A 115343-nucleotide genomic window follows, 5' to 3' on the forward strand; every position below is an offset into this window, starting at 1 on the left:
CGGGCGCGGCAAACGCTGGCGTGTCCGCTACACCGACGCCACCGGCGAGACCAAGGACAAGGTCTTCGAGCGTAAGACCGACGCTGAAGCCTTCGATGCGGCTTGCCGGGCTGGCACTGCACCGGAGACCGACCTGGACCAGGGCGAGAAGTACATCAAGTTCGCCGCCTACGCCGAACGCTGGCGTCAGGCCAGGGTCATCGGCTGGGCTCTGGAGACTCAGACCCGGATCGAGTCGAACCTCCGGTTGCACCTCGTCCCGGCGTTCGGCAACCGCGCTCTCCGCTCGATCACTCAGACAGATGTGCTGTTGTGGCTGGCGGGACGACTCGGTGACGGGATGGCGCCGTCCAGCTTGCGCCTGTACTTCGAGCTGTTCGACGCGGTGATGTCCGGCGCTGTCACGGACAAGATCGTCCCGGATAACCCGTGCGACGGGATCAAGCTGTCCCAGGTGTTCCGTGGGTTGAGCCGCGCCCCGAAGTGGGTTCCCGAGCGGGAGGACGTGCTCCGCCTGTTCGGCAAAGTGCCCGAGCGGTATCACGGCCTGCTCTGGCTCGGGGCCGGCGCCGGTCTTCGCATCAGTGAAGCGCTCGGCTTCGAGCTGGGGCCGCGCTGCCTGAACGTCGGCAACGAGGAGCTGCACGTGGTCCAGCAGCTCCGCTACGCGCCCAGGGAGTACGGCGGGTTCTATCTCAGCCTGCCCAAGGGCGTGCGGACGTTCGATCCGGCCGCGGGGGCTGTGGACCTGGACCCGATGGTCGCGGCGGCCCTGGCGTACCACGTGAAGGAGTTCCCGCCGGTCGAGGTCGAGATGCCGGACATCACCTCGGGGCCTACGGTCCGGCGCCGGGTGCCGCTGCTGTTCACGACAGTCCACGGCAATCCGTTCACGGACCGTACGTGGTCGGCGGAGTGGGTGAAGTGGCGCCGGGCAGCGGGCTGGCCGGAGGAACACGGCGGCTTTCACGCACTGCGGCATTTCTTCGCGACGACGTTGATCACGAATCACGCGGACCCGAAGGACGTTCAGCGGGCGCTACGACACTCCACGCTGTCGATCACGCTCGAGACCTACGTGCACTTCTGGCCGCGCCGTGAACGGCGCCGGGGGATCGTCGGCGAGACCCTGAAAGAAGCGGTCGCGGGCCGGTGGGACCTGGACTGAGGTGGTCCCGAAGTGGTCCCAACGATCTTGGAGTTATAAAAAGCCTGTTCACAGGCTTAGAGAGTGGAGCCCAGGGGACTTGAACCCCTAACCCCCGCCTTGCAAAGGCGGTGCTCTGCCAGTTGAGCTAGGGCCCCGTGACCTGCGTTATCGCAGGTCGGGAGCAGTGGTGGCCTCGTGCCAGAGAGCGCGCTCGTCGCTGGAGGCCTTGACCTTCTTGACCACCAGAGCCGCCACGCCGACGACACCGGCAATGATCAGGAGCTTCTTCAACACTGAACCGCACCCCTCAACACCGCTGGATGAGATGACTAACCCGTACAACAGTAGATTGCCGTAATCGTTCGCGGAACGCTCACCGCAATCACCGTGACGCGGGGTCTGGGGGCTCGGCCCCCAGGTCAGCCAAAATGAAGAGTGGCCCTGGTTCGCGCTTTCCGCGAACAAGAGCCACTCGCCACTCGTGGGGCTAGATGGAATCGAACCATCGACCTCAGAGTTATCAGCTCTGCGCTCTAACCGACTGAGCTATAGCCCCTCACCTGCGGACAGAACTTTACCGCATCGGGTTGCGGGCTCCAAAACGGGGTCCCGCAACCCGATCAAGTAAACGTCAGTCCCGCTCGGCCAGCGTCAGTTCGATACCGCCGACCAGGTCTGCGCAGACGTTGTAGATGAAGGCGCTGAGCGTGGCCAGTGCGGTGAACAGCACCACGTTGACCGCGCCGATCAGCATCGACGTGCCGATGACGCCCCAGGCGGTGATCCGGAAGGAACCGGTCGTGGCGCCCTCCGTGCCACCGCTGGCGGTGACGAGGTCCTGGAGGTTGCCGTTGACCGAGCTCCAGACGCCCATCGTGTCGAGGGCGAGGTAGAGCACCGACGTCGCCACGACGACCACGATGAAGAGCACGATCGACACCGCGAACGCGAACTTCATCACGGACCAGGGGTCGATCCGCTTGAGGTTGAGCCGGGCGCGACGGGGGCCGCGCGCCGCCGCCGAGGACACGGTGGACCGAGCCGACCGCACCGCCTCGGAGACACGGGCCGCCCCGACCGCTGCGGCACCGCCGGCGACCGGAGCAGCGGCCGAACCGCCGGTCCGCTGTTTCGCGGCGCCTGGCGTGGCCGCTGACGCGGACGCCGAGGCCCCGACCGGCCGCGGCGGCGTGACCTGTGGCCCGCCGGGCGGCGTCGACCCGGGCAGGATGCCCGGAGCGCGCCCGGTTGTCGTCCCCGGAGCCGCGCCTTTGCCCTTGGTGACGACCGGCACGGAGGCCGATCCCTTCACCGGCGGCTGCACACTCGGCCGCTTGTCCGGGCCGTCGGCGCTACCGGCCGCGGGTTCACCGGGCGGCGGGGCCATGCCCGGCGCCCTGGTGAACTTCGGCGTTGTCGGGGAATCGGTGGGGACAGAGGCACGCCCTGTGGACTCGCGCCCGGACGGTGCGGCAGCGTCCTTCTTTGCCGCATCGTCCGGAGTCGCTGAGGTCCCCGTGCCCCCCGACTTCGCCTGTGTCTCCGGCATCAACTAGTCCTGTTCGTCAGGCTCGTCGGCATTGCGAGCAAGCGCCACGATGGTTACACCTTCTGGGAGGTCCATCAGCTTGACCCCCATTGTGTTCCGATCCCGTGTGCGCCGTACAGGCTTCACGGGAGTCCGAATGACACCACCATTGCTGGTGATGGCAAACAGTTCATCCTCCGGGCTGATCACCAGAGCGCCGACAAGTCCACCACGACGCTCAGTGATCTTGGCGGTCAGCACCCCCTTACCGCCACGGCCCTGCACCGGATACTCCTCGATGGGTGTCCGCTTCGCATACCCACCATTGGTGGCGACCAACACATCCATGTCAGGTCGAACCACTTCCATGGCGAGAAGCTCATCGGCTTCGCTGAAGCGCATCCCGATCACGCCGGACGTCGCCCGGCCCATCGGGCGCAGTGCCTCGTCGGTGGCATTGAAGCGGATGGCCTGGGCTTTCTTGGAGACCAGGAGCAGGTCGTCCTCAGGTGCCGCCAGTGCCGCGCCCACCAACTCGTCATCCTCCCGCAGGTTGATGGCGATGATGCCACCGCTGCGGTTGGAGTCAAATTCCTCCAGGCGAGTCTTCTTCACGAGCCCATTCTTAGTGGCGAGCACAAGGTAGGGCGCGACCTGGTAGTTCGGGATCTGGATGATCTGCGCGATGTGCTCGTCCGGCTGGAAGGCCAGCAGGTTCGCGACGTGCTGACCTTTGGCGATCCGGCTCGCTTCGGGCAGTTCGTACGCCTTCGCCCGATAAACCCGGCCCTTGTTCGTGAAGAACAGCATCCAGTCGTGGGTCGAGATCACGAAGAAGTGCGAGACGATGTCGTCCTGCCGCAGCGTGGCACCGCTGACGCCCTTGCCGCCGCGCTTCTGAGACCGGTACAGATCGGTCTTCGTACGCTTGGCATAACCGGTACGTGTGATGGTCACCACAACGTCCTCGCGCGCGATGAGGTCTTCCATCGAGACCTCGCCGTCGAACGGGATGATCTGGGTGCGCCGCTCGTCGCCGAACTTCGCGACGATCTCGGCCAGCTCCTCGGAGATGATCGCCCGCTGCCGCTCCGGCTTGGCGAGGATGTCCTTGAACTCGGCGATGTCAATCTCGATCTTGCCGAGCTCGTCGATGATCCGCTGCCGCTCCAGCGCGGCGAGCCGGCGCAGCTGCATGTCGAGGATCGCGGTCGCCTGGATCTCGTCGACGTCGAGCAGCTGCATCAGGCCCTGACGGGAGTCCTCGACGGTGGTCGAACGCCGGATCAGGGCGATGACCTCGTCGAGCATGTCCAGCGCCTTGGCCAGACCACGCAGGATGTGCGCTCGCTCCTCGGCCTTGCGCAACCGGTACGCGGTCCGCCGCTGGATGACCTCGATCTGGTGGTCGACGTAGTAGCGGATGAACTGCGCCAGGTTGAGCGTGCGCGGCACCCCGTCGACGATCGCCAGCATGTTGGCGCCGAACGTCTCCTGCAGCTGGGTGTGCTTGTAGAGGTTGTTCAGCACGACCTTGGCGACCGCGTCGCGCTTCAGGACCAGGATCAGGCGCATGCCGGTACGGCCGGACGACTCGTCCCGGATGTCGGCGATGCCGGTGAGCTTGCCTTCCTTGACCAGCTCGGCGATGCGCTCGGCGAGGTTGTCCGGGTTCACCTGGTACGGCAGCTCGGTCACCACGAGACACGGCCGGCCCCGGGTGTCCTCCTCGACCTCGACCACCGCGCGCATCCGGATCGACCCACGGCCGGTCCGGTACGCGTCGTTGATCGCCGACTGGCCGACGATCATGCCCTTGGTCGGGAAGTCCGGGCCCTTGACGAGCTCGAGCATCGCTTCGAGCGCGGTCGCCTCGTCCGACTCGGGGTTGTCGAGCTGCCACTGGACGGCGCTGGCGATCTCGCCCAGGTTGTGTGGCGGGATCTTGGTGGCCATCCCGACAGCGATGCCCTCAGAGCCGTTGACCAGCAGGTTCGGGAACCGGGCCGGCAGGATCGTCGGTTCCTTGGTGCGCCCGTCGTAGTTGTCCTGCATGTCGACGGTGTCTTCGTCGATGTCCCGCAGCATCTCCATCGCCAGCGGGGACAGCTTCGCTTCGGTGTAGCGCATGGCCGCGGGCGGGTCGTTACCCGGCGAGCCGAAGTTGCCGTTGCTGTCGATCAGCGGGTAGCGCAGCGACCAACGCTGCCCCATGCGGACCAGGGCGTCGTAGATCGACGAGTCGCCGTGCGGGTGGTAGTTGCCCATCACGTCGCCGACGATGCGGGCGCACTTGACGTAACCGCGGTCGGGACGGAAGCCGGCGTCGTACATCGCGTAGAGGATCTTGCGGTGCACCGGCTTGAGGCCGTCCCGGACGTCGGGCAGCGCACGGCCGACGATGACGCTCATCGCGTAGTCGAGGTACGAACGCTGCATCTCGACCTCGAGGCCGACCGGGACGACGCGCTGGGTCACGCCGCCGGTATCGGCCGGGATCTCGTCGCCGCCGGGGGGCTCGGGAGTGTCAGTCACTTTTAACCCTTACTCAAGGTGATTCCGGGCAAATACTGCCGAAACTGGCATAAGGCTGTGGATAACACTGTGGAAAGTAGCCATACGCTGTGGATACGGCCCTCGAAACTTAAATGTCGAGGAACCTGACGTCCTTGGCGTTGCGCTGGATGAAGGACCGGCGGGCCTCCACGTCTTCACCCATCAGCACGCTGAAGAGCTCGTCGGCGACCGCGGCGTCGTCGAGCGTCACCTGGCGCAGGGTGCGGGTGTCCGGGTTCATCGTGGTGTCCCACAGCTCGTCGTAGTTCATCTCGCCGAGACCCTTGAACCGCTGGATGTCGTCTGGCTTCGCGTTCGCCTTCTTCTCCTGGCGCAGCGCGATCAGACCGTCACGCTCCCGGTCGGAGTAGGCGTACTGCGCGTCGTCGCCGCGCTTGTTCCACTTGAGCTTGTAGAGCGGCGGCGAGGCCAGGTAGACGTGCCCGTGCTCGACCAGCGGCCGCACGAAGCGGAACAGCAGGGTGAGCAGCAGCGTCTGGATGTGCTGGCCGTCCACGTCGGCGTCGGCCATCAGGATGATCTTGTGGTACCGCAGCTTGCCGATGTCGAACTCGTCGTGGATGCCGGTGCCCATGGCCGTGATCAGCGCCTGGACCTCGTTGTTCTTCAGCACCCGGTCGATCCGGGCCTTCTCCACGTTGAGGATCTTGCCGCGGATCGGGAGGATCGCCTGGATCCGGCTCTCCCGGCCGGACTTGGCCGAACCACCGGCCGAGTCACCCTCGACGATGAACAGCTCGGTCTCACGCGGGTCGGTCGACTGGCAGTCGGCCAGCTTGCCGGGCATCGAGCCGGACTCCAACAGCGACTTGCGACGGGCCAGCTTGCGGGCCTGCTGAGCGGCGATCCGGGCGCGAGCCGCCTGGTCAGCCTTCGTGATGATCAGCTTGGCGTCCGCCGGGTTCCGGTCGAACCAGTCGGCGAGCTGCTCGTTGCAGACCTTCTGCACGAAGCTCTTCATGTCGGTGTTGCCGAGCTTCGTCTTGGTCTGACCCTCGAACTGCGGGTTGGCCAGAGTCACCGAGATGATCGCGGCGAGACCCTCGCGAATGTCCTCACCGGACAGCTTCTGGTCGGCCTTGAGGAACTTCTTCTCGACGCCGTACTTGTTGACGATCGTCGTCAGCGCGGAGCGGAAGCCCTCCTCGTGCGTGCCACCCTCGTGGGTGTTGATCCGGTTGGCGAACGTGTAGACCGACTCGCCGTACGACTCGTTCCACTGCATCGCGATCTCGACGCCCATGCCCTCCCCGGGCGCGTCGGCATCGAACTGGATCACGGTCTTGTGGATGGCGCTCTTGCTGGCGTTGAGGTGCCGCACGAAGTCGGCGATGCCGTCCTCGTACATGAAGGAGACGCTGCGGGCCTCACCGTTCTCGTTGACCTGGTCGGGCCGCTGATCGGTGTAGTTGATGGTGAGGGCGCGGTTGAGGAACGCCATCTCCTGGAGCCGGCGGTAGATCGTCTGGTAGTCGAACTCGACCGTCTCGAAGATGTCCGGGTCCGGCCAGAACTGCACGGTCGAACCGAGGTCCTCGGTCGGCTCGCCCTTCACCAGCTCACCGGGAACGGAGTAGTCGTACTTCTGCCGCCACCAGAAGCCGTCCTTCTGGATCTCGACGGCCATCCTCGTCGAGAGCGCGTTCACCACGGAGACGCCGACGCCGTGCAGACCACCGGACACCTTGTAGGCCTGGTTGTCGAACTTGCCGCCCGCGTGCAGCACGGTCAGCGCGACCTCGACACCCGGCTTCTTCAGAGTCGGGTGCAGGTCGACCGGGAAACCACGGCCGTTGTCCGTGACGGAGACTCCACCGTCCGGCAGTAGGACCACGTCGATGGTGTCGCAGTAGCCGGCCAGCGCCTCGTCGACGGCGTTGTCCACAACCTCCCACACCAGGTGGTGCAGACCGCGCTCACCGGTGGAACCGATGTACATACCGGGACGCTTGCGGACCGCTTCCAGGCCTTCGAGCACGGTGATGGAGCCGGCACCGTACTCCTGCTGATTCTCAGACACCCTCGGCCACTTTCTCGCGCCGGGCCGGAGTGGCCCCGCAACGGGGTTGGCGAGCCCTCGGCAGCGGCCGGCGGCGCACGGGAGACCAGGGATGACACCGCGGAAAGGATGCGGACCACCGGTGGAACCGTGCGCGCCGGTCGCCGCGGACGGCCCGCGGATCGTGATCGGCTGGAAAAACCGCATAGCGTGACGATGAGGGATGGCCCGGTGGCCCTCCGCAACGTCAAGCACAGTTTTCCCGGTCGCTGTCGATTCTACTCCGCCGAAACCAATCGGCGAGGGTCCGGCACCCCTTCCGGGTGCCTGAGAGTGCCGTAGCGCGATTTGAGGCGCTACCCAGGTAATCCCCTACACGGCACAGCCGCCCCGCGCAATGGCAAACGCTGCAGCAGCCCCGGCCGTCGGGCGCGCCTGCAGTGCCCGGCCCACACTCACTGCGACACTGCTCGACAACGTCGCGAGCCTGTGTCGTAACCTCGCCCGCGGGCCGGAGATGGCCAGGCGGTCGCAGGGCAGGTCGAGAAGGGATGGCCCCGAATGGCGCACGACAAGGGCCTGGACAACGTCGCGGTGCACTGGCCGCGGACGAACCAGTACTACGACCCGGTGGCTCCCGCCGAGTTCGTCGACTTCGGGGCGATCGCGGACCGGCCCGAGATCGCGGCACCCACCGGAGCCCTGGCGCTGCACATCGCCAAGACCGGAACGGTGCGGGCCACCGCGTACACCGAACTCGTTGATCTTCTGCTCGGCCTTGAAGGTGTGCTCTACGCCACCGACGCCGCGGCCGAGGACGAAGACCCGGTCATCGACCCGGACGGCTGCGCGTGGATCGCCGGCGGCCTGGAGCGGTTCGTCGAGGGCCACGAGAAGTTCGACGACCTGGTCACCTTCGAGACCGTCACCGAGGTGCTGCGCACCGCGATCTCCGCCGGCCGCCTCCCCGAGCAGCAGCTGCGCTGGCTGGACCAGCGACTCGCGGGCCTGCGCGACGACGCCGGGAACTCACCGCACTGGAGCTTCGCGCGGACCGAGCTGGCCATCCTGGCCGGGTTCTACCGCCGCTGCGCCGAGCGCGGCTTCGCGGTGTTCGCGGACTACTGAGCGGACCACTCAAGCGGACCACTCGAGCGGACTACTGGAAGGGCTACCGAGCCGATTCCCGGTTACTGAGTCTTTCGCGGGTGGCGGATCAGCCACCCCAGACCACCTGCCACAGCGACAAGGACCAGGGCCGAGCCGACCCAGAAGATGCGGGTACGGTCCTCAACCTCGCGATGCATCCGGGCCAGCAGCTCGTTGCCGTCACAGGACGACGTCGCACCGCCGACCGAGTACACCTGGTAACGGCCGCCTTCGACGAACCCGTATCCACAGGACGCCGAATCCTCGGCAGTGATGAGTGTCACTTTACTGCCGGGATCGCCCTTGAGGACCGATTCGACGGCGAACTCGACCTCCACGTCCGAACCGACCCAGTCCGCGTCCACATCCTCGACCACGCCGACGAACGCCACCTCAGACCGCTCCAGCGGGTCGAAGCCAGTGGCGCACGAGCAGGCCCACGCGGGACTCCCGGCGACCGAGATCGGTGCCAGGACGAGCAGCAGCAGGACCAAGGCGCGGCGCAGATGCGAGAACATGCCTCTACAGACGCACCAGAAGGCCGTTTGGTTTCAGCCGTACGTATCCCGAGGTCCCCGGCCCTGCACCCGCCGCGTACCCCGGCTCCACGACGGCGCGGCCGGCCCGTGAATGTTGAGCCTGGTCACGACGTTGTTGCCGACCTCCCCGGCGATCTTGCGCAGCAGGGTGGCGGCGAGCATCCGCAACTGGGTGGCCCACGCCGTCGACTCGGCCTCGACCTCCAGGATCCCGCCCTCGAGCTTCATCGGGCGGCTGTGCGCAGCGATGTCCGGCCCGACCACTTTCTCCCAGGCCCCGAAGACGGTCGCCTCAGCTTTCGGCTTCTCCCAGCCACGGGCTTTGACCAGGCGTTCCAGCATCGCCCCGAACAGCTGTGGATCACGCGGGTCCGGGCCCGGCCCGGAGTAACCACGCAACCGCCGGCCGCTGCCTGGCCCCCCGGCCCGGCGACGCGGCGTCTTGGCCGCCTCCCGGCGCCGGGCCAGCGCGGCGTCCAACACGGCCCGAGCAAGCTCCGGCCCCACAAGCTGATCGTTGGCCACCGGCTCCGCCGGCTTATCCACAGCGGGACGAGATTTATCCACAGCGGGACGGGAAACTCGCTCAGCGCCCCCAGAAGACCCCTGAAGCTCCCTGGCCTCATCGAGCCCCGCCCACAGGTCCCCCCGGGCCTCTGTGAACCGCTGAGGCCGGTCTTCCGGCCGATCTCGATCAGAGTCAGGAAACACGGATCACCGATCCCGTCGTCACGTCGTAGCGCGCCCCATGCAGGCTCGCCGGCACATCCTCCGGAACCGCACACGTCACCAGCAACTGTCCCGCATCCGAGACCAGCGCCGCCAGCCTCTCCCGCCGGGCGGTGTCCAACTCGGCGAAGACGTCGTCGAGAGCCAGCACCGGCTCGATGCCGTCCGAGCGCAACAGGTCGTAGGCGGCCAGCCGCAGCGCCAGCGCAAACGACCAGGACTCACCGTGGCTCGCATACCCCTTCACCGGCAGGTCGCCGAGGCTGAGCGCGAGATCATCGCGATGCGGGCCGACCAGGGTGGTGCCGCGCTCGATCTCAGCCACCCGGCGCTCCGCCAGCTTCGCCAGGATCGCCGCCTCCAGGGCCGGACGATCCGAGGGCAGAGCATCACCCAACCGCGAGGCGTACGCGATGGCAGCGGCCGTCCGACCGGCGGCGACCGCGTCGTACGCCTTCGTCAAATGCGGTCCCAGCGCCGCAGCCAGTTCCAGCCGGCCGGCCAGCAACTCCGCACCGTGCCGTGCCAGATGCTGATCCCAGACTTCGAGGGTGGAGAGATCCTGCCCGCGGGTGCCACCCACCTTGCGGTTCAGGTAGGCGCTGCGCAGCAGGGCGTTGCGCTGCTTGATCACCCGGTCGTAGTCGGCGCGCACCCCCGCATATCGCGGCTGCCGGGCGACCAGCAGGTCGTCGAGGTAACGCCGCCGCTCCGACGGGTCACCCCGGACCAGCTCCAGGTCCTCCGGGGCGAACAGCACCATCCGCAGCGCGCCGAGCACGTCCCGGGGGCGGCGTACCGGCGAACGGTTCAGCCGTGCCCGGTTCGCCCGGCCCGGCACGATCTCCAGCTCCACCAGCAGCTCCCGTCCATCGTGGACGAGAGCGCACCGGACCACCGCCGATTTCGCCCCGGACCGCACCAGCGGTGCGTCCATGGCCACCCGGTGACTGTCCAGAGTGGCCACGTAACCCAGGGCTTCGATCAGGTTCGTCTTGCCCATGCCGTTCTGGCCGACGAACACGGACACGCCGGGTTCGAGATCGACCGCCACTCGCTCATAGGAACGGAAGTCGGTGAGCTCGACCCGGCGTACGTGCATGGATCAGCGCTTGACGGCGTGTCCACCGAACTGCTGACGCAGCGCGGCGACCGCCTTCATCGCGGGCGAGTCGTCCTGGCGGGACTCGAAACGCGTGAAGATCGAAGCGGCCAGGACATGGGCGGGGACCCCGAGACGGACGGCCTCGTCGACGGTCCAACGGCCCTCACCGGTGTCCTCGACGTAGCCCTTGAGGTTGGCCAGCGTCGGGTCGTCGTCGAGCGCCCGGTCGAGCAGGTCGAGCAGCCACGACTTGACGACGCTTCCCTCGCGCCAGCTCTTGATGACCGCCGGCACGTCGTGCACCAGCTCGGACGCCAGGAGGATCTCGTAGCCCTCGCCGTACGCCTGCATCATCCCGTACTCGATGCCGTTGTGGATCATCTTTGCGTAGTGACCGGCACCGTGCGTGCCGGCGTGCGCGAAACCGAACTCGCCGGCCGGCTTGAGCGCCTCGAAGATCGGCTTGCAATGCTGCACCTGCTCAGCCTCGCCACCGACCATCAGCGCATAGCCGTTGGTGATGCCCCACACGCCACCGGAGACACCCACGTCGAGGTAGTGGATGCCCTTGGCCTTGAGCCGCTCGGCGCGCGGGCCGTCGTCGGTGAACTTCGAGTTGCCACCATCGATGATGATGTCGCCGGCTTCGAGAACCTCGGCGAGCTGGTTGATCGTGTCTTCGGTGATCTTGCCGGCCGGCACCATGGTCCAGACGACACGCGGCGACGCCAGCTTCTCGGCCAGTTCGGCCAGGTTAGCGACGTCGCTCTTGTCCGCGTTGTGGTCGAAACCGACGACCTCGTGCCCCGCTGCGCGGAGTCGTTCCCGCATGTTGCCACCCATGCGGCCGAGACCGATCAGGCCGAGTTGCATGGTGATCTCCCTAGATGAGCGATTGGTTCAAGCTCAGTATCAGCGAGTGACCCGGATCGGCATGATCAGATAGCGGTAACCCGGGATGATTTCGCCGCTTTCGGCAGCGGGCGAGATCACAGCTGGCTTGAACGCGTCGACGAACGCGAACACCGCCGTCGGGGCCCCGAGGTTCTGCAGACCGTCGATCAGGTACTGCGGGTTGAAACCGATCGTCAGCGGCTCACCGGTGAACTCGGCCTCGGTCGCCTCGCTGGCCCGGGCCTCCTCGGTGCCACCCGCCTCGACCACCACGCCGTCCTCGCTGAAGCTCAGCAGCACCGGCGTCTGCCGCTCGGCCACCAGGGCGACCCGGCGGACCACCTCGACCAGAGCCGACACCGAGATCCGCGCCTCTGCGTTGTGCGAAGCCGGGAAGAGCGAGCGCACCGGCGGATAGTTCGCGCCGTCGAGCAGGCGGCTGGTCGTACGGCGGGCGCCACCGGCGAAGCCGATCATGCCCTCGCCGGCGCTGCCCTGTGCCAGGGCCAGCGTCACCGAGCCACCGCCGGGGCCGAGCGCCTTCGCCGTGTCGTTGAGGGTCTTCGCCGGGACCAGCGAGTTCAGGCTGATCTCCGGGTCGTCCGGGTTCCACTCGATCTCTCGCATGGCGAGGCGGTACCGGTCGGTCGCCAGCAGCGCCATCGTCGAACCGTTCAGCTCCAGTCGCACACCGGTCATCATCGGCAGGGTCTCGTCCCGACCTGCGGCGATCGCGACCTGGGAAACGGCTGAGGCGAACGTAGAGGCGTCGACGGTGCCCGCGCTGGACGGCATGTCCGGCAGCGCCGGGTAGTCCTCCACCGGCATCGTTGGCAGGGTGAACCGCGCACTGCCGCAGACCAGCTCGAGATGCGAACCGACCGCCGCGATGTCGACCGGCTTGCCCGGCAGGGCCTTGGTGATCTCGGCGAGCAGGCGGCCGGAGACCAGAGCGGCCCCGTCAGCGTCGGCCTGAACCTCGACACTCACCTGGCTGGAGACCTCGTAGTCGAAGCCGGACACCTGCAGGCGCCCGCTGGCGACCCGGAGCAGGACACCGGCCAGCACCGGCACCGACGGCCGACTGGGCAGGCTCTTGGCTGTCCACGCCACGGCTTCGGCGAGCGCGTCTCGCTCCACCCGGAACTTCATGATGTCCTCCGCGATGCGTCCTCATACAGGGGGCATGGACCCCACTGAACTCTATGGCTCCGGCGGTACTTGCGCGTGCCCGGCCCTGGTCCGGCTTCTTACACGGCCAAGGGCGAGGACTCCAAGCCTCCAGGCCCTTGCTTTCGGTGCTTGCCGACCTCGGCCCCGACGAGCTCCGAACCGAGCCTCCACACCTTCCACAACGCTGATTATTGGTTTTTGTTCTCTTAGAAGAGATAACTAGTCGTAATCATAGGTGTTGTGGATTCTGTGGAAAACCCGAGTTTGTGCTGGTGAGAGGGTTATCCACCTGTGACTTCCATGTGGGAAACCAGGGTATAACTCGGGGCCTCTGTCCACAGCCACTGCCGTTGAGGGCAGTTATCCACCGCTGTCCACAGGCTGTCCCCAGGATATCCACCGGTTTTATCCCCCGCCCTGTGCATAACGCAGGGACGGGTCCGGGCCGTCGTCCCCAGAACCTTCAACAGGATATCCACAGGCTTCCACAACCTGTGAGATCAACTATCACCCTCCGTGTCTGTCCACATCGATTTCCACAGGGTCGCCGCACATCTGTGGATAACGGTGTCAGGAGATATCCACTGCCTGTGGATACAGCCTGTGGACGCCTGTGGATTAGTGTGGATAACGTTGGCACGAAACTGACCCGTCCCGACGTTGACAAAACCCTGTCGATCACTCCTGAAACTAGGCGTTGATTAGCGTCTATATTTTTGGTTTTTCGAGTTGATCTGGGTATAACTTGTGGATAACCCGGTGTATTACCCGTGGATAAGTCGTGAACGCGCGGGAAGCAGCAGGTCAGAGCTGGGTAACCCGTTCGTGGACAGCCTGTGGGTAACTACGAATCGGCCCTTGATCCGTTGACGGGCGTCCCTGCGTGATCACCATTGTGGACAGTCGAAACCCGCGTGGGCCCGGGTCGCCAGACCACTCCCTGTGGATTTACTTCCCAGCGGGTACGTGGAACAACAGCTGAGTCTTCCAACGCCCCTGGTAAATCGAGTTCCCGTCCAGGTCAGAGACTTATCCACACCCAACATCACTCCCTGTGTCCAGGGGCGGTCCGCGCTCCAGCCCACTGCTGCGTGGTGACTTCTGGTTCGATCCGGACCCCACCTCACCACGCAGTCGCCCGCGGCCGGGTGTGTGGCCACTTGAGGTGCGAATCGAGCCCGAAGTCACCACGCAGGAGCGGGCCACGCGGGAGCGGGCCACGCGGGAGCGGGCCACACAGCAGCGGGCCACACAGCAGCGTGTGGTCAGTTGGGGCGCGGATCGCACCTCTGCCCGGCATGCAGCGAGCCGTTGCCGTTCCAGCCGGATGCCAAAAGCTGCCGGTAACGGACGCCAGGTTGCCGGTAACGCCCGGGAGCCACTCAGCCAGCCGCTGACCGGGCGTGTGCGGTGACCTTTGGTTCGGACTGGACCCCAGGTCACCACGAAAAAGCTGGCCACCGGGTATGTGGTGACCTGAGGTGTGGATCGGAGCACAAGTCACCACGCGGATGGCGGGCACCGGGATTGTGGTGAGCTTTGGTTTGGATCGGGCCTCAGGTCACCACGGAGACGGCGGGAACTGGGTGTGTGGTGAGCTGAGGTTTGGATCGGAGCCCAGGGGCACCATGCGGGGCGTGGGGTTGGGGTAGCGGTGATGGGGTAGCACCGCCCGGCGGTGGGGCGTATGGCGGGACCAGACGCCTGCCTGCACGCACGGGGCGAGGCCCCGTGGTGCTCTTGAGGGGCCGTGGAACGTACGGCGTCAGGTGTTCTGTTTGATCCTGTTGGTGAGTTCCGCGATCTGGTTGTAAAGGGACCGCCGCTCCGCCATGTGTTGCCTGATCTTGCGGTCGGCGTGCATGACCGTGGTGTGGTCGCGGCCGCCGAAGGCCTGGCCGATGCGCGGGAGGGAGAGGTCGGTCAGTTCGCGGCACAGGTACATGGCGACCTGGCGGGCGTTGACCAGGACCCGGCTGCGGGAGTGGCCGCGCAGGTCCTCCAGGGAGACGCCGAAGTAGTCGGCCGTCGAGACCATGATCTGGTCTGCGTTGATCTCCGGGCCGGCGCCGTCGGGCATGAAGTCCCGCAGCACCTCCTCGGCCAGGGACAGCTGGACCGTGGAACGGGTGAGGCTGGCGAACGCGGTCACCCGGATGAGGGCGCCCTCGAGTTCGCGGATCGAGTTGGAGACCCGGGAGGCGATGAACTCCAGCACGTCGCTCGGGGCGTACATGCGCTCCTGCGCGGCCTTCTTCTGGAGGATCGCGATGCGCGTCTCCAGATCGGGCGGTTGGATGTCGGCGAGCAGGCCCCACTCGAAGCGGGTCCGCATCCGGTCTTCCAGGGTGGCCAGCTGGCGCGGTGAGCGGTCCGAGCTGATCACGATCTGCTTGTTCGCGTTGTGCAGCGTATTGAAGGTGTGGAAGAACTCCTCCTGCGTGCGCTCGCGGTTCTCCAGGAACTGGATGTCGTCGATCAGCAGGATGTCGACGTCGCGGTAGCGCCGCTGGAACGCCTGCGTCTTGTCGTCTCGCAGGCTGTTGATGAAATCGTTGGTGAACTCCTCGGTCGACACGTAGCGCACCGAACGTGCATGCCCCAGGGTGGTGGCGTAGTGACCGATGGCGTGCAGGAGGTGGGTCTTGCCCAGGCCGGAGCTGCCGTAGATGAAGAGTGGGTTGTACGCCTTCGCCGGCGACTCGGCGACCGCCACTGACGCCGCGTGTGCGAACCGGTTGGACGAGCCGATGACGAACGTCTCGAACATGTACTTCGGGTTGAGCCGGTTGCCGTCCTGCCCGCCGGGGCGCGGCGCGGTGCCGGGGCCGCGCAGATCGATCGGCGGCCGGCCGGGGCCGTTGTCGCCGGCGCGCATCGGGCTGTCGTCGCGACGGTCCGGCCCCTGCATCGGACGGTCGTCGGGATGACGCTGATTGTCCCGGCGCTGCGCGGCGTCGGCCGCCATCCGATGCGCGACCGCGTCGTTGGGCTGCTCGTTCTCGGTGGGGTGTGCAGCTGGTGACCGGTTCACCTGGGACGGGGCCGGCGGCATCGGGTCGGCGAACAGCGCCTCCTGGCCGGTGGGGACGCTGCGGGAGAACGGAGCCTGCGGTGCCGAGTGCTGGGCGGAACCCGTCGGGTACGGCTCGGGCACGTGCTCGGTGGGGCCGAAAGCCTGCTGCTGGTACGGCGGGTCGGGCATCCGTTGCGGACCGGGGTAGGCCGGCAGCTCCGGTTGATAAGGACCGGCCTCCGCGTAGTGCCGTGGCTGTGCCTCGGGCATCTGCTGCGTCTGCTCGGAAGGAGTGCCGTAGACCGTGCCGGGCATGCCGGAACCGTCCTCCGGAGGGCGGACCGTGACGGCGACCTGGATCGGCCGGTTCAGCCGCTTGGTGAGGGCCTCGGTGATCGCCGGGCGCAACCGGGACTCGATGATGTCTCGGGTGTAGGTGTCCGGAACCGATAGGAGAGCAGTGTCCTCGACTATCGCCCGCAACCGGGTGAACTGAAGGTAGGCACGCTGCTGCCGTGACGCGATCTCGTCGGAGAGTTCGTCCAACGTCTCACGCCACAACGTGCCCAGGTCCACCTGATCGGCCACCGCCGCGCCACCCCCATCGCCACTGACCCCCGGTGGGCCTTGTTCGGCCTCTTGCCAACCCAGCACAGTCAACGTGCTGAACATGCACGGTGCCAACCGGCTATCCACAGGTTATCCACAACCCGTGGCAGTGCCGATGGCCGCTCCCGGCCGGATGGTCGGCAGGTTCATCGAAGCCTGTGGTGACGCGGGCGGTAAACAGGCTCCACCGTGGCGAACGATCCACCTGCTTGTCCGGTTTTGGCCGTCGCTTCGCGGGTCGCGAACGGCCGGTGAGACCAGCAACCGCGCACGCTAACAGCGCTGACTGGCGGGTTACAACTGTGGCTCCGGGCGTCCAGCGCCCGGTCGCGGGAAAAGATTCACTTGGTGCACGGAACGACCAGCGCCGGCCCCCGGACGCACCTCGGAGCCGACGTGCCGGACCAGGATATGGTTGACCCTCCGGATGGCCCTGAGTAGGGTTGGGCGGTTGCTCCGCCGCGCTCTGATAAAGTGGCGTCTTACAGCGGATGCCCCCAAAAGTCGTAGCAGGAAATCGGAGTTCTCACGTGAGCAAGCGCACCTACCAGCCGAACAACCGCCGGCGTGCCAAGACCCACGGCTTCCGGCTGCGCATGCGCACCCGTGCCGGCCGCGCCATCCTGGCTGCCCGCCGTGTCAAGGGCCGCGACAAGCTGTCGGCCTGAGCCGCCCGCTAGTCGGGTCGGAATGTCCAGGTAGTCATGCTTGCCGCGGCGCAACGACTGCGGCGTAGCGCGGACTTCGCCGCAGCGATCCGTGGTGGCCGTCGAGCCGGCCGCGGGACTCTGGTCGTTCACCTGCTTATCGATGAGCCGGCGTGCGCCTCCACGGCGCGCGCCGGCTTCGTCGTATCCAAAGCGGTGGGCAACGCGGTCGTCCGTAACAAAGTGCGCCGCAGACTCCGGCACCTCGTCCGGCCGCTCCTCAGCGACCTTCCAGCAGGTGCCTCTCTGGTGGTCCGGGCGCTTCCGCCGTCGGCTGAAGCCTCGTACGCCACCCTCACCACTGACCTGGAGAGCGCGCTCACTGCGGCCCGTAGACCTCGGCGGCCCCGATGAGCCTGGCCGCCCGGCTCCTGACGGCAGTGGTCGTCGCGTACCGTCGATACTTGAGTCCGGTGCTGCCGGCACGCTGTCGGTTCTACCCGTCGTGCAGCGCGTACGCCCAGGAGGCTCTGGCTCGGCATGGTGCCTTTCGGGGTACAGGCCTGGCGATCTGGCGGCTCCTCAAATGCCATCCCTTCCACCCTGGCGGGTATGACCCGGTGCCTGACCCGATCCGTCACCGTCCTGCCGATGTGACTGGAGCTTTAGATTGAGTCTCGGTCCGATCTACTACGCCATCTCGTGGATCCTTCTGCAGTGGCATTCGCTGTGGGACACGATCGGCATACCTGACGGTCGCGTCCTGGGCACCAACTGGGCCTGGATCCTGGCGATCTTCTTCCTGGTCGTGACGCTGCGGGTCATTCTCTTCCCGGTCTTCGTCAAGCAGATCAAGAGCCAGCGCGCGATGCAGGCGCTGCAGCCCAAGGTCAAGGCCCTCCAGGAGAAGCACAAGGGCGACCGGGAGACGCTCCAGAAAGAAATGATGGAGCTGTACCGGGTCGAGAAGGCCAACCCGCTGATGGGCTGCCTTCCGATGTTCCTGCAGATCCCGGTCTTCTTCGGCCTGTTCCACGTGCTCCAGCACCTCGACCCGACGATCTCCGACGAGAACAAGCAGCTGTACGGCTGGCCGCTCGAGCAATTCGACAGCGCCGCCGTGGCACACCTGTTCAACGCCCCGATCAGTGCCAAGTTCGGCTCGACCGCCGCTGAGCTGGCCGCCCTGAACGCCGACGGTACGACGGTCAAGGTCCTCGCCGCCGTCCTGGTCCTGGTCATGATGGCCACCACGTTCCTCACCCAGCGCCAGATGATCCTCAAGACCGGCTGGGCCGAGGACCCGCAGCAGCTCATGATTCAGCGGCTGATGCTCTACGGCATTCCGTTCACGCTGCTCTTCTCCGGTGCGCTGTTCCCGATCGGTGTCGTCATCTACTGGGTCACGAACAACCTGTTCACCCTGGGCCAGCAGCAGTGGGTGCTCCGCAAGTTCCCGCCGCCGCAGATGGCCGGCAAGAGTGGCACCCCGGCCCGCCCGGCCGCCGGCACCAAGACCACCAGTGGTGCGAAGAACCCGGTTCAGCCGGCCCGCACCGGTGGCCTTTTCGGCCGAAAGCCCGCGCCCGAGCCGACGAGCCCGGTGGTCGACACCAAGGCACTCGCGCCCAAACCGGGTGCCAAACCGGTGAATCCCAAGAAGGGCACCCGACCGGCGAACAAACCCAAGGGATGATCGCGGCCCGGGGCCTTTTCGGCACCCGGGCGCGCCTCTTGGCCCACAGACCTCCCCGAGTCGACGTGCACGCGGCCGGCGCGGGAAACAGCGGACCGACTCCGGTCGGGCCCGAGCGACAACGGAGATGAGACCGTGACCGACACCAGCACTCCCCCTGCCGCCGACGCGCCGGCTAGCGCCGCCGCGTCCACTCCCGCTGACGCATCCACCTCCGCTGACGTGTCAGCCGGGGCTGCCGGTGCCTCGACCGAGGTCAAGAAGTCGGAGAGCGTCGCCTCGGACGGTGACCTGTTCCGCCAGAGCGAGATCGCCGCGGACTACATCGAGGGTCTGCTGGACATCCTTGACTACGACGGCGACATCGACGAGCTGGTCTCCGCGGGCCGTCCGATGGTCGAGGTCGTCGGTGACCGTCTCCAGCCGCTCGTGGGTCAGCGCGGCGCCACCGTTGAAGCCCTTCAGGAACTCACCCGGCTGGCGATCTTCCGGGCCACTGGTTCACCCAGTCGGCTCCTGCTCGACGTCGGCGGCTACCGGGCCACCCGGCGCAAGGAACTCGGCGCGGTCGCCCGGAACGCCGTCGAGAAGGTCAAGGAGCACGGCGAGCCGGTTCGCCTGGAGCCGATGTCCGCGTTCGAGCGCAAGTGCGTGCACGACGTGGTCAACGCGATCTCCGGTGTGCAGAGCGAGTCCGAGGGCGTCGAGCCGAGCCGGCGCATCGTGGTGCGGGCGGCGGACTGACTGTGATCGAGTCCCGCCACGACGCGGGGGACTCCGGCCCGGGCGTCACACTGCCCGGGCCGTCGTCTTTCCCCGTTCCCTCTTCCGCCACGGAGATCTTCGGCGAGCGCCTTGAGCTGGCCGAGCGCTTCGTGTCTCTACTTGCCACCGATGGCGTCGTACGTGGATTGATCGGTCCCCGAGAGGCGCCTCGCCTGTGGGAACGTCACCTCGTCAACTGCGGGGTGATGGGTTCCCTCATTCCGTCCGGGGCGTCGGTGATCGACGTCGGTTCCGGGGCCGGGCTGCCCGGTCTGGTGCTCGCGATCAGCCGGCCTGACCTCGTGATCACTTTGGTGGAGCCGCTCGCTCGCCGTACCGTCTTCCTGGACGAGGCGGTCGCCTCGCTCGAACTGGACAACGTGACCGTCGTCCGGGGCCGGGCTGAAGAGGTCGACCTGCCCGGAGCTGACGTGGTCACGGCTCGGGCCGTCGCCGCGCTCGACAAGCTCGCCGGTTGGTGTCTTCCGCTGGCGTCGGTCGGCGGACGGCTGCTCGCCATGAAGGGTTCGTCGGCAGCCGAGGAGATCGCTGCCAATCAGGACCTCGTCTCGTCACTCGGTGGTGGAGAAGCGGTCATCCATCTGTGTGGGGTCGGATTGATCGATCCGCCCACGACAGTGGTGGAGATCATCAAAGAGCGGCACGTCGTTCCGGGGAAAGCTCGGCGTGAGGCTCCGTCACGTCGAAAGCCACGTCGGCGGTAGCCCTGAGGTCCAGTTCGATGTCCTGGGCTCCCAGCGGCGCCGCCAGGGGTGTTAACAGTCGTCTAGGGGTTCGTGTCGTCACTGCCGCTGTTCCACCCGTACCCCAAAGAGTTTGATTTGGGTCTTGGGGTTGCCCTTGTGCCCGGTGTCATGGTTTTTGGGGCTTTCTTGGATGACGATGGAACGACGTTGTGCTCGCCGGAACGGACGGACGACCATGGCGACACGTGCCCGACACCCGTAGGCTGGCCGAATGTCGATAGTGTGGTCCGGTTCTCCCTTGCCAGAGGGCACGTTCTGCCGGCCAACCTCTTTCTGACCTCAGGGATGAAGCGGTGCATGAGTACGGTGTTTCACGTGAAACCGAGTCGCCTCTCGACAGGCCGTCGGGAATGAGCGTGGGCGGACTGCACGCCGGCGACCAGAACATTCCACAGCCACGTGCTTCTCACGCGGGGGGTTCTTCCCACGTGGGAGGGCCTTCCCGAGGCTCTTCCGCTGCTGGGGGGCCACCTGCTGGCGGTCCCCCGCCTTCTCGCGCGGCAGGTCCTTCTCGGGCGGGGGGATACGAACTTCCGCCTGCGTACGGGTATGGCACGCCTCTGCCTAACCAAACCGCCGTCTCTCCATCTCCGGAGGCGCCGGTTCAGTCCACCGAGCATGTTTCACGTGAAACGCCGGGCATGGATGAGGACGATCCGCCCCTTGCCATGGAAGCGTTGCGAGCTGTGCAGATCCTCAACCCGAGCGGCGAGATCATCATGCCGCGCCCAGACCACCCCCGGGTGATTTGCGTCGCCAATCAGAAAGGCGGCGTCGGGAAGACGACCACGACGGTCAATCTGGCCGTGGCGCTCGCGCTTCACGGCAACCGTGTGCTGGTGGTTGACCTCGACCCGCAGGGGAACGCCTCCACCGGGCTGAACGTCCCGCACCATGCCGGTGTACCGGACGTCTACGACTGTCTGATCGACAACGTGCCGCTGGCCGAGGTCGCTCAGCAGGTCGACGGTATTCCGAACCTGTACTGCGTGCCGGCGACCATTGACCTGGCCGGCGCCGAGATCGAGCTGGTGTCGGTCGTGGCTCGGGAGTCCCGTCTTGCCCGGGCGATCGCCGGTCACCCGGTGAAGTTCGACTACGTCTTCATCGACTGCCCGCCCTCGCTGGGCCTGCTGACGGTCAACGCACTCTGTGCGGCGCAGGAGGTGCTGATCCCGATTCAGTGCGAGTACTACGCGCTGGAAGGTCTCAATCAGCTGATCAACAACATCAACCTGGTGCGTCAGCACCTCAATCCCACCCTCGATGTCTCTACGATCTTGTTGACGATGTACGACCGGCGTACTCGTCTGGCAGATGCGGTGGAGCAGGATGTGCGGAACCACTTCGGCGCCAAGGTGCTGAACGCTGTGATTCCCCGGAACGTTCGGGTGTCGGAGGCGCCGAGTTACGGCCAGTCGGTGTTGACCTACGATCCGGGTTCACGAGGCGCCACGAGTTACTTCGAGGCGGCTCTGGAACTCGCTGTGCGTGGAGTCAACACTGGAGGGGCGGCATGAAGAACCGGCGGGGCGGCCTAGGCCGTGGCCTGGGAGCGCTGATTCCCACGACACCTCTCGTGGATACGGCGGGTTCCGTCGAGGTGCTTTCCGCGCCTGTCGTGGATTCCCCGGTCGGGCTGCCGTCGGTGGCGTTGGCGGAGCCTGCAACACCCGTCTTCGACGACGAACCGGTGCAGCTGGCACCGGTTCCTGGGGCACGGTTCGCCGAGCTGCCGGTTTCGGCCATCGAACCGAACGCCAAACAGCCGCGGCATGTCTTCGACGAGGAAGCCCTGGAGGAGCTGAAGACCTCCATTCAGGAAGTCGGCTTTCTCCAGCCGATCGTGGTTCGTGACCTCGGCGACGGCCGGTACGAGCTGGTCATGGGTGAACGCCGGTGGCGTGCCGCGCAGGCCGTCGGCAAAGAGACGATTCCCGCGATCATCCGGGACACCCCCGACGACGCGATGCTCCGGGACGCGCTGCTCGAGAACATCCATCGGGCCAACCTCAACCCGCTGGAAGAGGCGGCCGCCTACCAGCAGCTGCTGGAAGAGTTCGGCGCGACCCACGAGGAGCTGGCTCGGCGGATCGGGCGCAGCCGTCCACAGATCTCCAACACCATCCGGCTGATGAACCTGCCGGCTGCGGTGCAACGCCGAGTCGCCGCGGGCATCCTGTCGGCTGGGCACGCTCGGGCACTGCTCGGGCTCGACAACAGTGCGGCCCAAGACGCGCTCGCCGAGCGAATCGTCAAAGAAGGACTGTCGGTTCGGGCCACCGAGGAGATCGTGCACTTGGCGGCCTCCGACGACACGGTGGTGAAAACGCCGGCCGCTGCCCGACGAGCCAAGGTCCACGCACCGGCCTTGAACGATCTGGCCGAACGGCTGTCCGACCGCTTCGACACCCGAGTCAAGGTCGACATCGGCCGAAACAAAGGCAAGATCACGATCGAGTTCGCCACGGTGGACGACCTCGAACGGATAGTCGGCATGATCGGTGTCGAAGAGGAAGGCGCAGCCCGCGACGGAGACGAGCCGGCGGAGTAGCCCTTCCCCGAACTCGAAGGCGCGTGATCTATCACGCGCCTTCTCTGTTTCTCGCTCGCAGGCGTCCCCACCCGGTTCTGTCAGAACGATTCTCCTGGGATTTCAGATCCCCGATCGTCTGCTGCTTCGGCAGTTTCAGATGCCTCTTTTGGAGTTAAAACGGCGTTCTGATGGACAACGCGAAGTTTTACCGCTTCTAGCGGTTCGTCGGTTTCCTGATTTGGTGGCGCTGTCTTTTGACAACTCTCCTGCGGATCGCTCGATCGTCAAGATTCCCATGATGAGACTTCCTCATTTTGTAGCCGTCGTTCCAATCTTGTTGCCGCCGTTGGCTGGCGCCCTTCTTACGCGTTCGCCCCGCCCCGACTCGGGCAAGTGGACTTATCGTCACCGGAAGACTGAAAGTCAACAGCTGCCACGACAAGACCAGCGAGCAAGATCCTGGCACGGGGTTGGGTTGCATCCAACTCTTGGAGTGAACCTGCTAGGTCGACCTCAACGTAGCCACTTGCGCGGCTCCGTTTGTCGGGCTCGCTCGCTCATCTGTGGGCATTTGAATCTGGCTGTCAGTTCTCCGGACATCCCGAAGTAGAGAGCCATGTAAATCAGCCCTCGGGCCTTGACGGTCTTGCTCGACGTTCCCGATCTCGATCGCTACTGCTGGTACTTCCCACCTCTTCCGCCTCGAGTTACCAATCTCGGCTCAACGTGCCCGGTTGGCCGGCCCGTGCCGTTCCAAGTCACGAACTGATGTTGCACCTCAGCCTTCTCGGCATCAGCGTGGATGGAGTGTCCGTTTCCGGGTGCACCTCCATCGTCAGCGCTCCCCTTGACACTGCCCGCCAGCCCTTGCCCGGTGCTTGCCTGTCCTCTTCAGATTTTTGAGTGAACGGGATCGGGAGCAAGGCGCAGCCACCTCGCCCTGTGCGGATGCGGTTCAATGAACGCGCGAACGCTGCAGTCTTGGAGCAGAACCGGATTGCCTGCTGCCAACCCTGGATCACGAGCTCCCGCCCAACGGCCTCGTGCCCAGGCTGTGCGCAAGCTGCTGAACAAGCACACCCACGGCTCGATCCAACTGCATACACGCGGATCGAACTCACGGCACCCCACAATCTCGTCGCGGCTCGCGGCTCGCGGCTCGCGGCTCGCGGCTCGCGGCTCGCGGCTCGCGGCTCGCGGCTCGCGGCTCGCGGCTCGCGGCTCGCGGCTCGCGGCTCGCGGCTCGCGGCTCGCGGCTCGCGGCTCGCGGCTCGCGGCTCGCGGCTCGCGGCTCGCGGCTCGCGGCTCGCGGCTCGCGGCTCGCGGCTCGCGGCTCGCGGCTCGCGGCTCGCGGCTCGCGGCTCGCGGCTCGCGGCTCGCGGCTCGCGGCTCGCGGGAGTGAAGGGACCGGTCTTAAATCAGTCCACTGACTTAAGACCATGACCTCATCACCTGGGCTCCCAAGGTTTCACGTGAAACGTCCGCAGTAGCGACGGTGTTCTGGCCCATGTCCTTAAGTTCAGGACGGATAAGCATCAGCCCCGCGAAGATCGGCTTGCTCAGTGCCCAAGTTGCGAATGGCACGCCGGACTTCTTAAGGCCGGTCTTGCCACTGCGACCGGCTAGATCCGCTCGCCCATCATCTGCAGACAGCCAGCAGCCGACGCCCGTTTCACGTGAAACACTTCGTCGCCCGTCGCCCGTCGCCCGTCGCCCGTCGCCCGTCGCCCGTCGCCCGCCGGCGTGGATTTCTCCCCCATGTGCGGCATACCAAAGATCCCCTCGGTGCCTACTCGAAGATCATTGTCGTGGGCAACCCAAAGACGAGTCCTCCGCCGTCTGCAGAATCGGGGACGGAAGCGGGCTAACCTGCGACTGACCGCGATCTTCCAGTAGGTCCACCAATGCAGCCCAAGGCCCGCAGGTTCCGGAATGATGCCGAGACCCATGCCGGTGAGTCTTGAATGACCATCCGTTGCCCGGATGGTTCAGCTCCGGCTGTTGGTGCCTAATGTCCGGACCTCGGCCCTGTTGGCTGGTCTGATCCCATTAACTCGATCTCGCCTGAGTCGACTGGCCTACCTCCGGCGCGCGCCCTTCCTGGCCGTTCACTCGCACTTTCAGCCGAGCTTCAGAGGTGGTTTTCAAGATCGAAGTCCAACCTCTCCGGAGAACCACCAGCGATCTGCAGACGAACGACCCGTCTCAAGTCGTGAGCCAACGCGGTGTTGACGGAAATGACCGCGGGGGCTTGGCTCCGCTGTCATCGATCAAGTGGCCTACAAGCCATAGGCGCCCGCGCTTCAGTTGTCGCCGCCAAACGTCTATACGCCTTCCGCTTGTTTCACGTGAAACGGCAAGTTTAGGGGTGCCCGGTGCCCGGTGCCCGGTGCCCGGTGCCCTTCTGGCTTTCGTTGCTTAGAACATGGGTTGCGCCGTTTCACGTGAAACGGCGCAACCCATGAAACCTGGCCGTAGCCGAGGCTTCAGATGTCGTCTCCTCCGCCCGGAGCCTGGACTGGAGCAGTCAAGCGAGCCCGAGCCGTGAAGACCTCAGATCCGGGTAATGAGGACGTGGCAAGGTCCGCGTCATTCCGGGCTCAAAAGTTTGGATCCTGTCTGGGAGGGGCGACTTGGGCGGCCGGATCCAATGGGAGTGAGCCCGGCGCTGATCGGGGACTTCCTCGAGGGGACGACGGCTATCGGCCTGCCGGAAGCTAGTGAGGTCACCGTGCTGTGAAGGGGTTGCCCGAAAGGCGGCGACAATCCGGGACACTGGCCAGCCAGCCGCGGCAGCAAGGACGAGGGCGCTTTGGTGGTGTGGGTGCCGGATCCAGGCTGATCTTGCATAGCTGTTACCACCCGACCAACGCGGGCTGATCGGGCTATTGATGTGGCGGTGTCGCGCTATTCCAAAGCCTGCCAGTTCAGGAACTGCAAGGGCCTGTCTGGAGCACTGCAGCGCCTGGAGCCTGATGATCGACCGGCCGTTGGGGTGACCGGAGATCGGCAGCGGCAGTTAGCGGAACCCTGAAGGAATCCCTGTGGCAGCAGGCATGCCGTTTGCGTCGCAAAAGAGTGGCCCAGGTATCGGGGCTGAGAGCCTTTGCCTGGTGCTAGCCGGGCCACTGAGCTTGGGTCGTTTTGCCGGTCTGTAGAGAGAAGACCGTGCCCGGCACGCTTTGGGCAAAGAATCTGGTGCCGGGGTGCCGGGGTGCCGGGGTGCCGGGGTGCCGGGGTGCCGGGGTGCCGGGGTGCCGGGGTGCCGGGGTGCCGGGGTGCCGGGGTGCCGGGGTGCCGGCCGTTCAGGTTTTGTGGGTCGGGGCGGTCGTGGATTCACGTGAAACATTGGTCAGTTGGCGTGGGCGGAGAAGGAACGGGTGCCTGCTCCTCTCGCCGAGAGACTTGATGGTGGTTGATCTTTCCTGCTTTGACCCTTTGCAAACTCGGACCTAGCCGAGCGCTATAGAACTTTGCGTGCCTGGATCTGAAGGGCTGACCAAGACGGGCAGCGAGAATGCGGTGGCGGTGGGACTTCTGAGATGGGCACGTGTGGGCGTGGCCATAGGCGTTGGGTAGTGGTGTGGGCGGGGCCTCGCCTAGCGGCGAAGTGGGTTCGCCTTGCACCGGGACGGGTTTCGGGTGAAGCGCATCTGCGGGGATCTGGCGGAAAACTGCTTCGTAGGCCGCTGTTGTTGGCTGCCGAGATCGGAGCGGAAAGGCGATTGATTGCCGTTGGCCGTCGTTCTGAGGATGCCTGTTGAACTTCCGCTGAGGCCGTGATCCCGGGCGATTCGCCGCTTGCCGTGGTTCGTCTGTGAGGACCAAGACGGCTGAAGTTAGGACTGGGCGCTCCGAGACTGGTGGTGAGACCGAGGAGCGAGGCGCTTGTAGCCCGGGTTGCGGAGGGCGGCTTACGTCTTGGTGCGCCGAGCAACTCACGGCTTTGGGTGCCGCGGAGCCTGTGTTCCGGAGTGACGGAGGACTTGCGGTTCGGGGGCTGAGGGATGCCCGGAGCCAGCTGAGGGTCTGGATGCTGGCGGGCGGTGTATGTGGGCCGACTCGGGTGCCAGGTGGTTGGGTCTCGAGGTTGCTTCGGGCCCGAATCGTCGGACGTGGTGATGCGGCTTATGAATGCTCGTCGGTTGTCGAGATTGTGGCGAGGAGGAGAGCGGCATTTGGATGCGTGGGACTCGGTGGGGGTGAAGCGAGCCGTAGGTGTGGCGAGACTTCGGCGGATTAGAGACGGTCGGGCTGAGGGACTACTGCACTTGAGAACGGACGAGTTGGGGGTGGCTGGACCGAAAGTCAGCCGCGTTGTAAGGCGGTAGCCGAGGCCCACCGTGTCGGTCGAGCCGGCTACCGACACAAGCCGGTCGTGCCCGACGGCTGGGATCGGCGGTCGGGCTGGGATTGGCGGTCGGTCGGGCAGGGGCGGCTCGGATCGGCGGTCGGCCCGGGCGGTTAGGGCTGATGGTCTGGACCGGGCGGTTAGGGCTGACGGGCTGACGGGCTGACCCTGCGATCGGGGTCGGCGTCGGGGTCAGTGGTCTGTCTCGGTGGGTGTTCGGGATTGGTGGGCTGGACCGACAGTCGGGGCGGTCGGTGAGTGGCTGGAGTTAGGGGTGACTGGGTGGGTGGGTGGAGTCGGGGCTTGATGGACAGCGGTTGGGGGGTGATGGACGTTTGTGGATAGCGGCGGGCTTGTTTTGGGGGATCCGCCGACGGGGGTGCGGTGGGACGTGAATGTGAGAGTGGTCGTTCGGGTGTGGTTGGAGACATGCGTGATGGCCACTATCCACAACCTGTGTGTGGCGGCTGTTGATGGTGGGTCTTGCGTCGTTTCACGTGAAACGACGCCGATGTTGTGGGCTTCGTCCACTGCTCTATCCACAGGGTGTGCAAGCGTTCTACGTCGAGTTTCACGTGAAACACGGGAGCCTGTGGATAACTCCTGTGGATAACTTTTGGGTTGGGGTGGGCGAGGTGGGATCTTCATGGCTGTCAACGTGAGGTGGTACCTCCGTCGTGCGAAATTGATCCGGGACAGGCTGTCGTGGGCTGGGCTAAGGTCACGTCGTGTCTGAGAACACCACCCCCCTGCCTGACTTCACTCGATGGCCGTCCTTTCCCTTCGAAGGCGATATGCGGGTCAAGAAACTCGCCGCACCGGTTGATGTCGAGCCGCCCCGCAGCGGTGAGGACGGCACCGACTGTGTGGCTTGCGGGACGGCCGACGACTCGTACATCTGGGTCAGTGAGCGGTGGCGCGTCCGCGCGATGGATCGGCCCACCGGCCTGCCCATGGTTCTCATCCTTGAGTGCCGGTCGCACCTCGACCTGGGTGACCTGCCGAACCTGCTGGCCGCCGAGCTCGGCGTGATGACGGTTCGACTGGAGCGCGCCATTCGCTCGCTCGACGGTGTGGCCCGGGTTCACGTGAACCGGTGGGGCGACGGGAGTGCGCACCTGCACATGTGGTTCCTGGCGCGGCCGTACGGGCGACTGCAGTTGCGGGGTACGTTCCTGTCGCTCTGGGACGACATCCTGCCGGTCGTACCCGAATCGCAGTGGCGGGAGAGTCTTGCTCTTGTCGCCGCCTGGCTCGCCGACTTCGGTGGCACGGCGAACGCTGAGCCGGCACACATCGCGTGGGAGTCGTCCGGCAAGTTGAACGTTCCGACGACGACGGAAACCGACCGCCCGTCGACGCTGGGCGATGTCGACTAGGCCAAAGCCGGAGCAAAGCCAGGCCGGACCGAAGCCAGGCCGGACCGAAGCCAGGCCGGACCGAGTTAAGGCTGGACCAGACCGAGGCCAAGAAATTCTGTGGACGGGCATGGAAGCGAAAAGCAGACCACGAAACGCGCGACGGCCCGGCGGAATCCCGCCGGGCCGTCGCGCCGTAATGAAGCCGTGAACCGCTCCGCTCAGTGACCCTGACGAGCCACCGCGCGCCCCACCAGTGCACTCAAGACAGCCCCTAGATCCACCCCGGCCGCCTGCACCGCCAACGGCAGCAGCGACGTCTCGGTCATCCCGGGCGACACGTTGCACCCGAGCACGTGCGGTTGGCCGTCCTCGGTCACGATCACGTCGATCCGGGAGAGATCCCGCAGACCCAGAGTCTTGTACGCGGCCAGCGCCGTCTCCGAGACCCGGGCGGCGACCGAGTCAGGCAGCCGGGCCGGCGCGTGCCAGGTGGTGAGTCCGGCCGTGTAGCGAGCGGCGTAGTCGTACACCCCGTCCCGCGGCACGATCTCCACGATCGGCAGGGTTTCCGGTCCGGTGCCGAGGTCGATGATCGAGACGGTCACGATGGTGCCGGGCACGTACCGTTCCACGAGCGCCGTCGAGTCGTACGCAAAACAGCCGACCATGGCCGCCGGCAGGTCCGCAGCGTCGCGCACCACCGATGCCCCCAGCCCGGATCCGCCCTGGGCAGGTTTGACCATGAGCGGCAGCCCCAGCCGGGACACGATCCGGTCGAGCACCGATACGGCCCCGAGTTCGGAGAACCGGTCGTGCGGCAGCGCCACCCAGTCGGGGGTGGGGATCCTGGCGTCGCGAAGCATCGATTTGGCGGACGGCTTGTCCCAGGCGAGCCGGGCGGCCCGCGCGTCCGGACCGACGTAGGGCACCCCGCACAGGTCGAGCACCCCGCGAAGCGACCCGTCCTCACCGCTGGCGCCGTGCAACGCGATCACCACGGCGTCGGGCGGGTCGGCCTGCAGAGAGGGAAGCAGGGCGACGTCGGCGTCGTGCAGTTCGGCGGTCATGCCGATGGACCGGAGCGCGTCGTGCACCCGGCGCCCCGATCGCAGTGACACGTCTCGTTCGTAGGACAGTCCACCGGCCAGGACCAGAACTCGCAGATCGTCACGCGTACCCATGGTTGTGATCATGCCAAGTCGGGGCCGGGAACGTCCGCGGCGGCCGGACCACGACGGCGCTGCGGGCCGGGGTGAAGGCCGGCCTCACCGAAGACGGCACGCATCGCTAGTTCCTGTTCCATCACCCCGGAGAGGCGGCGTACGCCTTCGCGCAGCCGGTCGGGGGCGGAGAAACTGAAGTTGAGCCGCATGTTGGACCGGCCTGTCCCGTCGGCGTAGAAGCCGGTGCCGGGCACGTAGGCGACCCGGGCGGCGATGGCCCGCGGCATCATCGCTTTCGAGTCGAGTCCGTCGGGCAGGGTGGCCCAGACGAAGAGCCCGCCGGACGGCCGGGTCCACGTGGTACCCACCGGCATCAGGTCTTCCAGGGCACCGAGGAGGGCGTCGCGCCGTTCCCGGTAGATCTCCTGGTACACCTTGATCTGCTGCCGCCACGGCATGGTCGTCAGATACCTCGTGACGGCGCCCTGAGCGAACGCGCTGGGGCAGAGCACGTTGGCTTCACTCATCATGACCAGCTTCTCGCGTACCGCATGGGGGGCCAGGATCCAGCCGACCCGCAGCCCGGGCGCGAACGTCTTGGAGAAGGTCGAGCAGTAGAAGACACCTTCGCGACGGCGGGCCCGCAGCGGCAGCGGGGCATCGCCTTCGAAGGACAGCATCCCGTACGGGTCGTCCTCGACGACTAGTAGCCCGGCCCGTTCGCAGATGTCGAGGATCAGCTCCCGCCGTTCCTCCGAGAGGGTGACACCGGCCGGGTTCTGGAAGGTCGGGATCGTGTAGAGGAACTTGGCCCGGCCGTCGGTCCGCGCGATGGCTTCCTCGAGTGCTGCCGGAATCAGGCCTTCCGCGTCCATTGCCACGTGCCGGACCTGTGCCTGGGCGGCCTGGAACACGCCGAGTGCGCCGACATAGGTCGGCCCCTCGGCGAGCACCACGTCGCCCGGGTCGAGGAACACCCTGGCGAGCAGGTCGAGAGCCTGCTGGCCGCCGACCGTGACCACCACGTCGTCGGGGGAGGCGTTGACGATGCCGGAGTGGGTCATCACTTCACAGATGCGCTCGCGCAGTTCGATGGTGCCCTGGCCGATGCCGTACTGCAGGCTGGTGGCGCCCTGCTGCGCGGCCAGTTCACCGAGCATCTCGCCGACCGCGTCGAGTGGTAGCGCGGCGATGTAGGGCGACCCGCCGGCCAGCGAGACCACTTCGGGGCGGCTGGCGACGGCGAACAGGGCACGGATCTCGGACGTGGTCATGCCGCGGACCCGTCGGGCGTACCGATCGGTGTAATCGTCCTGGGTGGTGCCGGTCATGCGAATCACCTCTTCTAAAAGAAAGACTGAAACGATCGTAGACCGGCCCGGCACTTGCCCGACCTGCTCCCGTTCATGGTGGTTGCGACGTAAGATTCGGCGGGGCGCGGCGGCGCTCCGGTTCATGTCCTGTGATCGAGCTGCAAGGGGTCCCGGATGTCGCGACGCCTGGTCAATCTCACCCTCGACACTCTCGAGGATCTGCCCCGGCCTTGTCGGCAGTGCATCTATTGGGAGCTTGATCCCGTCTCCGCGGAGCGCGCCTGTGCCACCGGTGATCCCGGCCTCGAAAAGGAGGCGTGGGTGTCGCAGACGCTGCTGGAGTGGGGTTCGTGCGGCAAGTTGGCCTACGTCGACGGGATGCCTGCCGGTTTCGTGATGTATGCGCCGCCCGCCTACGTGCCGCGGTCGATGGCGTTCCCGACCTCACCGGTGAGTGCCGACGCGGCTCTGCTGACCACGGCCAAGGTTGTGCCCGCTTTCGCCGGCGGCGGCCTGGGCCGGATGCTCGTCCAGGGCGTGGCCCGGGACCTGACCAAACGTGGCGTGAAAGCGATCGAGGCGTTCGGGGACGCCAAACCCGACGAGACCGACGAGTCGTCGGCGTGTCTGGCCCCGGTCGACTTCTACCTGTCGGTGGGGTTCAAGACGGTCCGCCCGCATCCCCGGTACCCGCGGTTGCGGCTGGAGCTGCGGACGGCCCTGTCCTGGAAGTCCGACGTCGAGTACGCGTTGGAGAAACTGCTCGGCTCGATGAGCCCGGAGACCCTGTTGCGCCCGGTCCGCCCGGTGGCAGCCACAAGATCAGCCGAGAACTGAGAGAGAACTAGCCCTTTTCGGCCAGCGCGAGCCGCAGCTGGCGCACGTCGATCGAACCAGTGGGGACGTCCCGTTCGACGGGGAAATACATCCGCTGCACCGCGGCCAACAGCGCCTCGACCAGTTGCTCCCGGGACTCCGGGTCGATCAGCCGCTCGCGGTCCGTCTTCGACGTCAGGTAACCGAGGTCGACCCGGACCGTGGGCATGCGGGTGAGCCGGAGCAGGTCCCAACCTTTCGCGTGGGTGCGGCAGTCGTTCATTCCGGTCCGCACCACGATCTCGCGCTGCACCAGGTTCGCCAGCCGCTCGCCGACCGTGGAGCTGAGCCCGTTGCCGGTGCCGTAGTGGTAGGTCGCCACGCCCTCGGCCGCCGGGGACTCGTGTTCGTCCAGATGCAGCGAGATCAGCAGGTCGGCACCGAGGGTGTTGGCCAAGGCGGCTCGCTCGGCGCCACTCATCGGTGCGGCAGGTGACGGGCCACGGGTCAGGTGCACCCGCATGCCGGCCGCGGAGAGCCGACCCTCCAGCCGGGACGCCAGGTCGAAGACCAGGTCCGCCTCGTTCCACCGGAGTGGGCCGTCGGGCACCAGCACACCGGTGTCGGTGCCGCCGCCGTGTCCGGGGTCGATCACGATGGTCTTGCCGACCAGGTTGGGACCGGACTGCCGGAACGCCTCGGCCTCGCGCAGCCACTGCGGGCGCCCACCGACGACCTTGCGGCCGAGCCGGCGCAGCGCCTTCATCGTCTGAGGACCGCAGGAACCGTCGGGGACCAGCCCGACCTCGCGCTGGAACTGGGCGACCGCGCGGGCGGTCCGGGCACCGTAGACGGAGTCGGGGCGACCGGCGTCGTACCCCATCTCCAGCATGCGCTCCTGGAGTGTCCGCACATCCTCGCCGACCAGCGCGTCGGGCACCGAGTGGAAGAGCGCCCGCGCACCCAGCCGCCAGCGCGCCGCGTCGAGGGCACCCCAGGTCTCGTTGCCGACCATGCCGTCGATGCCGAGACCGCGACTCTGCTGAAAGGCCCGGACCGCACCCTCAAGCGCCTCGTCGAAGACGACCTCGTCGACGACATCGGGTTCGGCGCCGGCGAGCAACTCCAGGCCGACCAGGATTGACCTGATCTCAGAAACGGCCGGGCCGCTGTCTCCGCGTCGAATGGACCGCACGCACGACTCCTTTGACGAGAGGCGATAAAGGACACAATCCCCAGGAGAGTACGCCCCGCGACCCAGAAGGGGCGCGGGGCGTTGGACCCGAGTTGATCAGATGGATGACTCGATGAAGTTGACCAGGAAGCTCTTCGGCTTGGCGCCGGCCACCGAGTTGACCCGCTCGCCGTCCTTGAAGATGGTCAGTGTCGGTACCGACATCACCTGGTAAGCCAGGGCGATCTGCGGGTTCTCGTCGATGTTGACCTTGACGATCTCCAGCTTGTCGCCCATCTCCTCAGCGATCTCGGCCAGCAGCGGGTCGACCTTCTTGCAGGGCACGCACCACTCGGCCCAGAAGTCCACCAGCACCGGCTTTTCGGAGCGGAGTACATCACTGTCGAAGGTTTTGTCAGTGACTGCCTTGGTTGCTCCCACGAGGACCTCCCGGGTCTTACAGCTCGACGAATGAAGCGATGAAGCGCTCGGCGTCCAGCGCCGCGGAACAGCCGGTGCCGGAGGCGGTGATGGCCTGCCGGTAGGTGTGGTCGACCAGGTCGCCGGCGGCGAACACACCGGGGACGTTGGTGCGGGTGCTGGGCGCGTCGACCTTCACGTAGCCCTCGTCGTCCAGCTCGACCTGGCCCTTGAACAGCTCGCTGCGCGGGTCGTGACCGATCGCCACGAAGACGCCGGTGACGTCGAGGACCTTGGTGTCGCCCGAGTTGACGTCACGGAGACGGACACCGACGACCTTGCCGTCGACGCCGAGGATCTCCTCGACGGCCGTGTTCCACTCGACCTTGATCTTCGGGTTGTCCAGGGCGCGCTTCTGCATGACCTTGCTGGCCCGGAAGCTGTCCCGGCGGTGCACGATGGTCACGGTCTCGGCGAACCGGGTGAGGAAGGTGGCCTCCTCCATCGCCGAGTCGCCGCCGCCGACGACCACGATGTGCTGGTTGCGGAAGAAGAAGCCGTCACAGGTGGCACACGACGACACGCCGTGGCCGAGCAACTCCTGCTCGCCGGGGACCCCGATCGGGCGCCACGCGGAACCGGTCGCCAGGATCACGGCGCGGGCGAAGAACTGCTGCTCGCCGACCCAGACCGTCTTCAGGCCCTCGGTGCCGGGCTCGGTGGGCTTGTCACCCAGCTCGACCCGGGTGACGTCGTCGGTCAGGAACTCGGCGCCGAATTTCTCCGCCTGGGCCCGCATGTTGTCCATCAGCTCGGGACCCATGATCCCGTCACGATGGCCCGGGAAGTTCTCCACCTCGGTGGTGGTCATCAGCGCACCACCGGACTGCACGCCCTCGATCACCAGGGGCTTGAGCTCGGCCCGGGCCGCGTACAACGCCGCGGTGTAGCCCGACGGTCCGGAACCGATGATGATCAGATTGCGGACCTCGTCCACTGCCGACTCCTCAGTCTGTTTTCCGCCGAACGAATAGGCCGGCGACACTGCACGCTAGAACGTCATGCTGGCATTCGCCATTCCCCCGGGCAGGCTGGTGTCCGACCTCACGCGGGGGATGCGGTCAGCGTACCGGGAGTTTCCGGACGGTGTCGGCGCCCGCACCGGGCACGCCGCACTCAGGTCCCACCGCCCACACCCACAGACCGTTGGCGGCACTGAACCGGACGATCACCGCGGGTTTCCCGTCGAACAGGGCGTAGTCCACGCCCTCGACCGTGATCGTGCCGCCGCTGTTCTCCGTGGTGATCGCTTCGACGCAGGCCATCAGCTCGGCCGCGTCGTCCAGCCGGCCCAGCGCGCTGTTCTTCAGCGCTGTCGCCCTGGTCTTGTCGGGGGCGCTGATGCCGGTCTCCCCGGAGGCCATCGTCGAGCCCATCGGGACCTCGGTCAGGGTCGCCACGGTGTAGTCCATGCCGCTGCTGGTCACCGCGAACGGCAGGCCCGCCTCAGCGGCGCCCTCGGCGACGGCCGCGGACGAGGCGGTGTCGTTGCTGTTGTCCATCGGCTGGTTCGCCACCCACCAGCTGGCCCCGAAACCCGCGAACGCGAGCACTGCGGCGGCCACGGTGAGCGGCGCGGCCCACCGCCGGGCCCGTCGACGGCTGTCCAGATCAACGACCTTGGCGGGTACGTCCGGAGCCGGCACTTCCCGGGGCTCTGCCGCGATGGCGGGTGCCCTCAGTAGGGTGTCCAGCCGGTCCGCCAGGTCATCAGGCATCGGCTCCGGATCGAACGCCTCCAGCGCGCCGCCGACCGCGGCCATCGCCGGTGCCAGCGCCTCGAACGAGGCCCGCCACACCGGGTCCCCGGCCACCAGTGTGGCCACCCGCTCCTGGTCGGGAGTGCCGTCCAGAGCGCCACCGACGAAGTCGGCGAGCAGGTCGAAGTCGACCCCCTCGAACTCGGCGCCCGTCACCGCGGCTCCCTCCGATCAGACCCGGTCGGCAGCGTTGTCGCCGCCTCCGACCTGGATGAGACGGTCCCGCCGTCGTTTCGGTTCCCGCGCAGATATCCCAGGGTCATCGCCATCCGGGCGCGGCCACGAGCGCACCGGCTCTTGACCGTGCCCTCCGCCACGCCGAGCATCTCGGCCGCCTCGGCCACCCCGTAACCCTGCACGTCCACCAGCACGATCGCGGCCCGTTGATCGACCGGTAGAGCGGCCAGCGCGTCCCGTACCACCAGCACGGTGTCCTGATCGGGGGCGGGCGCCACCGGTTCGGGACCGGTGAGGTGGTCGTCGTCCCGGTTGCCGTCCGGCAGCGGCACGGTCGGGTGGGCCTGCCGGCGGCGCAGCCGGTCCAGGCAGGCGTTCACCACGATCCGGTGCAGCCAGGTCGTGACTGCCGCGTCGCCGCGGAACTTGGCGGCGTTGCGGTGTGCGTTGAGTAACGCGTCCTGGACCGCGTCAGCGGCCTCCTCGCGGTCACCGACGGTCCGTAGTGCCACCGCCCAGAGCCGGTCCCGATGGCGGCGCACCAGCTCGGCGAACGCGTCCGGATCACCCTCGACATGGGCACGCACCAGCTCGGCGTCGGTCGGCGCCGAGCTGGGTGGCCCATCGCGGAGAGTCACGTCAGCAATCTAATGCACCTGGGCGGATGCCGAGGTCTCAGTATCCGTACACCTCGATCTCGTTCACACTGACCTTGTAGCCGCTGCCCTCTTCGCTCGGCGGGAGCGAAGTGAGGAAGACCAGGACGTACTGGTACTTCGCGTTCGGGTCGAAGCCGTTGATGATCGAGTCGGTGCCGGTGGTCTTCTCCGGCTTCTCGTCGGAGAGCGACTTGTAGTCCTTGAGCAGCTTCTTGTCGCCGTTGCTGCTGTCACCGGGGTCCGACGAACCGGTCCGGACGTCCATCGTCACGCCCGGCACCGACGTGGTCACCCTGACGTCGGAGAGAGCGCGGGGCTCGCCCAGGTTGATCAGGATGCCCATACCTTCCTTCGTGTTACCGAAGTTCGGGGCGCCGCGGAAGGTCTGCGTGGACCAGCCGGTGTTCTTGTCGCCGTCGACGGTCAGTTTCGCCTCGTCGGCATCAGTGCGGCTGCCGGGCGGCGCGTCGACCAGCCGCACCATGTCGCCGGTGATCTTGAGTTTCTCCGGGATGGCCGGCGGTGCGACCGCCTCACCGTCGTCACCGGCGGGCGTGGTGGCCGAGGTGTCAGCGCCGGCGGTGTTGTCGCTGCTCGTCCCGGTGATGGCACGGATGCCGAAGACCAGGCCGATGATCGCGATGACGATCAGCGCGCCGACCCCGATCATGATTTTCGGGGCGCTGCGGGACGGTTCGCTCGACGACGAGCCGCCACTCTGCATGAAGCGGAGCGGGCCGGCATCCTCGTACTCGTCGTCCTCGGCGGCGGCCGCGTCCAGCCGGCCCAGCTCCGCGGTCAGCGCGTCGGAGGCCGGTGCCGCGACCCGGCGGTCGAGCAGGTCCATGGTCAGATCGTCGAGGTACGCCGGAACACCGGCCCGGATCTGACGTGGAGCCGCCGGGTTGCCGACGTTGTCCCGGTTCGCGTCGGTCAGTGCGGAATTCCCGACCTCGGCGTGCGGCCAGTGGCCGGTCAGCGCGAAGTAGAGGATCCCGCCGACCGCGCGGACGTCGCCCTCGACCGTGTCGGACGAGTCGGCGCGCGCGTCGGCCAGGACCACCCGGTTGTCGTCGGCGATCAGGATGCTGCCCGGGTGCACGTTGCCGTGCACCATGCCGGTGGCGTGCACCGCGGTGAGCGCGTCGGCCACCGAATGCGCGATCGAGATCGCCCGGGCCGGATCGAGCGGGCCCTCGGTGGCGATCAGATCCCGCAGCGACTCGCCGTCGACCCACTCACGGACCACATAGGCCCGTTGGTCCTCGTCGATCGCGTCGTAGACGCCGACCAGGTTGGGGTGGATCACCCGGCTCGCGGCGACCGCGGCCTGGAGCATTTCGGTGGCGGAGTCCCCGCCCGGGTGCCGGAGCACGACGGCGACCGACCGCCGGAGGATCACATCGATGCCTCGCCACACCTGCCGGCCGGCACTGTCATTGTTGACGTGCTCTTCCAGCTGGTAGCGCTCGGCCAGGATCTCACCAGCGGTGGGGGCACCGAAGGTCAAGACCGGTCCGGCCTCGTCGGCCGCGGTCTCGTGGCCTTCGCCGACCTGGGTCACCAGTCCTCCCTAGGTGGTGCATTCCGTGGTGCCGGATGACTGGACGCCTTATTCACTGGAGCCTCGTTCACTGAATCAGTGTCCCGGCACATAGGTCTCGTCGCACGGGACGATGCTCCCGCGTACATGACGACACCGACCATACCCGCACGGGGCCACGCTCCGGCAGGTCGTCCCCCCGGCGCGGCAGCGGTGTCGAACCCGGCCAACCGGGCGAATCGGTGACTCGACCGCCCGGAATCACCTGTTCAGGACAGTTGCTCCGGAGATCAGCGACCGATCTTCCGGCGCACCATCCCGACCACCTGACTGACCTCGTGAACCCGCAGCAGCAGGGCGGTTCCCAGATAGGCGACCAGGATCACCACTCCGCCGACCGCGAGCTGGGTGATCGCCTCGATCCGGCCGTCCGGCGCACCCGAGCCCGGGAGCAGCCGGACCACCAGGTAGGCGACGCCGGCCGCGACCCCGGCGGCGACCGCGACCCGGAGCAGCGACGTGAACACCGAGCCGAGACTGAGCCGGCCGATCCGGCGCCGCAGGACGGCCAGCGAGATCAGCGCGGACACCAGATAGGAGACGCCGTTGGCCGCGGTCATGCCGGCCGCGATCAGCGACTGGTTCAGGATCGCGGCGAGAATGAAGTAGCCGGCGATCCGGACCGCGACCACCGGCAGGTTGATCAGCGCGGCCGTCTTGTTGCCCTGCAGCGCGTAGAAGGCGTTGGTGCAGAGGAAGCTGATCGACAGCGGCAGCACCGCGAACGCGGCCACGGTCAGCACGGTGCCCATGGCCAGCGCGTCGTCGTTGGTGATCCGCCCGCCCTGGAAGAGGAAGACCGCGATCGGTTTGCTGAGGACGGCGTAGACCACCACGATCGGGGCGAGAGCCGCGGCGACCAGCTTGATGCCGCGGGTCAACTCCTCGCTGACCTCGTGGAACCGGCCGTCGGCGGCGGCCGCGCTCATCTTGGGCAGCAGCGCGGTCATCACCGAGACGCCGATGATGCCGTGCGCCATCATCATCAGCAGGAAGACGTTGTTGAAGGCCTGGGCGCCGGGGTTGGTCGTCCCCTCGGCCCCGTTCAGGGTCCGGATCAGTGCGAAGACCGCGATCTGGTTGGCGCCCACGTAGCAGAGCATCCAACCGGCCAGCCGGCCGATCTCGCCGAGCCCGAGCGCCCGCGGGTTCCAGCGCCAGGCCCAGTGGAAACCGACCTTGCGCAGGGCCGGCAGCAGGCCGATCGCCTGGACCACCATGCCGAGCAGGGTCCCGCCGCCGATCAGCGCGATCTGGGCGCCGGTGATGTTCTCCGCCGTCAGCGCCTTCTCGGTGCCGTAGATCAGCAGGAACGCCCCGCACACCGCGATGACCACGATGTTGTTGAGGATCGGTGCCCACATCGGTGCGGCGAAGTGGCCCCGGACGTTCAGCACCGCGCCGATCAGTGCCGACAATCCGGTGAAGAAGATGATCGGCAGGATCAGGTACGCGAAGTTCGTGACCAGGTCCCGGAAGGCCGGACTGGTCTTGTCACTGCTCGTCTGGATCGCGGTGATCAGCGGGGCGGCGAGCACCACCAGGACGGTGGCCAGGCCGAGCATGACCACGGCGAAGGAGAGCAGCCGCTGGGTGAACTCCTGACCGCCGTCCGGGTCGGACTTGCGCCGCCGGACCAGCAGCGGGATCAGCACGCTGGAGAGGACGCCGCCGAGCAGCAGTTCGTAGATCTGGCCGGGCAGGAACTGGGCGCCGGTGTAGGCGTCACCGACCGCCTTGCCGAGGGCCATGCCGATCAGCGCGTTCCGGACGAAACCGATCACCCGGCTGACCAGGCTGCCGATCGCCATGATCGCGCTCTGCCCGGCCGTACTGCCGCTGCTCTGTTGTTCCGGTTGTCCGGGGGTGTCGGCGGGACCGTCCACGGACATGACGGTCACACCCTCTTGTCCCGCGGGTTCACCGTCCGGTGCCGCGTGCGTGCTGCGGTACAGGCCGCCGTTCACCAAGCCTCCCGAGGGCTACCGATGTTGCAGCCACCTTAAAGCGCAAATGTCACACGTGGTGACGCAGGAGGGTGCCGGGCTCGGCTCCGGCCAGGGTCTCCACCATCCAGCATGCCTCCAGCGGAACCAGAGGCTCACTCAGCGCATCCAGAACCGTCGGATGGTCACAGCCCGCCGCGGTCAGGACATCGAGCAGAGCGGGTACCGCGGACAGGTCACCGGAGCGGGCGATCTCCCCGGCCAGTGGGGCTGCCGACACGTACTCCGCCTGGTCGGGAAGACGGGTGAGGGCGGCACTCGTACGACGTACCAGAAAGGAAAGGTCCTCATGGGGGAACCGCTCGTCCACGCGGACCTGGAGCGACGCGAACGCCGGGGCACTCAGAGCCGCGATGGCGGCCTCGTCGAGGACCTGCGGCGACGGCGCCGGGGGTGCCGGCCACCACTGCTCGCCGGCGAAGAGCGGCAGCGGCGTCTGCTCCGGACCGGACGGGGCCACCACCGGGACCTCCCGGCGCAGCGACCGGTACGCCGCCTCCCGCACCGCCGCGATCGCCGTCAGATCGTCCTCTGCGCCGGCCGGTGCGAACGGTGCGAGCAACGCCACCACCAGACCCGGATGTGGCAGCAGCGGGTCGTCCAGGGCGATCACCCGGGCGAAGGACTCCAGCTCCCACCAGCGCAGCGCCGCGGGGTACGGCCCACCGGCCGGCGCCCAGCCCAGCTGCACGGGCTCGCTGGAGGCGGGCACTCGCAGACCGAGCGTCCGGTCGCCGGACGGCAGATCGATGCCGAGCACCAGGGAGTAGCCGGCGATCACCGGAAACGTCACGCGCACCTGGGCCGGAAGTTCATCCGTGCCGGTCAGCCCGCCGGTCCAGAAGTCGGGGTCCACGATCAGGCGCTGCAGCGCCTCGGAAACGGGCATCCGACCATCCTGCCCGGCGGTAACTCTCCCCGCTAATGCGGATACCCTGGTAATCCCATGTCTGTCTTGAACTCCGCCCAGCAGAAAGCGGTAGCCGAGTTGCTCCGCGTGTCCCCCGTCGCCGATGAGCTCGGGCGGAGGTTCGCCGACGCCGGCCACGAGCTGCACCTGGTCGGCGGCTCGGTCCGGGACGCGTTGCTCGACAGTCTCGGCGACGACCTCGACTTCTGCACCGATGCGCGGCCCGAGCAGACCCTTGAAGTGATCAACGGCTGGGCCGACGCGATCTGGGAGACCGGGCGCGATTTCGGCACGATCGGCATCCAGAAGAACGGGTTGCGGATCGAGATCACCACGTACCGGGCGGAAGCCTATGACGGGGTGACCCGGAACCCGGTGGTCTCCTACGGCACGTCGCTGCACGACGACCTGTCCCGGCGCGACTTCACCATCAACGCGATGGCCGTCTCGGTGCCGGGGCACGAGTTCACCGACCCGTTCGGCGGGCTCGACGACCTCGCGGCCCGGATCATCCGGACCCCGGCGGCGCCCGCGCAGTCGTTCGGTGACGATCCGCTGCGGATGCTGCGGGCCGCCCGGTTCGCCGCGAAACTACGGTTCACCGTGGACGAGCCGGTCATCGCCGCGATGCGGGATATGGCCGCCGACCTGGACCGGATCACCGCGGAACGGATCCGGGACGAGTTCACCAAACTGATGTGCGCCGTCGACCCGCTCACCGGTCTGCGGCTGCTCGTCGACACCGGGCTCGCCGACCGTTTCCTGCCGGAGATCGCCGGGCTCAAGCTGGAGATCGACGAGCACGCCCAGCACAAGGACGTCTACGAGCACACGCTGATCGTGGTCAGCAACGCGATGCGCCTCGAAGGTGACGAGAGCCCCGACTTCGTGCTGCGGATGGCCGCGTTGATGCACGACGTCGGCAAGCCCGCCACCAAGGCCGTCGGCCGGGACAGCCGGGTCAGTTTCCACCACCACGAGGTGGTCGGCGCGCGGCTCACCAAGCAGCGGATGAAAGCCCTCAAATACCCCAAGGACGTGACCACCGAGGTGGTCGGTCTGGTCGCCCTTCACCTGCGATTTTATGGGTACGGGCGGGGTGAGTGGACCGACTCGGCGGTGCGCCGTTACGTGACCGACGCCGGGCCGCTGCTCGACCGGCTGCACAAGCTGACCCGCTCCGACGTCACCACCCGTAACCGGCGTAAGGCCGCCGGGCTGGCCGCCGACTACGACGCCCTGGAAGAACGGATCGACCGGATCGCGGCCGAGGAGGACCTGGCCAAGGTCCGACCCGACCTGGACGGCAACGCGATCATGGAGCTGCTCGGGGTGCCGCCCGGCCCGATCGTCGGCCAGGCGTGGCGCCACCTGAAGGAGCTCCGGCTCGACCGGGGGCCGCTGGACCGCGACGAGGCCGAGGCGGAACTCATCAAGTGGGCCCGCGAGCAGGGCCACATCGCCTAAGGCCGGCCCACGCTCAGCTCCCGGCCGGCGAAGTCGTCCGGCAGGACCTGGGATTCGAGCAGGGTGCCCGCGGTGTCGTACACCTCGGCCTCGGTCTGCCCGATGGCGAGGATCCGGCCGTCCGGCAGGAAGTGCACGTTCCGGCCGGGGACCGTGCCGACGTTCCGGCCGGTCCGGACGTCGGCGACGACGGTCGGGATCCCGTTGAACTTCTTGTTCCGGACCAGCACGTACCGGCCGTCGGGCGACCAGGCGTCGGTGCCGATCGGGACACCCGGCACCGGCAGGGTCCGGAGCTTCTTCCCGGTCGCCGCGGAGTAGACGACCACGTCCTTGACCGTGTCGGGCTCCGACTCCGACTGCGGGACGTCCGGATCTACCCGGGCCAGCGCGATCTCCGCGCCGTTCGGCAGCCAGGTGAAGAAGCAGTAATCCGGGCAGGTCGACATCGCCGCGCTGGAGTCCACCTCGACGCGCTCGCCGGTCGCAGCGGTCCAGATCGTGTACTGCTCCATCCCGTTCGACAGCACCCGCGTGCCGTCCGGCGACCACTGCGGATCTCCGGAGCCACCGGTACTGACCGCTCGGGGCGTGCTTCCCTCGCCGTCGAGAGCCAGCAGGTTGCTGCTGCCGTCGGAGACGATCGCGGTCGAACCGGTGGGAGCGCCCCAGACCGTGTAGTAGTCCCAGGGGCTCGCCCAGTAACCACCGGTCTTCCGATCGAGGATCACGTTGCCGTCCTGAACGGTCTTGCCCGCCGGTTCCTCCGAACCCACGTTCGTTCTGGTCAAAGCGGTGACGATCAGTCCGCCGGGCAGTCGGTAGGGCTGTTTCCACCAGTCACCCACCGGTTTCGCCGCGGTGATCGACGGCTGCGGGCCGGGTGTGGTCGGCAGCACCGGCGACTTCTCCCGGAACACCACGAAGGGGCTGGCGGCGGCCAGGACCAGAGCGAGCGCCGCGCCACCGATCGTGGCCCGGCGCCGCCGCCGGATCCGCCGTCCCCGGGCGCGGGCCACCCCGGCCAGGTCGAAGGGCCGCGGCGCGTCGGCGGCGAGATCCCGGACGGCTGCTCCCACGATCTCCTCCAGGTCTCTCATCGTGCCCCTCCCATCGAGATGTGCCGGTCGCCGACCAGGGCACGCAGTTTGCTGAGGGCCCGGGACGCCTGACTGGCCACCGTGCCGGGCCGGCAGCCGAGCAACTCGGCGGTCTCCTCGACGCTGCGGTCCTCCAGGTAGCGCATCACCAGCACGGCGCGCTGGCGGTCGGGTAGTGACAGCAGCGCCTCCCGGACCGCGAGCCGGTCGGCGACGTCCTGATCGTGACGGTGCTCCGCGGGGCGTTCCGGCACGTCGGCAACGGTCACCTCGTTGCGGTGGCCGGCTCGGCGCCAGGCCGATATCCGGTCGTTGTAGATGATTCTTCGTACGTACGCCTCCGCGTCGGAGTGGATGCGGGGCCATCGTGCGTATGCCTTGGCCAGTGCGCCCTGGACCAGATCCTGCGCGGCTTCCGGGTCGCCGGTCAGCGCGTGCGCGATCCGGAGCAGTGTCTGCCCCCGGGCCGCGACGAACGCGGTGAACTCGTCTTCGAGTGACTGCCTCACTGATCACCTCCGACGGGTCAGACGCGCCAGGGATCGGAATCTTTGCATGCATCGGCTGAACGGCTGGTGACGTCGAAACGGTAGCGTTCTACGCTGCGAGCGTGATCTCCGTACGCAATCGGGCCCTTGCCGCTCTTCTCACCCTCACCCCTGCCGCCGGGCTGCTCGTCGGCTCGCCCGCGCAGGCCGCCGACCTGGCCATCACCGTCAAGTCGGTCTCGCTCAGCAAGAGCACCCTCGTGCTCGGCTCCAAGGCCGGTTGCAGTTCGGTCGTCTTCACCGCTGTGCTCAGTGCCCCGCTGCCCACCGGAGGCGAGATCTTCAGCGGGGTCGGCGTCGACATCGAGACCCCGAGCGGTGACAACGCCGGCATCGGCGGAGCGATCACCCAGGTCGGGTCGACGGCCACCTACAAGGGGCCGATCTCCTTCTGCGGCAGCGGCCCGGCCGGCCGGTACACCGCGCTTGTCTACGGGGTCGTGGCCGACAAGAGCGGGGATTTCCAGACCACCAACGTCGTCAGCAAGTCGATCTACCTCAAGCGGCCGTCGTCGCTGACCCTGAACGCCACGCCCGAGCCGGTGGTCAAGGGCAAGAAGCTCACCGCCAAGGGCACGCTCAAGGTCAACGGCAAGGTCCTTTCCGGTACGCCCGTCAAGATCTATTTCAAGGCGGCCGGCGCTAGCGTCTACACCTACAAGGGCACTGCCAAGACCAACGCCAAGGGCGTCTACACCAAGGCGTTCACCGCTACCAAGAGCGGCGTCTGGAAGGCCGTCTACGCGGGCGGTAACGCGCGCAACGCCGCCTCCGCAGTCGACGCGGTGGCGGTGAAGTAGGCACACTTCAGAGTATGTTCGTCATCGAGACGCCGATCGGTCCGCTCGGAGTGGTCGCCGACGGCCCGGCCGTGGTGAGCGTGCGCTTCGCCGCCTTCGCCACCCGGCCGGACCCGGATGCCGATCATCCGGCCCTCGATCAGCTCCGGGACTACTTCGCCGGCGGGCTGACCGATTTCACCGTGCCGTTCGAGCTGCGCGGCGGGTCGGAGTTCGAACGGGCGGTCTGGGGCGAGATCGCCAAGATCCCTTACGGCGAGACGATCACGTACGGCGCGATCGCCACCGCCCTGGGTGACCCCGGCGCCGCCCGCGCGGTGGGCACGGCCTGCAACCACAACCCGGTCCCGGTGATCGTGCCGTGTCATCGGGTGGTCGGTGCCGGCAACAAGATGGTCGGTTTCGGCGGCGGCCTGGACCGCAAACGCATCCTGCTGGAGTTGGAGGCAGCGGTCGCCTTCCAGCGGGCCTGGAGCTGAAGAAGGCCGGCTCATCGTCAGTGAGCCGGCCTTCTTCTTCATTACGGGTTCAGCTTCTCCGCACTTCAGCGCTCGATGTCGCCCTTGATGAAGGCCTCGACGGACGCGTGGGCGTCGTGGTCGCTGTACTGCACCGGCGGGGACTTCATGAAGTAGGACGACGCCGACAGGATCGGGCCGCCGACACCACGGTCCTTGGCGATCTTCGCGGCGCGGACCGCGTCGATGATCACGCCGGCCGAGTTCGGCGAGTCCCACACCTCGAGCTTGAGCTCGGCGTTCAGCGGGGTGTCACCGAAGGAACGACCTTCCAAGCGGATGTACGCCCACTTACGGTCGTCGAGCCACGGCACGTGGTCGGACGGGCCGATGTGCACGTCGCTCTTGATCATCTCGTGCGGGATCTGCGAGGTCACCGACTGGGTCTTCGAGATCTTCTTGGAGACCAGACGGTTGCGCTCCAGCATGTTCATGAAGTCCATGTTGCCGCCGAAGTTCAGCTGGTAAGTGCGCAGCAGCTCGACACCACGGTCTTCGAACAGCTTCGCCAGCGCGCGGTGCACGATGGTGGCGCCGACCTGGCTCTTGATGTCGTCACCGACGATCGGCACGCCCGCGTCCTGGAACTTCTTCGCCCAGACCGGGTCCGAGGCGATGAAGACCGGCAGTGCGTTGACAAACGCCACGTTCGCGTCGATCGCGGCCTGCGCGTAGAACTTGTCGGCCTCCTCGGAGCCCACCGGTAGGTAGGAGACCAGGACGTCGACCTCGGCGTCCTTCAGGGCCTGCACGATGTCGACCGGCTCGGCCGTCGACTCCTCGATGATCTCCCGGTAGTACGTGCCCAGACCGTCGAAGGTCGGGCCGCGCTGCACGGTGACGCCGGTCGGCGGCACATCGGTCAGCTTGATGGTGTTGTTCTCGCTGGCGACGATCGCCTCGCTGAGGTCCATGCCGACCTTCTTGGCGTCCACATCGAACGCCGCGACGAACTTCACGTCGGACACGTGGTAGTCGCCGAAGGTCACGTGCATGAGACCCGGGACGCGGTCGTTGGGGTCGGCGTCTTTGTAGTACTCCACGCCCTGGACTAGGGACGAGGCGCAGTTACCCACACCGACGATGGCGACGCGGACGGAGCCCATCGCGTTTGCCTCCTTGTTCATCACGGCCGGTCCTGGTGGGGACGCGGTGTTTCTGGGGAAGCCGCCCCGGTCGGCGGGCCGACAGCGGGAGCGGGGTTCGGAGCGCCGGCGAGACCGGCGCGATTGCGGAAGGCAGGAGTGCGCCCGGAGCGCTCGTTGGTGATCAGTTCCTCCAGCCAGCGGACCTCGCGCTCGCACGCCTCGAGCCCGTGACGCTGGAGCTCCAGGGTGTAGGCGTCGAGCCGGTCGGCGGCCCGGGCGAGGATCTCGCGCAGGCCCTCGCGCCGCTCCTCGATGCGCCTGCGGCGGCCCTCGAGGATGCGCAGCCGGGTGGCGGGGTCGGTGCGGGAGAAGAAGGTGAAGTGCACACCGAAGCCGGTGTCGTCATACGTCTCCGGGCCGGCCTGGGTCAGCAGATCGGCGAAGTGCTCTTTGCCCTCGGCCGTGATCTTGTAGACGACCCGTCCCCGTTTGCTGGTCATCGGGGGAATGATGCTGATCTCGGCCTCGGCCTCACTGATCCAGCCGGCGAGCTTCAGCCGCTTCAAAGTGGGGTAAAGAGTGCCATAACTGATCGCGGCCCGGAGTGTGCCGAGCTTGGTGGCCAGCTCCTTGCGGAGCTCGTAACCGTGCATCGGGGCCTCCTGAAGGAGACCGAGGATCGCCATGTCCAACATTGGCCCTCCCTCGAATCATGTCCCGATGTATCGGCCCGATACATCGCAACGGTAAATCGGGGCCGTCCGACGTGCAAGTCGGCGCGTCTGCGCAGTCGACGCGCCACGCTGAGTGATGGCGGTCGCCGGGGGCGCGGGGACCGCGTAGTCTCTTCGCCATGCGCACGCAGCGGCAGACAGTCGACTACTCGCTACAGAGGCGAGTGGTCCTGCGTGACGTTCGAAACGGCCGGATCGGCACGCTCGAGGTGTGCGACGCGTCTCCTTACTTGCGAAACGCGGCGACCTTCCACGGCGAGCCGACCGAAGTCCGGTGCCCGATCTGCCGCCGGGAAAACCTGACGCTGGTGCACTACGTCTATGGCGACGAACTCAAGCAGTCCGCTGGTCAGGCCCGGAAACTGGCCGAGCTGCCCAGTCTGGCGATGACTCTGCGTGAGTTTCAGGTCTTCGTGGTCGAGGTGTGCCGCTCGTGCTCGTGGAACCACCTCATCGAGAGGTTCGTGCTCGGCCGTGACGGCCTCACTACCGATGAGACATTGCAGACCGAAGCTATGGTCTCGTCCGGTGGTGGGGGATCCCGCCGGAATGGTCCGTCACACAGCGGGGAGGCCCGGCGATGAACCGGATCGATCCCGCTAACGTGTACCAGTTTGTGGCCGGTGTCCGGTCAATGCAGACAGATGACGAGGGGGCTGCCGGGACCGCAGCCCACAACGCCCGATCGAGGCGCAGTGTCAGGGCGGCCCTGCCGGGCCGTCGGGCCGCGCCCCCGCGACCGGTAGGTGTGAGGGAATGAACGCGTACGGCGATCCGCAGAACGCACGAGCCCGGGCCAGAGTGCCCGGGCCGTCCGCTGCTTCCACGCCTGGCGACGAACCAGTCGACGATGGCCGGCCCGCTCCGGACGCCTACCGGCGTCCAGCCGGTGCCGCCTCGGTCGGTGGGCCGGGCCGGGCGTCGGTGGGTTCCGCTAGTCCGGGCCGGGCGTCGGTGGGCTCTGCCTCCGTCGGCTCCGCGAGCCCCGGCCGTGCCTCGGTGGCCCCAGCGGCCCCGGGACGCGCCGTGGTGGGGTCCGCCAGCCCAGGACGCGCCTCGGTGGGTGCGGCGCAGGTCGGCGGCCGTGCCTCGGTGGGCCCTCCGCCCATCGGCGGCCGGGCCTCCGTGTCACCCGGCGGCGGTGGGCCCGGCGGGCCAGGTGGTCCGCCCGGTGGTGGATCCGGCGGCTCGGGTGGTTCCGGCGGCCGTAAGCCCCGGAACAAGGCCGACAAGAAGCACCGGCGCGCCAACATCCTGACCGCGGCCGCGGCCGTGCTCGTCATCATGCTGGGCGTCGGCATCGTCGGCGGAACGTACTTCTTCGACGACATCAAGCTACCGCAGGCCGAGCCTGAGGCGCAGATGAACAAGATCCTCACCTCGACCAACAAGGTGCTGGAGCAGACCGGTTCACCGCGCATCAACGTGCCGCCGGACCAGATCAGCAAGGTGATGCAGGACGCCGTCGCCGCCGCTGAGGACAACAACTTCTGGGACCACGAGGGCATCGACTTCAAGGGCATCATGCGTGCCGCGTGGAACAACTTCACCGGCGGTGAGCTGCAGGGCGCCTCCACGATCACCCAGCAGTACGCCCGGCACGTCGCTGACGAGAAGGACATCAGCTACAGCCGCAAGCTCCGGGAAGCGGTCATCGCCCGCAAGCTGGAGTCGGAGTACAACAAGACCCAGATCATGGGCATGTACCTGAACTACATCGACCTCGGTCGTGGCAGGTACGGCGCGGAGTCGGCCGCGAACGGCTACTTCGGCACCTCGGTCATCAACGGGGCCAAGAAGCCGATCACCATCGAGCAGGCCGCGGTGCTCGCCTCCATCATCAAGCAGCCCTATGCCACCAGCACACACCAGGGATACGACCCGGCGAACAACCCGACGGGTGCCCTGGAGCGGTGGGAATACACCATGGGCAAGATGTACGAGATGGGGGCGATCACCAAGGAGCAGTACGACGCCCGCAAGTACCCGAAGGCGCTCGCCCCGGCGAAGAGCAGCACGAACAACGTCGACGGCAAGCCGATCGGCATGGTCATGCGCCACGTGACCTACGAGCTGCACCAGCTCGGCATCACCGAGGAGATGCTGACCAAGGGTGGCTATACCGTCACCACCACGATCGTCCCGAAGGTACAGGCGGCAGCGGAGAAGGCCGGTTCCCGGCTGAGCAAGACCTCCCCGCTGTACAACCGGTCGAAGAAGATGCAGGCCGCGGTGATCGGTATCGACCCGAAGACCGGTGAGGTCCTCGGCATGTACGGCGGGGACAACCCGACCGGCACCGACTACGCCGGTTACATGTCCGGTAACGGCGAGGGTGTCCTGGACAACGCCGGCCAGTCGCCGGGCTCGACCTTCAAGATCTACACGCTGGCGGCCGGTCTGAAGGAGGACATCTCCTTCGACACGGTCTGGGACGGCACGAAGGAGCGGAACGGCGGCGGCAAGATCAGCAACGCCGGCGCATCCGACGCCAACACCTGTAACGGCAAGATCTCCTTCTGTGACCTGCGGACCGGCACGATCAAGTCCTACAACTTCCCGTTCTACTGGATCGCCGACACCATCGGTCAGGACAAGGTCATCGAGGCGGCGCGAGACGCCGGCGTCCAGACCATGTGGACCGACGACGCCAAGAAGATCGACCTGAACGATGCCACCGCCGCCAAGATGAAGAGCAGCTTCGACAACGAGGTCGCGTTCGGTCAGTACCGCGTCGTTCCGCTGGAACACGCCGCGGGTGTGGCCACGATCGTCAACCAGGGCGTCAAGCACGACGCGCACTTCATCAAGTCGATCAGCCAGCGGGACTCCAAGACCGGTGCCAACAAGGTCATCTACACCGCTTCGCAGAAGGGCAAGCGGGTCTTCCCCGAAGACCAGATGGCCGGCCTGGCCGACGTGCTCAAGGAGATCGCGAAGAAGAAGCCGCTAGCCAACGGCCGCCCGTCGATCGGTAAGAGTGGCACCTGGGAAATCAAGGTCGACGGCAAGAGCCTGAGCGGTGACACCTGGTTCGTCGGCGGCATCCCGCAGCTCGCGGCCACCGTCTGGGTCGGTGGCTCGCAGGGCCGTATCGCCTTGAAGGAGACGAACGACGAGAACATGTTCGGGTCCGGCACGCCGATGTCGATCTGGAAGGAATTCCTGGACACCTCCGCCGAGGCGATGAAGTGGGACAACGAATCCTTCCCGCCCGGTGTCAAGACCGGCCAGGACGACAAGGGCAACGGTGTCAAGCCGGTCGAGGTCGAGCTGCCGGCCCAGGACAACTCGCAATACTGCACGGCGTTGCCGGATGAGCCGATTTGTCAGACGACCGGTAACGATGACGATGACGATGACACCGACACCGACGGTAACAACGGTGGTGGTAACGGCGGCGGCCCCGGCAACCGCTAGCAACCCGTCCTGAAGAACGGCGCCCCTCCCGTACGGGAGGGGCGCCGTTTTCTCATGAGGACCTGCCGGTCACCCCCGGCGGCCGCCGATGCGGCATGATGCCAAAGCATGAGCGCGCAACCGCCCACCGAACGGCCTGACGTCTCGAGTGCCACCTCGGACGGATTCGTGCGGGGACTCTCCCAAGCCATCGGCGGGCCGCTCGGCGAACACGCGGTGCCACCGGAGACCCGGCCCGGGCGGTTCTGGACCGCGCCGCGGATCGTGATGGCGCTGGCCTGCCTGATCCTCGCCTTCTCCTGGGTGCAGAAGTCGCCCTGCATGGACGGCAACTGGCAGAACAACACCCAGTACACCCGGTACTGCTACACCGACGTGCTGGCGCTCTACTACGCCGAGGGCATCAACGAGGGCAAGGTTCCGTACAAGGACCACGCGGTGGAGTACCCGGTCGTCACCGGCTACTTCATGGGCGCGCTGGGGCTGCCGGTGCACGCGTACGGCGAGAAGAACCCCCAGATCAACCAGGGCAGCTGGTTCTACAACATCAACGCCCTGGTGCTCTCACTCCTCGCGGTCGCCGCCGTGGCGGTGGTACTCGCGCTGCGCCGCCGCCGCCCGTGGGACGCGGCGATCCTCGCGCTCTCCCCGATCGTGCTGTTCACCGCCACCATCAACTGGGACTACCTGGCGATCGGCCTGTTCGCCTTCGGTCTCTTCGCGTGGGTCCGGCAGCGGCCGATCCTGGCCGGAGTCCTCTTCGGTCTGGGCGGGGCGGCCAAACTGTGGCCGCTGTTCATCCTCGGGCCGATCCTCGTCCTGGCCCTGCGGAACGGCCGGCTGCGCCCGTTCATCAGCGCCTTCCTCGCCACCGGTGTCACCTGGCTGCTGGCCAACCTGCCGGTCATGGTGCTGTGGCACGAGAGCTGGCTGCGGTTCTTCCGGCTCAACTCGGAGCGGCCGATCGACTGGGGCACGTTCTGGTACATCGGGCGTTACCTGGACGGCAAGTGGAACTCCGGTGCGAGCGGCGACCAGGGCCCGTTCCAGTGGCTGAGTGATCACATCCCGACACTCAACATCCTGTCGTACGCCCTCTTCGCTCTGTGCTGCCTGGCGATCCTGCTGCTCGGGCTGCTCGCCCCGCGCCGCCCCCGGCTCAGCCAGCTCGCCTTCCTGGTGGTCGCGGCCTTCCTGCTCTTCAGCAAGGTCTGGTCCCAGCAGTACGTGCTCTGGCTCCTCCCGCTGATCGTTCTGGCCCGCCCGAAATGGGGCGCGATCCTGGCCTGGACCCTCGCCGAGATCGGGTACCTGGCCGCGTTCTACGCAGAGCTGATCGGCGCCGGCGGCAAGTCGGTCATCCCGGAGGGCACCTTCGTGCTCGCCTCCACGTTGCGCCTGGTCACCGTCGCGGTCCTGGTCGGCCTGGTGGTGCGGGAGATCTGGCGGCCGGAACTCGACGACGTGCGGGTCAGTTACGACGGTGCCGACCCGGACGCCGGGCCCGTCGACGGCCCCGAACATCCCTGGGTCACCGGGTTGCGCCGGTTCTTCGGGATGGGACCCTCGGCGGAAGCGCCGCAGCCACCACCGCCGCCGGTCCATCAGGACGAACCAGCGCCGGTCGTCTAGGGCCTCAGTTCAGGTAGAACACCACGGCGTCGTCCAGGTCTTCGCGCCGGATGCCCAGGCTGTCCACCGGACGGTCGGTGGCCTCCTCCCACACCGTGCCCTCGGCCAGGTCGCGCAGCAGCAGGACCTTGGTGACGCCCATCGAGATCAGGTAGTCCGAACTCGCGGCGTCCGGGAAGTTGGCGACCCGGGCCCGGAGTTCGGTCTGCTGCTGAGCGGCGAAGCCGCCACCACCGTTGGCGACCTGCTGGAACCGCGACGTCGTCCACAACTGCACGGTCTGGTCGGTCAGCTCGGCGGTGGGCAGGACCAGCATCGGGCCGGGCACCGTGCGCATCGACACCGGCTGGGCCGGGACGATCGGATGTGCCGTCGCGTTCCAGCCCTCCAGGACGACCAGGACCAGTGGTATCAAGGTGGCCAGGCGCAGCCACGGCCCCGGCCACGGCGGGATCCGCTGGGCGGCGAACTGCTCGGTCCGGCGGACCAGGTCGTCGACGGCACCCGCGGCCAGGATCGCCAGCAGCAACGTCACCCAGAGCATCAGGCGGCCGGGGATGCGCTGGTCGAAGGAGGCCGGGAAGTGGCCGAACAACGGCAGATAGGTCCAGCGGCCGTCGAAGAAGCTCGTGCCCAGGGTGAGGATCACCGCGACCGCCAGGCCGGTGACCAGCGCCAGCCGGTGCCGGAGCCGCCAGACCGACAGGAACAGTCCGGCGACCGCCAGCGCGTACAGGGCGAAGCCGGGCAGCAGTGACATCTCGGCGGCCCAGCCCAGCGACTCCCGGGGGACAGCGTGTGCGGCGCCCCAGATCCGTGACTCGGCCGGTCCGATCAGCAGACTCCGCAGCGGCGGGGAGAAGAAGGTGATCTCCTCGACCCGTGAGCCGGTGTTCAGAGCCCGGACGTAAGGCAGTGCGATCACCGAGCCGACCGCGATGAACGTCTGCACCCCCAGCGCGTTGACGACGATCAGCCACCAGGCGACGGTCGGCTTCTTCGGTGGGGCGGGCCGTCGCCGCCTCGCCGACTTGGCGGCTCTGGCACGGGCGGCCGCGGTGACCGGCCGTCGCGGACCGAAGAGCAGCCATCGTCGGCGCCCTTTCGGCTCCGGTAGCGGGCTCTCCAGCACGTCCACGCGGGTGACGTCGATCTTCGTGGATGTCAGTGCCGGTTCAGCGACCGGGGCCGGCTCTCCCGCTGCCGCTTTCCGGGTCGCCACCTTCGCGGCTCGGCGGGTGATCATGCGGTGCAGGTGGCGGTACACGGCGGCGACCAGGATGACGATCACGAGCAGGCCCAGCACGTACGCGAACGGAATCCCCAGCGAGAATCCCAGCGTGAGCTGCCAGGTCGCCACCAGCCATCCGCCCGCGGCCCAGCCGGCGTGCCGGCGGCCGGGCCGGAACCCGTACCGCAGGGAGTAGCCGTGTGCGCGTGCGAGCATCGCGAGCGCCACCGGGATGCCACCCGCCGAGATGATGTCGAGGTGGCCCTCCTGCGCCAGCCGCCAGGGGGCGTAGGCGAACGCGACGGCCGCCACCGCCGCTCCGGTACGCCGGGCGCCGAGCTGGCGCGTCAGGACGTAGGCGCCGAACACCAGCAGGGCGTGGGCCAGCACGAACAGCACGTTGTACCGGAGGATCGCGGCGGCCGGGCCGGTCCCGATCATCCCGGCGAACGCGTAGCCGACGAGGCTGTCGCCGAAGGCGAAGCTGAACGGTTCCGGATAGTAGGCGTTCGACTGCCACAACCGGACCGGATTGCTGCTCAGGATGTGCCCGGCCCAGGAGATCTGCCACGCCTGGCGAGCCGGGTCGCCCAGGTCCTGCGGCAGGGTGTAGAGCGGGTAACGCAGCGCCGGCCAGGTCATCGCCACGGCCAGCAGACAGGACGCGTAGACGGCCAGGGCGTACTCATGGATGAGTGCCCGCCCGAACCGGCGGGATCCGCGCCGGATCCGCCCCGGCCCCTTGTCCTGGGTGGCGGCGAACGCGGTCCACGGATCCGGTGGCGAGCCGGGCGGCCGGTCCGTGGGCAGTCTTCGCCGCTGCTTCGGCACCTTGCCGGTCCGCTGTGGAGGTTTCTCCGAAGCGGGCGGCGCGGTCGCGATCGGCTGCGGCTTCTCGGTCATGACTCTCCCCGGCGGCGGTGCGTCAGTTGCCCGCCCGCTCCCGCAGAAGGGCGATGTCGGCGGTCTGACCCTCCACCCCGCCCGGCGTCTCCACAATGGCCGGAGCCCCGGACGCGCGGATCGCGGCCACCACCAACTCGGGGTCGATCTTCCCATTCCCGAGGTTGTCGTGCCGGTCCTGACCCGAGTCGAATCCGCCCTTCGAATCGTTGGCGTGGATCAGGTCGATCCGGCCGGTGATCGCCTTGACCCGGTCGACGATGCCGGGCAGTTCCTCCCCACCGGCGAACGCATGGCACGTGTCCAGGCAGAACCCGGCCCCGAACGAGCCGACCGCCTCCCACAGCCGGGCCAGATCGTCGAACCGGCGGGCGCACGCGTTGTCGCCGCCGGCCGTGTTCTCGATCAGGATCGGGAGGGGCAGGCCGCCTTCGCTCTCCGCATACTCGAAGGCCTTCCGCCAGTTCGTGAAACCGTCGGCCAGATCGGCGCCCTTGCCGACGTGGCCGCCGTGCACGATCAGACCTTTCGCACCCAACTCGGCAGCGGCCCGGGCGTGCGCCATCAGCAGTTTGCGGCTGGGGATGCGGATGCGGTTGTTGGGGGAGGCGACGTTCACGATGTAGGGCGCGTGCACGTAGACGTCCACCTCGGAGGCCCGGATCAGTGCGGCGTCCTCGCGTGGTTTGGGGGAGTTGTATTTCTGTGGGTCGGTCAGGAAGAACTGCACCGCCTCGGCGCCACGGGCGGCGGCCTCGGCCAGCGGGTCGGCTTGATCGACATGGGCTCCGATGCGCATGGGAGGAGCCTACGACGCGGGTACGACGGTTTCCCCTCGCGTCACCGGGCTCGTCCACCCGTCGTTACCCCCGGTGATCCGACTGGACGGAACGCCGGCTCTTGATCGGCGGTGAACTGGGGGATGACGCATGTCGCGACGGTTCCGACACCGGATGACGGCACTGGGGCTGAGCGGGCTCATCCTCGGTGCACCGTTTCTCCTCAGTGGGACCGCGAGCGCCGGACAGCCCGGTGGCGACGGCCGTCAGGTCAGTTTCGGCGGCGGTGGCGTGTTCGGCCTGTCCTGTGGTTCCCAGCCGAGCGTCGAGGCGATGACGGTCCCGGCCGGCAGCGTGGTCCGGGTGGTCAACCGGACCGGGCACGCCGCGAAGCTCCGGCTCGACGGTTCGCCGCGGGGGACGATCCCGGCGGACGGCGTGGCCGAGGTGGTCTTCCGTCGCGGGGCCACTCCGGTGCTGCTGACGCCGGTCTGCGCGTTCGGCGCGGACGAGGGGCTGCCGGTGCTGGTCACGACCGCTCCGTCGGCCGTCGCCGAGGACCCGGATCCGAAACCCGGAGCTCCGGGGGACGGCGCCGCCACGATCATCTCCAAGTCGGCCGGCAAGGCTTCGCCCTCGCGTACCGCCGCGGGCTCCCGACGGACCGCCACGGCCTCTCGCCCGGCTCGTACCGCCAAGAAGGACTCCCGTCGCGGCGCCCGGCGCCCGGCTGAGCCGGCCCCGGCGACATCCGTGCGGACCGCGACCACCGCGGCGCAGCCGGAACCCCGGGACGACGTCACCGCCAGGCTGAAGACCAGACCCAAACCCCGGCCAGGACCCATTGCCGGTACGGGGGACGAAGCGCCCGCCTTCACCGGCATGCCCCCGGGCGGCCGGGCGGCGTTCCTGCCCGGCACGTCGGCCGGTTCGGAGGCCCCGTACCAGGCCGGAGTGGTGCCGCCGTTCACCGAGACGGATTACGTGGCGGCCCTGGGACTGGAGCCCGAGACGGGTGGGCCGTCGGATCTCGGCTCGGCCGCGTCGGTCACGATGGTCGGGCGGATCGAGGACGGACCTCCGGTGGGGCTGCTCGCGCTGACCGCCGTGGTCTGCGTACTCGGCGTAGCGACTGCGGCAATTCGGTCAATTGTGTCACAACGTGCATCTCGTACAAATATGGCGTAAGGTGGCTTTTGAAAGCTCCGCGGGGCGGACGTGCCCAACCTCATCGGTGTGGTCGTTCCTCCCCAGGTCCCACCCAACGAATCGGGCCGGACGTCCCGCGGCTTAACGATGACGACGGCCCCGTCCACGGACGGGGCCGTCGTTTTTGGGTCACGGGCCGGACCTGGGTATGCTGGCTCGGTTCGCAGTGTGTTCGCCGTGGGCGCTACTCACCCACGGTTTATTTCTGCGTGCGACACAAGACCTCCTGCCACGGAAATTCCGTGGCCGCATAGCCCACAGGAGGTGAGAACGTCTTGCGTCATTACGAACTCATGGTGATCCTCGACCCTTCGCTCGAGGAGCGCACCGTTGCTCCGTCGCTCGACCAGTACCTGAACGTGATCAGGACCGCGGGTGGCTCGGTGGAGAAGCTCGACGTCTGGGGCCGTCGCCGGCTCTCGTTCGAGATCAACAAAAAGGCTGAGGGCATCTACGCGGTCGTTGACCTGCAGGCGACGCCCGAGGCCGTGGCCGAGCTGGACCGTCAGCTCCGGCTCAACGAGTCCATCCTGCGCACCAAGGTCATCCGTCCCGAGACCCGCTGAGGCGTTTTTTGTCAGAGGGTCCTGAGACCCTTTGCGTCAACGACTTGAGCGGCGAGGAGAAGTTTCATGGCTGGAGAAACCGTAATCACGGTTGTTGGCAACCTCGTCAACGACCCTGAGCTGCGCTACACCAACTCCGGTGCGGCTGTCGCCACGTTCCGCGTCGCTTCGACGCCGCGGACGCTGGACCGGCAGTCGGGCGAGTGGAAAGACGGCGAGCCACTCTTCCTCACCTGCAACATCTGGCGTGAGGCCGCGGAGCACTGCACCGAGTCGCTGCAGCGTGGCGCCCGGGTGATTGTGCAGGGCCGGTTGCGGCAGCGGTCTTACGACACCAAAGAGGGAGAGAAGCGCACCGTCTACGAGCTCGAGGTCGACGAGATCGGCCCGTCACTGCGCTACGCCACGGCGAAGGTGCAGAAGGCGAGCAGGTCCGGTGGCGGCGGGGGTGGCTTCGGCAACTCCAGCGGCGGCTTCGGTTCCGGTGGTGGCGGCGGCGGTGGCAACCGGCAGTCCGGGGGCAACAGCAACTCCGGCGGCGGTGGTCGTGGCGGTAACAACGACTTCGCCGACGACCCCTGGGCGACGGCGGCCCCGGCTTCCAGTGGCAACCGCTCCGGCGGTGGCAATGGTGCCGGCGGTGGCAACTCCTCGTTCGACGACGAGCCTCCCTTCTGAGCCCACGGGCTCTTCAGGATCACAAACAGGAGTTTGAGCAATGGCTAAGGCTGCGGCGCTTCGCAAGCCGAAGAAGAAGGTGAACCCGCTCGACAAGGACGGGATCACCTACATCGACTACAAGGACACCGCTCTCCTGCGGAAGTTCATCTCCGACCGCGGCAAGATTCGTGCCCGCCGCGTCACCGGTGTGACCTCCCAGCAGCAGCGTCAGATCGCCCGTGCCGTCAAGAACGCCCGTGAGATGGCGCTCCTGCCGTACACGGCCACGGCTCGCTGAGAGGGGGCACCGAGATGAAGATCATCCTTACTCAGGAAGTTTCCGGCCTCGGCACCCCCGGCGACATCGTCGAGGTGAAGAACGGTTACGGCCGTAACTACCTTCTCCCCCAGGGGTTCGCGATTCTGTGGACCAAGGGCGCGGAGAAGCAGGTCGTCGTGATCAAGCGGGCCCGCGAGGCTCGTGAGATCCGTGACCTGGGCCAGGCCAACGAGGTCAAGGGACAGCTGTCCGGCCTCAAGGTCACGCTGAAGGCGCGCTCCGGCACCGGTGGCCGCCTGTTCGGCTCGATCACCCCGGCCGAGATCGTCGACGCGGTCAAGGTCGCGGGCGGTCCGGCTCTCGACCGCCGTCGTCTCGAGCTCCCTGGTCACATCAAGACCACGGGTTCGTACAACGTGCAGGTCCGGCTCCACCCCGAGGTGACCGCGACGTTCCCCGTGAACGTGGTGGCTGCCAAGTAGTCTCCGACTACGCGCACAACGGCGCGCTGGGCCTCTGGCCTGGCGCGCCGTTCGTGTTCCCACGGCCTCGTTGCCTCCGGCCTCGCTGCTTCACGAGCGGCCGCCCGGGCGTCGGGCTCACGAGCGGCCGTCGGGGCGCCGGCCGCGCTAGCTGAGGCTGTTGCCGCTGATGGCGGAGCTGAGCACGGTGGCCAGGCCGCCACCCACGACCGCGGCGGCCAGGCCGACACTCGCCGACTTCCAGGCCGTCGTGATCGAGCGCAGGCCGTAGGCGAGCATCATGCTCACGACCAGGGCGATACCGAACCCGGGAGCGGCGTCGGTGAGCGTGTTCAGCGCGTTGGTGCGCTGGCCGGAGTCGAGCAGCAGAATGCCGACGCCGAAGAGCACGACCGGGATGCCGTACCAGACAGCGGTGTAACCGACCGCGGCCAGCGGGCTGCCGGTCTCTTCCTCTTCCTCGTCGTCATCCGGATCGAGCAGGTCGCCCGGCGCCGTGCTGGTCGTGAAGTAGTCGTCACTGACCGGCCGGCGCTCGTACGAACCGGTGCCCTGGAACGCGCCGGTGGAACGCCGCGGCGGCCAGGAGGTGTCCTCCTCGACAGCAAGAGCCGTCCCGCCCCCGGAGGGCAGGGCATCCGCCGCGCCGGCGCCGGGCGCCAGGGAGATCACCGAAGTGGCACTCAGGGCCAGATTCGACGTTCCGTCGACCGAGGCTGAGCCACTTGGCCGAAAGGGAGGAAAGTCCGACGTGCTGTAACGGCGGGACTCGCCCTCGGTGGGTTCTCCAGACAACTGTCGACGCCAGTCGGTCTCACCGTCCTGCCCGGCGCCCGCGCTGCGATAGTCGGCACCGCGCCGGTCGGCGCGTTCAGCGGCGAGCCAGTCCGCCAGAGGCGGGCGGCCACCGAATCCACCACCAGCAGGCGGCGGGTCGTCACGATCGTCGTAGCCGCGCCGTGCGGGCGGCTGCTCACTGAGCGGATCCGGCCAGCGTGCGGTCAGCTCGTCAGCCGCCGGGCCGTAAGCGGGTTTCTGCTGCTCGGTCCAGCTAGGTGCGGCACTTCCAGCCGGCAGTTCCCGAGCCCCGTACGCGGGACGGCCCGGCTCGGCCTGCTCCGGCCGACGGGATCCGCCACCGCCCGGCGCGTCGTAGCCGGGCGACTGGGACGGGATCCGGGGCCCGCCGTACGACGGCCCCTGCTGCTGTTCCTGGTCGCGCCACGCCGGGCCGCTGACCGGCCGGGCCGGCTGATTCCAGGAGGGCTCGCCACCGGGCCGCTGCGCAGGCGGCCGACGGTCCGGTTCGGCCCGCGACGGGTCCGGTCGCCGCTCCTGGTCCGACCACGAGGAATCAGTGCCAGGAGCGCCGTAGGCGGCTCGCTGCGCGCTTTGCTGCCCCCGCTCCTGATCCGCCCATGCCGGGCTGCTGACGGGCCGCTGAGGGCGCTCTTGGTCGTCCCATGAGGGGCCGCCGGATCGCTGCTGCCGGTCCTGGCGTTCCTGGTCGGCCCACGAGCTGCCACCGGATCGGTCCGGCCGTTCCTGGTCCGCCCAGGAAGGCCCGCCGGATCGGTCCTGCCGGTCCGGGCGTTCCTGGTCGGCCCACGAAGGCGCGTTGCCGGGGCGCTGCTGCCGTTCCTGGTCGGCCCATGACGGGGCCGCGGACGACGCGGGAGCCACCGGAGACGGGTTGCTGTCGCCGTACGCCGACGGTCCTGCCGGTAGCTCTCGCTGCGGACCGCCGAAAGCGGGCCGCTGAGGCTGCGCGGACGGTCCGGCCGGAAGTTCTCGCTGCGGACCGCCGAAAGCGGGCCGCTGAGGCTGTGCCGGCGGTCCGGCCGGAAGTTCCCGGGCACTACCGAACCCGCTGCGCCGCTGCTGCGGAGGCGGGTAGGACTGCTCGTAACCCGACGGCTCCTGCTGCCACCGGGGGTCGTCAGCGGGCGACTCGTCCTGGTAGCCGGAACGGCGCGGATCGGGGTCCTGCCACTGCGGCGGCCGGGGACCGGGACGCCCGCCATCGGGCGACGGGTACTCCTCGGGAGCGCCACCGCGACGACGGCCTGACCGGGGCTCGGGTTCGGACCGCCAGGACTCGGCGCCCATCGGCTCATCGAAACGCTGCGGCCCCGGACCGGCGTCACCGGCACGCCGACGGCCGGCGGGATCCTCGCCGCGCCAGCCGGTCGGTTCCTCGCCACGGCGGCGACGGCCATCGTCGGGCGGGCCGGGAAGTGCGCCGGGGCCGGGCATGGCGCTCCGGGGCCGGTTGCCGGGCATGTCGCCGGACGGCGCGTTGTTCGGAACGGCGCTGGTCGGCCAGCCTGGACCACCATCGGCCCGGGCATCGGGCATCGGGCCGCCGGGTACACCGCCGGACGGCTCGCCCCGGCGGGCGCGTCGGCCGGTCGGCTCCTCCTCGGGCTCCGGGGCGGGCTTGACGGCATCGCGGCGAGCCGCCTCGGCACGCCACGCCAGCACTCGGGGGTCGTCCTCGGCGCGGCTCCACTGGCCGGTGTCCGGGTCCCGGGTCCAGTTGCTGGTGTCCTGATCGCCGTCCCATGAGGCGGTGTCCTCACGCCAGTTGGTCGGGTTGGCGTTGTACCGCGGGCGGCTCTGTCCCGGACCACGTTTCGCACCGGCCTCCCGGCGCCCGGTGTCCTCAGGACGCCCCAGGTCGGTGCGGGAGCGGTCGGGCCGCCCTAGATCAGTCCGGGACTGGTCGATTCGGGACTGGTCGGGGCGCGACAGGTCACCGCGTGACAAATCCGCACGTGACAGGTCAGCACGTGACAGCTCAGCACGTGACAGGTCCGCGCGAGATTGGTCCGCGCGAGATTGGTCCGCGCGGGAGAGGTCCGCGCGGGAGAGGTCCGCGCGTGACAAATCGGTGCGGGACAGGTCCGCGCGGGATTGGTCGGCGCGGGATGGGTCTGTGCGGGAGAGGTCGGCGCGGGCGGGCTCGGGGCGGGTCTCCTCGGCGCGGCGGCGGTCGCGGCGTGACGGCGTGCCGGACCGGGTGCCCCAGCTCGGCGCTGCCGGGCCGTCCCCGGGCCCGGAGAAGGCCGTGATGTTGCCGGTGTCGGTGTGCCCGGCCCACCCGCCGGTCGTTTCGGACCCGCTGGTCCAGCCGGTGCCCCCGGACGGTGCGGTGCCACTCTCGGCGGCACGCCGGCGGCCGGCCCGGGTGGGCCGCTCGCTGTAGTCGGCCTCGCGGCGCCAGGCGGCCCGGTCGTCCTCCCGGACCAGGTGCCGGGCGTCGTCGGCGGCCGAACGCTGCCAGCCGGGCGCGTCGGTGCGCTCCCACCGGGTGATGCCACCGGTGTTCTCACCGGGCGGCGTGCGGTCGGCACGATCCGACCGGGAGGTCCCGGAGACCGGGGCGGTGGACCAGGAGCCACTGTCCTCGTCCCGGCGCCGGGATTGTCCCGAACCGGACGGCTGCTGCCAGGACGGAGTCTGCTGCGGTTGCTGCCAGGACGGTGCCGGGGTGGAGGGTTCCTGCCACGAGGGGGTCCGGCCGGACGGCTGCTGCCACGACGGCGTCTGCGCGGACGGCTGCTGCCACGACGAACTGCCCGACGACCAGGTCTGCTCGACCGGGGTGGTCGCGGACGGCCCGTCGGACCGCCGCCGCCAGGACGTCGAGTTGTCCGGATCGCTGCGCTGCCAGGACGCCGAATTGTCCGGGTCATTGCGCTGCCACGACCCTGAGTTGTCCGGGTCGTAGCGCTGCCGGGGCGGTGTCTCGGGCTCGGACTGCCGCCAGGACGGTGCCGGTTCCGGTGCCGACTGCCGCCACGACGGAGTCGGGTCGGGTGATGCCGGCGCTGGTGACTGCTGCCAGGACGGTGCCGGATCCGGTGCCGACTGTCGCCACGACGGCTGGTCGGTGGCGGACTGTCGCCACGACGGTGTCTGCTCGGCCGCCGACTGCCGCCCGGATGTCGTCTGGTCCGCCGCCGACTGCCGCCAGGACGGGGTCTGGTCGGCGGGTGCCTGTCGCCAGGACGGGATCTCGGGCTCGGGCTCGGCCCCCGGGGTCGGCCACGCCGTCCCGGTGATCGCCGGCTGGTCCCGGCTGCTCAGGTCTCGGCTGCCGGGGTCCCGGCCGTTCGGTTCGTCCTCGTCGTCGCCCTGCCAGGACTCGGTGGTGGAACGCCACACGTGCGAGCCGGTAGAGGAGCGCCACTCGGTGGTCTGCCGCCAGCGAGCCCCGGTGGCGCGCCACTCGGCGGTCTGGGTGCGCCAGCCGGCGCCGTCGGCCGGGAAGGTGGGCCGGCCGGTCGTGCTGACCTCGGCGGACCACCGGTTCGCCGGCTCGATGGCCTGGCCGCCGCCGTTGTACGGCTCGACCTCGGCCTGCTGGGCCCAGTCGTCGGCCCGGCGCTGCCAAGTGAGTGCTTCGTCGCTCGGCGCCATGCTTCCGGTGTCGGTGAGTGACGACCAACGAGGCTCTGGATCTTGAGGCTCCGGGTCACGGGTGGGCCAAGACCCCGCAGCGCGCCTACTGCGCGACATGCGGGTGCTGTAGTCCCACTCCCGTTGGTCCACGTCAAAAGGGTGACGTGCGCGAGGCAGAACCGCAACGCCTCAGCGCGACTGCTTGCTCACTGGAGCCAGTATTTCAGCAGATCCGGAACCTTTTCTGCCCTCCGCAGGTGTGCACAACGAAACACCTGGTCGAGTTCGTTTTTGCCAAAAGTTATCCACACCGTATTCACAGGGCTACCCACAGGAGCTGCCGGAGTTGTCCACAGGTTGTCCAGAGGCTCGTCCACCGCGGCAGTTGGGCCGGAGGCAGCGGGATTCGTACAGTGGTCCAGCCTCACATGCGGACTTGATCGGATCGAAGCGCTGAATCCTGCGACGAACCCGTCGAATGGGTTGTACCGAGGCGGTTCGATCGAGCACGCAGTGTGGCCGAGTGGAGGGGGAGTTCGGGTGTCGATCACCGACGACGCGAGACCTGAGTCACGGCCGCCAGCCGCATCCGGGGGCGGGGGCGGCTCCTTCAACGGGGGCGGTGGCAAGGGCAAAGGTCCGCAGGACGGTGGCGGGGGCGGTGGTGGTGGCGGGTTCGACAAGGCGCCACCGCAGGATGTCGCGGCCGAGCAGGGTGTGCTCGGCGGCATGCTCCTCTCCAAGGACGCCATCGCCGACGTCGTCGAGATCCTCAAGGTCGCCGACTTCTACCGGCCGGTCCACGCGACGATCTACGACGTCGTCCTCGAGCTGTACGGTCGTGGTGAGCCGGCCGACGCCTTGACCGTGGCCGCGGCGCTCGCCGATTCCGGTGAGCTGGGGCGCATCGGCGGCGTGCCCTACCTGCACACGCTGATCGAGAGCGTGCCGACCGCAGCGAACGCGTCGTACTACGCCCGGATCGTCTCCGAACGTGCCATTCTGCGCCGCCTGGTCGAGGCCGGGACCAAAATCGTGCAACTCGGTTACGGTACGGGTGGCAACGGCGGCCGCGACGTTGACGACATCGTCGACCTCGCCCAGCAGGCCATCTACGACGTCACTGAGAAACGTGTCAGCGAGGACTTCGCAGCCCTAGGTGACATGCTCCAGCCGACCCTCGACGAGATCGAGGCGGTGGGCGCTTCCGGTGGCATGATGACCGGTGTGCCGACCGGGTTCCAGGACCTGGACCGGCTGCTGAACGGGTTGCACGCCGGCCAGCTGATCATCGTGGCCGGCCGCCCGGGTCTCGGTAAGTCGACCGCGAGTATGGACTTCGCCCGTAACGCGGCGATCCAGCACGGTCACGCCAGTGCCATCTTCTCGCTCGAAATGAGCAAGATCGAGATGGTGATGCGGTTGCTCTCCGCGGAGGCGCGGGTTCCGCTGCACACGCTGCGATCGGGTCAGCTCTCCGACGACGACTGGACGAAACTGGCCCGGCGGATGGGCGAGATCAGTCAGGCGCCGATCTTCGTCGATGACACACCCAACATGAACCTGATGGAGATCCGGGCCAAGGCGCGACGTCTCAAACAGCGTCACAACCTACGGCTGCTGGTGATCGACTATCTCCAGCTGATGTCCTCACCGAAGAAGACCGAGAGCCGTCAGCAGGAGGTCTCGGAACTCTCCCGTGGTCTGAAACTGCTGGCCAAGGAGATCGAATGCCCGGTGATCGCGGTGAGCCAGCTGAACCGTGGCCCCGAGCAGCGCACCGACAAGCGCCCCCAGCTGTCCGATCTGCGCGAATCGGGCTGTCTGACCGCGGCGACCCGGGTCATGCGTGCCGACGACAACAGCGAGGTCACCCTTGGGGAGTTGCTCGCCTCGGAGAGCCGTGACATTCCAGTCTGGGCACTCAATGATCGACTTCAATATACGCCTCGGACGATGACGCACGTCTTCCCCAGCGGCTGCAAGCAGGTTTACCTGCTGACTCTCGCTTCGGGTAAGCGGATCGAGGCTACCGCCAACCATCCGTTCCTGACCCTGCACGGTTGGAAGCCTCTCGGTGAACTGGTCGTCGGAGATCGGCTCGCCGCGCCACGACACGTGCCACCGCCCCTGTTGCTGAGGCCTTGGGTGGAGCCCGAGTTGGTGCTGCTCGCTCACATGCTGGGCGACGGCTCCTTCGTTCGCCGGCAGCCCATCCGCTACGCCAGCGTGGACGAGCTCAACCTGACCGCGGTGGCCGAAGCGGCGAAACACTTCGGTGTCACCGCAGTGCGCGACGAGTACGCGGCTACGCGAGTCACTACTTTGCGTCTTCCCGCGCCGTACCGGTTGGCGCGCGGCAGCCGCAATCCGATCGCCGAGTGGCTGGACGACCTAGGGTTGTTCGGCTTGCGGTCGCACGAGAAGTACTTGCCTGAGCGGCTCTTCTCCATACCTAAGGAGCAGGTCAGGCTCTTTCTCCAGCACCTTTGGGCGACCGATGGCTCAGTCACAGTCAACAAGGCCGGCACGGGAGGCCGCATCTACTTCGGTTCGACCAGTCGGCCGATGCTGGAAGGCATCTCCCGGCTGCTGCTCCGGTTCGGTATCACTGGTCGGCTGCGTGTTGTGCGGGTGGAACGTCATCGGCCGCAGTTCACTCTCGATGTCTCGGGGCGCGACGATCAGTTGCGTTTCCTTCGGGAGATCGGGGTCTTCGGCGGTCGGTCGGCTCAGTGCGAAAGCTTGCTGGCGGTGCTGGAGAACTCGCGGAGTAACACGAACGTGGACACCGTGCCCCGGGAGATCTGGGACGAGGTCCGCACGATCCTCTTGGACAAGGGGATGACGCACCGTGAGTTTGCTGCGGCGATTGACGTCCAGTTCTGTGGGAGCACTCTGTGGAAACACGCGCCAAGTAGGCAGCGACTGGCCCGGATCGCGGATGTTCTGGAGAGTGCTGAACTCGAGCTGCATGCCACGAACGATGTCTTCTGGGACGAGATCGCCTCGGTGGAGAGCCTTGGTGAGCAGGAGGTCTACGACGCCACGGTGATGGGAACGCACAACTTCATCGCGAACGGCATCGCCACCCACAACTCGATTGAGCAGGATGCTGACGTGGTGATCCTGCTGCACCGCGATGACTACTACGACAAGGAATCGCCTCGGGCAGGTGAGGCCGACTTCATCGTTGCCAAGCACCGTAACGGGCCGACTGACACGGTTACGGTGGCCGCGCAGCTGCACCTGTCGCGCTTCGTCGACATGGCTATCTGAGATCGGTATGGCTATCTGAGATCGGTATGTCGATCTGAGACCGGCAACGGCCGTTTGTGGCCATATGGTCGCCTGGGTCTTGGTGAGTGGGCGCCGGGTCGCGGTGTTCGTGGGGTGGGAACGGGCGGCCCGGCACTGGCACCGGATCCGGCTTATCTCGAAGCCGGCGCGTGGGGTGGGCGTCGGCTGGTCGGGTGGGCCGGAGTTCCGGGCTGAACTGAAACGGAAATGCGAAGCCCGGATTCGTAGGATTGGGCGGCTATCGGAAGAACGTCCGGGAAGCGGCTAGGCGGCTTCGCTGGCGCGGTGATTGGTGACGATCTGTTCGATCTGTCGGGATGTGCTGGACGAAGCGTTCCGCACGGTTTCCACGATCACCCGGGCCAGGGTGTCCGGGTTCCATTCCCGGCAGGCCTGCTGGTCCAGGCGGAGCCCGACGAGGCTGCCGGTGGCGTCCACAGTGGCGTGCACCACGCCGTTCTCGGATTCGGCACTGACCTGCATGGTCGCGAGGCTGCGCTGAAGTTCGTCCACACCGGAACGAAGTTCCTCGTAGCGCCCGTAAGTGTCTGCCAGGTCGGTGCGCAGCAGGGATTGGTCGGCTGTTTCAGTCACGGTTTTTCCTTCGCTCGCCGCGACAGGGGGGCGATGTGACAATACCCAAGATCGGCGACGTTGCGTATTCCGATAACTTCGTAACGCACATGTAAAGAGAACCTTATCGAAATATCTCGCTCTAAAGTGATGACACGACTCCGTTTTGTGATTACTCAGCGTGATCAATGACACGTTCGTCATTTGATTACGAGCGTGAAAACTGGCGCGCTCACTAGGGCGGAAACAGCCACTGTGGAGGATCCGGTGCGCGTGACCGAATTACTGTGAGTGCGGAATGGGAAGCGCCGGAACCGTACCGGCGACACGAAAGCCCTCTTGCAAAGGGCCGCCGGTGTGATCCAACACAGCTCGGACCGCAGCGAGAAGAAGCTCCCGATCGTCGCCCGTCAGCACGGCCCGATGCCCCTCGACGAGACGGCCGGGAAGCCCTGGATCGACCTCCGCGAGCCGGCGCGGCAGCCACTTTCCGCGCGCCGACCAACGATTCTCGGCCAGTAGAAGCAGATCGGAGGCGGACAACACGATCGTGGCCGCCAGATAAGCGACCTCGACCGGATCGGTGGCGCCGCGCAGATCGTCCAACAGGTCGGTGACGAGGTACCGCTGATAGTCGACGGCGGCGGCTCCCGGGTCCGGCGGCCCGGCGGCGAGTAGCGCGACCGCCTCGGCCTGATAGATCTCCGCCAAAGCGGTCGGCGATTGCGGCCCGGCACCGGTTCGGGAAGCACTCCGCGAGACACCGGGGAGGAGTGGATCCGGTTCGTCACCGGGCTGCGGAAGAACCAGGGGGACGCCTTCGGCGACCATGCGCAACAGCGGGGTACGTCGCCGCGAGGCATCCAGTCGCCAGTAGTGCCGTAAGGACTCCGGGGTCTGCACGAACCACTCGACGAGCTGGCCGGAATGCCGGGTGGTCTCCCGGAACGGGGCCGGCGGACCGTCGAGGACGACCACCACGTCCAGGTCGGACCATCGGGTGCGCCGGGCGGTCGGGGCACTGCCACCGAGAAAGGCGGCGTGCGCACTCGGGAACCGGGCGGCGACGAGCTGGGCAGCGACTTCCACGGGATCGGTCGACACGGCCACACCATGACACGCGGGCGGCGTCGACGGCGCGATGCGGCTCGGGAAGCGAGCGGCCCGGCTGAACAAAGCAGGTCAGCCGGGCGGCTACCCGGGCGAGACGGCCCGGCTCAAGCCAAGGCCGGGTCGTCGGCTCAGTCGAACAGGCCGTGCAGGAAGCTGCGGCGACGGTAGTGGCCGTGGTGCCCCGCGTGCCGGTAGTGGCCGTGGTGACCGTAGGCCGGGACGGCGGGTGGGTAGGCGTTCGGCCGCGGAGCCCCATACCCGGGCGGCGGGGGCGGCGGCGCGTAGCCGGGCTGCTGCTGGTGGTGGATGGGCTGCTGGTGCGGGGCGGGCGGCGCAGGAGGGGGCGGGACCTGACCGCCCTGCGAACGGTTGAAGGTGGCCTCGGCGGCGAAGAGCTTCTCCAGCTCACCGCGGTCCAGGAAGATCCCCCGGCACTCGGTGCACTGATCGATCGTGACACCGCTGCGCTCGTACACCCGCATCTCGCCGTGACACTTGGGACAGGTCATATGCATTTCAACGACGGTACAAGGCGGTGTCTCCCCGTGCAGCCGAAGATGCGGCCGAAGTCGCTGTGTCCTTGCTGAGTGCCAGGGCGAAAAAGACCAGTGCGGCCGGGTAGAGCAGGTATCCGAATCGTGTTGTCGGCATCAACAGGATCGCGGTGAGAAGTCCGTATCCGCAGAAGAAGGCAGCGGACCGGGCGGTACGTGGCGGGCGGCGCAGCAGCAGGATCCCGATCACGACGGCCGCGAGTCCGAGCAGGCCCATGGCGAGGTAGCGCCCGCCCGGCTCGATCTGGGAGATCAGGTAGCCGGGGAACGGGGACTGCGCGGGGCTGGTCACCAGGCCGTGCCCCAGGGGGAACCGGAGCACGTTCTCGATCAGTGCGTCCGGGTCGACCAGCAGCGGCGGGACCAGGGCGAGCAGCGGCAACCCGAGGGCACCCGGAAGCAGCCGCCACGACCGGGTGAACAGCGCGAACACGACCAGCACCGCGACCACCGGCAGGGCGAACAGTTTGCACGCGGCGGCGAACCCGACGGCTACGCTGGACCAGCCGAAACGACCGGCTCCGGCTAATGCCAGCGCGAGCAGGCACAAGGCCAGAACCGGGATGTCGTCCCCGCCGGTGGCGAGTGTCAACGCCGTCACGGGGAGGACGGTGGCGGCTTGCAGGGCCCGTACGGAACCCGGCGTTGAACGTACGAAATGAAAAGCCGCAGCCAGCGCGCTGACCGTGACCACCGCGAACCAGATCCGGGCATCGGTGAACCAGAACTCGCCGGCGAGCGCCCGTGGCAGGCCGAAGATCGACATGCCGGGTTGGTAGGGCCGGTAGCCGAGAAGGCGCTCGTCGAGCGGGATCGCGGCGATCTCCGCCCGGCTCAGGTAGGGCGTGCCGCTGTGCAGCAGCGACTCACCCATGTGCTCGACGACCAGCACTTCCTCCTGAGCCCGGTCGGTGCGCCCACCGGCCCGCTGCACCGCCTGGATCACCATCGGCAGCAATGCGACCGCGCCCCAGGCGGCCCAGGTCAGCAGTTCACGACGCCGCACCAGGTAGACGAGCAGGGCGGCGGCCAGATAACCACCGGCCGCTACCGCACCCCACGCCCGATGCGGCAGCAACGTCGAGGTCAGCGCGGTGACCAGGGCGAAGACCGCGGAGAGCGCATAGAAGAGCAGGTCGACGGCCCGATCCGACAGCTTGATCACGCGGGCAAGTTTGGCAGACGGCGGGCGGGCAGGCGGACCACCGATCCCTCGTCGTGCAGGGCCACCGCCAGAATCCCGGAACCGCGCTGCAGGATCGTCAGGAATCGGGCGGCGGAGTAGGGCCGGGCGAACAGGTGTCCCTGCCCGGCCAGGCAGCCCAGCGACCAGAGGGCCCGGCGTTGCGGTTCGCTCTCCACGCCTTCGGCGACCACGGTGAGATTGAGGTTGCGGGCCAGATCGACGGTGGTACGGATGACCGCCGCGGCCTCCGCCGAGGTCTCCACCCCGGCCACGAACTCCCGATCGATCTTGAGTTGGTGCACCGGGATCCGGGACAGCACCGACAGTGACGAGACCCCGGTGCCGAAGTCGTCGATGGCCAGCCGGATCCCGGCATCGCGCAGCTCGGCGAGGGTGCGCTCGACCACGTCGAGCTGACTGACGGTGAGCGTCTCGGTGAGTTCCAGGACGAGCCGGTTGGCCGGGGCGTCATGTCGCGCCAGCATGGCCAGCACCGCCCCGGGAAAGGTCGGGTCGAGCAGGCTCCGTGGCGACACGTTCACCGCGACCGGCAGATCGAAACCGGCTTCCCGCCAGCTCTGCCGGGCGATCAGTGACTGTTCCAGCACCGCGTCGGCGAAGGCCGGCAGTTGCCCGGACCGTTCCACCGTCTCCAGGAACTGCACCGGGCTGAGACTGCCCTGCTCGGGATGGTGCCAGCGGGCCAGGGCCTCGGCTGCCACCACCTCGCCGGTGCCCAGGTCGACGATCGGCTGGAAGTCGACGATGAACTCGTGTTCGGCCACCGCCCGCCGCAGCTCTCCGGTGAGCATCAGCCGGCCCAGGTCGGCGGTGTCCCGGGCATGCGCGTAGACGAAGGTCTGCTCGCCGGAACGTTTCGCCTGGTACATGGCGATGTCGGCGCGGCGCATCAGCTCTTCCACGCCGCCGGTGCCGGCGGCCAGGGCGATGCCGCCGGCTGCCTCGACGGTGATCCGCATGCCCTCGACCTCGATGTCGGTCTCCAGCGCGGCGAGCATGCCGGTGGCCCGATGCCCGGCCAGCGCCGGTGTGGGCAGGCCGGTGAGCAGCACCGCGAACTCGTCACCACCGAGGCGGGCGACCAGGTCACCGGGGGCGGCCGAGTCCCGCAGCCGGGCGGCCACCTGGCGCAGCACCTCGTCACCGGCCGCGTGCCCGAGGGTGTCGTTGACTTCTTTGAAGTGGTTCAAGTCGATCATCAGCAGTGCGAACAGGCCGGAGTGCGAGGTGGCCCGGAACAGGTGGTCGGCGTGTTCGTACAGGCGGCGGCGGTTGGCCAGGCCGGTGAGCGGGTCGTGGGCGGCGGCGTGGGCGTTCTCCGCGGCGATACGAGCCAGTTCGGCGTACGCCTGGGCGTTGCGGATGGCGGTGCAGATCGCGGATGCGAAGGTACGCAGTTTGTACTGTTCGACCTCGGTGAGCCGGACCGTCCCGCCGAACCGGAGCCGCAGCACCCCGACCCGGACGCTGCCGTCGTGGGCGATCAGGTCGACGGTGGTCTCGTCGGGTGGCGCCAGGTTCGTGGCCGGAATCGGACCGTCGGCCAGGACCTGGGACTCGGTGGCGCGGACGGTGCGAGCGGCCAGGTCGATGGTGGCCTCGGCGGCGGAGAAGATCTGTGCCGCCCGGGTCGTCGCTGAGTGCAGGACCTGGGTGAGGTCCACGGCGTTGAGTTCGTCGGTCGCTTTGGCCAGGCGCTGCCAGGACTCGCGCTCCTCACGGGTCCGGACGCTGCGGGACTGCCACAGGTGCATGCACACCACAACGAGCGGGACGCACAGCAGGAGCAGCGGGTTCGTGCCGGTCGCGAGCACCCCCACGACGAGCAGGACGGCGACCAGTTCGCCGAGGTGCAGGATGACCTTGCTGGCCCAGTCGTGCAGCGCCACCTGCCACAGGCCGACTCCGGTGGCGGCGGACAGCACCGGCACGAAGGCCAGATGGTCGATCACGATGAAGGTGACGAGGGCGACCACGATCGCGGCCATCGGGAAGGACGGGTCGGTCAGATCGCCTCGCACCCCGAAGGCCAGGAAGACCATGGCGGCCGCGCCGGTGGTCAGGGTGTCCTTGGCGACGGCGAACACGGTCTTCTGCACGCCGACCCAGGTCAGACAGCGGATCACCAGGGTGGCGGCGATAGCGCAGAGCACCACCCAGGGTGCCGGTACCAGAGTGAGCCCGATCAGGACCGGAACCTCGCCCCAGGTGTTGCTGTCGACGTTGGACTGCACCCGGACGTAGACCCGGACCCGCTTGGCGATGATCAGGGCGCCGCAGAGGCCGGCGAGGACCAGCGGCTGCGGGGTGGGGACGGGTTCGCGTAACGCGTACGCCGCGAGACCGGCGACGGCACAGACCCCCAGAACGACGACGAGACCGACGAGCAGCCGGAGCCGCTGATCGGTCACGTTGTCGACGTTTCGGTCTTGAGACATCAGGTCCTTGTCGTCGCCGAGTGCTATCGCATCGTCGCTCAAGGACAACGGTAATTCATAGGGGTTTGACGTTCAGGCCCACTCTTTTTCGCCGATCATGGCTTTTCTCCTTTTTGTGATGTTTATTGGCGTTGACGGAGAAAAGTTATGCCGCGAGTAGTGTCTGTTTCAAGTGGATCGTGTCGCTATGCGCAGAATGCGAGAACCGTACGGGATACCGTTACGGAAAGTTTCTGAATGGAAACGCAATGCAATTGAATCGCGTCCTTCGGCAATGCTGAATTCTATTTCCGATGTCCCCTGAGCTGTATGGACGAAGCGTGAACGGCCTAGAACTAAGCTCCCGGTATGACCCGACTCACCCATGTCGACGAGGCCGGTGCCGCGCGGATGGTGGACGTTTCCGCCAAGGCGGTGAGCGACCGCCGGGCCGTCGCCGCCGGCCGCGTTCAGACCACCGCCGAAGTCATCGAACTGCTCCTCCGTGACGGCCTGCCGAAAGGCGACGCGCTCGCGGTGGCCCGCCTCGCCGGAATCATGGGCGCGAAACGGACGCCCGACCTGATTCCGCTCTGCCACCCGATCGGCCTGCACGGCGTCAAGGTCGAGCTGGAGACCACCGCCACCACCGTCGAGATCACCGCGATCACCAAGACCGCCGACCGCACCGGCGTCGAGATGGAGGCACTCACCGCCGTCGCCACCGCCGGCCTCGCGATGATCGACATGATCAAGGCGGTGGACCCCGCGGCCAGCCTGGAAGCCATCCGGGTTCTGCGCAAAGAAGGCGGCAAAACCGGCGATTGGGTACGACCGGAGAACCGGCCGTGACCATCACCGCACGAGTGATCGTCGCGTCGAACCGCGCGGCCGCCGGGATCTACGCCGACACCAGCGGGCCCCGCCTCGTCGCCGGTCTCCGCGACCTCGGGTGCGAGGTGGGCGAGCCGGTGGTGGTACCCGACGGGGACCCGGTCGCCGACGCCCTGCGCACTGCCGTCGCCGACGGTGTCGACGTGGTGCTGACCAGCGGCGGTACCGGAGTCACCCCCACCGACCGCACCCCCGAGGCCACCCGCGGGTTGCTCGATTTCGAGATCCCCGGCATCGCCGAGGCGATCCGCGCCCACAGCCGCGACAAGGTGCCGGCCGCGGCCCTGTCCCGGGGACTGGCCGGAGTGGCCGGGCGCACCCTGATCGTCAACCTGCCCGGCTCCACCGGCGGCGCCAAGGACGGCCTGGCAGTCCTGGCTCCACTGCTGTCCCACACCGTCGACCAGATCCGGGGCGGCGACCACTGACCAGCGTGGTGATCTGGGGTTCGATCCGAACCGCAAGCCACCACGCTGAAGTGGCGAAGGGCCGGCGTGGTGACCTGGGGTCCGGATCGAACCCCAGATCACCACACTCGGCTACTGCGGTCACGGTGGGGACGGTTCCGGGCGATAGGCTTTCGCGGTGACCGAGTCGACCCCTGTGGACTGGGAACTGGCGCGCACGCTCGCCTATCGGGCGGGCCTGTCGGCGACGGGTGGCGCAGAGCAGATTCCGCTGGGTGAGGCCGACGGCCGGACCCTCGCGGAGCCCCTGCGCACCCTCACTGACCTGCCCGCCTTCCCGACTTCGAGCATCGACGGATGGGCCGTGCGCGGTGCCGCGCCGTGGCGCCCGGTCGGCCGGGTGCTGGCCGGTGGCGCTCCGGAGCCGCTGACCGAGGACGGCACCTGCGTCGAGATCGCCACCGGCGCGATGGTGCCGGACCACACCACCGCCCTGATCCGCGTCGAGGACTCGGTCACCGGCGCCGACGGGCGGGTCTCCGGCGAGCCCCGGACCGGACCGGTTCCGGACGGCCGGCTGCCCGGCGAGGAGGCGAGACTCGGTGAGGAGCTGTTCCCAGCCGGGACCCCGGTCGATCCGGCGGTCATCGGGGTGGCCGCGACCTGTGGATACGAGTCGCTGTCGGTTTACCCCGTACCGCGCGCCGCCCTGTTGGTCTTCGGCGACGAACTGCTGACCTCGGGTGTGCCCGGGGCCGGCCGGGTGCGTGACTCGCTGGGCCCGCAGGTGCCGTCCTGGCTGCGGCGGTACGGCGCGACCATCGGCACCGTGACCGGCCCGGTCAAGGACACGCTCACCGCACACGTCGACGCGATCCGGTCCGCCCTCGACACCGCCGACCTGATCTGCACCACCGGCGGCACGATGAACGGCCCGGTCGACCACCTGCATCCGGCGCTGGCCGAGCTGGGCGCGACCTACCTCGTCAACACCGTGGCCGTGCGTCCCGGCTTCCCGATGCTGCTCGCCCGGGTGCCCGGTCCGGACGGCCGTCCGCGCTTTTTGGCCGGGCTGCCCGGCAACCCGCAGTCCGCGGTGATCGCCCTGGTCACGCTGGTGGCCCCACTACTCGCGGGTCTCCGGGGCCGGGCCTTGCCGCCGCTGCCGACGGTGACCGCCGGCAGCGACGTGGCGGGCCGTGGCGACTTCACCCACCTGGCGCTGGCCGCCCTGGACCCGACCGGCCGGACCGCTACCCCGGTCGGCCACGTCGGCTCGGCCATGCTGCGCGGTCTGGCGAACGCCCACGGCTTCGTCGTCAACCGGCCCGGCACCCGGACCACCGCGGGCGATCCGGTGCCCTTCCTGCCCCTTCCGCTGACTCCCGGGGAGCGCCCATGACCACCCCGACCCCCATCGCGGCACCCGGCCCCGAAGCGACTGGTCCGGAAGCGACTGGTCCGGAAACGCCTGGCCCGGCTGTCACCGGTTCGGTGACCCTGGTCGCGGTCCTTGACGAGACGCTGGACCTGGCCGCGCACGAGGAAGCGGTGGCCGACCCGCGGGCCGGTGCCGTCGTCTCCTTCCAGGGCGTCGTCCGCGACCACGACCACGGGCGCGGCGTGACCCTGCTCGAATACGAGGGCCATCCCAGCGCGGCCGCGATCCTGCGCGAGGTCGCCGAGGAGATCGCCGCGGACCCGGCGGTCTATGCGGTGGCGGTCTCGCACCGGGTCGGCACTCTGCGGATCGGCGACGTGGCACTTGTCGCATCGGTGAGCACCGCCCATCGCGCGGCCGCCTTCACTGCCTGCGCCCGCCTGGTCGACGAGGCCAAGGCCCGCCTGCCGATCTGGAAGCGCCAGGTCTTCCTGGACGGTACCGAAGAGTGGGTCAACTGCCCCTGAACTGGGCAGACTCGTGCTCGAGAAGAGCGGCGAAAAAACTTTCTCGGATGACACAACCGGAACAGTGCCGACTGGCGTTCTCCCGTCGAGACACAGCGAAGCACAACATTTCGGGAGTAATCATGAAGAAGTTCCCAGTTCTCGCCGCCGTGACCGTCGGCCTCGTGGGCGTCCTGAGCGCGGTGCTGCTCGGCCAGTCCGCGCAGGGTTCCGTCGTGCCGAACGCGCCCGCCGCCCAGCCTCCGGCCGTCGTGGTGTCGGCTCCGGTCGAGGCGATCGACGCGGGTGACAGGTCGCTGACCTACCAGCAGTCCGGTTCCACCGTGACGGTCTCCCGGGACGGCACCGCGATCGCCGCCCTCACTCTGCAGAAGCAGGACTGGACCGCCGGGTCGGCCCACCTCGAACTGCAGGTGACCGTGGAGCGCACCTTCACCGTGGACACCGACCGATTCCTGGTCTACGACGTCGAGGGCGGCGAGAACGGTGTGGAGAACGCGCACACGGTTCGCTGGGAGCCCGGAACGCACACCCTGGTCCTCGACTTCGAGGCCCGGAACCGTCCGGCGGCCGCCGGTTGGGTGCCGCAGGACGGCGAGGGCGGCGCAGCGGTCTGGGAGCGGACCGCCGGCTGAATGTGACCCGCGTTACACACAACCGCTTGGTCGATCGCTGCGTCCTGTTAGCGACACCCCGGACAGGCCAGGAATGGAAGCGATGCACGCCGACCTTGAGGAAAGGTTTCGCGCGATGGTAGCCGCGGAACACTTGCCGCTGCGCCGCTTCGCGCGGTCCCTCACTCGTGACACCCATCGCGCCGACGATCTGGTGCAGAGTGCGATGGAGAAGATGTACGTGGCCTGGCCTCGTACGCACAATGTCGCCGAGGCCGGCGCCTACCTACGGACCATCGTGATCCGTCAGGCCGTGAGCGAGAGCCGCCGGCCGTGGCGGCGGGAGTACAGCGCCGAGGTCCTGCCGGATGCCGGCCAAGTGGACGGCGTCCCGTCCGCGATGCTGCGGTACGACCTGGCACAGGCGCTGACCACCCTTACCGTCAAACAGCGGGCGATCGTCGTGCTGCGTTATGTCGAGGACCGCGGCGTCCAGGAGGTCGCCGAGATGATGGGCATCGCACCCGGCACCGTGAAACGGCAGAGTGCCGATGCCGTCGCCAAGCTGCGCCGCGTCCTCGGTGAGGACTTCGCCGACGACGCCCCCGAGAACCGCCCCGGTTCACCCACCGTCACCGCGACCCCCGGAGGTAACCGATGAGTTTCGATGACTCCCCTCGCTCCGGGCGGGGGCTCTCCGAACACCTCAAACGCCTCGACGCCGGGGACCATAGCCCGCCGTCCGCGCTCGACATCGACGGCATCGTCCGTGGTGGTCGGCGGCGCCGGCGGCGGCGTACCGTCGCGCAGGTCGCCGCCGGGATCGTGATGCTGGCGGGAATCAGCGGCGTGGCCCTGCTCAACCCGGGCCAGCGCGACGTCCCGGTCCTGCCGCCCGCGACCAGCGCGCCGTCACCGGTACCGGCGCTGCCCCCGGTGAACGCCTCGGACCGGGCTCTGGTCTACCAGCAGTCCGGCGAGACGGTGACCCTGACCAGGAATGGCACCGCAGTCGCCACGGTCGCCCTGGCCGATGCCACCTATACCGCCTCGTCCGCTCACGTCGTGCTGACCATCACCGCCCAGCAGCCCCTGGTGGTGGACACCGGCCGGTTCATCGTCTACGACGACAACGGCGGTGAGAACGGTGTCGCCACCGCGCAGACGACCCGATTCGAACCCGGCGTCCGGGAACTGACCCTGGACTTCAGCACCCGGGCTCGCCCCGCAGCGATCGGATGGGTACCCCAGGACGGCGAGGGTGGGGCGGGGGTCTGGGAACGCCCCTGACGGCTCAACCCCCTCGGGGCAGGGGGATGGCGGCCCGGCGCCGGGTGGGGCTGGTGGTGGCCAGCGGCGGTGAGGCGTGCCGGGACGGCAGGATGTTGACCAGCAGGATCATCGTCGCCGCCGGTACGTTCCAGACAAGTGACCAGGCCGGGGTGGCGACCACCGTCAGGTAACCGAACGCGGCGGCCACCAGGTACCAGGTTCCGGCGAGGCGCGCCTGCCGCGGTAGGCGGGCGCTGCGGTGCCGGCGGAGGCCGGTGTCGGCCAGGATCAGGACGGCGGGCAGCATCCACAGGCTCTCCGCGGCGGTGCTGGCCGGCCCGGTGACCGCGACGGTCAGCCCGACCAGGGTGAACGCGGCCACCTCGTCGCCTTCGGTGTGTGCGGACCGGGCCCGGATCAGGCCGACGGCGAGCAGCAGGATGCCGAACGAGAACCACACCAGGACCGGCGGGGCGGGGAAGCCGTAGAGCCGGGCCATCACACCGGCCAGGGACTGGTTGCCGGGGTCGCTGATCGGGGCGGGCCGGTCGAGTTCCCACATCGTCGTGCCGTACCAGGCGAGGGTTTCCGCCGGAGCCACCAGCAGGGCGGCGAGGATGACCGCCGCGGCCGTGGCCAGGGCGGTGCCGGCGGCCCGCCGCTGCCGGGTGATCACCAGGTAGATCACGAACAGCAGCGAGGTGGCGCTGAACGTGACGGCCAGGCCGGTGCCGAGTCCGGCCCACGAACCACCGGTCCAGATCCGGCGGAACGGCCCGGGTCGCGGCCGGGTGATCCCCGGCCGCGAGGTTCCCTGATGGGCGGCCCCCGGATGGGAGGTTCCGGGGCGGGACCAGCGCCGGGAGATCGGCAGCCGCCGGAGGGCGGGGATCCCGGCCAGGGCACGGTGCCGGATCCGGGCGGCCCGGCGGAGTGCCACCAGGTCGACGGCGACCAGGGCGACGATCAGCAGTTCGGGCCGGCCGAGACCGATGACGGCGCGGACCGGTTCGGCCAGCAGAGCCAGAGCGGCGACACCGAGTACGAACGGAGTACGCCGCTGCCCGTGACGGCGGGCCACCGGTCCGGCGACGATCAGGGCGACGAGCAGGAGGGCGGCGGTTCCGGCCAGCGCCAGCAGCCAGCCGGCCCCGTGCAGCGGCAGCAGGGCTAGTGGGGTCAGCAGGATGGCCAGCGCGGGCGGCAGGGTGGTGCCGGTCTGCGTGCCGGGGTCGCGGTACGTGTAGAGCCCGTCCCCGTCCAGCCAGCCCCGGATCGCCTGGTGGTTGACGGCGAGCGTGCTCAACTCGTACCAGCGCAGGCAAAGGGTGATGATCGCAACCGTGACCAGGACGCCCAGCGCGACCCATCCTGATCGCACGCGCTTGTTGTTCGCCGGCATGCCGCGACCCCCGTCTCGTTACCGGGCACGGCATAGCCTGCCGGTTCGTCCCGCCTGCCTTGGCGAGGAGCGAAGAGCGAGGAGCGGCAGGTCGTAGCCGAGCGGAAGCGAGCTTGGGCCCCTCGTCCGCTTTAACGCAAAGGCCGCAATAAGGTTGTTAGCCGGGCAATTTGCGCGCAGTGGCGGCCGAGAGGGTGGCGATCCGGGCTTCCCGCTTGGCGGTACGCAGTGCCCGGCGAGCCGTCCGCCGGCTCCGTTGCACCGCGTGTGACGTGCGGTAACGCAGTCCGGGACGGCCCTCGGTGTCGGCCGCCGCCAGCAGCAGCCCGCCGAGCAGACCAAGGTCCCGCAGCACCTGATCGCGGTTGTCCCGGTCGGACAGGGTGTGCGCCACCAGGCCGGTGGCCAGGACCGCGGCGGCCGGCCTGGTGAAGCGCCCGGTGGCCAGAGCCAGACCGGCCAGCACGTCGGCGACGGCCTTCACCCGGACCAGAGTGACCGGGTCGGTGGGCAGGCGTGGATCGGCTCGCTCCAGGAACGGCCGGGCCCGGTCGGCGAGCGGGCGAGCCGCCTCGGCCCGCTTCTCCGGCTGAGCCAGAGTGCGGACGCCGTCGAGCACAAAAATCGATCCGAGCATGGCGCGGGCAGCGGTGCGTACGGGCCTCATGTCCTGGTTATACCCGCAACTGGGCCCTCACACCGGCTGGGTTCGGAGGTACCGGCCGAAGTGCGGGACGGTGAACGCCACGGTCCCTCGCTCGCCCGAGTAGATGAGTCCCTTTTTGATCAGCGCGTCCCGAGCCGGGGACAGGCTGGCCGGCTTACGCCCGAGCGAGACCGCGATCTCCGAGGTCGGCACCGCGGCGTCCATGTCGTTGCCGGGGTCGTCGGAGAGCGCCGCCATGGCCCGCATGTACTCCCGCTCGGCCGGGGTGGCCCGCTCGAACCGGGAGCCGAAGAAGCCGACCGCCAGCTCACCCTCGGCCTCCGGCGCGGCCACCCGGACGTCGGCGGCGGTGATCGGTGACTGCGGCGCGTGATCCCAGGTCGCCTTGCCGTACGCCTGGACGAAGTACGGATATCCGCCCGACTTCTCGTACAGCAGATCCAGGGCCTCCTGGTCGTAGTCCACCCCCTCCCGCTCGGCCGGCACCCCCAGCGCGAGATCGGCGGCGTCCCGGTCCAGCCGGTCGATCCGGGCATAGCGGAACAGCCGCTCGGAGTACGACTTGGCGGCCGACAACACGGCCGGCAGATGCGGCAGCCCGGCGCCGACCACGATCAGCGGCGCCCCGAGCTGCGACAACTCGTGACACGCCGCGCAGAGCGCCGACACGTCGGTGGCACTCAGGTCCTGCATCTCGTCGATGAACAGGGCGATCCCGGTGCCCACGTCAGTGGCCAGCGAAGCGACGTCGGTGAACAGCTCGACCAGATCGATCTCGATGTCGCCGGAGTCGGCACGACCGCGAGCCGGGGGTACGTCGATGCCGGGTGTCCACCGGTCCCGCAGCTTGGCGTTCTCGTCGTTGGCCCGCAGTGCGAACGCCTTGAGCACGCCCAGCACCTCGTCCACCCGATCCGGGTCCCGATGGTGCGGGGCCAACTCACGGATCGCCATGTGCAGCGCGCCGGAGACCGGGCGGCGCAACGACTGGTCCGGCCGGGCCTCGATCTTGCCGGTGCCCCAGAGCCGTCCGATCGCCGCCGAGCGCAGCGTGTTGAGCAGCACCGTCTTGCCGACGCCGCGCAGGCCGGTCAGGACCAGACTGCGCTCGGGGCGGCCGCGGGCGACCCGCTCCAGGACGATGTCGAAGGCGTCCAGCTCGCGGTTGCGCCCGGCCAGCTCGGGTGGTCGCTGACCGGCGCCGGGGGCGTACGGGTTGCGCACCGGATCCATGACGTAGCACCGTATCACTACGTCTTGAGCACTCTACGGAATCAGCTAGATTCTGCTAGACGGGCTCATACTCGCGGAGGCACAGGACAAAATCGACGTCGTCGTACTCAGTGTCGTAGTAGTACCACTTGGTATATTTCGGGACCTTCGCGCATTTACCGACCGCGTCCTTCTCGCCGGTGGTGCGGCCGTCGATGCGCTTCAAGATCTCGTACGTGTGCGCCGTGCACTCGACGATCCGCAGCTCCGGTTCGGCGTTCGTACCCTCGTTGCGGACGCACTGGCCCTTCGCCGCGAAGCGCGCGTCCTCACTGGTCTGCGGCCGTGGCACGTGCACGGCCGGAGTCGTCGCGGTGATCGCGGCCGGTTGCTCCGGCTCCTGCTTGTCACCCAGCACGAACCAGGCGACGGTCGCCAGCCCTCCACCGACCAGCACGCTCAGCACCGCGACCATGGCACCCATCGCGAAACCCCGCCGGGGTCGCTGCCGGTTCTCCCGCACCGGGGCCGGGGGCGGTTGTGGTGCCGCCGCGTACTGCTGCTGATGCGGAATCCAGGACGGATCCTGCCCGACCCAGGGATCGGAGGCTTCCGAGTACTGCTCCTCGGGGCTGCCGCCCTGCTGCCACGGTTGAGCAGGGTACGGCCCGTTCTGCGACATCGGGGGTTCCTCCAGAAGCGGTCTACGCTGCCTGCCACCGTAGCGTGCGGCGGGCAATCGGCTACCTTTCACGTTCGTGTCGTCACACTTGGTGATCTTGTCGATGCTCTTCGGCGCAGCGGCCGGTGCGTTCCTGCCCCGGATCGCGGACCGGCTGACCGTCCCCTTCGGAACGCCGGCCCGCACGGCGTGCGACCGATGCGGGCGCCCATTCCTACCTGGAATCCCCGGGTGGGTCCATACTGGACCGTCCTGCTGTGTCCGCGGGCACCGGCCGGTCGTCACGTTCGCACTGCTCGCCGGGTTTCTGGCGGCGCTGCTCGGGCCGGTGCCGCAACTTCCCGTCCACCTGCTCGCCGCCGTCCCCGGCCTGCTGCTGGCGATGATCGACCTGGGTTGCCTGCGGCTGCCCGACCGGCTGGTCGGAGCGCTCGCGCTCATCGGCGGCATCCCGCTCGCCCTGCTGCTCCCCGGCCGGATCGTTCCCGCGCTGGCCGCCGGGCTGCTGGTCGGCGCCACCTATCTGGTGATCGCCCTGCTACCCGGGCGAGGCCTCGGCCTCGGCGACGTGAAACTCGGAGCGACACTGGCGTTCCTGCTCGGATTCGCGGGCTGGCCGGCGGTGGCCGTCGGTTTCGGCACCGCCCACCTGCTCAACGGCGCGATCGCCGCCTGGTTGCTGGTGACCCGTCGGGGAAGGCCGATCCCGTTCGGGCCGGCGCTTCTGTTCGGCTTCTATGCGGGCCTCGGCACGTCCGTCACAGCAATCTGAGTTGACGGTCCTTCGGCCGGGCCGGGGCAGCCTCGCCCAGCCTCTCGAAAAGTCCGGAATCGATCACGTCGAGGAACGGTGTCGGGGCCTGCTCCCGCTCCTTGCCGTGCCGGAACCGCGTCGCCGAATAGCTCACGTACAGCCGATCCTGCGCCCGGGTCAAGCCGACGAAGAACAGCCGCCGCTCCTCCGCGACCTCCTCCTCCGACGGCGCCGAACCCGGCCAGCGCAACGGCAACAGGCCGTCCTCACAACCGACCAGGAACACCACCGGGAACTCCAGGCCCTTCGCGGCGTGCAGCGTCAACAGGTTGACCGCCTCCGCCCGCGGGTCCAGCGCGTCCACCTCGGCGCCCGTCGCCAGCTGCTGCAGGAACATCGGCAGATCGTCGCCGACCCGCTCGGCCAGCGGCCGCAGCAACTCCACGGCGGCCCAGACGTCCTCGGGAGCGAGCTGATCACCGTCGAGCGTGGGCGCCGCGCACCGCTGGGCCAGCACCTGGCCGGCCGCCTTGATCCGGGCCACCAGCGGACCACTCGGTCCGCCCGCATGCCGCAGCTCCCGGGCGATCTCCGGGACACCGGGCCGGTCCCGCAACCGGTTGTGCGAACGCTTCTGCACCGGCACACCGGCCCGGGACAGCGCGTCGACGATCGGCCCGGACTGGGCGTCGGTGCGATAGAGCACGGCGATGTCAGCGAACGACAGATTGCCGACGGGTGCGTTGCGGGAGTCGACCCGGCCCGAGTCGAGCGAGCGATGGGAGAGACCCCCGACAAGCTCATCGATCGTACGAAGGACGAAGTCCGCCTCGTCGGAGACACTCCGCGCCGGGTAGCGGCCCACCAGAGCCGCCTCCGGGTCCAGCCGTGCCGGGTCCAGCCGCCGCCCGCTGACCAGCGTCGACGGGGCGATGGCCTGCACCGCCGCGGCCAGGATCGGCGCCGACGACCGGTAGTTGCGGGTCAGCCGGACCAGCCGGGCGTCCACGAAGTCGGCGTTGAAACGCAGGAAGTACTGCACATCGGCACCGCGGAACGAGTAGATCGCCTGATCCGGGTCGCCGATCGCGCACAGGTTGCCGTTCGGCGGACTGAGCAGGCGCAACAGCTCGTACTGCAGGTCGTCGACGTCCTGGTACTCGTCCACGAAGATCCACTGCCAGCGCTTGCGGTACTTCTCGACCAGCGCCGGATCGTTGCGCAGCAATTCCACCGGCACGCTGATCAGGTCGTCCAGATCCACCAGGTCCTGCTGACGCAGCAGCTTCCGGTACGCCGCGTCGTCCTCGCCGGCCTGCTCACGGGCCAGCGCCCGCTCCTGCTCGTCGGCGATCCGCCAGCCCGAAGCCAGCCCGGCGGCCTTCGCGTTCTCCTTCAGCATGATCAGGCCCAGCGAGTGGAACGTGCCCACCGTGATGTCCTCGGCCACGTCTCCGAGCAGCGCCTCCAGACGCTCCTTCAGCTCCGCGGCAGCCCGCCGGGTGAACGTGATCGCCAGACAGCGCTCCGGGAAGACGCCCAGTTCGGCACAGAGGTACGCCATCCGGTGGGTCAGCGTGCGCGTCTTGCCGGTCCCCGGGCCGGCGACGATCAGCAACGGTCCACCCGGTGCGGAAGCGGCCACCCGCTGCATCGCGTCGAGACGGTCCAGCAGCCCGGTGCCGACCTCCTCCATCCCGGCCAGCATCGGCTCGAACGGCTCGTGCGGGCTCGGCGGCGTGGCCAGCGGCGGCGGCGCCGGTTTCTCCTTCGCCGGCTTGGTCTTCGTCCTCGCCCGATCCTTCGCCGGCTCGGGCTTCGGCTTCGGCAGGTCGGCCGGGAAGTCGAAGAGTGTCTCGGTCTGTGGGGCGCTCTTGCGGTTACGCAGTTCACCCGGATCGAACAGGGTGATCACGCCGTACTCGCCGTCGTAGCCGGGCACCCGCCGCACGTCGCCGCGCCGCAACCGGGTGATCGCCTCCTGGAGTTCGTCGCCGCCCACCTTGCCGATCTCGTCGACCGGCACCTTACGCAGGATGTCCAACTCCGAGCCAAGCGTGGCGACCAGGGGGTTGAGCTGCGACTCGACCGTCTTCGACTTCGGGCCCACCCCGTGGATCTCGCCGATGATCTCGTGCAGCTGGATCAGGTGCTCGACGTGGTCGTTCTTGTGGAAACCGAGCGGGCGGTCGGCCAGATCCTCGATCCGGCTCAGCACACCCACGGTCAGCCCGCGGCCACACTCCGGGCAGCGGCCGTTCACGGCACGCGTCTTCGCCGGCTCCCAGTTCACCCCGCAGGCCCGGTGGCCGTCGGCGTGGTACTTGCCCTCCTCGGGGAAGAACTCCAGCGTGCCGGCCTGACCGACACCGTCGCGCACCGCGAAATAGTCCGGGGTGCCGGTGAACAGGGTCGCCTCACGGGCCAGAGCGGCCGGGGAGTGCGCGTCCGAGTTCGAGACCAGGCGGTACCGGTCCAGGCTGGAGACCCGCCAGTTCATCTCCGGGTCGGAGGAGAGGCCGGTCTCCACCGCGGTCACCTGATCGGCCAGGTCGGCGTAGCAGTCGGCGATCGCGTCGAAGCCCGATTTCGAACCGAGTGCGGAGAACCACGGCGTCCAGATGTGCGCCGGGATCAGATAACCGCCCGCCTCCAGGGTGATCTCCAGGAGGTTCCGCGAGTCCAGACCGAGGATCGGCCGGCCGTCCGCGGTCAGGTTGCCGATCCGGCCCAGCGCGGTGTTGATCTTCTCGACCGTCGCGAAGTCCGGTGCGTAGAGCAGATGGTGGACCTTGCGGGTCTTGTCATCCCGCTTGTAGATCGTCGAGATCTCGACGCTCAGCATGAACCGGGCGGGCGTGGTGCCCCGCAGCGAGCCCGGCAACCGCTTCGTCACCGGCTTCTCGTCGGCGAGCCGGAACAGGCCCGGCTCAGCGGGCTCCAGGCTCTCCTTCAGATGCTCGAACCATGCCGGGTGGGTGAAGTCACCGGTGCCGAGCAGGGCGATGCCCTTACGCCGGGCCCACCACGCCAGGTTCGGCAGCGTCAGGTCACGGCTGCAAGCTCGCGAGAAGCGCGAATGAATGTGCAGGTCCGCGACATATGTATCCGTGCTGACCTCCACACCTCGCATCCTGTCACGACCGTCGGTCTCGCCACGCTTCGCCACGCTCAAACACACTTACCGATCTTGATGGGTTACGCCACTCGTAATTCGATGACAGTGACCTGCGGAGGCGCTCCTACCCGAACCGGCGGACCCCAGAAACCCGCACCGTTGGTCACATAAACCGGCACGCCGTCCACCTCCCCGAAGCCGGACACTACCGGCTGTTGCAACTTCACGAGCATGTTGAACGGCGCCATCTGACCACCGTGCGTGTGACCGGAGACCTGCAGGTCCACCCCGAACGGCGCGGCGTCCCTCGCGGCCACCGGCTGATGGGCCATCAACACGACCGGCCGGGTGGTGTCCCGGTCGCCCAGCGCACGGGCGTAATCCGCGGGGTCACCCTGCTGCGCACCGGTCAGGTCGTTCACCCCCGCCAGGTCCAGGCCGTTGATCGCGACCCGCTCGTTGCGCAACGGCCGGATCCCCAGGCGGTCCACTTCCTGAATCCACTCCTCGGCGCCCGAGTAGTACTCGTGGTTGCCCGTGACGAAGAACGCCCCATGCCGCGACTGGATGTCCGCCAGCGGCGCGGCGAACCGGCCCAGCTCGGCCACACTCCCGTCGACCAGGTCGCCGACGACACAGACCAGGTCCGCGTTCACCGAGTTGATCACCTGAACGATCCGGCGTGCGTGATCCACCCCGGTCAGCGGGCCGATGTGAATGTCCGAGACGACCGCCAGCCTGGTCCCGTCCATGGCCCGTGGCAGCTTCGGCATCGGCATCGGGAACCGGTCGATCTGCGGCATTCCGGTCGCGGTCTTCACGCCGTACCCGGTGATGCCGGTAGCCGTCAGACCGGCGAAGATCGCCGCCCCACGAGCCAGCAGCAGCCGCCGCTCAAGCCCCGGACGATCGTCATCCGCCGGATCCCCGCCCTCGGCGGCAGCTGTCGCCCCCGGGCCGCCGGTAGCTGTCTCCTCCGAGCTGCCGCTGACTGTCTCCCCCAGGCCGCCGGTGACCGTCTCCCCCGCGCTGCTGGTGACTGTCGAGACCACTGACGTGCTCGGCGCGATGGCTGATTCGGTTTTCCGGGCGCGGACCCACAGCCGGTCCACCAGCAGCTGAGGGATCTCCAGCACGGCCAAGGTCACCAGCAGGTAGAACATCACGGCGATCCAGAGATAGCCGGGCCACGCGAGCCACCGGAAATAGCCGGCCCGAACCCCGACCAGAGTCAACGGGGCCAGGACGGCGAGCAGCAGGACGACCGCCGTGCCGATCCGGCGGGAGATGCCCGGCCTCAACGGATCCCGGACGAGTCGCTTCCACAGGTACAGGTGGATCAAGCCGATGACGAGCAGAACCACCACGATGAACGACAACGACCCAATCCTCCCCAAGCCGGCCACCTCGTGACCGCGCCCACCTCACAGCTTGCCCGACCCAGTCTCCCCGACGGCCCGGGATCCCCGGCCGCGGTGCACGACCACGCCCCTCAGGCTGGCGGGGTGGGCCAGTGATCGGTCAGGAACCGGGCGAGCAGGGCGGCGTGCGACAGCGGGCTCGACGTGTCGGCCGGGTCGCCGTTGGTGGTGTAGTCGAGCAGGACCACGGTGCCGCTCGCCATCTCGCGCAGCCGGTCCACCAGATCGGGAACCCGGTGCTCCAGCACCCACCGATAGGTCGGCAGGTAGATCTGCCAGCGGGCCGTCCGGTAATCCAGCAGGGTCGCGCCGTGGATCCCGGCCCGGTGCCCGAGAACCTGGCCGTGCCGCCGGACCGTCCGCTTCAGCCCGGTCATCGAGGTCACCGACAGTTTCCCGGGATCGACGTCGGACTGCTCGAACACCTTCAGCGCCTGCCAGACGCCCTCCACCGAGGCGGCGACGATCCCGGGCGTGAGCGGCACCGGAATCCCGCCGTGCGGATAGAACGGGCTGAGCCGCACCCACGGCTCGGCGGCCCGGGAGGTCACGTCGACGACGGTGGCCCCCGGAAACGCGGCCCGAACCGACTCGGGCTTGCGCCGCCGACTAGCGACATGAACCGTCACAACCAACCCCCCTCAGGCCTCGCCCACATGCTGCCCGAGGGGTATGACAAGAACGCCACGCAGCCGGTCTACCGTCAGCCGCCGGCGAAGGGTGGGAGCACGTCGATCGTGGCGCCCGCCGGGAGTGGAACCGTGCGGTCATGGCAGGCGAGACCGTCGACCAGGAAGCTCGCCGCTTTCAGGACCAGGGCCAGCCGCTCACCGTGCCGATCGGTCAGCACCTGGATCAGGTCGTCGAGGCTGGCCGCGGAGACCGTCTCGCTGGACGTGCCGTTGGCGGCCGCGCGGGCCCCAGCGAAGTAGCGCACCGTGAGCAATGGGCTCAACCTCCGATTGCGGACATGGGCCGGGCGGGCTGGAGGAACTTCGGGTCGTCGATGCCGTGACCGGCGCGTTTGCCCCACATGGCGGTCCGCCAGGCGTCGGCGATCGCCGAGTCGGAAGCGCCGTCCCGGAGCAGTTTCCGCAGGTCGCTCTCGGACGTCGCGAAGAGGCAGTTGCGGACCTGGCCGTCGGCGGTGAGTCGGGTCCGGTCGCAGTCGCCACAGAACGGCCTGGTCACACTGGCGATGACCCCGACCCGGGCGGGCTCTCCGGCGGCATCCACGTGATCGGGGATCAGCCAGGTCTCGGCCGGCGCTGTTCCACGTGAAACATCGTCCGGCTGAAGACCGAAGGGCTCCAGCGCGGCCAGGATCTCTTCGGCGGTGACCATCTCGTGCCGGTCCCACTGGTGCTGGGCGTCCAGCGGCATCTGCTCGATGAACCGCAGCTGATAGCCGTTGTCCAGGGCGAACCGCAGCAGAGCCGGGGCTTCGTCGTCGTTGACCCCGCGCATCAGCACCGTATTGATCTTCACGGGCGTGAGCCCGGCGTCCACCGCGGCCCGCAGGCCGGAGAGCACGTCGGCGTGCCGATCGCGCAGCGTCAGCTGATGGAAACGTGCGGGATCCAGCGTGTCGAGCGAGACGTTTACCCGGTCGAGCCCGGCGTCGCGCAGGGCCACGGCCGTCCGGTCCAGCCCGATCCCGTTCGTCGTGAGCGAGAGTCTCGGCCGGGGCGTGAGGCCGGCCGCTTCGGTGACGATGCCGACCAGGCCCCGCCGGATCAACGGCTCACCGCCGGTGAACCGGATCTCGGTCACCCCGAGCTGCTCCACCGCTATCCGGACCAGCCGTTTCACCTCGTCGTCGGTGAGCTGTTGCGGCTGCGGCATCCAGGCCAGACCTTCGGCGGGCATGCAATACGTACAGCGCAGGTTGCATCGATCCGTCAGCGAGACACGGAGATCGGTGGCGACCCGACCGAAGCGATCGAGCAGCGGGGCGTTGGGCACACCTCGAATCTATCCGCTTCCGATGACAACTGCCGTCACGCGTGCCGCCCTGTGGACAACGCGGTGGCCACGGCGAGTACCGCCGCCCGGTATCCACTGCCGAACGCGGCGGTGTGCACCAGTAGGAGGTGCAGCTGATGCAGCGGCACCCGATCGCGCCAGCCGTCGGCGAGCGGCCACGTCTCCTGGTAGGAGGCGAGGATCAGATCCAGATGCGGTACGCCGCCGAACAGCGCGAGGGTGGCCAGGTCGGTCTCCCGGTGACCACCGTGTGCGGCTGGATCCACCAGCCGTACCCGGCCGTCGGCTCCCCACAGCACGTTGCCGGGCCACAGGTCGCCGTGGATTCGTGCGGGCGGTTCTTCACCCCCGTACCGGCCGATGGTCTTGATGATCTCCTCGACCACCGCGATGTCGGAGCCGGAGAGCGCACCGCGATCGGCGGAGATCTCGAGGTAGGGCGCCAGTCGCCGGGCGGCGAACCATGGGCCCCACTGCTGATCAGGGGTGTTGTCGAGCGGGAGCGGGCCGATGAATCCAGGCCGGTCGAGCCCGAACCGGTCGGCGCCGGCGCGGTGTGTCTCGGCGAGTTCGCGGCCGAAGCGTTCGGCGGCCCGGCGGGACGGTTCACCCGGTTCGATCCACTCCAGCGCGAGCAGATCGGGAAGAGCGACGATCACTTCCGGTACGGGTACCCCGCCCGCGTCGCGAAGCCAGTCGAGTCCGGCGGCCTCGGCCGGGAACATGCCGTCGGGTGCGGTTCCGCCCGGCCAGGTCTTCGCGAACAGCGATGCTCCGTCGTCCAGCGTCAGCCGGCTGGCCGTGCAGACTCCGCCGCCGCCGACCGGCGTCTCCCGGATCCGCTGGTGGGTGAGAAATGTCGGTAGGTGCTGGGGGTGCGCGCGCAGGTACGCCAGGTCCACGCGCCTATCTTGCGCTTCCGGTGACGGACGTCTCCATTCCGAGGCAAGATGGCGTCATGACCCCTGTCGTCGTGCGCTCGTACCGGCCGAGTGATCACTCGGCCGGCCGCCGCCTCTGGGCGGAGCTCAACCGGCAGCACAACGAGATGTACGGGGAGCACCGGGACGACGGCGGCGCGGGTTTCGAGGAGTACCTCACCCGGCTCGACCTCTCCGGGCTCTGGGTGGCCGACCACGCCGACGACGGGGTGATCGGGATGGTCGGGCTGATCATGCGAGACCGGGCCGGCGAGGTCGACCCGGTCGTGGTGACCATCTCCCACCGGCACAAAGGTGTCGGCCGCAAACTTCTGCACCACATCGCTGACGAGGCGAAACGCCGCAATATGACGGCCCTGACCATCTCGCCGGAGTCCCGCAACGTGGACGCGATCCGCAGCCTGCACGCGGCTGGTTACGACGTGGTCTCGTCGATCGAACTGACCATGGACCTGGAGCGGCACACCCATGCCCGGCACCAGGAGGGCCTGCAACTCCACGAGTTGCCGTTCCGCTCTTGACAGCACCAGCGCCTGTGGACGAACCGGCGTGTCGTCCACAGGCACCGCATGCCGGCGCCCGGCCGGTCTTCCGGGGCGGCCACGCTGGCCGGCATGAGATTCGACTCCTCGCTCGTGGTCCGCAGCCCTGCCGAGCTGATCGCGGCGCTGCCCTACGTGATGGGTTACCACCCGCACGACAGCATCGCCCTGCTCGGTCTGCGCGGTCCCGACCTCACCTTCGCCGCATGCCTCGACCTGCCGCCGCCCGGCCGTGACGAGGTCGGCGCTGCCGAGATCGGTGCCCGGGACATCGTCGACGTGATCCGCAGGCAGAGCCCCGAGATGATGGTGATCGTCGGATTCGGCCCGGCCCAGCGGGTTACCCCGGTGGTCCTCGCGCTGGTGGAGGCGTTACGGGCCACCGGCGTGCGGGTCCACGACGTGATGCGGGTCTGTGACGGGCGCTGGTGGTCCTACCTGTGCGAGGACCCGGTCTGCTGTCCGCCGGACGGCCGGCCCTGCCTGCCGCTGGACAGCGTGATCGCGGCCGAGGCCACCTATCGCGGTCAGGTCGCTCTGCCCAGCCGGGCCGCGCTGGCCGCCCAGCTGGCGGCTGTCGACGGCCCGGCCCGGGTGTCGATGGCCGCGGCTACCGAGCGGGCCCGGCTGCGCTTCCGCGAACTGGTGAAAGGGCTGGCGGGGAAGGCCCTTGCGAAACGGATCCGGATGACGGGGCGGCCGGTCGTCCGGGAGGCGGAGAAGCGCTTCCGGTTCGGCGGGGTCCTCAGTGACGACGAGGTCGCCTGGCTGGGCGTGCTGCTCACCGACCGTGCGGTCGAGGATTACGCCCTCGACCGCACCGACGGCACCGAGTGGCGGATCCAGCTGTGGACCGACGTGCTGCGCCGGGTCGAGCCGGTCCACGTCCCGACACCCGCCTGCCTGCTCGGTTTCACCGCGTGGCGGCTGGGGCGTGGTGCACTGGCCCGGGTCGCGGTGGACCGGGCGCTGGCCGCCGAGCCCGGCCATGACCTCGCCGCGATGCTGCACCAGATCCTCGGGTTCGGGGTGCCGCCCGGGATGATCCGACGGGGATTGCGGAAATGACCGGTTCAGGGCCGCGAGGTCTCCTGCCGGACGGTGTCCTCGGCCGGCCCGGCGGTGCGCAGCCCGGCCGAGGGGGTCGGAGCGTCGGCGATCCGCTGCAGTCCGGGCACCCGGTCCTCGATGACGAAGGTGGCGCGGGTGTGTGCCGCCGCTCCCGGCTCGGTCACATAGGGCAGCACCACGAAATCCGCGGTCAGCGCGCCGCCGGTGATCCGGGTCCGGACGTAACCGCGCTGGTTGTTGTAAAAGCGCAGGTGCGGGTTCCAGGCCGCCCAGGAGTGGTTGCCGCTCGCCACGTCGGCGCCGTCACCGCCGGAGGTGATCGACGAGCAGACCAGTTCGGTGCCGACGGTCCGCGACGTCGGATCGGTCCAGTCGAGCTTGAGGTCGTCGGCCCAGTGGGCGTGCACGTCACCGGTCAGCACCACCGGGTTGCGGACACGAGCGTCCACCCAGCCGCGGGTGATCCGGTCCCGGGAGCCCTGGTAACCGTCCCACGAGTCCATGCTCAGCACCTTCTGCGGTCCGGCGTTGTTGTCCCGCTGCCCGAAGAAGACCTGCTGGCCGAGGACGTCCCAGCGGGCGGTGGAGCGGCGGAAACCGTCGAGCAGCCAGGACTCCTGTTCGGCACCGGTGATGCTGCGCGCCGGGTCGTAAGCGGCCGGGCAGTCCTTGTATCCGTCACCGCAGCCCTGGTCGTCCCGGTACTGCCGGGTGTCGAGCATGTGGAAGGTGGCCAGCCGGCCCCAGTGCAGCCGACGGTAAAGCTGCATGTCGAGGCCGTTCGGGATCGACGAGCGGCGCAACGGCATGTTCTCCCAGTACGCCTGGAACGCCGCGGCCCGGCGGGTGACGAAGTTCGGATCGGGCTGTTCCGGCACCTCGTCGGCCCAGTTGTTCTCGGTCTCGTGGTCGTCCCAGACCACCGCCCACGGTGCGACCGCGTGTGCCGCCTGAAGATCCGGATCGGTCTTGTACTGGGCGTGCCGCTGCCGATAGTTCGCCAGCGTCACGGTTTCCGGGCCCTCGTGATCACGCGGGTTACCGCCGGGGATGGTGTAGGTGTCCGGCGCGTATTCGTACTGGTAATCGCCGAGGTGCAGGATCAGTTCCGGTTCGTCCTCGGCCAGCCGGCGGTAAGCGGTGAAGTAACCGTGTTCGTACTGGGAGCACGAGACGAACGACATCGCCAGAGCCCCGGGGGTCGACCAGCGGGCGGGCGCGGTCCGGGTCCGGCCCACCGGCGAGGTCCAGTGCTCGGCGCGGAAGCGGTAGAAGAACTCGCGCCCGGGAGCGAGCCCGTCCAGTTCGACGTGCACGGCGTGCGCACGACTCGGCCGGGCTGTGGTGATCCCGCGCCGGATCACCCGCCGGAACCGCTCGTCGTCGGCGATCTCCCAGGTCACCGGCACGTTCCGGGACGGCATGCCACCGAGCCCGTCCGCGGCCAGGGGCACCGGGGCGAGCCGGGTCCAGAGCACGAATCCGTCCGGGGACGGGTCTCCGGAGGCGACGCCCAGGGTGAACGGGTCTCCGGACAGCGGTCCTCGGGCGGGAGTGGTGGCGCCGGTCAGCGGGATCACAGCGGCCGAGGCCAGCAGAGTGCGACGCGATATCGACATGCATCGAAGGGTTGGCGATCCGGGTGAACATCGTCTGGTCAAACGGTGACGCGATGTGCTCCGGTATAGATGTTCATCTTCGGTTCGCGGAGGAACCCGACAAGTGTCATCCCGGATTCCTCGGCCAGCTCCACCGCCAGGGTGCTGGGTGCGGAGACCGCCGCCAGCAGCGGCAACCCGGCCATCCACGCCTTCTGGACCAGTTCGAAACTGGCCCGGCCGGAGACCAGCAGCACGTTCCCGGACAGCGGCAGGCGGCCTTCCCGCAGCGCCCACCCGAGCACCTTGTCGACCGCGTTGTGCCGGCCCACGTCCTCCCGCAGCACCAGCAACTCACCGTCCGTGGTGAAAAGGCCGGCGGCGTGCAGGCCGCCGGTGCGGTCGAAGGTCCGCTGGGCGGCCCGCAGCTTCGTGGGCAGTTCCGTCAGGGTCTTGGCGGCGACCTCCAGCGGGAACCCGGCCACGTCGAAACGCGACTTGGTCCGCACTGCGTCGATGCTGGCCTTGCCGCAGACCCCGCACGAACTGGTGGTGTAGAAGTTCCGAGTCGGGTCGGTGACCGGCGGCGGCACGCTCGGATCGAGCACGACGTCCACCACGTTGTAGGTGTTCGGAGTGTCCGTCCCGGCGCACAGTTGTGCCGTGGTCACGTCCGTGGCCTGGCTGATCACGCCTTCGCTGAGCAGGAAACCCATCGCCAGGTCGATGTCGTGCCCGGGGGTGCGCATGGTGACGGCGAGCGGCTTCTTGCGCACCCGGATCTCCAGCGGCTCCTCGGCCGCGAGGTGATCCTGGCGACTCCGGGAGCCGGCGGGCGCGCTGACATCGATGGTGACCACCGTGCGGCGGCCGGTGCTCCGAGCCATGGCCGGAGCTTACGTCCTGCTCCCGGCATCGTCCCGGCCCGATCGGCGAGGGCTCGGCCGCCGGTCCCCCGAAGGCGTCGAACCGAGCGCGTGGTCACGCTTGCCACGCACTCGGGATACGGTACTCACGTGGGGGGATTCGCGGCGGTGGTCTTGGCCGGTGGTGCGGCACGGCGGATGGGTGGTGCCGACAAACCGACGATGACGGTTGCCGGCCAGTCCATGCTCACCCGTGTCCTGGCGGCGGTGCATGACGCCGACCCTCGGATCGTGGTCGGGCGAATACCCGGCGACTTCCCCGTTCCTGTGCTCGTGACACGAGAACAACCGGCTGGTGGTGGCCCGGTGGCGGCTGCCGCGGCGGGGCTCGCGCTGGTCCCGGAGCGGGTCACCTACACCGCTCTGCTCGCCGCTGACCTGCCGTTGTTGACCGGTGAGGCGATCGACGTGCTGCGGCTCACCCTGGAGTCGGCGCCGATGGAGGGCGCGCTCTACCGGGACGCCGACGGCCACCTGCAACTGCTCTGTGGTGTCTGGCGGACGGCCGGCCTGCGGGCCGCCCTCACCCGGCTGGCCGAGGCGCGCGGCGGTCTGCACGGCGCACCGGTGCGGGCGCTGCTCGAACACTCCCGGGTCGCCGAGGTGTCGTGGCGCCGTCCGGGGCCGCCGCCGTGGTTCGACTGCGACACCGACGACGATCTGCGGACCGCTGAGGAATGGGCCAGATGAGCGAGTTGGACCAGTGGGTGGCGGAGATCACTGCCGAGCTCGGCCTGGACGGCGTTCAGGTGCCGACGACGGAGGTGCTCGACATGGCCCGTGACGTGGCACACAACGTTCTGCGGCCGGGGGCGCCGGTCTCGGCGTATGTTCTCGGGCTCGCGGTGGCCGCCGGTGCCGATCCGGTCGAGGCCGCCGCCAAGATCAGCGCGCTGGCGTTGCGTCGGTCCACGCTGGACTCGTAGGTCGCGAAAAGCTACCCGGCCCCGTACCCCCGCATGACCCGGGAACGCTCGATAGGGTGACGGGAACGGAGGTGCGCGATCATGACGGTAGAAGGCGCCGCGAGCGAGGCGTACGAAGGCGTGTTGCTCGAAGAGCCGACGACGGCCGACCTACGGGCCAAGGTCACCCAGGCATGGCGGGAGTTCGCCAGTGCCCTGGCCGGGCTGTTGCCGGGCCTGCAGCCGGGTTCCTACGTCGACCTCACCCTGGACCCCACCGCGTCCGGCACGGGCACGGCCGTCTACTCGGTCAGCATCCGGGTGCTGGCGGACGGTGTCGTCGAGGCGCTCGCGGTCGGTAACGCCGCGTTGCCCCAGGAGTTCCGGATGAACCGCGCCACGGTCGCCGACCTGGTCGCGCTCGGCTGGTCGCCGCCGGGGGTGCTGGCCGGCTCGGGTGACTCGTTCGGTCTGCGTTCCTCGCAGGACAAGGCCATCCAGCTGGCCACGGTGGTGTCCCGGACGCTGCGGGACGTCTACGGCGCGCCGCACCCGGCGTTCCTCGTCTACCTGGTGCACGACGACGAGGACGAGCCGATCGACGCGAGCCCCCTGGGCACCGCCCGGCACGAGCCCAGCATCGACCTGGCCCTCGACGCCCTGGGTGGCGAGAGTGCCCTCGACCGGGCGCTGGCCGGCGTCAGTGCCGAGGACCTCGTCCCCTTGGAAGAGCGGGTCCGCACGGTCGTCGCGACCATGTCCAAGACCACGGTCGACCAGCTTCAGGTCGACGCCGACGGTGACATCGGCATCCGGGCCGGCTCGGCGATGGTCTTCGTCCGGATCCGGGACAACCCGCCACTGGTGGACGTGTTCTCGCCGATCCTGACCGAGGTCGAGCCGACCGAGCAGCTCTACGTGAAGCTCTCCGAGCTGACCAACCGCATGCCGATCGGCCGGCTCTACTGCGCGCAGGACACGGTCTGGGCGTCGATCCCGGTGTTCGGCCGCAACTTCCAGTCGATCCACCTGATGCTGGCGGTGCAGGTGATGACAGGTCTGGCCGACGAGCTGGACGACCGGCTGCACGGCGAGTTCGGCGGCAAGCGCTTCTTCGGCGAGGGTGACAAGCCGGCCGCTCCGAAGGCCGCCGACGGCGACGAGGGCCACCGCCCGGGGATGTACCTCTAAGGAGACGGCGGCAACGCGGTAGGCGTCTCCACGAGGCGCGACAGCACCACCATGCTGCGGGTGGAGGTCACGAAGGGCTCCGCCCGCAGCTTCTCCAACGCCTGTTCGAGGTGCCCGATGTCGGCGGCCCGCAGGTGCACCAGCGCGTCGGCCTGCCCGGAGACCGTGTAGGCCCCGACGACTTCCGGATGCCGCCGGGCGGCGACGGTGATCTGGGCCGGGGTGGTCCGCCCGGTGCAGAACAGCTCGACGAAGGCCTCGGTGGTCCACCCCACGGCGGCCGGCTCGATGACAGCCGTGAATCCCTTGATGACCCCGGACGAGCGCAGTCGATCGACGCGCCTTTTCACCGCCGGTGCGGACAACGACACCTTGGCACCGATCTCGGCATACGAAGCGCGGGCATCGGCGACGAGTAGCGCAATGATTCGCTGGTCGACCGCGTCCATCTGCAACGATTCGCCTCCGAGGAGCAAGATTTAGAGCTGTTTGCTGCAACTCAGCGTACCTAGGCTTTAGCCTCATGAGCTACATGGAGCGCTTGCCGCGAAACAGGACATACCTCATGTGTCCGCCTCAGCATTTCACGGTCGAGTACGCCATCAACCCGTGGATGGACACCACCGCCGCAGTCGACGCCGATCTCGCGGTCCGGCAGTGGGACAAGCTCCGCACCACGCTCACCGGCCTCGGCCACGTCGTGCACGTGCTCGACCCGGTGCCCGGCCTGCCGGACATGGTCTACTCCGCGAACGGCGCCTTCTCGGTGGACGGCACCGTCTACGGTGCCCGGTTCCGCTACCCACAGCGGGCGAACGAAGCGGTCGAGCACCGGACGTTCTACCAACGCGGTGACGACTGGCGTTTTGTTGCTCCGGAGCACGTGAACGAGGGTGAGGGCGACTTCGCGTACCTGCCGAACGCGTACGGCGGCATCGTCCTAGCCGGTTACGGCTTCCGCACCGACCCGGCCGCCCACGCCGAGGCGCAGGAGGTGCTGGGCCGCCCGGTGATCTCCCTCAAGCTGGTCGACCCGGCCTTCTACCACCTGGACACCGCGCTGGCCGCCCTCGATGACCGGCACGTCACCTACTACCCCGGGGCCTTCTCGCCGGCATCCCAGCGGATCCTCGCCCAGCTCTTCCCGGACGCGGTGCTCGCCGACCGGGCTGATGCCGAAGCCTTCGGCCTCAACCTGGTCAGCGACGGCCGGCACGTGATCCTCAACACTGAGGCCGTCGCGATGGGGCACAAGGTGCGGGAAGCCGGATACCTGCCGGTTCACGTCGAACTCTCCGAACTCAAACGTGGCGGCGGCAGCGTCAAATGTGCCGTAGCCGAGCTACGGGCCTGATCCTCAGCAACCGCACGAGCATTTGCTCGAACCGGTGCGTAAAGATGGAGCGCATGACCGCTGACCCCCGAACTACCGAGTCCCAGGAAGACGGCACCGTCATCGTGGTGGGCCCCGACGGCCGCCCGATGGGCACGATCAACGAGAACGGTGCGCTCATCCCCGAGGAGCCCGGCAACCTCATCGAGCAGCCGGCGAAGGTCATGCGCATTGGCAGCATGATCAAGCAACTACTCGAAGAGGTGCGGGCCGCTCCACTCGACGAGGCCAGTCGCACTCGGCTGCGGGAGATTCACCAGCGTTCGATCAAGGAGCTGGAGGACGGCCTGGCCCCCGAGTTGCGCGAGGAACTGGAGCGCCTGTCCCTGCCGTTCGAGGGTGAGACCCCGCCGAGCGAGGCCGAACTGCGCATCGCCCAGGCCCAGCTGGTCGGCTGGCTGGAAGGCCTTTTCCACGGCATCCAGGCCGCCCTCGTCGCCCAGCAGATGGCCGCGCGACTCCAGCTCGAACAGATGCGCGGCGTCCCCGGCATGCCGGCCCTCCCCGCGGGCACAATGATCCCCGGTAAGCCCGCGGCAGGCGTGGCTGAGGCTTCCGGACAAACGGGTCAATACCTCTAAAAACACATTTACCGTACGCTGCGGTCGCCCCGCCGAACCAGGACGCCCCGTTTCGTCCCCGCAAGGCAGGGCGACCCTCACGGCCTCCCCGCGCCCACCGGGCGTATGCGCCCCTCAAGGCCACCCTGGGGGTACCAGGCCCGCCAGTCCCAGACCTGGTACCCATCAAACATCTGACCCGGTCGAGCCCTCTCGACCACTGATCAGCCTTGGTTGCCGTCACACGGCACTCAACGGGCTGATCATCGATACGCGTCGCCTGCCGAGTGCCGTCGCAGTGCCGGGCTCGATCAGTACGGGTCCGGCGACCAACTGATGGACGAAGCCTTGTCGTTCACGTGTGACGGGGCGTTGCGCTGGCTGTTGGGGGCGACATCGAACCAGTCGCCGCTCTTGTAGTTGTTGAAGTTGCCGTGCTCGTAGAGCCGGATCGACTGGTTCGTGTTGTTGACGACGAACGACGCGGAGTCGTTGAGGTCCACGCCGTTGGTGTAGCGGTGGCCCCGGAAGTCGGCGACGTAACCCGGGCCGCCCGAGCCCATCTCGGTCACGACCGAGACGCTGCCCTTGTAGTTGTAGTCCTGGTAGAGGCAGACCTGGCCGGCCCCGCAGGTGTAGACAGCCAGCGCGGCCGTCGGGGCCACCACGAGGGATCCCGCGACGGCGGCGGCCGCGCCGATGGCGGCCTTGATGGCGGTTCGCTTGTTCATGACACCTCTTCGTCGATTTCTTGGAATGTGCTAGACGAAGGTAGTCATAAGCTTGTTTACACTTACTTTTCTCCCAATGGAGAAATACTTGATACTCCAGGTCGAAGCCATTTCATCGGTTAAGTCGGGTGATTCAGGCAACAAATCATGCGGAATGGTAACCAGTCGACGTCGTCGCATTCTTGATTCCTCGCGCCTGCATGGGGCACGGCCTGGCAGTGGGCCGGGGCGGCCGGACAGCGCAGAGGCCCGGCAGTGGGGTGATCTGGCCGGGTGGGACGCATTCGGCCCGGCGGACGCGGGGAGACCTGGAGGGAACGCCTACGTCGCGGGGACGGTGCGGGGCGTCCTGGATTCTGCGGGGCGGCCCCTGGCGTATCCGCGAAGGGTCTTACAGGGTGAACACCGACTCCAGATAGGCCGCGACTCCGTCGGCGTCGTTGGTGCCGGTGGTCTCGTCGGCGATCGCGCGCAGCGTGGCGTGGGCGTTGCCGACCGCCACGCCGTGACCGGCCCAGGTGAGCAGTGGAATGTCGTTGGGCATGTCGCCGAAGGCCACCACCTGGTCGGCGGCGATGCCCCGGCGCTCGCAGAACCAGGCCAGGCCGGCCGCTTTCGTCACCCCGGCGGCGGAGATCTCGACCAGTGCCGACGACGAGGACCGGGTGGCCACGGCCTGATCGCCGAGGGTGCGGCTGATCAGGGACAGGAAGTCGTCGGGATCGGCGACCGAGGAACGGGCCAGCAGTTTGACGGCGGGACCGGCGGTCAGCTCGTCGGGGGAGGCGATGACCCGCACCACGCTGGCGTCGTGCTCCCAGCGGATGGTCCAGGTGTCCTCGTGCAGGAACGCCCGCCCGTCCTCGACCTCGACGGCCAGCGAGATGTCGGGGATCTCGGCGCGCAGACTCTTCACCACGGCGAGCAGGACGTCGGTGTCGAACGGACTCGTCCGCACCACCTCGTCACGATCCGGGTCGTAGATCACCGCACCGTTGGCGCAGACCGCCGGCAGCGGGGCCGGCAACTGGTCGTAGATCTGCTGGAGCCAGCGCAGCGGCCGTCCGGTGACCAGGACCAGCGGCACCGGGAGCCGGCCCAGCACGTCGAGCGTGCGCGGGCTGAGAACACGCTCGCTGGTGATCAGCGTGCCGTCGATGTCTGAGGCGACCAGCCGATAAGGGTGCATCACCTCGACAATAGCCGGTCCAGATAGACCGCCACCCCGTCCTGGTCATTGGTGAGGGTCACACCGTCGGCGACCGCCAGCAGTGTCGGGTGCGCGTTGGCGACGGCCACCCGGCCCCACCCGGCCCAGGCGAACATCGGCAGGTCGTTGGGCATGTCGCCGAAGACCAGCACGTCGGCCGGGTCGACGCCGACGGCCTCGGCGACCACCGACAGGCCGGTGCCCTTGTCGACGTCGGCGGGGCAGATCTCCACGTAGTCCAGGCCGGCCTGGGTGACGGTCGCGAGGTCCGGCGGGACCACCCGGCGGGCGGCGTCGAGCAGCTCGTCGACGTCCAGTTCGAACGACCGGGCGAACGCCTTGATCACCTCGCCGTCGAGGCATTCGGCGCGGGTCCGGGACTCGACGGTGACCGGGTAACGCCAGGTCGGGTCGTAGTCGCCCCAGAGCGGCGAGTCGTCGTGCTCCAGTGCCTCGAACATCACCGACAGCGGGCCGGCCACCGACTCCAGCGCGCCGAGCGCCTCGCCCAGTGCCTTGCCGGGCAGGCGGGCCTGCCGCAGGTAACGAGAGTCGGCCAGGTCGAGCACCCAGCCGCCCTGCGCGAGCACCAGGAAGTCGGCGACGCGGATGTCGTTGCGGGTGAGCGAGGTGAGCCGGGGGCCTCGGCCGGTGGCGGCCACGATGCGGATCCCGGCGGCGCGGACCCGGTCGAGGACCTCGTGCGTGTAGGCCGAGACGGTGTCGTCGCTGCGGACGAGAGTGCCGTCCAGATCCGTGGCGATCAGTTTCGGGAGCCCTGGCTTCATCGAAACCCTCCGTTGGGTCAACTGACCCCCGCGGAGTGCGGAAGGAGAACGGTACACCCGTTCGGCTACCAGCATCTATGACAACTGGTAGCCGAACGGTTGCGCGCTACTTAACGGGTTCCAGCACGTCCCGGCCGCCGAGGAACGGCTGGAGCGCCTTCGGCACCCGCACCGAGCCGTCGGACTGCTGATGGTTCTCCAGGATCGGAATAAGCCAGCGGGTGGTCGCGAGCGTCCCGTTCAGGGTGGCGGCGGTCTGCGGCTTGCCGTTCTCGTCCCGGTACCGCACGTTGAGCCGGCGGGCCTGGAACGTGGTGGTGTTCGACGTCGAGGTGACCTCGCGGTAGCGCTGCTGGGACGGCACCCAGGCCTCGCAGTCGAACTTGCGGACCGCGCTCGACCCGAGGTCACCGGCGGCCACGTCGATCACCCGGTACGGGACCTCGACCTTGGCCAGCATCTCCTCCTCCATCGCGAGCAGCCGCTGGTGTTCCTCGGCGGCGTCCTCGGGACGGCAGAACGAGAACATCTCCACCTTGTCGAACTGGTGCACACGCAGGATGCCGCGCACGTCCTTGCCGTGCGAGCCGGCTTCCCGGCGGTAACACGACGACCAGCCCGCGTAACGCCGCGGCCCGTCCAGGTCGAGGATCTCGTTCGAGTGGTACGCCGCGAGCGCGACCTCCGACGTGCCGACCAGGTAGAGGTCGTCGGCCGGGAGGTGGTAGACCTCGCTGGCGTGGGCACCCAGGTAACCGGTGCCCTCCATCGACTCCGGCCGGACCAGGGTCGGCGTGATCGCCGGGATGAACCCGTGCTCGACGGCCTGCTGGATGGCGAGCTGGAGCATGCCGAGCTGCAGCAGCGCGCCGACACCGGTGAGGAAGTAGAACCGCGAACCGGACACTTTCGCACCACGCTCGGTGTCGATGGCGCGCAGCGCCTCACCGATCTCCAGGTGGTCCTTCGGGTTCTCGATCCGCGGGATGTCGCCGACCTCACGCAGCACGACGAAGTCGTCCTCGCCACCGGGAGGAGCACCGGCGACCACGTTCGACACCGCCAGGTGCGCCTGCTTGAGCGCTTGCTCGGCGGTGCCGGCAGCGGCCTCGGCCGCCTTGACTTCCACGGCGAGATCTTTGGTACGGGTCAGCAGCGCCGCCCGCTCGTCACCGGAGGACTTCGCCACCTCTTTGCCGATCGACTTCTGCTCCGCCCGGACGGCCTCGAACCGCTGGGTGGCGGCCCGCCGCTCCTCGTCGGCGCGCAGCAGGGAGTCGACGAGCTCGGGGGACTCACCGCGCAGGCGTTGGCTCGCACGGATCGATTCGGGGTCTTCACGAAGCAGACGCAGGTCAATCACGCTTGTGGAGCCTACCGGCGCGCCGGTCCGTTCAGCACCCGGATATCCCCCGGTGTCACGATCGGTGTGGCTGGTCCAGCTCGCCGGGCGACGAGCCGGGCAACATTGCTGGCAACGAGCCGGGTACCGAGACGAACGGTGTCGTCGGTGTGATGGTCAGGTCGAGCTGGTCGTCGAAGGGCTCCGGTTCGGGTGTGATCGCCACCCGTTCCCGGTGCGGCAGCCAGAGCGCGGCCAGTGCGGCACCCACCGCGAACAGCGCGCACCACAGCCCCCGGCCGACCGCCACCCGGACGTCGTCCCCGGTGAGTTCCACCGTGTAGTAGCGCGGGACCAGCAGACTCGTCTGGTTCAGATGCGGCATCAGCGCCACGAGCAGGGCGAGCAGCACCCCGCCGACGGCGAGACCGGCGAGTTGCGCGTGCCGCCGCCCGGTCGCCGGGCCGAAGAGAGTCAGGACCACCGCGGTCGTCAGCAGCAGGAGCCCGGCCAGGTAACCGGCGCCCACCGCGCCCAGGTCGGGCAGGTCGGTCGGCAGGACCCGGGCGCCGGCTCCGGGTTCGGCGCCGAACCCGAACCCGTTCATGCTCGTGGTCTGCCACTCGGAGACCAGTGATCCGAAGGCCGCCACCGCGCCCAGCGCCGCGGTCAGCGCTGGGATCCGATGGTCCCGGCCCAGGTCTCGCAGGTAGGTCCGCCGGGGCCTCTCGTCGCCGAACCGGGGCTTCTCGTCGCCGAAGCTGATAACCGAGTCCTGCGCCATGTGATCCATGATTACCCCTCGCCCGGTCGGCGGACCAACAGGCGAGATTTCGGATAACGTTCGGGTCATGCCTATTCGTTCTGCTTCAGCCCGCTGGGAAGGGAACCTCACCGAGGGTTCCGGCACTGTCAAGACCGGCAAGGGCGGACTCCAGGGCGCCTACTCGTTCAAGTCCCGTTTCGAGGAGGGCGAGGGGACCAACCCGGAGGAACTGATCGCGGCCGCGCACGCCGGCTGCTTCTCGATGGCCTTCTCGAAGGGGCTCGCCGACGAGGGCTTCACGCCCACCTCGGTGGAGACCGTCGCCAAGGTCCACCTGGACAAGACCGACGCCGGCTTCGGCGTCTCCCGCATCACCCTGGAGACGGTCGGCGACGTCCCGGGCATCGACGACGCGAAGTTCCAGGAGCTGGCGCTCTCCGCCAAGGAGAACTGCCCGATCTCCCGCCTGCTCTCGCCCGGCGCCGAGATCACCCTGGTCGCCAAACTGTCCTGACACTCCCGTGTTCCCGGTGCGGCCGTTCCCCGGCCGCGCCGGGAAACCGCCCTACCGGGCACAATGGGGTTCGTGCCGGTCGAGATGAGCCCAGAACGTTTTGAGGAATTGGTCGGCGAGGCCCTCGACGAGGTGCCCGTCGAGTTGATGTCGCTGATGAGCAACGTGGTCTTCCTGGTCGAGGACCTGCCCGAGGGCGGCGGTGACGACCTGCTCGGCCTCTACGAGGGCACCGCGTTGCCCGACCGCGGCTGGGACTACGCCGGGACGCTGCCTGACCGGATCACCATCTACCGGCTGCCCACCCTGAAGGTCTGCGGGACCGAGGCGGAAGTGGTCGACGAGGTCGCGATCACCGTGGTGCACGAGATCGCCCACCACTTCGGTATCGACGACCAGCGCCTGCACGAACTCGGTTGGGCCTGATCCCTTGAATCGCGGGCCTACGCTGGGCTCATGCGCAGCGAACTTTTCTCAGCCGAGAACCTGGAGAAAGAGCACAGTCAGCCGGGCCTCCGGCTGCAGAACGCGAAGCTTCTCAAGGCCGAGCTGAACGGTGAGTTCCTGGCCCGGACCGGCTCAATGGTCGCCTATCAGGGGCAGGTGACGTTCGAGGCACTCGGCTCCGGGGGCCTCGGCAAATTCCTCAAGCAGAAGCTGACCGGCGAGGGCGTCCCGCTGATGCGGATCCGTGGCAACGGTGACGTCTTCCTCGCCGAGAACGCGGCCGACATCCACCTGATCGATCTGGAGCCCGGCGACGCCCTCTCCATCAACGGGGCGAACGTGCTGGCCTTCGACTCGACGCTGAACTACGACATCAAGATGGTCAACGGTGCCGGCATGTTCTCCAGCGCCGGCCTGTTCAACTGCGTCTTCACCGGTCACGGCCGGATCGCGGTCACCACCAAGGGCACCCCGGTGGTGCTCAACGTCGACCAGCCGACCTTCGTCGACCCGCAGGCCGCGATCGCCTGGTCGGCCAGTCTGCAGACCGGTTTCCACCGGGCCGAGCAGCTCGGTCTCGGCACTCTGCTGGGCCGCACCACCGGCGAGCGTTTCACGATGAGTTTCGCCGGTCAGGGCTTCGTCATCGTCCAGCCGTCCGAGGAGCCGCCCGGCGGCCTGGCTGGAGCCGGTTCCGGCTCCAGCGGGAAATCCAGCGGCGGCGGCCTGCTGGACAACATCTTCGACGACTGAGGCCGCTAAGAACCGGTTCGCAGCTGGGTCAGCCAGGCCGCCGAGTCGGTGAAGTCGTCGTCAGAGAGGCCCGGCGGAGCCGCGACCGGCGCCTCCGGCTGGAGCCGATGCTTCGGATAGCTGCCGAGGAAACGAACCTCGGCACAGATCCGCCGCAGGCCCCGCAGCGCCTCCCCGACCCGGGACTCGGCGACGTGGCCGGTGCAGTCGAGGAAGAAGACGTACGTCCCGAGCTGTTCGCCGGTCGGCCGGGACTCGATCCGGGACAGGTTGACGCCACGCACGGCCAGTTCGGTGAGCACCGCGAGGAGTGCCCCGACCTGGTCGTGCCGGATCGACACGGCCAGTGAGGTGACGTCGTCGCCGGTCGGCGGGGCGGGCGGGCCGGGCTTGGTGAGCAGCGCGAACCGGGTCACCGCCTCGGCCCGGTCGGCGACCTTCTCGGCGAGCACGGTCAGGTTGTTCCGGCCGACCCCGATCGGGGCGCAGAGGGCCGCGTCGTACTCCCCGGTGGCCGCGCTGATCGCCGCCGCCGCGTTGGAGAGCACGTCGACCACGACCGCGTCCGGCACGTTCGCCTGGAGCCAGTGCCGGCACTGGGCGGAGGCCTGCGGGTGTGCGGCGATCGACCGGATCCCGGCGAGCGGGGTCGAGGTGCGGGCGGCCAGCACGAACTCAACCGGCAGCAGCACCTCACGGGTGATCATCAGAGGGCTGCCGGTGATCAACTCGTCGAGGGTGACCGGAACCGCGCCGCCCACCGAGTTCTCCAGCGGGACCAGAGCGGCGTCGGCCTCGCCGGTGCGCACCGCTTCCAGGGCTTCCGGGACACTGCGAGCGGGGGTTCGAACCCCGTGCTCAGCCGCCGGAAGAGTCCGCAGGGCGGCTTCGGTGAAGGTGCCTTCCGGACCGAGGTACGCGAAGCGGGCAGGTGTTCCAGGCATCCCGAAAGTCTAGTGAGCTTCGGTGCTCGAGGCGCGAGTGCCTTTCAGCGTGGTGAGCTGGGGTGCGAATCGAACCACAGGTCACCACGCCACTTTGCCCGCGCGGTATCAGTAACCGCAGGCGAGCACCCGGATCCCGACCGGTGCTTCGGCCTTGACCCGGGGATTGCACACGTCGGTGCCGAGGGTGACGATCTCCAGCGTGGCGCCCTTACCGGTGGCGATCACCGACAACGGCTCGGCCCCGGCCTTCCCGATCGTGGTGAAGTTCCAGGTCCCCGAGCAGTAGGGCCCGGCGGACACGGTCAGGGTCCCGCCCGGCACGGCGTCGCTCTCCTTCACCTTCGCCACGATCTGCGCCCCGGTGGGCTCCCCGGTGCATCGGGGGGCGTGGGAGGGCGCCGGCGTGGGCGAGGTGGTCGGCGGGGTGGTGGTCCGAGTCGGGACGACATAGGTCGTCGTCGGAAAACCTGTCGGAAAGCCCGTCGGAAAGCCCGTTGGATAAACCGGGGGAACCGCCGTCGGATAAGTCGGATAAGTCGGGTAGATCGACGGTGGCGCGACACCCCCGGCGGGCAGTTCGCCGCTGACATGAGGCAGCGGCGGACCGGCGGGCAGGGCCTCAGGAGGGGAACCGCAGGCGGCAGCCGTGCAGATCAGGAGCGCGGGAAGCAGGCGTGTGCGGGGGGACACGCGCTCATGGTAGGAGCCGAACGGTCAGCTGGCGATCCGGTGCCCGGCGGCGGTGAGCGTGTTGACCGCCTCGGTGAGCCGCACCGTGGGCACGAGCAGGTAATCCGTGTCGTACGTCGAGAAGGTCACGATGTTGACCCGGGCTTCGGCGAGCGGGCCGACGAGGGAGGCGAGCACCCCGGTCATGGCCAGGTTGAGGTCGGCGACGCGCAGGCATCGCCAGGCGGTGTCGGCCTCGGCGCCGGGCGGCACTCGGTCGTTGGGGCAGATGACGGAGAGCTCACCGACACCCCAGGTCACCGAGATGACGCTCTTGTCGTCCGGACCCGCCGTGAGTGAGGCGGGCAGGGGCGAGCCGACCGGCAGCCGGCACACCGCGTACTCACCTGGTAACAGGTCTAGATCGAGCATCCTCGCAGACTACGTTGCGTATCTGTAACAACCAATGCCTGATGGCTGCAATGAACGCCACACCTTTGCCTGCGAAATGCCTGCAACGGGACGCTAAATGCCTGCAACGGGACGCGGAAAGCCTGCAACGAGACGCGGAAAGCCTGCAACGAGACGTCAGTACCGGACCGGGGACAGGAAGGTCAGAGCCCCGCCGATCCGGTCGCCCGCCATCAGTGGTGTGGAGATCGCGTCGAGTGTCAGCGGCGTCTCGCCCTGCCGGGGCAGCACCCGGATCAGGCCACGGGCCAGCCGCTCGCTGCGTAACGCCAGCAGCGGCGGGATGTTGTCGGCCTCGGGCTCCTCGAGCCGGCCCGCGTTCGCGGTGAAGTCGATCAGATGCAGCGAGGTGAACCGCCGGCCGAGCGCCTCAGCGGGCTTGCCCAGGCCGAGGATCTCGCTGCAGGACGTCGACACGGCGATGATCGAACCGTCGACATCGATGACCAGGCACGGCTCGTCAGCCGCCGCGACCGCCATGCTCCAGCGCTCGACGCTGGTGACGAACTCGGCCTCGGACGGCGTGCGGGCCTGGGGGACGAACGCTCCCGAGAGAGAGAGCTCAACATGCGCCACCGGGGCTCCTCCTCGCTCCTCGTACGTCGATGGCCGGCGTCATGACGTCGGCCATCGACGGTTCGCAAGGAACGTTACCGGCGGCTCAGCCGCTTGTCAGCGGCCGTCTGTCCGTTACCGTACGAAGAGTAGTCGTGACCCGGCCGCCAAGGGGCGTTCGACCAGGTGCCCGGGTGGTGGGCGACAGCGGACAGTTTGTTCGCGGTGGCTGGGGAGATCTTCGCCCCACCGGCGATCAGGAGGCGATCGAGCTCCTTGTCGGTGGAGATCAGGCAGTCCTTCGGCAGGCCGTGGACGCTGATCACACCGTTACCGACGAAGGTGAGCACGGCGGTCACCGGGACGGAGAGCCCGACGACTGCGGAGATCGCCTTGGCGGCCCGGCGGGCGTCCCGGCGGGCCTCGGAGATGTACTCCGGGCGCTTGCCGTTGACCTGGACCACGTCACCGGCGATCAGGACCCGGGATCGGCCGTGATCGACCACGCTGACGGCGTAGATGCCGCCGGGGCCGATCGCGAGGAACCCGGCACGCTCGTCGGCGGGGCTTGGCTCGTAGTAGGAGTTCGTGGAATCGGTCCGAGGCCAGTCCACGATGTGCCAGTTCGGTCCGAGACGGTCCAACCGGGTGAGGGCGCGCGCACCGGCGGCCTCGATACGGCGGGCACCGCGTACGGCACGACGGCGACGTGCCCATTCGGCCGGGGTCGGCATCCGTTGGGTGTCCTCCATGAAGGGGGACGGATGCTGTCGGTCGACGGGTGTGAGGGCTTGGGAGTGCGCGGGTAGCGCGGAGCGGGCGGGGAAGACAGACACTGCGACCTCCGGCAAAAGGTCAGTTGGGCCTTCTTTTCCAACTACCGTACGTGCTTAGGCCCTCACGGAACAGGGCGACGGGTAGGAAAGAAAGGGGAATGAGTGTGGATGAATGCCATATTCACGACTACATCTTCTTTCGGATGGTGCATCACACCATCTCAAGCTAACCCCCGGCTCGGGTCGATGCATGGATGTCTCAAGATCTAGTCTCAACGTCACAGTCCGATAGCGCTCGGTGCGCGATAGGTTCAAGACCGTGTACGTCGACAGTGAAGTCAGCCGCCTCCGCACCGTGCTGCTGCATCGTCCGGCCGCGGAGCTCGCCCGATTGACCCCGCGTAACAACGACTCGCTCCTCTTCGACGGGATCCCGTGGGTCAGCCGGGCCCAGGAGGAGCACGACGCGTTCGCCGAGGCCCTCCGGAGCCGTGGTGTCGAGGTGCTCTACCTCGGTGACCTGCTCGCCGAGACGCTGACCCGGCCGGAGGCCCGGGCCGAGCTGACCGCGGGTGTCCTCTCGCACCGACGCCTCGGTGACGCCCTGCGCGCGAGCGTCGCCGGCTATCTGGCTGATCAGGACCCTGCCCGGCTCGCCGAGGTGCTGGTCGCGGGCCTGGCCCACGAGGAGATCAAGCCGGGTGGCGGCGGGCTGGTCTACGCGATGATGGACCGGCACGACTTCGTCATCGACCCGCTGCCCAACCTGCTGTTCACCCGCGACTCCTCGGTCTGGGTGCGGGACCGGGTCGCGGTCACCAGCCTGGCCATGCGGGCCCGCCGCCGGGAGACCACGCTCACGCACGCGATCTACCGGCACCATCCCCGGTTCGCCGGGACCGAGTTGCTCTTCGACCCGTCGCTGGAGCATGTCGAGGGCGGTGACGTCCTGGTGCTGGCGCCCGACGTGCTGGCCATCGGCGTCGGCGAGCGGACCACCCCGGCCGGGGCCGAGCGGCTCGCCCAGCGGGTCATCGCGGCCGGGCTGGCGCACACCGTGCTGGCCGTGCCGATCGCCCAGGAACGCGCCACGATGCATCTCGACACCGTCTGCACGATGGTGGACGCCGACGCGGTCGTGATGTATCCCAATCTCGCCGACAGTCTCCAGGCCTGGACGGTCACCGGCGGTCCCGGCGACGAGATCACGGTCCGGGGGCCGCGCCCGTTCCTGGAGGCGGCCGCCGACGCGATGGGCATCGACCGGCTGCGTGTCATCGACACCGGCCTCGACCCGGTCACCGCCGAGCGCGAGCAGTGGGACGACGGCAACAACACGCTCGCCATCGCGCCCCGGCTCTGCGTCGCCTACGAGCGCAACGTCGAGACCAACGCGCAGTTGGAGCGGGCCGGGATCGAGGTGGTCCGGATCAGCGGTTCGGAGCTGGGTTCCGGCCGGGGCGGGCCGCGCTGCATGAGTTGTCCCATCCAGCGCGACCCGCGGGGCTGACTTCAAGATCAAACCCTTGCGTGGGTACGCCCGGAGTCAGCGCAGTGTCAGCTGCCGCCCGATCAGGCCCTGTTTGGCCCGGCGGGCAGCCGAGTCCAGGGGCTCGTCGACGGCGAGGATGTCGGCGTACCGTTTGGCGAACGCGGCCAGCGGTGCCTCGAAGTCGGCGCCCTCCGGCTCACCGGGCACGTCCCAGACCGGCACCAGCAGGCCGTGCGCCCGGAACATGCCGGCGAACTTGGTGCCCTCGCCGAGCAGCAGGTCCCCGGACGCGGACAGCCGGGAGAGGGCGTCCAGCGCCTTGTCCTCCGGCTCGCCCAGCACCCAGCGGACGTGGCTCTTGTCCGGGGCGACCCGGCACCAGTAAGCAGCCTTCGCCGCGGCCAGCCGCACGGTCGGGTAGATCGAGGCGTTGGCCCGCTCCAGGGACGCCTTCACGGTGGCGTCCTTCATCTGGTCGGCGTCCAGCCAGTACTCGAAGCCCTCGTGCATGGTGATCTCGAGGGGGCCGTCGGCCAGGATGTCCTGCAGGCGCGGGCCCGCACCGGGCAGCGCCGGCACCTCGACGGTGCCGCCGGGCTCGGTGCCCAGGGCGCCCAGGATGGCCACCGCCAGGTCCCGGGAGACGTCACCGGACTGGATGTGCCGCTGGAGACCGATGAAGATCTGGCCGTCCTGGCGGGACATCGCCGGCCAGGCCATCGGCAGGACCGTGGAGAGGGTCACCGGGCGGTCACCGTACTCGGCGATGATCTCCGGTTTGAGGGCCAGCGGCGCGGACGCGGCCGGAACCAGCTCTCGAAGAGCCACCCACTCCGGCTCGTCGGCCAGGCCCTCGAACGGGCGGGCGACGAAGATGTCGCGCACCTTCGTCTTCGGGGTGGTTTCGCGGGACTTACGACGCTTGCTCACGGGGAACCAGCGTAAGCGGTACCTCTGGGAACCCCGTGACGTGGGCCACCACCGGTGCCGTCAGGCCCGGGGCAGGCGCACCTCGGCCACCGTCCCGCCGCCCTCCCGGGGACGCAGGGAGACCCACCCGTTCTGCCCTTCCACCAGGCGCCGGACCAGGTAGAGGCCGAGCCCGGCACCGGCCCGGTGGTGTCCCGAATCGGCCTGCCAGTACCTGTCGAAAGCGTGCTCGACGTGTTCCGGGGCGATGCCCTCGCCCCGGTCGGACACCCGGAACCGCAGCGTGTTGTCGTCGTCGGTGCCGGCGCACACCTCGACCGTGCTGTCCGGTTCCGAGTACTTCTCGGCGTTAGTGGCCAGCTCGGTCAGGATGGTGGCGATCGAGTCGCGGGTCCCGTACGCCTTGGGCAGATCGGCCGGCAGGTGCGCCAGCAGCAGCCGCTCCCGCAGATCGCCGGGCAACTCGGCGACCGCCTCCCGCAGTGCCTCCACCAGGTCGAACGGCCCGGCCGGAGTGGCGCCGACCGCACCGTCCTCCTCGCTGGCGACGGAGAGCAGCCGGTCCACCAGACGGGCCAGCTCACCGGCTCGGGCCCCGACCACCCGCACCGCCTCACGCCGGCCGGACTCGCCGAGGCTGTCCCAGTGGTGGGTGAGGGTGTCGGCGTAGCCCTTGATCACGGTGACCGGGGTGCGCAGCTCGTGGCTGGTCACCGCGACCCACAGGTCCCGGTCGGCGTCGCGGCGCACCTCCTCGGGTGCCGGCTCGCCGTGGGTCGGCAGCCCGGCCCGCAGGTGGTAGACCCGGCCGATGAAAGCCGCCAGTAGTTCGAGGACCGCGAGGTGCTCCGGGCCGGGTTCACCGGCCGGGGCGTCGAAGTAGACGTGCAGCGAGCCGAACACCACACCGGCGCCCTCGCAGCGGGCACCCAGCATGTGCCGCAGGTCGCCGCCCTCGATCAGCCCGGCGAACTCGTCGTTGACCGAGTCGAGGGGGACCGGGCCGAGCGGGACGTGCAGGCTCCGCCGGTCCAGGAGGCGATGCTCGACCCGGCGGCCGAGCGCGGGCGCGCACACTCCCGTGGCCGCGATGATCCGGCCGTGGTCGTTCGCGTACTCGGCGAAGCCGGCACCGCGGGCGCCGAGGGTCTCCTCGGCCAGCCGCACCAACTGTTCCAGCACGTCCAGGCCCGCGTCGCCGGAGTTGACGCGGTCGAGGACCGCGATCTGCCCCCGGGTCAGGGCCGCGTAGTCGGGACGGTCCGGCATGCTTGCGAGTTTGCCTCCTCCGCCGGGATTTGTGCAGACGAACCTAAGCGGATCCTTGAGAGCAACCAGATCGAGTGGTGCAGTTCACATCTGCGCCAACTGATCCAGTACGAACCGGGGACGGTCGGTGATCACGCCGTCCACCCGATGCTCCAGCACCAGTCGCAGATCCTCGGGCTCGTTGACGGTCCAGACGAACGTCCGGTGCCCGGCCGCCTTGATCGCCGGGAGCAGCCCGGGTTTCGCCCGGATCAGCTCGACGCCGGGCCCACCGGTCCGGGCGCCGAACGGTAGTCGACCACGGCTGACCCCGGGCGGCGTCATCTCCATCAGGTAGACGGTCGGCAGGTTGGGTGCCTGCGCCCGGACCCGGCGCAGCGCGAGTGCCGCGAACGACATCACGGTGATCTGAAGGTCGTCGTCCGGTTTCGGCTCGGCCAGCCCGTAGTACCGCAGCAGCGCGATCAGCCGGCGCTCGACCTCCGCGCCGTACCGGGACGGGTGTTTCGTTTCGATCAGCAGTTTCACCGGCCGGCCGCTGGAACGGAGCGTCTCCAGCAGCCGTTCCAGGGTCAGTAGCCGGGAGAGGTCGGGCAGCGCCGCGTCCGCCGGGTACCCGGGATGCCAGGAGCCGAAGTTCAGTGCGTCCAGTTCGGCCAGGGTCTTGGTGCTGACCCGGCCGCGGCCGTCACTGGTGCGGTCCAGCTTGCTGTCGTGCACGCAGACCAGGTGGCCGTCCCGGGTGAGCCGGACGTCGCACTCGACCCCGTCCGCGCCCTCGTCGAGCGCGCGCAGATAGGCCCCGAGCGTGTGCTCGGGCAGGGCGTCCGCGCCACCGCGGTGGGCGAAGACTTCAGGGCGGTACCGGGTGGTCACAGCACGCGAGCCGGCTGACCGTTGTCTGTCACCACGTTCTTGCCCAAGGCGGCCCAGGACTGCATGCCACCGTCGAGGTTGCGCACGTTGTCCCAGCCGTTGTTCATCAGATAGGCCACGACCTGGCCGGAGCGGCCGCCGGCGCGGCACACCACGACCACTTCGCCGTCGGTGGGCACCTCAGCCATCCGGGCCGGCACCTCCATCATCGGCAGGTGGTGTGCGCCGGGCGCGTGGCCGGCTGTCCACTCGTCGTCCTCGCGCACGTCGAGGAGGTAGGCACCGGAATCGACTTCATCAGCGGTCACGCTGGGAACCTGAGGTCCGAACACCAACCAAGAATAAGGGTTGGTGCTCGGGTTACTTCTCGTTGGCCACTACCTCGGGGTGGTCCAGGACGAACTCGGCGAGTTTGTCCTTCTTGACCGCCTCGAACATCTCTTTGCTGACGTCGTTGAAGACCTCACGACCGGCGGAGTTGCCGGAGAACGTGCCGCTGTTGGTCCGCAGCAGGACCATGTCGCCGGCGGCCACTCCGCTCAGCCCGAGCACGAAGTCGGCGATGTCGATGTCGCCGGTGTCCATCACCAGGGATTTGCCGGCCGTCTCGATCAGCGAACTGATCTTGAGCGGGTTGCTGAGGATGCCGCTCGACGTCGCCTTCTTCGCCATCGCCTTGATCAGCTGCTGCTGGTGGCGCTGGCGGTCGTAGTCACCGTTCTTCAGGCCGTACCGCTGGCGGGCGTAGTCGAGGGCCTCCCAGCCCTCCATGTCCCGGCAGCCGACCTTGTGCACGACCGGCTTCTGCGTCTTACCGGTCTTGCGGGCGTCGGCCAGATACATCGGCTTTCCGTCGACGTACACCATGTGCTTGGAAGTGACCTGCTGGTCGACGCACATGTGGACGCCGCCTAGCTCGTCGATGACGTTCTTGAAACCGCCGAAGTTGATGATCCCGGCGCCGTCGAAGCTGATGCCTGTCGACTTCTTCAGGGTCTTGGCGAGCAACTGCGCTCCACCGCCCCAGCCTGCGCCGTTCTGTGCGCCCCAGTAGAAGGCCTCGGTGGCCTTGACGGTGCCACCCTCCCATTTACTGGGCCCGAAGGCCGGTGTGTCGACCTCGGTGTCGCGCGGGACGGAGACCAGGTACGCCTGATCGTGGCTGGCCGGAATGTGCAGGATGATGATCGTGTCGGCGTGCACGGAGTCCTCGGCCCAGCGGGCCCGAGCGTCCACACCCATCAGGAGCATGTCGATCGGGCCGTCGATGGTGGCCCCGCCGCCCTCTTCCTCGGTCTTCTTGGCGTCACCGGTCAGATCGGTCACCGCGATCGTCTCGGTGGTCTTCTTGATCACCATCTTGGTGGCGACCACACCACCGCCGCCGGTCACCAGCAGGACCACGCCGAACGACAGGGACAGCTTCGCCCAGAGCGGGGAACGCCGCTTGCGCTCCTTCGGCGGGGCCGGCGGGACGGGTGCGGGAGCGAACCCGGTCCGCGCCGGCGGCTGCCGATCGGCCGTGACGGTCATGCGGCACTCCATGGATGGGTGTCAGGGGCTGCATCACCTTACGGACACTTTCCGGCCAACTGAAGGACTTTCGCGTTTCAGAATGAAGTCACAGTCAGTTGACAGGCGGCGCTACTTCTTCTTGGTCGGGTTTGCCGCCATCCATTCGTCCATTTTGTCATTGGCCACGGCTTTGTAGAGCGCCAATGCCTTCTCCCGGTCGGAAACGACCACGGACTGACCGTCGATGGTGTCGCTGCCCTTGTTCGGGCTGGTCAGGAACGTGAGGTTCTCGCCGCGGAGGCTCCGGAACTGCAGCGCCATGTCCTTCAGAGAGAACGTCTCGTCGACCGTGACGGCCTTGGTGACCGACGACAGGAAGTCGTTGAGTTTCACCGGATTGGTAAGCGTTCCGCTACTCGCCGCTTTGTCCAGCAGTGCCTTGAGGAAATCCTGCTGGTGCTGCATCCGGGCGAAGTCACCGCGCGGGAACTGCTTGCGCTGACGGATCCAGTCCAGGGCCTGCGCACCGTTCATGTGCATCATGCCCTTGGTGAACTTGCGGAACGGCTTGTGAATGGACGTGGTGTCCTGCTCCACCTTGAGGTCGACACCGCCGAGTGCGTCGGTGACCTCCTTGAAGCCGCCGAAGTCGATCGTCATGACGTGATCGATGCGCACGTCGGTCATGCACTCGACGGTACGGATCGCGCGCGGGACACCACCGAAGGCGAACGCCGCGTTGATCTTCGCCCGGCTGCTGGAGCTGCACGGCGCGTTGTTCTCGGTCGGGATGTTCACCCACAGGTCGCGGGGGATCGAGATCAGCTGCGCGGACTGGTGGTCCTCCGGCACGTGCATGAGGATCAGCGTGTCGGCGCGCCACTTGCCCGCCTGGTCCATCTTGGCGTCCGGGTCCCGGGAGTCGGTGCCGACCAGCAGGATGTTGAAGGCGCCCTCGACGGCCTTGTCCGGCCGGTCCGAAGTGATCTCGGTGAAGGCGTTGCTCCGCTTCAGATCGTCGTCCAGGCCGGAGACGTAGCCGTACGCGGTGATCCCGCCGACCAGGGCGAGGACCAGCAGGACGCCGCCGGCGACCATCGCGATCCGGCCCCACTTGGGCTGAGGGCGACGGCCCTTGCCGCCGCTGTAGGAGCGGCCGGTGCCGCCTGGGAGGCGGCCACCAGGGCCGCCGGGGCCCATGCCGTCACCACCGCGAGGGGGAAGGCCCTGGTCGGGACGCCCGGGCCCGGGCACGGACGCGCGTCCGGAGGAGTTGCCGCTGGGAGAGGTGGTGGCTGACATGTTTCCAGATTACGGAGTGCCGGGCGCTGATCCGCCGGGTCGTCGCCGCTTCGGCACGAAGGTGGGAGATGCGTGACGGCCTCGTCACGCATCTCCCACCTTCGACCCCGAGGGTCAGTGTGCTCCGTGGCCGGTCAGAGCCCGGACTTCGAGTTCCGCGTACTTCTCCGGGTCGGTCTCCTTCGACAGGACGGTGCCGAGCCAGCCGAAGAAGAAGCCGAGCGGGATCGAGATGATGCCCGGGTTGGACAGCGGGAAGAAGTGCCAGTCCTGGTCCGGGAACATCGCGGTCGCCGAGCCGGACACCACCGGGGAGAAGAACACCAGGACCACGGCGGAGATCAGACCGCCGTAGATGGACCAGAGCGCACCCGAGGTGTTGAACCGGCGCCAGAACAGGCTGTAGAGGATGGCCGGCAGGTTCGCCGACGCCGCCACCGCGAACGCGAGCGCCACCAGGAAGGCGACGTTCAGGCTCTGCGCGAAGATCGACAGGGCGATGGCGACCGCGCCGATGAGCAGGGCGGAGTACCGGGCGACCCGGACCTCGTCCCGCTCGGACGCGTTGCCCCGCTTGATCACGCTGGCGTAGAAGTCGTGCGCGAGGCTCGACGACGACGCCAGCGTGAGGCCGGCGACCACGGCGAGGATGGTGGCGAAGGCGACCGCCGCGATGACCGCCAGCATGATCGCGCCGCCGGTCTCCCCACCCAGGTAGTCGATGCCGAGTCTCTGGGCCAGCTGCGGGGCCGCGGTGTTGCCGGCCTTGTCCTGCGCGGTGATCTCCGTACCGCCCACCAGAGCCGCCGCGCCGAAGCCGAGGGCCAGGGTGAACAGGTAGAACGTGCCGATGATGCCGATCGCCCAGAGCACGCTCTTCCGCGCG

104 protein-coding genes, 2 tRNA genes and 1 pseudogene (1 of these 107 cut by a window edge) are annotated in these 115343 nt (G+C 68.3%); 43 read left to right on the forward strand and 64 right to left on the reverse strand.

The features are described from left to right. The first annotated feature begins 133 nt into the window (after positions 1–133). Complete coding sequence (locus BLU81_RS33215) at positions 134–1168, forward strand: site-specific integrase (RefSeq protein WP_092557991.1); 1035 nt, start codon at positions 134–136, stop codon at positions 1166–1168. A 64-nt stretch (positions 1169–1232) separates the two neighbouring features. On the opposite strand, the gene BLU81_RS33220 is transcribed toward BLU81_RS33215, so the two are convergent. The 6 genes from BLU81_RS33220 to gyrB all read right to left on the reverse strand — a co-directional run bounded on the left by BLU81_RS33220 (position 1233) and on the right by gyrB (position 7275). Beyond that, positions 1233–1305, reverse strand: a tRNA-Ala gene (locus BLU81_RS33220). Between the two features lie 10 nt (positions 1306–1315). Next, positions 1316–1444 carry a DLW-39 family protein gene (locus tag BLU81_RS50985; RefSeq protein ID WP_211304171.1) on the reverse strand — a complete coding sequence of 43 codons (129 nt, stop codon included), beginning with the start codon at positions 1442–1444 and terminating at the stop codon, positions 1316–1318. Between the two features lie 188 nt (positions 1445–1632). Beyond that, positions 1633–1706, reverse strand: a tRNA-Ile gene (locus tag BLU81_RS33225). Between the two features lie 75 nt (positions 1707–1781). After that, a complete protein-coding gene (locus tag BLU81_RS33230) occupies positions 1782–2699 on the reverse strand; it encodes a DUF3566 domain-containing protein (RefSeq protein ID WP_092550263.1) in 918 nt (305 codons plus the stop codon). A gap of 3 nt (positions 2700–2702) precedes the next feature. Next, positions 2703–5213: a DNA gyrase subunit A gene (gene gyrA, locus BLU81_RS33235; protein ID WP_092550266.1), complete on the reverse strand. Its 2511-nt coding sequence runs from the start codon at positions 5211–5213 to the stop codon at positions 2703–2705. 109 nt (positions 5214–5322) lie between these two features. Then, entirely contained in the window at positions 5323–7275 is a 1953-nt protein-coding gene (gyrB, locus tag BLU81_RS33240; protein WP_092550269.1) for a DNA topoisomerase (ATP-hydrolyzing) subunit B, read from the reverse strand. A 540-nt stretch (positions 7276–7815) separates the two neighbouring features. Here gyrB and BLU81_RS33245 point away from each other — a divergent pair. After that, positions 7816–8382 (forward strand): hypothetical protein, encoded by a 567-nt coding sequence (locus tag BLU81_RS33245; protein WP_092550272.1) that lies wholly within the window; start codon positions 7816–7818, stop codon positions 8380–8382. 62 nt (positions 8383–8444) lie between these two features. Here BLU81_RS33245 and BLU81_RS33250 read toward each other — a convergent pair whose 3' ends face one another. The 6 genes from BLU81_RS33250 to dnaA form a co-directional block, all read right to left on the reverse strand. After that, positions 8445–8921: a hypothetical protein gene (locus BLU81_RS33250; protein ID WP_092550275.1), complete on the reverse strand. Its 477-nt coding sequence runs from the start codon at positions 8919–8921 to the stop codon at positions 8445–8447. Positions 8922–8954: 33 nt separating this feature from the next. Next, complete coding sequence (locus tag BLU81_RS33255) at positions 8955–9488, reverse strand: DciA family protein (RefSeq protein ID WP_269460936.1); 534 nt, start codon at positions 9486–9488, stop codon at positions 8955–8957. 154 nt (positions 9489–9642) lie between these two features. Then, positions 9643–10773, reverse strand: coding sequence for a DNA replication/repair protein RecF (recF, locus tag BLU81_RS33260; protein ID WP_092550281.1), 1131 nt, complete (start codon positions 10771–10773; stop codon positions 9643–9645). Positions 10774–10776: 3 nt separating this feature from the next. Continuing rightward, entirely contained in the window at positions 10777–11649 is an 873-nt protein-coding gene (gene gnd, locus BLU81_RS33265; protein ID WP_092550284.1) for a phosphogluconate dehydrogenase (NAD(+)-dependent, decarboxylating), read from the reverse strand. Positions 11650–11688: 39 nt separating this feature from the next. Beyond that, complete coding sequence (gene dnaN, locus BLU81_RS33270; protein ID WP_092550287.1) at positions 11689–12822, reverse strand: DNA polymerase III subunit beta; 1134 nt, start codon at positions 12820–12822, stop codon at positions 11689–11691. Positions 12823–14608: 1786 nt separating this feature from the next. Further along, positions 14609–16447: a chromosomal replication initiator protein DnaA gene (gene dnaA / locus BLU81_RS33275; protein ID WP_269460937.1), complete on the reverse strand. Its 1839-nt coding sequence runs from the start codon at positions 16445–16447 to the stop codon at positions 14609–14611. Positions 16448–16998: 551 nt separating this feature from the next. Between dnaA and rpmH the strand changes: the two genes are divergently transcribed. The 9 genes and pseudogenes from rpmH to BLU81_RS33325 all read left to right on the forward strand — a co-directional run. Further along, positions 16999–17136, forward strand: a complete 138-nt coding sequence (gene rpmH / locus BLU81_RS33280; RefSeq protein WP_092550293.1) for a 50S ribosomal protein L34 — start codon at positions 16999–17001, stop codon at positions 17134–17136. Positions 17137–17172: 36 nt separating this feature from the next. Then, a complete protein-coding gene (gene rnpA, locus BLU81_RS33285) occupies positions 17173–17529 on the forward strand; it encodes a ribonuclease P protein component (protein WP_092550296.1) in 357 nt (118 codons plus the stop codon). Then, on the forward strand, positions 17526–17789 hold the full coding sequence (yidD, locus tag BLU81_RS33290; RefSeq protein ID WP_092550299.1) for a membrane protein insertion efficiency factor YidD: 264 nt from the start codon (positions 17526–17528) through the stop codon (positions 17787–17789). The genes rnpA and yidD overlap by 4 nt, the downstream gene beginning before the upstream one ends. Beyond that, the gene (gene yidC / locus BLU81_RS33295) at positions 17786–18811 is read left to right on the forward strand and encodes a membrane protein insertase YidC (RefSeq protein ID WP_092550302.1); all 1026 of its coding nucleotides are present in this window, start codon (positions 17786–17788) and stop codon (positions 18809–18811) included. Before yidD ends, yidC begins: the two co-directional genes overlap by 4 nt. A 222-nt stretch (positions 18812–19033) precedes the next feature. Next, positions 19034–19555 (forward strand): Jag family protein, encoded by a 522-nt coding sequence (locus tag BLU81_RS33300; protein WP_373873376.1) that lies wholly within the window; start codon positions 19034–19036, stop codon positions 19553–19555. Positions 19556–19605: 50 nt separating this feature from the next. Beyond that, positions 19606–20301: a 16S rRNA (guanine(527)-N(7))-methyltransferase RsmG gene (rsmG, locus tag BLU81_RS33305; protein ID WP_092557993.1), complete on the forward strand. Its 696-nt coding sequence runs from the start codon at positions 19606–19608 to the stop codon at positions 20299–20301. 602 nt (positions 20302–20903) lie between these two features. Next, positions 20904–21863 (forward strand): ParA family protein, encoded by a 960-nt coding sequence (locus BLU81_RS33310; RefSeq protein ID WP_269461117.1) that lies wholly within the window; start codon positions 20904–20906, stop codon positions 21861–21863. Next, positions 21860–22897, forward strand: a complete 1038-nt coding sequence (locus BLU81_RS33315) for a ParB/RepB/Spo0J family partition protein (RefSeq protein WP_092550311.1) — start codon at positions 21860–21862, stop codon at positions 22895–22897. Before BLU81_RS33310 ends, BLU81_RS33315 begins: the two co-directional genes overlap by 4 nt. A 5082-nt stretch (positions 22898–27979) precedes the next feature. After that, positions 27980–28529 (forward strand): annotated as a pseudogene (locus tag BLU81_RS33325) (hypothetical protein); the annotation flags it as partial. A 280-nt stretch (positions 28530–28809) separates the two neighbouring features. Here the strand turns inward: BLU81_RS33325 and BLU81_RS33330 are convergent. Both BLU81_RS33330 and BLU81_RS33335 read right to left on the reverse strand, forming a co-directional pair. Further along, positions 28810–29784: a D-alanine--D-alanine ligase family protein gene (locus BLU81_RS33330; RefSeq protein ID WP_092550314.1), complete on the reverse strand. Its 975-nt coding sequence runs from the start codon at positions 29782–29784 to the stop codon at positions 28810–28812. Continuing rightward, a complete protein-coding gene (locus BLU81_RS33335; RefSeq protein WP_092550318.1) occupies positions 29781–31085 on the reverse strand; it encodes an aminotransferase-like domain-containing protein in 1305 nt (434 codons plus the stop codon). The genes BLU81_RS33330 and BLU81_RS33335 overlap by 4 nt, the downstream gene beginning before the upstream one ends. A 156-nt stretch (positions 31086–31241) precedes the next feature. Between BLU81_RS33335 and BLU81_RS33340 the strand changes: the two genes are divergently transcribed. Beyond that, positions 31242–31904, forward strand: coding sequence for a GNAT family N-acetyltransferase (locus tag BLU81_RS33340; RefSeq protein WP_092550321.1), 663 nt, complete (start codon positions 31242–31244; stop codon positions 31902–31904). 7 nt (positions 31905–31911) lie between these two features. Here BLU81_RS33340 and BLU81_RS33345 read toward each other — a convergent pair whose 3' ends face one another. From BLU81_RS33345 to BLU81_RS33380, 8 genes are all read right to left on the reverse strand, one after another. Further along, on the reverse strand, positions 31912–33078 hold the full coding sequence (locus BLU81_RS33345; protein WP_092550324.1) for an N-acetylmuramoyl-L-alanine amidase: 1167 nt from the start codon (positions 33076–33078) through the stop codon (positions 31912–31914). Positions 33079–33174: 96 nt separating this feature from the next. After that, positions 33175–33498 (reverse strand): thioredoxin, encoded by a 324-nt coding sequence (trxA, locus tag BLU81_RS33350; RefSeq protein ID WP_092550327.1) that lies wholly within the window; start codon positions 33496–33498, stop codon positions 33175–33177. A 16-nt stretch (positions 33499–33514) separates the two neighbouring features. After that, positions 33515–34474: a thioredoxin-disulfide reductase gene (gene trxB, locus BLU81_RS33355; protein ID WP_092550330.1), complete on the reverse strand. Its 960-nt coding sequence runs from the start codon at positions 34472–34474 to the stop codon at positions 33515–33517. 124 nt (positions 34475–34598) lie between these two features. Continuing rightward, positions 34599–35453 carry a hypothetical protein gene (locus BLU81_RS33360; protein ID WP_092550333.1) on the reverse strand — a complete coding sequence of 285 codons (855 nt, stop codon included), beginning with the start codon at positions 35451–35453 and terminating at the stop codon, positions 34599–34601. Next, positions 35450–36112: an RNA polymerase sigma factor SigM gene (sigM, locus tag BLU81_RS33365; protein ID WP_231953620.1), complete on the reverse strand. Its 663-nt coding sequence runs from the start codon at positions 36110–36112 to the stop codon at positions 35450–35452. The genes BLU81_RS33360 and sigM overlap by 4 nt, the downstream gene beginning before the upstream one ends. A 37-nt stretch (positions 36113–36149) precedes the next feature. After that, complete coding sequence (locus BLU81_RS33370) at positions 36150–37697, reverse strand: protein kinase family protein (protein ID WP_092550340.1); 1548 nt, start codon at positions 37695–37697, stop codon at positions 36150–36152. Between the two features lie 269 nt (positions 37698–37966). Continuing rightward, positions 37967–39703, reverse strand: a complete 1737-nt coding sequence (gene murJ, locus BLU81_RS33375; protein WP_092550343.1) for a murein biosynthesis integral membrane protein MurJ — start codon at positions 39701–39703, stop codon at positions 37967–37969. Positions 39704–39752: 49 nt separating this feature from the next. Next, the gene (locus BLU81_RS33380) at positions 39753–40631 is read right to left on the reverse strand and encodes a hypothetical protein (RefSeq protein WP_092550346.1); all 879 of its coding nucleotides are present in this window, start codon (positions 40629–40631) and stop codon (positions 39753–39755) included. Positions 40632–40688: 57 nt separating this feature from the next. On the opposite strand from BLU81_RS33380, the gene BLU81_RS33385 reads away from it, so the two are divergent. Then, a complete protein-coding gene (locus BLU81_RS33385; RefSeq protein ID WP_092550349.1) occupies positions 40689–42119 on the forward strand; it encodes a CCA tRNA nucleotidyltransferase in 1431 nt (476 codons plus the stop codon). Here BLU81_RS33385 and BLU81_RS33390 read toward each other — a convergent pair. Next, positions 42116–43219, reverse strand: a complete 1104-nt coding sequence (locus tag BLU81_RS33390) for a TolB family protein (RefSeq protein ID WP_092550352.1) — start codon at positions 43217–43219, stop codon at positions 42116–42118. The genes BLU81_RS33385 and BLU81_RS33390 overlap by 4 nt on opposite strands. Beyond that, positions 43216–43728, reverse strand: coding sequence for a SigE family RNA polymerase sigma factor (locus tag BLU81_RS33395; RefSeq protein ID WP_092550356.1), 513 nt, complete (start codon positions 43726–43728; stop codon positions 43216–43218). Before BLU81_RS33395 ends, BLU81_RS33390 begins: the two co-directional genes overlap by 4 nt. Positions 43729–43829: 101 nt before the next feature. Here BLU81_RS33395 and BLU81_RS33400 point away from each other — a divergent pair, with 101 nt between their 5' ends. Both BLU81_RS33400 and BLU81_RS33405 read left to right on the forward strand, forming a co-directional pair. Continuing rightward, a complete protein-coding gene (locus BLU81_RS33400; protein ID WP_092550358.1) occupies positions 43830–44567 on the forward strand; it encodes a hypothetical protein in 738 nt (245 codons plus the stop codon). A 14-nt stretch (positions 44568–44581) separates the two neighbouring features. Further along, a complete protein-coding gene (locus BLU81_RS33405) occupies positions 44582–45046 on the forward strand; it encodes a methylated-DNA--[protein]-cysteine S-methyltransferase (RefSeq protein ID WP_092550361.1) in 465 nt (154 codons plus the stop codon). 65 nt (positions 45047–45111) lie between these two features. Here BLU81_RS33405 and BLU81_RS33410 read toward each other — a convergent pair whose 3' ends face one another. Both BLU81_RS33410 and BLU81_RS33415 read right to left on the reverse strand, forming a co-directional pair. After that, a complete protein-coding gene (locus BLU81_RS33410; protein ID WP_092557997.1) occupies positions 45112–46191 on the reverse strand; it encodes an inositol-3-phosphate synthase in 1080 nt (359 codons plus the stop codon). A gap of 20 nt (positions 46192–46211) precedes the next feature. After that, positions 46212–46868, reverse strand: coding sequence for a PadR family transcriptional regulator (locus tag BLU81_RS33415; protein WP_092550364.1), 657 nt, complete (start codon positions 46866–46868; stop codon positions 46212–46214). A 158-nt stretch (positions 46869–47026) separates the two neighbouring features. Here BLU81_RS33415 and BLU81_RS33420 point away from each other — a divergent pair, with 158 nt between their 5' ends. The 3 genes from BLU81_RS33420 to BLU81_RS33430 all read left to right on the forward strand — a co-directional run bounded on the left by BLU81_RS33420 (position 47027) and on the right by BLU81_RS33430 (position 51959). After that, positions 47027–47491 (forward strand): DUF5318 domain-containing protein, encoded by a 465-nt coding sequence (locus BLU81_RS33420; protein WP_092550367.1) that lies wholly within the window; start codon positions 47027–47029, stop codon positions 47489–47491. Positions 47492–47966: 475 nt separating this feature from the next. Next, positions 47967–50327, forward strand: coding sequence for a transglycosylase domain-containing protein (locus BLU81_RS33425; RefSeq protein ID WP_231953621.1), 2361 nt, complete (start codon positions 47967–47969; stop codon positions 50325–50327). Between the two features lie 108 nt (positions 50328–50435). Continuing rightward, positions 50436–51959, forward strand: coding sequence for a glycosyltransferase family 87 protein (locus BLU81_RS33430; RefSeq protein ID WP_092550373.1), 1524 nt, complete (start codon positions 50436–50438; stop codon positions 51957–51959). Between the two features lie 4 nt (positions 51960–51963). On the opposite strand, the gene BLU81_RS50990 is transcribed toward BLU81_RS33430, so the two are convergent. Both BLU81_RS50990 and BLU81_RS33445 read right to left on the reverse strand, forming a co-directional pair. After that, the gene (locus tag BLU81_RS50990) at positions 51964–54093 is read right to left on the reverse strand and encodes a hypothetical protein (protein WP_231953622.1); all 2130 of its coding nucleotides are present in this window, start codon (positions 54091–54093) and stop codon (positions 51964–51966) included. A gap of 22 nt (positions 54094–54115) precedes the next feature. Beyond that, complete coding sequence (locus BLU81_RS33445; RefSeq protein ID WP_092550376.1) at positions 54116–54892, reverse strand: deoxyribonuclease IV; 777 nt, start codon at positions 54890–54892, stop codon at positions 54116–54118. A gap of 130 nt (positions 54893–55022) precedes the next feature. Here BLU81_RS33445 and BLU81_RS33450 point away from each other — a divergent pair, with 130 nt between their 5' ends. From BLU81_RS33450 to rplI, 5 genes are all read left to right on the forward strand, one after another. Next, a complete protein-coding gene (locus tag BLU81_RS33450; RefSeq protein WP_157751878.1) occupies positions 55023–56060 on the forward strand; it encodes a hypothetical protein in 1038 nt (345 codons plus the stop codon). Between the two features lie 296 nt (positions 56061–56356). Next, positions 56357–56647 carry a 30S ribosomal protein S6 gene (rpsF, locus tag BLU81_RS33455; protein WP_014448192.1) on the forward strand — a complete coding sequence of 97 codons (291 nt, stop codon included), beginning with the start codon at positions 56357–56359 and terminating at the stop codon, positions 56645–56647. A 66-nt stretch (positions 56648–56713) separates the two neighbouring features. Next, positions 56714–57325 (forward strand): single-stranded DNA-binding protein, encoded by a 612-nt coding sequence (locus tag BLU81_RS33460; RefSeq protein WP_092550382.1) that lies wholly within the window; start codon positions 56714–56716, stop codon positions 57323–57325. Between the two features lie 40 nt (positions 57326–57365). Further along, a complete protein-coding gene (gene rpsR, locus BLU81_RS33465) occupies positions 57366–57605 on the forward strand; it encodes a 30S ribosomal protein S18 (protein ID WP_007073789.1) in 240 nt (79 codons plus the stop codon). Positions 57606–57619: 14 nt separating this feature from the next. Further along, complete coding sequence (gene rplI / locus BLU81_RS33470; protein ID WP_092550385.1) at positions 57620–58069, forward strand: 50S ribosomal protein L9; 450 nt, start codon at positions 57620–57622, stop codon at positions 58067–58069. A gap of 147 nt (positions 58070–58216) precedes the next feature. Here the strand turns inward: rplI and BLU81_RS33475 are convergent, their stop codons facing one another. Next, positions 58217–62494, reverse strand: coding sequence for a pentapeptide repeat-containing protein (locus BLU81_RS33475; protein ID WP_092550388.1), 4278 nt, complete (start codon positions 62492–62494; stop codon positions 58217–58219). Between the two features lie 273 nt (positions 62495–62767). Between BLU81_RS33475 and BLU81_RS33480 the strand changes: the two genes are divergently transcribed. Continuing rightward, positions 62768–65755 (forward strand): replicative DNA helicase, encoded by a 2988-nt coding sequence (locus BLU81_RS33480; RefSeq protein WP_331717467.1) that lies wholly within the window; start codon positions 62768–62770, stop codon positions 65753–65755. Between the two features lie 285 nt (positions 65756–66040). Here the strand turns inward: BLU81_RS33480 and BLU81_RS33485 are convergent, their stop codons facing one another. The 5 genes from BLU81_RS33485 to BLU81_RS33505 all read right to left on the reverse strand — a co-directional run bounded on the left by BLU81_RS33485 (position 66041) and on the right by BLU81_RS33505 (position 71661). Beyond that, a complete protein-coding gene (locus BLU81_RS33485) occupies positions 66041–66370 on the reverse strand; it encodes a YbaB/EbfC family nucleoid-associated protein (RefSeq protein ID WP_092550394.1) in 330 nt (109 codons plus the stop codon). Between the two features lie 261 nt (positions 66371–66631). Further along, entirely contained in the window at positions 66632–67453 is an 822-nt protein-coding gene (locus tag BLU81_RS33490; protein ID WP_157751879.1) for a nucleotidyltransferase domain-containing protein, read from the reverse strand. A 137-nt stretch (positions 67454–67590) separates the two neighbouring features. Continuing rightward, a complete protein-coding gene (locus BLU81_RS33495) occupies positions 67591–67977 on the reverse strand; it encodes a TFIIB-type zinc ribbon-containing protein (protein ID WP_373873254.1) in 387 nt (128 codons plus the stop codon). A 1-nt stretch (position 67978) separates the two neighbouring features. After that, positions 67979–69181: a glycosyltransferase 87 family protein gene (locus tag BLU81_RS33500; RefSeq protein WP_231953624.1), complete on the reverse strand. Its 1203-nt coding sequence runs from the start codon at positions 69179–69181 to the stop codon at positions 67979–67981. Beyond that, complete coding sequence (locus BLU81_RS33505; RefSeq protein ID WP_092557999.1) at positions 69178–71661, reverse strand: putative bifunctional diguanylate cyclase/phosphodiesterase; 2484 nt, start codon at positions 71659–71661, stop codon at positions 69178–69180. The genes BLU81_RS33500 and BLU81_RS33505 overlap by 4 nt, the downstream gene beginning before the upstream one ends. Before the next feature lie 348 nt (positions 71662–72009). Between BLU81_RS33505 and moaC the strand changes: the two genes are divergently transcribed. The 7 genes from moaC (at position 72010) to BLU81_RS33540 (ending at position 76753) form a co-directional block, all read left to right on the forward strand. After that, on the forward strand, positions 72010–72492 hold the full coding sequence (gene moaC, locus BLU81_RS33510) for a cyclic pyranopterin monophosphate synthase MoaC (protein WP_092550406.1): 483 nt from the start codon (positions 72010–72012) through the stop codon (positions 72490–72492). Beyond that, a complete protein-coding gene (locus BLU81_RS33515) occupies positions 72489–72962 on the forward strand; it encodes a MogA/MoaB family molybdenum cofactor biosynthesis protein (RefSeq protein WP_092550410.1) in 474 nt (157 codons plus the stop codon). Before moaC ends, BLU81_RS33515 begins: the two co-directional genes overlap by 4 nt. A 157-nt stretch (positions 72963–73119) precedes the next feature. Continuing rightward, entirely contained in the window at positions 73120–74343 is a 1224-nt protein-coding gene (locus BLU81_RS33520) for a molybdopterin molybdotransferase MoeA (protein ID WP_092550413.1), read from the forward strand. Further along, the gene (locus BLU81_RS33525) at positions 74340–74849 is read left to right on the forward strand and encodes a molybdenum cofactor biosynthesis protein MoaE (RefSeq protein WP_231953625.1); all 510 of its coding nucleotides are present in this window, start codon (positions 74340–74342) and stop codon (positions 74847–74849) included. Before BLU81_RS33520 ends, BLU81_RS33525 begins: the two co-directional genes overlap by 4 nt. A gap of 122 nt (positions 74850–74971) precedes the next feature. Then, a complete protein-coding gene (locus BLU81_RS33530) occupies positions 74972–75484 on the forward strand; it encodes a hypothetical protein (protein ID WP_092550419.1) in 513 nt (170 codons plus the stop codon). A gap of 82 nt (positions 75485–75566) precedes the next feature. Next, positions 75567–76124: a SigE family RNA polymerase sigma factor gene (locus tag BLU81_RS33535; protein WP_269460939.1), complete on the forward strand. Its 558-nt coding sequence runs from the start codon at positions 75567–75569 to the stop codon at positions 76122–76124. Then, positions 76121–76753, forward strand: a complete 633-nt coding sequence (locus BLU81_RS33540) for a hypothetical protein (RefSeq protein WP_092550425.1) — start codon at positions 76121–76123, stop codon at positions 76751–76753. Before BLU81_RS33535 ends, BLU81_RS33540 begins: the two co-directional genes overlap by 4 nt. A gap of 4 nt (positions 76754–76757) precedes the next feature. On the opposite strand, the gene BLU81_RS33545 is transcribed toward BLU81_RS33540, so the two are convergent. The 4 genes from BLU81_RS33545 to BLU81_RS33560 form a co-directional block, all read right to left on the reverse strand. Further along, positions 76758–78116: a glycosyltransferase family 87 protein gene (locus tag BLU81_RS33545; RefSeq protein ID WP_231953626.1), complete on the reverse strand. Its 1359-nt coding sequence runs from the start codon at positions 78114–78116 to the stop codon at positions 76758–76760. Positions 78117–78294: 178 nt separating this feature from the next. Then, entirely contained in the window at positions 78295–78804 is a 510-nt protein-coding gene (locus BLU81_RS33550; protein WP_092550431.1) for a DoxX family protein, read from the reverse strand. Between the two features lie 27 nt (positions 78805–78831). Beyond that, positions 78832–80037, reverse strand: a complete 1206-nt coding sequence (locus BLU81_RS33555; protein ID WP_092550434.1) for an ATP-binding protein — start codon at positions 80035–80037, stop codon at positions 78832–78834. A gap of 55 nt (positions 80038–80092) precedes the next feature. After that, complete coding sequence (locus tag BLU81_RS33560; RefSeq protein ID WP_092558001.1) at positions 80093–80698, reverse strand: LppU/SCO3897 family protein; 606 nt, start codon at positions 80696–80698, stop codon at positions 80093–80095. A gap of 76 nt (positions 80699–80774) precedes the next feature. On the opposite strand from BLU81_RS33560, the gene BLU81_RS51000 reads away from it, so the two are divergent. After that, on the forward strand, positions 80775–81470 hold the full coding sequence (locus BLU81_RS51000; RefSeq protein ID WP_231953627.1) for an A24 family peptidase: 696 nt from the start codon (positions 80775–80777) through the stop codon (positions 81468–81470). On the opposite strand, the gene BLU81_RS33570 is transcribed toward BLU81_RS51000, so the two are convergent. The 6 genes from BLU81_RS33570 to BLU81_RS33595 form a co-directional block, all read right to left on the reverse strand. Then, a complete protein-coding gene (locus BLU81_RS33570; protein ID WP_092558005.1) occupies positions 81457–84585 on the reverse strand; it encodes a UvrD-helicase domain-containing protein in 3129 nt (1042 codons plus the stop codon). The two genes, BLU81_RS51000 and BLU81_RS33570, sit on opposite strands and share 14 nt — an antisense overlap. A gap of 65 nt (positions 84586–84650) precedes the next feature. After that, entirely contained in the window at positions 84651–85949 is a 1299-nt protein-coding gene (locus tag BLU81_RS33575; protein WP_092550437.1) for a metallophosphoesterase, read from the reverse strand. Between the two features lie 113 nt (positions 85950–86062). Next, the gene (locus tag BLU81_RS33580; RefSeq protein WP_092550440.1) at positions 86063–86620 is read right to left on the reverse strand and encodes a DUF6939 family protein; all 558 of its coding nucleotides are present in this window, start codon (positions 86618–86620) and stop codon (positions 86063–86065) included. A gap of 74 nt (positions 86621–86694) precedes the next feature. Next, entirely contained in the window at positions 86695–86937 is a 243-nt protein-coding gene (locus tag BLU81_RS33585) for a MoaD/ThiS family protein (RefSeq protein WP_092550443.1), read from the reverse strand. Positions 86938–86942: 5 nt separating this feature from the next. After that, positions 86943–87956 (reverse strand): GTP 3',8-cyclase MoaA, encoded by a 1014-nt coding sequence (moaA, locus tag BLU81_RS33590; protein WP_231953629.1) that lies wholly within the window; start codon positions 87954–87956, stop codon positions 86943–86945. A gap of 35 nt (positions 87957–87991) precedes the next feature. Beyond that, entirely contained in the window at positions 87992–88879 is an 888-nt protein-coding gene (locus BLU81_RS33595; protein WP_092550449.1) for a fructosamine kinase family protein, read from the reverse strand. A 56-nt stretch (positions 88880–88935) separates the two neighbouring features. On the opposite strand from BLU81_RS33595, the gene BLU81_RS33600 reads away from it, so the two are divergent. After that, the gene (locus BLU81_RS33600; RefSeq protein ID WP_092550452.1) at positions 88936–89439 is read left to right on the forward strand and encodes a GNAT family N-acetyltransferase; all 504 of its coding nucleotides are present in this window, start codon (positions 88936–88938) and stop codon (positions 89437–89439) included. Positions 89440–89532: 93 nt separating this feature from the next. After that, positions 89533–90528, forward strand: a complete 996-nt coding sequence (locus BLU81_RS33605) for a DUF4192 domain-containing protein (protein ID WP_092558007.1) — start codon at positions 89533–89535, stop codon at positions 90526–90528. Positions 90529–90533: 5 nt separating this feature from the next. On the opposite strand, the gene BLU81_RS33610 is transcribed toward BLU81_RS33605, so the two are convergent. Both BLU81_RS33610 and fdhD read right to left on the reverse strand, forming a co-directional pair. Next, a complete protein-coding gene (locus BLU81_RS33610; RefSeq protein WP_092550455.1) occupies positions 90534–92150 on the reverse strand; it encodes an alkaline phosphatase D family protein in 1617 nt (538 codons plus the stop codon). 38 nt (positions 92151–92188) lie between these two features. Further along, a complete protein-coding gene (gene fdhD, locus BLU81_RS33615; RefSeq protein ID WP_092550458.1) occupies positions 92189–93016 on the reverse strand; it encodes a formate dehydrogenase accessory sulfurtransferase FdhD in 828 nt (275 codons plus the stop codon). A gap of 147 nt (positions 93017–93163) precedes the next feature. Between fdhD and mobA the strand changes: the two genes are divergently transcribed. The 3 genes from mobA (at position 93164) to BLU81_RS33630 (ending at position 95151) form a co-directional block, all read left to right on the forward strand. Continuing rightward, a complete protein-coding gene (gene mobA / locus BLU81_RS33620) occupies positions 93164–93745 on the forward strand; it encodes a molybdenum cofactor guanylyltransferase (protein WP_092558009.1) in 582 nt (193 codons plus the stop codon). Continuing rightward, complete coding sequence (locus BLU81_RS33625) at positions 93742–93981, forward strand: DUF6457 domain-containing protein (RefSeq protein WP_092558011.1); 240 nt, start codon at positions 93742–93744, stop codon at positions 93979–93981. The genes mobA and BLU81_RS33625 overlap by 4 nt, the downstream gene beginning before the upstream one ends. 81 nt (positions 93982–94062) lie before the next feature. Next, the gene (locus BLU81_RS33630) at positions 94063–95151 is read left to right on the forward strand and encodes a T3SS (YopN, CesT) and YbjN peptide-binding chaperone 1 (RefSeq protein WP_092550461.1); all 1089 of its coding nucleotides are present in this window, start codon (positions 94063–94065) and stop codon (positions 95149–95151) included. Here BLU81_RS33630 and BLU81_RS33635 read toward each other — a convergent pair. After that, positions 95148–95606 carry an Lrp/AsnC family transcriptional regulator gene (locus BLU81_RS33635; RefSeq protein WP_092550464.1) on the reverse strand — a complete coding sequence of 153 codons (459 nt, stop codon included), beginning with the start codon at positions 95604–95606 and terminating at the stop codon, positions 95148–95150. The two genes, BLU81_RS33630 and BLU81_RS33635, sit on opposite strands and share 4 nt — an antisense overlap. A 68-nt stretch (positions 95607–95674) precedes the next feature. On the opposite strand from BLU81_RS33635, the gene ddaH reads away from it, so the two are divergent. Next, a complete protein-coding gene (ddaH, locus tag BLU81_RS33640) occupies positions 95675–96505 on the forward strand; it encodes a dimethylargininase (protein ID WP_092550466.1) in 831 nt (276 codons plus the stop codon). Between the two features lie 53 nt (positions 96506–96558). Continuing rightward, positions 96559–97125, forward strand: a complete 567-nt coding sequence (locus tag BLU81_RS33645) for a bacterial proteasome activator family protein (protein WP_092558013.1) — start codon at positions 96559–96561, stop codon at positions 97123–97125. Positions 97126–97415: 290 nt separating this feature from the next. Here the strand turns inward: BLU81_RS33645 and BLU81_RS33650 are convergent, their stop codons facing one another. The 5 genes from BLU81_RS33650 to BLU81_RS33670 all read right to left on the reverse strand — a co-directional run bounded on the left by BLU81_RS33650 (position 97416) and on the right by BLU81_RS33670 (position 101959). Then, positions 97416–97835 carry a peptidase inhibitor family I36 protein gene (locus BLU81_RS33650; RefSeq protein WP_092550469.1) on the reverse strand — a complete coding sequence of 140 codons (420 nt, stop codon included), beginning with the start codon at positions 97833–97835 and terminating at the stop codon, positions 97416–97418. A gap of 391 nt (positions 97836–98226) precedes the next feature. Next, on the reverse strand, positions 98227–99024 hold the full coding sequence (locus BLU81_RS33655; protein ID WP_172890668.1) for an HAD family hydrolase: 798 nt from the start codon (positions 99022–99024) through the stop codon (positions 98227–98229). Continuing rightward, positions 99024–99833, reverse strand: coding sequence for an HAD family hydrolase (locus tag BLU81_RS33660; protein ID WP_092550475.1), 810 nt, complete (start codon positions 99831–99833; stop codon positions 99024–99026). Before BLU81_RS33660 ends, BLU81_RS33655 begins: the two co-directional genes overlap by 1 nt. A gap of 106 nt (positions 99834–99939) precedes the next feature. After that, positions 99940–101196, reverse strand: coding sequence for a serine--tRNA ligase (gene serS / locus BLU81_RS33665; protein ID WP_092550478.1), 1257 nt, complete (start codon positions 101194–101196; stop codon positions 99940–99942). A gap of 55 nt (positions 101197–101251) precedes the next feature. Next, positions 101252–101959 carry a hypothetical protein gene (locus BLU81_RS33670; protein WP_157751881.1) on the reverse strand — a complete coding sequence of 236 codons (708 nt, stop codon included), beginning with the start codon at positions 101957–101959 and terminating at the stop codon, positions 101252–101254. 67 nt (positions 101960–102026) lie between these two features. On the opposite strand from BLU81_RS33670, the gene BLU81_RS33675 reads away from it, so the two are divergent. From BLU81_RS33675 to BLU81_RS33685, 3 genes are all read left to right on the forward strand, one after another. After that, on the forward strand, positions 102027–102455 hold the full coding sequence (locus BLU81_RS33675) for an OsmC family protein (RefSeq protein ID WP_092550484.1): 429 nt from the start codon (positions 102027–102029) through the stop codon (positions 102453–102455). A 63-nt stretch (positions 102456–102518) separates the two neighbouring features. After that, positions 102519–102881 carry a metallopeptidase family protein gene (locus BLU81_RS33680; RefSeq protein ID WP_172890669.1) on the forward strand — a complete coding sequence of 121 codons (363 nt, stop codon included), beginning with the start codon at positions 102519–102521 and terminating at the stop codon, positions 102879–102881. A 30-nt stretch (positions 102882–102911) separates the two neighbouring features. Continuing rightward, entirely contained in the window at positions 102912–103655 is a 744-nt protein-coding gene (locus BLU81_RS33685; RefSeq protein ID WP_092550487.1) for an AIM24 family protein, read from the forward strand. 5 nt (positions 103656–103660) lie between these two features. Here the strand turns inward: BLU81_RS33685 and pheA are convergent, their stop codons facing one another. The 5 genes from pheA to BLU81_RS33710 all read right to left on the reverse strand — a co-directional run bounded on the left by pheA (position 103661) and on the right by BLU81_RS33710 (position 107133). Beyond that, entirely contained in the window at positions 103661–104599 is a 939-nt protein-coding gene (gene pheA / locus BLU81_RS33690) for a prephenate dehydratase (protein WP_092550490.1), read from the reverse strand. Positions 104600–104707: 108 nt separating this feature from the next. Further along, entirely contained in the window at positions 104708–104941 is a 234-nt protein-coding gene (locus BLU81_RS33695; RefSeq protein WP_157751882.1) for a hypothetical protein, read from the reverse strand. A 375-nt stretch (positions 104942–105316) separates the two neighbouring features. Next, positions 105317–105703, reverse strand: coding sequence for an ACT domain-containing protein (locus BLU81_RS33700; protein ID WP_092550497.1), 387 nt, complete (start codon positions 105701–105703; stop codon positions 105317–105319). 156 nt (positions 105704–105859) lie between these two features. After that, a complete protein-coding gene (locus tag BLU81_RS33705; RefSeq protein WP_092550500.1) occupies positions 105860–106318 on the reverse strand; it encodes a PAS domain-containing protein in 459 nt (152 codons plus the stop codon). A gap of 74 nt (positions 106319–106392) precedes the next feature. Next, positions 106393–107133, reverse strand: coding sequence for a hypothetical protein (locus BLU81_RS33710; protein WP_092550503.1), 741 nt, complete (start codon positions 107131–107133; stop codon positions 106393–106395). A gap of 259 nt (positions 107134–107392) precedes the next feature. Here BLU81_RS33710 and BLU81_RS33715 point away from each other — a divergent pair, with 259 nt between their 5' ends. Next, complete coding sequence (locus BLU81_RS33715; protein WP_092550506.1) at positions 107393–108583, forward strand: arginine deiminase; 1191 nt, start codon at positions 107393–107395, stop codon at positions 108581–108583. 36 nt (positions 108584–108619) lie between these two features. Here BLU81_RS33715 and BLU81_RS33720 read toward each other — a convergent pair whose 3' ends face one another. The 7 genes from BLU81_RS33720 to BLU81_RS33750 all read right to left on the reverse strand — a co-directional run. Further along, positions 108620–109495 (reverse strand): DUF5926 family protein, encoded by an 876-nt coding sequence (locus BLU81_RS33720; RefSeq protein ID WP_092550509.1) that lies wholly within the window; start codon positions 109493–109495, stop codon positions 108620–108622. Between the two features lie 60 nt (positions 109496–109555). After that, the gene (locus tag BLU81_RS33725) at positions 109556–110764 is read right to left on the reverse strand and encodes a sensor histidine kinase (protein WP_092550512.1); all 1209 of its coding nucleotides are present in this window, start codon (positions 110762–110764) and stop codon (positions 109556–109558) included. Between the two features lie 84 nt (positions 110765–110848). Then, entirely contained in the window at positions 110849–111640 is a 792-nt protein-coding gene (locus BLU81_RS33730; protein WP_092550515.1) for a glycerophosphodiester phosphodiesterase, read from the reverse strand. Continuing rightward, positions 111637–111972, reverse strand: coding sequence for a rhodanese-like domain-containing protein (locus BLU81_RS33735; protein ID WP_092550518.1), 336 nt, complete (start codon positions 111970–111972; stop codon positions 111637–111639). The genes BLU81_RS33730 and BLU81_RS33735 overlap by 4 nt, the downstream gene beginning before the upstream one ends. Positions 111973–112000: 28 nt before the next feature. After that, positions 112001–113173, reverse strand: a complete 1173-nt coding sequence (locus tag BLU81_RS33740) for an LCP family protein (RefSeq protein WP_092558017.1) — start codon at positions 113171–113173, stop codon at positions 112001–112003. 111 nt (positions 113174–113284) lie between these two features. Next, positions 113285–114457, reverse strand: coding sequence for an LCP family protein (locus BLU81_RS33745; RefSeq protein WP_092550521.1), 1173 nt, complete (start codon positions 114455–114457; stop codon positions 113285–113287). A gap of 114 nt (positions 114458–114571) precedes the next feature. After that, a protein-coding gene (locus tag BLU81_RS33750; RefSeq protein ID WP_092550525.1) for a solute symporter family protein crosses the window boundary here: on the reverse strand, positions 114572–115343 show its final stretch. The gene runs 905 nt beyond the window's last position; 772 of the gene's 1677 nt are visible here — the last part of the coding sequence; the start codon falls outside the window, past its right edge — the gene reads right to left on this strand; the stop codon is at positions 114572–114574.

It is taken from the genome of Actinoplanes derwentensis (assembly GCF_900104725.1).
In the GTDB taxonomy this organism is placed as follows: Bacteria; Actinomycetota; Actinomycetes; order Mycobacteriales; family Micromonosporaceae; genus Actinoplanes; species Actinoplanes derwentensis.

What these genes read in the sequence shown, in the direction of transcription:
- moaC (WP_092550406.1), top strand. Translation starts at nt 72,010, where the DNA reads ATGACCCGACTCACCCATGTCGACGAGGCCGGTGCCGCGCGGATGGTG.
- pheA (WP_092550490.1), bottom strand. Translation starts at nt 104,599, where the DNA reads ATGCCTGGAACACCTGCCCGCTTCGCGTACCTCGGTCCGGAAGGCACC.
- BLU81_RS33390 (WP_092550352.1), bottom strand. Translation starts at nt 43,219, where the DNA reads ATGAGAGACCTGGAGGAGATCGTGGGAGCAGCCGTCCGGGATCTCGCC.
- BLU81_RS33475 (WP_092550388.1), bottom strand. Translation starts at nt 62,494, where the DNA reads ATGGCGCCGAGCGACGAAGCACTCACTTGGCAGCGCCGGGCCGACGAC.
- BLU81_RS33460 (WP_092550382.1), top strand. Translation starts at nt 56,714, where the DNA reads ATGGCTGGAGAAACCGTAATCACGGTTGTTGGCAACCTCGTCAACGAC.
- BLU81_RS33680 (WP_172890669.1), top strand. Translation starts at nt 102,519, where the DNA reads ATGGGGTTCGTGCCGGTCGAGATGAGCCCAGAACGTTTTGAGGAATTG.
- BLU81_RS33745 (WP_092550521.1), bottom strand. Translation starts at nt 114,457, where the DNA reads ATGTCAGCCACCACCTCTCCCAGCGGCAACTCCTCCGGACGCGCGTCC.
- BLU81_RS33570 (WP_092558005.1), bottom strand. Translation starts at nt 84,585, where the DNA reads ATGCGAGGTGTGGAGGTCAGCACGGATACATATGTCGCGGACCTGCAC.
- rplI (WP_092550385.1), top strand. Translation starts at nt 57,620, where the DNA reads ATGAAGATCATCCTTACTCAGGAAGTTTCCGGCCTCGGCACCCCCGGC.
- BLU81_RS33605 (WP_092558007.1), top strand. Translation starts at nt 89,533, where the DNA reads ATGAGATTCGACTCCTCGCTCGTGGTCCGCAGCCCTGCCGAGCTGATC.
- BLU81_RS33660 (WP_092550475.1), bottom strand. Translation starts at nt 99,833, where the DNA reads ATGAAGCCAGGGCTCCCGAAACTGATCGCCACGGATCTGGACGGCACT.
- BLU81_RS33450 (WP_157751878.1), top strand. Translation starts at nt 55,023, where the DNA reads ATGTCGCGACGGTTCCGACACCGGATGACGGCACTGGGGCTGAGCGGG.
- BLU81_RS33420 (WP_092550367.1), top strand. Translation starts at nt 47,027, where the DNA reads ATGCGCACGCAGCGGCAGACAGTCGACTACTCGCTACAGAGGCGAGTG.
- BLU81_RS33670 (WP_157751881.1), bottom strand. Translation starts at nt 101,959, where the DNA reads ATGGCGCAGGACTCGGTTATCAGCTTCGGCGACGAGAAGCCCCGGTTC.
- BLU81_RS33650 (WP_092550469.1), bottom strand. Translation starts at nt 97,835, where the DNA reads ATGAACAAGCGAACCGCCATCAAGGCCGCCATCGGCGCGGCCGCCGCC.
- BLU81_RS33630 (WP_092550461.1), top strand. Translation starts at nt 94,063, where the DNA reads ATGACGGTAGAAGGCGCCGCGAGCGAGGCGTACGAAGGCGTGTTGCTC.
- BLU81_RS33245 (WP_092550272.1), top strand. Translation starts at nt 7,816, where the DNA reads ATGGCGCACGACAAGGGCCTGGACAACGTCGCGGTGCACTGGCCGCGG.
- BLU81_RS33495 (WP_373873254.1), bottom strand. Translation starts at nt 67,977, where the DNA reads ATGCATATGACCTGTCCCAAGTGTCACGGCGAGATGCGGGTGTACGAG.
- BLU81_RS33335 (WP_092550318.1), bottom strand. Translation starts at nt 31,085, where the DNA reads ATGACCGGCACCACCCAGGACGATTACACCGATCGGTACGCCCGACGG.
- BLU81_RS33675 (WP_092550484.1), top strand. Translation starts at nt 102,027, where the DNA reads ATGCCTATTCGTTCTGCTTCAGCCCGCTGGGAAGGGAACCTCACCGAG.
- BLU81_RS33380 (WP_092550346.1), bottom strand. Translation starts at nt 40,631, where the DNA reads ATGCCCGTTTCCGAGGCGCTGCAGCGCCTGATCGTGGACCCCGACTTC.
- BLU81_RS33410 (WP_092557997.1), bottom strand. Translation starts at nt 46,191, where the DNA reads ATGGGCTCCGTCCGCGTCGCCATCGTCGGTGTGGGTAACTGCGCCTCG.
- BLU81_RS33685 (WP_092550487.1), top strand. Translation starts at nt 102,912, where the DNA reads ATGCGCAGCGAACTTTTCTCAGCCGAGAACCTGGAGAAAGAGCACAGT.
- BLU81_RS33550 (WP_092550431.1), bottom strand. Translation starts at nt 78,804, where the DNA reads ATGAGGCCCGTACGCACCGCTGCCCGCGCCATGCTCGGATCGATTTTT.
- rpsR (WP_007073789.1), top strand. Translation starts at nt 57,366, where the DNA reads ATGGCTAAGGCTGCGGCGCTTCGCAAGCCGAAGAAGAAGGTGAACCCG.
- BLU81_RS33385 (WP_092550349.1), top strand. Translation starts at nt 40,689, where the DNA reads ATGTCTGTCTTGAACTCCGCCCAGCAGAAAGCGGTAGCCGAGTTGCTC.
- gnd (WP_092550284.1), bottom strand. Translation starts at nt 11,649, where the DNA reads ATGCAACTCGGCCTGATCGGTCTCGGCCGCATGGGTGGCAACATGCGG.
- BLU81_RS33315 (WP_092550311.1), top strand. Translation starts at nt 21,860, where the DNA reads ATGAAGAACCGGCGGGGCGGCCTAGGCCGTGGCCTGGGAGCGCTGATT.
- BLU81_RS33700 (WP_092550497.1), bottom strand. Translation starts at nt 105,703, where the DNA reads ATGCTCGATCTAGACCTGTTACCAGGTGAGTACGCGGTGTGCCGGCTG.
- BLU81_RS33610 (WP_092550455.1), bottom strand. Translation starts at nt 92,150, where the DNA reads ATGTCGATATCGCGTCGCACTCTGCTGGCCTCGGCCGCTGTGATCCCG.
- BLU81_RS33625 (WP_092558011.1), top strand. Translation starts at nt 93,742, where the DNA reads ATGAGCGAGTTGGACCAGTGGGTGGCGGAGATCACTGCCGAGCTCGGC.
- fdhD (WP_092550458.1), bottom strand. Translation starts at nt 93,016, where the DNA reads ATGGCTCGGAGCACCGGCCGCCGCACGGTGGTCACCATCGATGTCAGC.
- ddaH (WP_092550466.1), top strand. Translation starts at nt 95,675, where the DNA reads ATGAGCTACATGGAGCGCTTGCCGCGAAACAGGACATACCTCATGTGT.
- BLU81_RS33340 (WP_092550321.1), top strand. Translation starts at nt 31,242, where the DNA reads ATGTCGCGACGCCTGGTCAATCTCACCCTCGACACTCTCGAGGATCTG.
- BLU81_RS33655 (WP_172890668.1), bottom strand. Translation starts at nt 99,024, where the DNA reads ATGCACCCTTATCGGCTGGTCGCCTCAGACATCGACGGCACGCTGATC.
- BLU81_RS33555 (WP_092550434.1), bottom strand. Translation starts at nt 80,037, where the DNA reads ATGGATCCGGTGCGCAACCCGTACGCCCCCGGCGCCGGTCAGCGACCA.
- BLU81_RS33535 (WP_269460939.1), top strand. Translation starts at nt 75,567, where the DNA reads ATGCACGCCGACCTTGAGGAAAGGTTTCGCGCGATGGTAGCCGCGGAA.
- BLU81_RS33560 (WP_092558001.1), bottom strand. Translation starts at nt 80,698, where the DNA reads ATGTCGCAGAACGGGCCGTACCCTGCTCAACCGTGGCAGCAGGGCGGC.
- BLU81_RS33540 (WP_092550425.1), top strand. Translation starts at nt 76,121, where the DNA reads ATGAGTTTCGATGACTCCCCTCGCTCCGGGCGGGGGCTCTCCGAACAC.
- dnaN (WP_092550287.1), bottom strand. Translation starts at nt 12,822, where the DNA reads ATGAAGTTCCGGGTGGAGCGAGACGCGCTCGCCGAAGCCGTGGCGTGG.
- BLU81_RS33250 (WP_092550275.1), bottom strand. Translation starts at nt 8,921, where the DNA reads ATGTTCTCGCATCTGCGCCGCGCCTTGGTCCTGCTGCTGCTCGTCCTG.
- BLU81_RS33645 (WP_092558013.1), top strand. Translation starts at nt 96,559, where the DNA reads ATGACCGCTGACCCCCGAACTACCGAGTCCCAGGAAGACGGCACCGTC.
- BLU81_RS33600 (WP_092550452.1), top strand. Translation starts at nt 88,936, where the DNA reads ATGACCCCTGTCGTCGTGCGCTCGTACCGGCCGAGTGATCACTCGGCC.
- BLU81_RS33525 (WP_231953625.1), top strand. Translation starts at nt 74,340, where the DNA reads ATGACCACCCCGACCCCCATCGCGGCACCCGGCCCCGAAGCGACTGGT.
- BLU81_RS33415 (WP_092550364.1), bottom strand. Translation starts at nt 46,868, where the DNA reads ATGTTGGACATGGCGATCCTCGGTCTCCTTCAGGAGGCCCCGATGCAC.
- BLU81_RS33330 (WP_092550314.1), bottom strand. Translation starts at nt 29,784, where the DNA reads ATGATCACAACCATGGGTACGCGTGACGATCTGCGAGTTCTGGTCCTG.
- BLU81_RS33740 (WP_092558017.1), bottom strand. Translation starts at nt 113,173, where the DNA reads ATGACCGTCACGGCCGATCGGCAGCCGCCGGCGCGGACCGGGTTCGCT.
- BLU81_RS33405 (WP_092550361.1), top strand. Translation starts at nt 44,582, where the DNA reads ATGTTCGTCATCGAGACGCCGATCGGTCCGCTCGGAGTGGTCGCCGAC.
- BLU81_RS33430 (WP_092550373.1), top strand. Translation starts at nt 50,436, where the DNA reads ATGAGCGCGCAACCGCCCACCGAACGGCCTGACGTCTCGAGTGCCACC.
- BLU81_RS33530 (WP_092550419.1), top strand. Translation starts at nt 74,972, where the DNA reads ATGAAGAAGTTCCCAGTTCTCGCCGCCGTGACCGTCGGCCTCGTGGGC.
- yidD (WP_092550299.1), top strand. Translation starts at nt 17,526, where the DNA reads ATGAGCCTGGCCGCCCGGCTCCTGACGGCAGTGGTCGTCGCGTACCGT.
- BLU81_RS33505 (WP_092557999.1), bottom strand. Translation starts at nt 71,661, where the DNA reads ATGTCTCAAGACCGAAACGTCGACAACGTGACCGATCAGCGGCTCCGG.
- BLU81_RS33445 (WP_092550376.1), bottom strand. Translation starts at nt 54,892, where the DNA reads ATGCGCATCGGAGCCCATGTCGATCAAGCCGACCCGCTGGCCGAGGCC.
- BLU81_RS33725 (WP_092550512.1), bottom strand. Translation starts at nt 110,764, where the DNA reads ATGCCGGACCGTCCCGACTACGCGGCCCTGACCCGGGGGCAGATCGCG.
- BLU81_RS50990 (WP_231953622.1), bottom strand. Translation starts at nt 54,093, where the DNA reads ATGACCGAGAAGCCGCAGCCGATCGCGACCGCGCCGCCCGCTTCGGAG.
- rnpA (WP_092550296.1), top strand. Translation starts at nt 17,173, where the DNA reads ATGCTTGCCGCGGCGCAACGACTGCGGCGTAGCGCGGACTTCGCCGCA.
- BLU81_RS33230 (WP_092550263.1), bottom strand. Translation starts at nt 2,699, where the DNA reads ATGCCGGAGACACAGGCGAAGTCGGGGGGCACGGGGACCTCAGCGACT.
- recF (WP_092550281.1), bottom strand. Translation starts at nt 10,773, where the DNA reads ATGCACGTACGCCGGGTCGAGCTCACCGACTTCCGTTCCTATGAGCGA.